Genomic DNA, 115,343 nt, shown 5'->3' with positions numbered 1-115,343 from the left:
TTATTTGCTAAATTCCCATGTTTTTCTTTTCTTAATACTGGTATATGAGCAATCACAATTCCAAGTATAGTAATCACGCCGCCAATTATCGAAACTAAAGTTGGCACTTCTCCTAACCATATCCAAGCAATGAAACACGCAGTTATTGGCGTTAAATATAGAGAACTTGTTGCTTCAGAAGCACCAGCACGAGATATAATATAGGCCAATGCAATATACGGGAGTACTGTTGGAAAGACACCTAAATATATAACGCTCAAGTTAACTTCAAGAGGAGCTGCTAGTATTTCTTGATAAACTCCAGGTAAGAAAATAAGCATACATATAGTACTAGACAAAATTGTATATATGGTAAATGGTAAGAAGCTGTATTTTTTTAAGTAAGATGTTTGGAAAACGAAAAATAGACTTTCTGAAATTGCCGCTAATAATATAAATAATCCCCCGCTATTTAATTGAATAGCGTCGCCTTGGCTAAATGAAATTAAGGCAATTCCTGCAAAACTCATTACACCACCGATCCAGCCATTTAATTTCATTTTTTCATTCAAAAAAACAAAAGCAAGAATTGCCGTCACTATTGGAGTGACTGAAATTATTAAACTTGCAGATCCAGCATTTACTGTTTTTTCGCCGTAGTTTAATGCGATGTGATAAATAGTAAACCCTAAAGCACCAAATATAAAAAATGCTGGGATATCCTTTAAATCCGGTAGTCGTAGTTTGTATATAAATGAAAATAACAAAAGTATAAATGAAGCGATTAATAAGCGTAGTAAAGTAAGGTGTTCAGGCGTATAAGATTCAAGCCCCATACGAATTGCTGGAAAAGCAGTTCCCCATATAAGAATTGTAAAAGCGTGAGCACATATAATGCGTAAATCCCATTTTTTATTATGCATGTTTTCTCTCCCTCCCTAATAAACCAACCATTTTTAAATTACCAATTATTTCTTTTCATCATATTTAATAGTTGATACAATGTCTTCAACCAGTTATTTATCGGAAAAACCAACCACTTTGAATCTTTTAAATAAACGAGGGAGTTTTTTTATATGACAAACGATAAAAAAGTGCCCAAATATCGGCAGATAATAGACTATATGAAAGAAAAAATTGAAAACGGAGAATGGCCAATTGGAAGTAAAATCCCTAGTCAGCGGCAGTTAGCAAAATTATTTCATGTAAATCGAAGTACTGTAATAACTGCGCTAGATGAACTTATGGCAGATGGTTTAATTCAAGGACAAATCGGAGCAGGAACAATTGTAACAAATAATACATGGTCATTATTAGCAACTAATCCCCCGCCTGATTGGAGTGAATATGTAAAGGCCGGTATTCATAAACCAAGTAAGTTAATGGTGCGAGAAATAAATGAAGCAGAAGCAAATAAAACGCTTATCCATCTTAGTAAAGGTGAACTTGCACCTCATCTTTTCCCGCTCGAAACTATGCAATCTATAATAAAAAACGTCAGTGAGGAATTAGATTATTTCGGATACGAAGAACAAAAAGGTTTTTATCCGTTACGTGAAGCAATAAGCAAATATGTAAGATCATTTGGAATACATGCATCACCGGGTTCTATATTAATAGTGTCTGGTGCACTCCAAGCATTACAATTAATATCAATTGGTCTTTTACATAGAAAATCAACTGTTTTACTTGAACAACCTTCTTACTTATATTCACTTCATGTTTTTCAATCAGCAAATATAAATTTATCCGGTATATCAATGGATTATCACGGTATTTTACCTAATGACTTATTAAAACGAATTAAATATAGTCAAAAGAATAATATTTTATACTCAATCCCTTGTTTTCAAAATCCAACGGGGATATTGATGTCCAAAGAGCGAAGAAAAGAAATATTAAAAATATGTGAAAAAGAGCAGTTGCCTATCATCGAGGATGATATTTACCGGGAGTTATGGATTGATGAATCACCTCCAGCTCCTTTAAAGTCGATGGATAAACATGGACATGTATTATATATTGGTAGCCTCTCTAAAACACTTAGCCCTGGACTTAGAATTGGATGGATAATTGGACCTGAGCCTGTTATTGATAGGTTGTCAGATATAAAAATGCAAACAGACTATGGATCGAGTTCTTTATCTCAAAGAGTAGCTGCTGAATGGATAAATGAAGGTTTTTATGAAGAACATGTAGCAAACGTAAGAATGCACCTGAAAGAACGAAGACAAATAATGATACGAGCTTTAAATAAATATTGTGCAGATATTGCATCGTGGGATATTCCTAGTGGTGGAGTTTTTATATGGCTAAAGGTTGTACATAACATTCCGATGAAAAAACTATTTTCAGAGGCGCTATCAAAAGGAATTCTTTTAAACCCGGGACGTATCTATGAAGAAGAATCAGATCAGTACATTCGTTTATCATATGGATATGCTTCTCCAGAACAAATGACTTACGGGGTTAAATTGCTCAGTGAATTAATTCGGAAGTTAACAGCATAAAAAAATCCTCTTTTGTTTTTGGAGGATTTTTTTACGTATCTTATTTACCACAATTTCATTTCCTGCCCTAATAAAATAAGTTCTTCATAAGGATCTCCGTCAATATTTAATACTTGAGCAAAAGCAGGTTCTGTTTTTAAACCTTGTTCCTTTAAGTGAATAACTTCTTCCCTTATATGGGGATGCTGCATTAATAACATGTGTTCCACTATCATATGTCTATATGCATTTTGATTACGCACTGGCTTAGGTTGAGCAAATAATTCAAATTCAAAACCTTCGAATTCAAAATTCACCTTTATCGATTCAGTACCTTTCATTTTTTTCTTTTTTATATTGAACCCTCTATAAGAACCATATAAAGATCTCATTTCCTGCTCAAAAACATCAAAGTTATATACTTCCATTACAATATCTAAGTCAGATTGAGGAGTATCAATTCTTATCGGGATTGTCCCGCAAAGAACGGGATTATATAAAGCTAAATCCTCCATTATGTTTAGGCTATTCAAAACATCATATATTTTTTGTTGCTTGTCATTGCCCGATTGTAAATATGTAATAGATGTAAACATGGAAGTCTCTCCTTCATTTCACGTAATACGTGTCTCACTAAACTCAAGAAAAATTTGTCCGTTTAAACTTGTTCTTGAAGTACCTTTACTTCAATATATTAAAGTGAATAAACAATATGTTTCAACTTTTCTCCTATGCTGCAATACTATAAAAATAAAAAGGGAGGAATTATGATGAGGATTTTCAACATTCTTTTAACCATCCACATATTATTTGGAACGATATGTTTAATAACTGGGATAATAGCGATGGTTGCTCAAAAGAAGAAAGGTAAACATACGGAATGGGGTGAAATATATCACGCATCCTATGTCGTTATCACCGTTACTGCCATTATATTATCCATTATAAACTGGGATAAAATCGCATATTTATTTTATGTAGCAATCTTCTCTTATTCATTTGCGATTTATGGATACCTTGCACGAAAAAAACGTTGGAAAAATTGGCTCCATCACCATATTAGAGGTATGTTAGGCTCTTATATCGGTGCTGTTACTGCACTTTTAGTAAATGTCGGTATTCATATTCCCTTAATTAATTTATTGCCGCCTATATGGTTTTGGTTTTTACCTACATTAATCGGTATTCCTCTCGTAGCCAGTGTATCAAAAAAATATAAAAAGCGTAGTTAAACTTCATTACATTTTCGTTACTTTCTGATGATTATTATGAAAAATCATACTCAATGTAATATTTTATTTATAAATTCAAGATCGTATTGCTTTAAGTTAGTCACTTAGCGCTAAATAAGAAGAATCCAATAACAGTATTGGATTCTTTTTCAAATTTCATTTCAATATCGGCTTTATGCATTCAATGATGTTACCATTTGGACCAAAAACCATCTTTGTATACTTGTGGGTACTTGTTTTATTGGTTCAGTGATAATTACACCATTATAGTTTAAGATTGTAATAACGAATGTAAACGATCCGGGTAATTCGTAAACATCCCATCAACGCCCCATAAAAGTAACTTTTTCATATCTTTTTCATTATCTACAGTAAATGGATGAACTTCTAATCCGTGTTTCTTTATTCTCTTTACATAAGCGGAATCAATATATTTATAGTTCATCCCAAGACCGATGCAGTATGTTTTATACTTTTTTATCTCTAATTCAGTTAATTGAACTGCCTTTTTGTAAGGTAGTAATTGTACTAGCGGTAAAGTAACATCTAAACTATGAATTTTTTGCAGACTTTCTTCACTAAATGATTGAATAATAACGTTATCACTTATTTCGTAGTGCTTTATAATTTCTAATAGCTTCTCTTCCATACCAGCGTATTCATCTGGTGATTTTGTTTCAATATAATAGTTTGCACCATTCCCGAACGTTTCAATAATTTCTTCTAGTGTTGGGACTTTAGCATCTTCAAAGTCTTTCTTTGCTAAACTTGGATGCTTTTCATTGAAAAAAGAACCTGCATTAAGTTTCTTTATTTCTTCTAATGTATGTTCCTTAACTAGACCCGTACCATTTGTAGTGCGGTTTACTGTTTCATCATGCATAGCTACTAAATGTCCGTCTTTTGTCATTTGAAGATCAATTTCTATATAATCTCCTTTTAATTGTTGTCCTAATTTATACGCTGCTATTGTATGTTCCGGCGCATACGCAGAAGCGCCTCTATGTGCAATGTTTTTTATATGATTTGCTTGATTAATAGCTTTCGTGTACTTACGTTCATCTACTTTATGTAAAACGAAAGTACCTAGTAATATAATGGTGCAAATGATTGTAATGATATATATCTTTTTCATAATGATGTATTAACTCCTACATGAAAGCAATTTGGATCGAATAATTTATTCAATTAAATGTCGATTTTCAAATACAGTCATTTGTCCAACAGATTGAAAACCAGCCTTTTTATAAATATTAATCCCATCAGGTGAAGCTTGTAATACGCATTGAGCAACTTTCAATTGTTTTGCTTCTTGCAGCAAGTAATTAAACATAGTGGAGCCAAATCCTTGCCCTCGCATTTTTTCTTTAGTTGCTATATCATAAATACCAATACTATCTTTTGTACATACTAATGAACCAACAGATACGACTTCATCTTTAAAAATCCCTAAATATAGTTTCATATTTTCACTATTCCATAAATCGAAAGAAGCAGTTTCATTATAAAATGTTTGCACATGTATACCTTCCTCTGATGTACCAAATAGATTAGCTAACGTTTCCCCAAACTTTTTAATTTGTCCTAACGAAGATGCTCTTTGTATCGTAAAACCTTCTGGCATTTTTATTGTTGGTTGAATTGTCTTTAAGTCTGCTACCATCGCAATATTTTGTTCTGCTTCTTTTAAGCCAAGTTTTATTAATTCGTTTTTTATAGCCTGTTCATAGCTATTATCCCAAAACCAAACACACATTGGAAACTTCTTTTTATTATAGTTGTTTATCACTTTATATAATTTCTCAATGTCTTCCGTTACATCATTGTTTAGTAAAGTAATGATATTAAATGTATCTGCAGGTAAACCACAATCTACAGCAATGTAGTCCTTCGTTTCTTTTACATTCATTCCATGTACATGACGCGCAATATATGACATTTTATATGTGAAGTTATCTATTAATAACTGTTTATAATTCATTCTTTTTTCTCCTTTCATAAAAATTCGTATTCAAATCGTTCAGTATTAAATATAACATATACGAAATGTAACTATTTCTATAAAAATATCTCTATAAATCACTCTATACGCTCTGAAAGAATTAAAAATGATATAACGTTGTCGGAATGAAAAAAGTGGTATATAATAAATATTAACATTACTAGTAATTATTTTAGGTATTCCTAGAATAAAGGAGCGATACATATGAAAATTACTATTTATTTCGGAAGTCATGAAGATCAAGATGTTCGTACTATGGACTGTCATTTAGATGTAGAAGATACAGAAGAGATTGTTTCTGTATCATAATATAAATTGTAGGGATGAACCCTCTTCCCTACAGCGTTTAAGGCACCCTTTACAGGTGTCTTTTTTGTTGTTTTTTTCGTCAAAAACCCTTTACTTTATAGCGTTTTAATAGTAAAATATAAACATACGAACAAACGTTCTTTTTATTTTAAACGTACATGAAGGGATGATTTTAACAATGGCTCCATTAAAGCGCAGAGGAAGAAAAAAGCAAGCACCTATTATTTCAAATACAGGCTTTATCGGCTCTGTCTTTATTGATACATTGGAGTTACAAAAGAAATCCTATTATTTCGCTCGTAAAAAACTTCAAATTGTTCATCACGTATTAGATGGTCTCTCTGGAGCAACAAGTGCTTTATTTAAAGAACATAACATTTCAGCATACATGTCATGTGTGTATTTACATAAACAAAAGAAAATTGGCTTTGTTCTTTCAACGAAACCATTTGAACAAAGTGATGGCGTTGCTTATTTTGTCAATTATTTAATCGAAAAGAATTTTTACGGCGGCCATGACGAAGATGTAGAATATCAAGAAGTATTTAATACAGGTTTTATCGGTGTAGTATTCGCTGATTTATCTAGTATAGATCGCTTTAATTTCGAGTTTGAAATGGGTATGCTAACGAAATTAATGAAAGATATGATTATTCCGGTTAAAGAACTCTTTTTACGCCACAATGTACCGGCATACATTTCCACTTCTCATCTAGAGGAACAAAACAAATTAGGTTTCGTTCTCTCTGTAAAGCCATATGACGAACGCGCTGAAGCAGATTTATATTTTGAAGCATATTTAAAAGAACGAGGATTATTTATTGGTGATGAAGAAGATGAAATTGATAAGATCGTTATTAGAAAAACAGCTGAATTACGATAGAAAAGCGCAGGATTAGAATCCTGCGCTTTTTAAGTTACGTTAAACACTATAATCTTTTGAATGAATTTCTAAATTTAACTTATTTGCTAAAATTTTATTCAAAATAAAAAATACAATCCCCCCTGCAATAGGAAGCGTGTAGGCTGGAATGAAATTTAATAATAGTCCTGATATTGCAAGTGCTATTGGCTGCATTATTTTACCTAAGCTTAATCCAATACTAAGAACTCTTCCTCTATATTCTTCAGGAATCTCATTTTGCATGAAATACATTAAAGGAATATCAATTTGTGCTATCATAAATCCTAAAAAGAACATAATCATGCAATACGTAGTAACATATACCAAATTATTTACTACAATAGATTTAAATAAAACAGGTATTCCTGAAACTATCATAAAAATTGCCAACATAAAACTTATTTTCTTCAATAGATAAGAATAAGAAAAACAATCAGTTATCTTTTTTACTAATATTGCACCAACTATCATACCTATCGGAAAAGTACCTTGAATCATACCAAATTGCTTAGAACTAAGATTGAGAACTGTGTTAATAATGTATGGCAATGGAACAGTTACAGCAAAGCCTAAAAAGAAATTAAGTGAAATTAAAATACTAAAAGTATTTTTTAAGCTTTTCCGCTCCAATAAGTAAGAGTATCCCTCCTTTATATCTTCAATAAAATTAATTTCTCTAATTGAACATTCCTCATTTATGTTTTGCTCGCACAATTTAAAGTTTATAAACAATATGGATATAGCCGAAAGGATAAATGAAATACCGTTAATAATGATAAAAGTTTTTATATCCAAGATTGCAAAAACAATGCCCCCTAACATAGGCCCTAAAATTAAAGATATAGAATCGATAATTTTACTTATAGAATTAATACTCATTAACCGTTCTTTAGTAACCATATTCGGTTTTACGGCCTCTAATCCTATTCCAAAAAACGTTGTAAATACTGTCATAAGAAGGGTAGTAGTATAAATAATGAATAAGTTTAATCCATAATAGTTGCTTAATATATAAACAGTTATTAATAAGCACCCGCTTAATACATCCATGCAAACGACGAGTTTCTTTTTATCAACCTTATCAGCAATGACACCGGCAAATGGATTCATAACAATCATTGGAATCGTTCCTAATATGAGCGTAATCGCAAAATTTAACGCAGATCCGGTTATTTGTAAAACATACAATCCTAATGCAAAACTATAAATAGAGCTACCGAATAGTGATACTGTTTTTGCAATTGAATATAAACAAATATTTCTTAGTTCTTGGTTTCTTTTTTTATTTTCTATATGTAATCGTAAACTTCCCATCACTTTCCCCTCACTTTTCTTTGTATTACATAAAGTGTAAATTCTCGGGTTAACCCAATATCAATACACTGTGTTTAAAAATTACTACAAAGAAATGAAAAAAGATGGGGTTAACCCCGTGCACATCAACTGAAGATATTAGTGCATCCTACAACGATAAAAAATAAAATAATTAATAAGATCACATGTACAAATGCTAATTTTTTATTGAAATATAAAAAGTAATATGGTATCTTCTATTACATTGATTAATTACATATGAGAATCATGTATAACTCCAAGAATATGGCTTGGGGGTCTCTACCAGGAACCAAAAACTCCTGACTACAAAATGCGTATTATAGCGTTTGTAGTCAGGAGTTTTTTTGTTCTAAGGTAAATAATGACGAGAAGGGATTACAAAAAATGAATTTCAAAGTATTTATATTAGCTTTAGCAACGATAGCGGTAGGTCTTGTAGAGCTTATCGTTGGAGGAATATTGCCAGACATCGCTAAAGATTTTAATGTTTCATTAAGTTCCGCTGGTCAATTAATTACAATTTTCGCCTTTACTTATGCAATAGCAGGTCCTGTATTATTGATTTTCACAAGTAAAGTGGAAAGAAAAAAATTATATATTATTTCACTTTACATTTTTCTAATTGGTAATCTACTTACTTATTTTAGTCCGAGCTTTACTTTTATGATGATAGCAAGAATTTTAACTGCTATGAGTACTGCTTTAGTTGTAGTACTTTCCCTAACAATTGCAGCTAAAATTGTTAATCCCGTTTATCGAGCAAAAGCATTAGGATTAATTTATATGGGTATTAGCTCTTCACTTGTACTAGGAGTACCACTAGGCATATTAATTTCAAACACATTTGGCTGGAGAATTATTTTTTTATGTATAGCTATTTTATCATTGGGGTCTATTATCTTAATTTCAGTATTTTTAGATAAAATACCTGGAGAGGAAAACCGAACTCCTTTATCTATCCAATTAAAGGCCGTTTGTAGTCTTAAACTAGGATCTGCCCATCTAGCTACCATGTTTATGTTAGCAGGACACTATACTCTATATGCTTATTTTACTCCTTTTTTAGAAAATAAGTTTCACCTAAGCCCTTATTGGATTAGCATATTTTATTTAGTGTTTGGTATAGCTGCAGTAAGTGGAGGAGCGTTTGGCGGTGTATTATCAGATAAAATAGGCGCTCAAAAAAGTATTGTGATAGTTATTACTCTATTTGCTCTAATCTTATTTATATTACCGTTTACGGCAGTTTCTATTATCCTATTTATTCCTGTTATGATAGTTTGGGCTGCATTGAGTTGGGGGCTTGCACCACCTCAACAAAGTTATTTAATCCAAACTGCCCCGGATACGTCAGATATACAGCAAAGTTTTAATAATTCAGCCCTACAAATAGGAATTTCACTCGGCTCTGCAGTTGGAGGTATAGCTTTAAAACAAGTACATAATGTCGCCAATATGGCCTGGGTTGGTGGATCTTTAGTTTTATTATCTTTAGGTTTGGCTATCTTTTCTCTTACTAGACATACACCGACAAGAGACTGTCCAGTGAGTGCTAAACATTTAGATTAACATTCTCTTTTTCTTTTCATCGTAAAAAGTATAGATAGGAATCGTCATAAATAGTCCCGTTATAAAAACGGACTTTTTATGACGGGGTTAACCCCATCTTTTTCCGAAAAATGAATATGTATAAATTTCTTCTCCTTGAACAAAGAAATCCTCGTACTTTCCCCCTCGTATCAAATAATTTGAAGTACTTTCATCAATCGATTGAAACTGTAAACTTTGGATTTCTTTCGTTACTTTTACAGATGTAAAATTCTCTCTGAGTCTAGGTGCAATTTGGCTATTTATACTAAATTTATTAAATAAAATAAACGAACTTAATAAATAACTATTGTGTTTAAAAAGAGAATTTAATTCGCACAATAAGAACTCCTCATGTTCAAAACTATAATTACTTGTACCTGATTGATCAATTACAATATCAATAGAATAATTCTGAATAGGTATGTTTAGAAAATCGGCACAGATAAATACAATATTTCTTTTCACATTTCTTCTCTCAATTACATCTTTTAAAAGTAAAAGTTTATTCAAATCTCGATCAACAGCAATATATAAACACTCTTCCGGTAGTTCTTCATAAATATTTCGTAAAAAGAACCCAATACCAGACCCTAAATCAAGTAGTATTTTTTCATTTAAATCTAATTGCATTAGTTTCTTTTTCGCCCATTCTCCTCCTCTTTGAACATTTTCCAAAAAAGCAGTATCAGTTTCATGAATATAATCCGAAATAGAATCTTCAAGTGATTTCTTTTCATACGCTTTCACTGAGTTACCAGCTGTTAAAACCCCTGAAATAATCGTGTATTCTTCACCACAATTACAAATTAACTTTCCCTCAATAATTTGATTCTTATTAATAATGCCATCTTCAAGAATTAAATTTCCGTTACACTTAACACATTTAAATAAATGAAGTACTTTTAAATCTATCCCTAAAATTGAACTCGAAATTTCAGTTTCTATAGATAAATTATGTAACGCTTCCTTTAATTTGCATTTTCGTCCCTCTAAAGTTTTTATTTCTTGTTCAATCTTTTCATATTTTACTTTAAATAAAGATTGATAAAAATTATCCTTTTCATAGCCTAAGGATTTCCCTAAATTTTTATAAAGAAACAGTTCTTTAATTTCATACAAGCTAAACCCTAGCCATTTGTACTCTAATATAAGTTCTATATCCTTTTGACAATACTCGTCAAAAAAATAGTGACTTCCTTTTTTCTCGGGAATAACGAGTCCGAGGTCCATATAATGTCTAATCGTATCTACACTTACATTATTTACTTCTGCAAACTTACTGATTTTCATCCTAATCACTACCATTTATATATTTGTTTATACATACTTCTTTATTATTTTAAAAAATCCTTTCATCTCCCTATACAAAATTATTTATGCTATGAAAAAGATGTAATTAATTTTAAAGTTCCGCCACATATCCATTAAGCTAAGCTTATATAAGTTTAGCTACTCCTTTTTTAATCTTGAATTTAAAAAAGAGTAGCAGGTAGTACGTTTATGTCTATATATCTAAAAACTGTGAATTCATGTATGAATTAAAAACTGCGGCGTAAGTACTGCAGTTTCTTCCTTTTTCATTGAGTTGAAATATGTAAAGTTACGTACTTTAACTGTAGCGGACTTGTACTACGCGTTCATATTAATTTTATAGACGTTTAAGGATTTTGTTTTATGGGAAGTATTCTTGCTGTGAAATTAGGATTGTAAATATAGATGAACGTGATTCAAATCAAAAAAAGGTACTCCTAGAAGTACCTTTTTTACTATTCTATATGTGCGAACGCTTTCAAAATTATTGGATATAAATCGATGTACGCATTGTATTAAATGGTGCATTTATAGATGTCTTTTGGTACTCAAAAGTTCCTTGTTGGTGTCCAGAAGCATCCCATTTATAATACCAGCCAACGATTGGTCTTCCGCCAATTATAGTGGAATCAATACTTTTTACATTAGAACCATTCATTTTAGCAAATGGGTTTTGGCCATAGCCCAATTCTTTCGTTGTAATATATAAATATTTTCCCCCGTGGTTACGCGATGTGCTGAAGCTGTTCTGATTAATTGTTTCTACCCCGCCTAGCTCAGACTCTACTTGTACGACGTTTAGTGAAGTAAGTGGTGCTGCTGGTCCAGCTGAAGCTTCTGTTGCCATTCCTAATCCGACGAACGCTGTAATTGCTAACGATGAAATCCCTAGTGCTGCTTTTTTAAACATAAAAAACATCCCCTTCCATCTATTGTTTTTTCTTTCATTGTCAATATAATCCTAATAATTTTATATGTAAATAGATTGTAGCTGTATAAATATTAGTGTGAATATTCTATTATATATTTCTGCAATTCTATTACTCAATATGAATGATTTACAGTGTAAAACGAAATACACATTACAAATTGATTCTATTATTTTCATTATTAGCTAGCGTATAGCGAATTTAAACCCTATGAACCATTGTTGCTATTTTTTTAGTTCATAAACAGATGCCTATATTTCTTGTTACTATATAATAATGTTACACCAAACTGATATCAGTACACATAGAAACAATAAAAGAGAGCATATTTTAAAAGATTTATTAAAACATGCTCTCTTTTATTAATTTGAATGAATCTTTCAGTAAAAAAGTACATTGATTTGTATCCTTTATGTAACAAAAATAATCGTTTTAAAAATCTTGTTTTTATGCTTTTTTCTATTATTCTTAAAGATAATTTATTGAATATTCTTATTGTACTCTAATTGATTTTGAATTCCTGATCTATCAATTTGAATCCAATACTCTGAAATTTTCCCGTTTTCTATTCTATACACTGCACTTGCTATTTGAATTATAGGGAGGCCTGTAGGTTCATACCCATCTATTTCTCCTATGTGTGTACCTACTTGCTTCCAGCGTACATATACTTTACTATCTTGTACTAATAATTCTTGAATTTCTAATGAAAAGTTTCCATATATTCCTATCATCTCTCTTACATGCTCAGCATAATCTTTTGGCGATCTGTATACTGTTTGTTCCTCTTCAGATATAACTTGATGTGCCAATACTTTATCTGCCATATATCGATTTGAAAAATCCGGATTACTCCCTGAACGCACTTCTTTAAAGAAATTTCTAATAATTATTTCCGGTTTCATTAAACATCCCCCTTAAAAATAAATCGAATTCTAATATCACCTGAATATATCGGATAAGTGTTATAATTCTCATCCTCACTCTTTCTTAATAAACATGTCAAGTTTGTAGTGTTGACATTAAAAATTGTAAATTTGCTTAGGATTTGCTGAGCATTGATTTAAACATGCAATATTTAATGTTTAAATCAATATATAATGATGTATAATAAATAAGAACTAATCAACATTTTTCGTTTAAGATAGTCTATCCATCTCTTACTACCTAATGACCTCAAATAAACGCTATTCAAGTCATGTTAAGAGGTACCAAAGACGCCCATATGGGCATCTTTGGTGTAAAAACACCTTATAGTATGTAAGGTGTTTTCTTATTTACTATATCTGGAATACCTCTATTTGAATAGTAAAATGTGGCTTAAATTTTACCTCGATTGTTTTGTTTTCTACACCGCCTTGAACATATAAGGAGTTACTACGAGTATAGATTTGTTTTGCCGATTTCATCTCGGCTTCAAAGATACATTTATTTTCATAAGACATGTACAATGAAACAGTTTCCACGTAATTCTTGTTATGAACGAATATCGGAATTTTTGAAGGTTTCAATGAGGCTGGTGAAGCTATCACTGGCATGAACAGTCTTCATGCCGCGCCTGAAGACTTCCAAAACAGTTGCTGGCAAAGCGATGTCGATGCCGGCTTCTTGGGTAGTATGAACAACGTGCTCAACGCTCGCCAAGCCCATTGCGAGTCTGTCCACGTCACCAGGGTGCTCCCCCTCGTCGAGACGCGGGGTATAGAACTCTACGAATTTCGGGAGTGACGACATCATCGCCGAAGCGTATGGTAGGAATTGCTCCGCCGTAATGCCGTTTGCGTTAGCGATTGCAAGAGCATGTAGGTAACTTAGCATTGCTGTCCAGAATATATCCATCTGTATCTGATAGTATAGCATGGCTAATCCGGGGTCCTCGCCCCGGTAATCGGTACTTGTTAACACTTTCAAGGTCTCCCTGTGAGCCTCGAAGGCCACTCGATCACCACTATAGTATGTGTAAGATTCCGACTTACCTATGCCTGACGGTGGAACTTGCACCCCTCCAGTAATATGCCAGGCTCTACGGTCTTCCAACCATTTAGCCGCCTTACGAGCTTTCTCCGGAGTATCCGAACTCAAGTTAACGAGCACCTTACCGAATAAGTTCTCAGAGACGGGTTCAAGAATAGAGTACATCACATTGTAATCTGTAAGGCTAAGGATTACCAACTCGTTAGCAGCTAACGCCTCGTTGACCGTGGACACCCTGATGGCTCCTTTTGCTACAAGCTGGTCTGCTTTACTTGAAGTCCGGTTCCACACGGTCAACGAGTACCCGTATTCCAGAAAAACGTCTGCCATCGCCTGACCCATCGGCCCTAACCCTATGACTGTTACTGATTTTCGGTTCCCAACCGCGTTTGTAGTTTCAGAACCATTTTTCTCATTTTGGCTATTACTTTTCAATGAAAAAACCCCTTTCAGGTGAAATTAAGTAAATCATAAAGGATTACACTAGTGTCAATGTCAACACAAACAAAAATGGCCCCGGAGCAATTTATCATGCTCGGGACCATTTCTACATTAAACAGTTCTCTTTTTCCTAATCGTTAAAGCGATTTGCCTCTCCAGTAATCTCTTTAATCCATGAAGTGCTTCGATTTGATAATTCACATTACTTAGCTTTTTTTCATACGTTTCCAGCATCTCTTCGCAATATTGATATTCGTCAGGATTTGCCGCTTCGCTCTTGAACAATACTTTAATCTCATCTGCTGTTAATCCAAGCTTCAAGTATAACTGAATCGCTTTGACTCGTTCTATGGCCGATTCGTCGAAATCCCGGTAATCGTTCTCCAACCTATCGGCGTTTAGAAGTCCTTTATTGTCATAATGCCGGATGGATCGTATGCTGACATTGGTCAATCGTGCTAGTTCGCTTATTTTCACTCCTAACAAGCCTCCTTGCATGCTCATAATAAATTGATTATACAACGGCGATTTTCCATTATTATTTGCCCTAAATGAACTTGTAGTATTTGTAAAATACAGTTTTTCATAAAAGGAACTTAAAGAAACTCTAACATAACAAACAGTTCACAATGGAGTTTGTGAATTTTTCCCGAAAATATCCTTTATTTGTGATACAAATCCTGGTTCTAGATTTTGAACTACCCTCCATGATTTATATACACAGTTTATGGACATATTTCTAGCTAAAACGGACGAAAAACTCACCCATATGAGAATATTTTAGGTGTTGTTTACGAGTATACTGTATTAAGAGGACAAAAAACTGTATAATTTTTAGAACTAGCCAGGGCTTATTTATCATGCACATTTATAAGAAAATACTCCTTTTTTAAATGCTTTTATTTTGGTAAACGAAAGCCTTTTTTAATTCTGTTCTTAAGTTAATGGCTATGTAAGGTGACCCCTATTATAAAAGTACGACATTAATACTTCTTTTGATTGATATAATGTATAATAGCGTCATATAAAAATTCAGCTAAGTCTTCATTACTAAATTGATTTATATAATTTTTAAATCGATTATCAAATTTATACGTATTTGCAATACATGTCAACATTTCAGAATCACATACAATAGATTGTTCGAGATAACTTTTCCACTCTACAATTAATTGCTGTACTTCATCGGAAGTAGGTGATTGATTAATATAGGAAGCAATTTTTCTAAACACCCTTTCCATTTTTTGTTCGAATTCGTGAAATAAGTCCGCTTTTTCACTAGGAGAGAGTTCTTTCAGTTTCTCCTCAAATTCTTTGTATTTTTCTGTTTCTCCATAGATGAATTTCGCTTCATGAGCATATTGTTCTTGTAATGGCAAAATAGATGAATTGTTAAAAATATTTAAATTGTAGATATCCTTTCCTGATACATACTCATCCACCGCAGTAATAACTGTTTCTAAATGTTGTTTTTTTAACAATAAAGTTTGGTTATGCTTTTTTAATAATTGTAGCTGTTCTTCTCTTGTAAGTTTCAAAACTTCCGCAATTTCCTTTAGAGAAAAGTCCATTTCTTTAAAAAATAGTATCATTTGAAGTCTTGCTAAACTGTTCTTATCATAGAGTCGATAACCATTTTCCGTTAAGTAAATTGGCTTTAATAAATTTATTTTATCATAGTATTGTAAGGTTCTTTTTGTTATGCCTGTAATTTGCACAATATCTTTAACCGTTAAAAATTGTTTCTTCATCCCAAAATTCCTTTATTTCATCTAGTATTTGATTGGCAGGAGTTATTGTGGCTTCAAAGATATTTTTACCTGTTTTTTCTAAATAGTATTTAATTAAATAGTATCCACAGGCATAACCAGCAGCATAAGGCATATCGACTGGTATATAGTTTTGAAGTTTTGCTAATTCATCACCATAAAGATACGGTGCAATTTTATCAAATCCTGTTAATTGTAATTGATCCTTGAGCACGGGTTTGATACGTCTATTAAGCATTTCCATAGTTGTTTTCGATACCCAAGGTCCGAGTAGATCTTCCCCAAAAATAGAAGTAGCAAAATTTTCTGCTAAACCTTCACTAACAATTAATTCACCTAAAGTAACAGTATGGTCCCACTGAATAAATTGATATCGAACATTATGATTACATTCATGTGCTAAAGCAGCTTTCATTCGAGGGATTGTGTATTCATTTGGCAAAAATGTACACAAAATATAACCAGGAATACCTCCATCACCACTATACCCTTCATTTAACATTAATGAAGGACTATTGGGATTCCCTAATAGAATCGTGAATACGTAATCAGATACACGAAGGTTCACATCATACTCTCTAAATAAATGAAGGCTTTTCCTAACAGCTTCTTTACAATCAGACCAAAAAGAATCTGACGAAATCAATTCTAGTTCTGGTGTAATCTCATTTGTAATCTGATTAGGAGAAATGCTCATTATATTATTCAATGTAATAACATCAAAACCATTTGGCTCCTCAGCTTTAAAAGGAACATATTGAATTTCCCATTTCCCCATAAACGGAGCCAACATTTCTTTCCTGTATAACTCAACCTTTTCCTCTTTTGGAGCTTGTAAAATTTTTCGGTATATTCTATCTGACCGTAATGATTTTATATTCATTTCTTTCACTCCTTATTTAATATAGTTAAAATTATGCACTATGACGTTGCGTTATAGTCAAGTGAGTTAACTAAAAATATAGCAAGAGAATGGGATTAGGTGTTTTTTTAATATTAATAGGACACTTTCATTTTTAATTACCTTGGCTTAGTTTGGATGTTAAACATATTTAAAAATATCTCCAAGCCGACTTTTAAACAACCTTATTGGGGTCCCATCACATGCCTATCAAGAATTGATTTTATGAAGATAAAAGAAAAGATTTTAGGTTCTGGTGCAAACCTTCAAAATATCTGCAGTACCTCCCCATACTTGGACATACCGATACTAGTACTCTAAAAAAAGACATGTTAAGTGTGGAAAAGCAAAATCTATTCAAGTGGAAACATTATCAACCTGATATTATTTTATTAACCATAAAATGGTGCCTAAGTACAGCCTCAGTTTTCGGGATTTAATCGAATGGTAGAAATTCATTTTGTTCATAAGCCTTATTTCATTAAATGGGCCCTTTAGTGGAGAAACTTTATTGCTACCCAGCAGTTCCTTAATTCGCCTTACAGTGCAGATCTTCTTTTCACTATAAAAACATCCTTTTAGATAAACTGATTCAAAGGGGCAAAATGTCGCGACTTTATTTCAAATTTAGATAAAACCTAATAATAAACCCTCCCTTGTACTAATGCTCATGGATAGATAAGCCGATACGACCGAAGTAATAATAAATAGCATCCAAAGGGGATTGTCTTGTATATGTTCAAAGCTTTCATGGATCAGATCTTATCCGAGAATGCAAAGTATACCTATAGTTTGTACAAAGAAAAGAATACGGATATTTTGTAGATTCCATAGTACAAGTCTTTCAATTACTGCTAGGTTAAGGGGAACCATCGATTTCTAAGCTCGCTGGAGATATGCCGGGATCCAATTTAATTTTAATTAAAGAAAAACCCGTGAATTATTCACGGGTTTTTCTTTAATAACTAATTGCTATTGTTCCTTCACCTGCATGAACCGCAAATGAAATTGGTAATGGATATAATTTGAAATCCATTTCAGGGAATGCTTGTCTAATATCTGCAATCCATTCTTCCGCTCCAGCTTTATCATTAGCATGGAACATATGAAGTACTTTTGGTAATTCTTTTTCAAGTTCATTTTTAATATATTCTCGACATTTTTGGATTTTACGAACTTTCTTTTCAAGTAAAAGCTCTCCACCTTTTACTTCTAATATTAAGTTAACACTTAATAAACTTCCAAGTAAAAATTGCATGCCCTTTACACGGCCACTTGCATATAGACCTTTTAAACTCTTTGGGAATACATGAAAAGGTCTTCTTTTTTCATCTACTAATGTTTTGTGTATATCTTGTAAAGTCATACCATCATTGTATAACGATTTCGCTTTTCTAATTAGTTCATCCATTGGATAACTTGTTGTTTCACTGTCTAATACCGTTAATGGAAAACCTGCCATTTCTGCAGCTAACTTCATATTTTGATAGGTTCCACTTACTTTTCCGCTAATAGCAACTGCAAATCCTTCTTCATATTCTTCTTTGCATTTTGTAAATAACTCTACCATTTCCCCAATATTAGGTTGTGAAGTAGTGACTGTTTTACCTTCGTTTAACGCATTATAAACCCTTTCACGTACACCTTCTTCACAATCTTTGTACGAAATTCCATCAATAATAACTTCGATTGGGATAACAAAGTTATCTCCTTCTGTTTTAAAATTCGCAGTTGTACTATCAGTAATCCAAGCAACACGCTTCATGTTGTTCCTCCCTTAATTCAATTCCTCTTTTCTAATTTTTCTATATATTTATGTTATGAAAAGAGAATATCCCTGTAATAGTAACAGGACTTTATTGTTTTGGCTATAGTAGATGTATATTAAATGTGACTATTTCTTGTCTATTTCACAAATAAAAAAGAAAATCAAGGAATTTGCTCGATTTTCTTTTTATCATATACTATTTAAAAGTTTCATTATCTAAAATTACAACATAATCATTCGTTAATCGGCCAGCTTCTTTTGTATAACTAACAAGCCTTTGTATATTATCACAGCAAATTTTTGCTCCCCATACGAGTAACGGTACGCCAATAAAATCGATATGGAACCTTCTAGAAAACAGCCCACCGAAAGTCATTGGTAAAGGTACGGTTGGTGATGTATTAGAAAAAATAATCTTTTCATGACTTTGATAATGTTTTTGCAAGATTTCTCCTAAATGCTTCATCGCTGGTACAACAACTTTTGATGCGCCGCATCCAATCGTATATACAGGATGACCATGTTCATCTATGCCATGAAAAATAATTTTTCCCATATCTTCTGTTTTCAATTTATTAAAGTAATCTACATTCAAAATTTCTTCTTTCGTTAACTTGCGATCCGTTGGTAATTTATTTAAATGATACGCTGCAGCTAGTGAGGTAGTATGTGTTCCACCAAAATCTGTGTAAATGTATATCATATTATCATCCCTTGTTGTAAAAGTTCAATGTTAATTAGTATTACCGTTCTTAGCAATGTTAAACAAGGGATGAATGTATTTACGCTTTTTGTGTTAATTCATTATATTTTTTCCAAATATAATAACGTCTACTAATCACAGTGCCTAATGTAATACATAAAAAGGCATTTGTTACAACCATTAATGTCTGGTGCGTACTACCCGAAAACATACTTTGTTTAATCATAATTTTTGCTCCTAAAATAACAAGAAGGATTATTGTACTTACCCAATTTCCTTTTCGTAGTACATGACCTGTTTCACTATCTAATCGAAATGTTAAAGCTCTTCCCCGTATAATCCCAAGACATAAGCCAATTCCAAGCATTACAACAAACAGTAGTCCTTGCAGCAAAGTTATTTGTCCCATATGAATAATGGATTGAACTGTTACAAAACACAACAAAGCCGGAATGAGCCAAATACGGTTTATTTTCACTTTTCGTTCTTTACTTTGCATCAAAACAATAATAAGAACAACAAGTAAAATATCCATTTAGAATCCTCCTATAAACTTGTTTATCTTTAAAGATTATATTCTCCTCTTTTCATTCCATACTTGAAATACGATAGCTACTTTCAAGTGTAAGATGGAAAATGTGATTTCTCATCAGCCTTAAGCATTATTTATAAAAATAAAAAAACGTACTTTTTACTCGTACGCCTTTAATAACTCGTTTAAACTCCTATTTATCAACTAATTCCACACCTTTAGAATTAGCTTTACCCAACACTCGAATGTTAAATTTATTAATAGCTTTTAAAAAGATAATATAAATACAATATCCAACAATAGAACCTATAACATTACAGATCACATCATCAATATCAGTAATACGTCCCACTCCACTAAATAAAGACTCAATTAATTGTAGCAATTCAATACTAGCTGATATAGAAAATCCTAATAAAATTGTATTTTTGAATTTCTTATATTTATCCCATAGGATTGGTGCTAAAAATCCTAAAGGCATTAATAATAAAATATTCCCGCCTACATTTCTTACAATTAGACCAATCATAAATAGGGTATCTCCATCATAAGCACTACCAATTTGATTGATGTCTTTAATAATTGATGCGAATGGTATTATATTGACCGAGCGATTCAGATTTTCAATATTAAAAGGAAAACCGATTGGTAAAGGGAATAAAGTTACTGCAACAACCATACAAATGTAGATCACAAATAAAAAACTTATTATTTCTTTCCACCAAATTACATGTTTTGTATTTTTGGTACCAATTAATATTCCACGTACAATTAAATAACAAATAACTCCTAAAATAATAAACACACTACCGTTAATCATATACAAATTGTTAACACATCCTTTCATATGAATTAATAATAAAAATTTACAACTATATAGTAATGTTTTCTAATTTAAAAATCCATATAATTATATATAATTGTACAGAATTACAAAAAACCCTTATTTAATAAATAAAGGGTTCCTCGTTAACTAAAATATTTTTCAAAACAGAAACAATCATGAACCCGTTTAAATTATTTTCGTATCTCTTCTTTTAAATCCATATAATTAAAAAGCTCTTTCTATTTCTGTCATTAATTTTTCAGGTCCTGCCCCTTTATTCGACGTAATAACTAAAGTTATTCCTAATTCTGGATATATAGCCGAGCGAAAACTGACGCCTGGATCATATCCCATTACATGATATTTGAATACCTTGTTTTCTCGTGTTTCAATCCATATTCCATAGCCGTAGGACTGTTTATCATTTACTTGAATGTGAGGAGTTAAAAGTAATTTTGTATATTCCTTTCCTAAAATTTCATTATTAAATAGGGCTGCCCAAAATTTCAGCATGTCTGGTGCAGTAACATATGCACCTCCATCAGCTCCTCCTTTTATCGGTATAGAGTAGGCGTTTGTTCTCCAATTTTGGTTGGTTTCGTCCTTTATATATCCTAGAGCTGTATGTCTTGGTAATCTATCTAACGAAAAATAGCCAGAATCATTCATGCCAATCGGATTAAAAATGTTCTTTTCTATATACTCCGTAAATTTAAGTCCCGTCTGTTCTTCTATTATTAATCCAAGTATGATAAAACCTGCATTGTTGTAGTGAAACTTAGTTCCAGGTGCAAACATCATATTACTTTTTTGGAATAATGGTAAAAAGTCTTTTAAGCTCTTTAATAGATACATAGGTGTTTGTTTCCAAAGATCTTCGAAGTTATCCATAATACTTTCATCAAAATAATCTGGTATACCAGCGCTATGCGTTAGTAGTTGATGTATTGTAATATCTTCATCGAAGTTTGAAAATTTTATCTCTAGACAATCTTTTAATTTTGTATGAAAAGAAATAAAACCTTTTTCAACAAGTTGACAGATGCCAATTGCAGTGAAAATTTTACATCCTGAGGCAATGCTAAATCTTGTTTGTATCGTATTGTTTATACATTCACTTTGGTTTGCGTAACCCAAAGCTTTTTCATAGACTAAGTCTTTTTCTTTTTTTACTAAAACTACTCCAGAGAAATCTATTTTCTTTTGTATTTCTTTTATAATTTTATCAATTTCATCTTTTGTTTTTATCACGACAACCACCCTTATCTTTCGGTATTGTTCTTTCCCCTTATTGATTTTTCCATATAAAGGGGAAAGAACCCTTTTATTAAATACGATAAATTGTTAATGAGAACACAAAGTTCATTTCGAATTTATCCCGCTATTTGTGGGCAGTAAGACCCCCATCTCAAAATTCAGCGAAAGCAAAGAAGTTAAGTGGGGACCCTGCTGCCCGTAAAAGCCCGCTTGGTGAGGGCTGATAATCAGTGGGGGGGATGCCCCCTGATTAAAGTTTCACTTTATTGATTCAGTAAAATACAACTTAGATTGTGATGGGAATAAAGTAAACACACACAAGACGATAGTAATAAATAACATGATGAATGAACCTACAATAACTACAAGTTGTATAGAAATGAACTGAGTCGCAACACCAGATAATATTGTAATAAAGATTGTTACTAACGCAATAACAAGTCCATATATACTCCCGATCCGTCCCATTATATGAACGGGAACGTTATTTTGGTAAAATGTATAAAATCCTGTATTTGCATATGCCATAGAGAAAGATAAAATAAAGAATCCAATAGCAGCTATTAAAAATACATTTGAAAAAGCATAAATTAAATAACCAATTGCAATAAATAATGATCCTATTCCAATTAGAAGTGAAGGTGCTAATTTCTTTGACAAAATTGTATTTGTTATGGCACCTAAAATAAATCCTGCACCAGCTATACTAACTAGAAAACCATATTCACTATCTGTTAGTAGTAATACCTCTTTCGCAAACGATAGTTCAAGTGAATCAGTAGCGGTTGCTAATACGAACATACTTTGAAATAAGAAGTACACGCATACGACATACACATGTTTTCTACTAAAATTTATAACAGTGTTCCAATCTTTTTTTAATACTGTAAGAGATAATGTATTACTTGTTGTATCCGAAGCTTCTTTCTTATCAAGATTAGGTAAAAGTAATGTAATGAATCCTGATAAGAGAAATGCTATAGCATTTATATATATAGCAATCTCTGGTGTACTCGCAATTAATAAAACCCCTGCTATCGCTGGACCAATTAAAAATGCACCAGATCCTATTAAACTACGTAATGAGTTGAAACGTTGTCTTTGTTCTACTGGAATTAATTTCGTCATATACGTCATAGCAGTTGGCTCATAAATTGCACTGGCCATACTTATAAAGAATACAAATACATAAACAATCCAAAGTGACGGAAGTAAAGGTAAAATAGCGATAAATAACGCACGATATATATCGAGGTGAATCATTAACTTCCGTTTATTTAAACGATCAATCATACTCCCAGACCAAGCGTTTGTAAATAAAGTGGCTAATGGTTTTATTACATATAAAGCAGCAACAGCTAAGGCTGAGTCACCCATATTATAGACAAGTACATTCAGTGCTATTAAGTAAATCCATGCCCCTAAATTCGCAATACCAACAGCGGACAGTAGTAATAAAGGATATTTCCAATCTTTAAGAAAGTTTTTCATTTTTGGCCCCCGCTTTCAAAATTGTTTTAAAACAATAAAAAAATCCCACCCCCAAGACTTTTAATCTTAGGGACGAGATTTATCATCGCGGTGCCACCCTAGTTTGTTAATATGTCACCATATTAACCTTATCAGGTACTGCATTCTAACTCATGCTTATACCATAGCTCTATAACGGGAGCTCCCGTCACACCATCCCCTAATAATAGGTTCCGATGCGCTGCTCAGAGGCTTGGTTCAATAAAGAATTTTTACTCCTTTTCAGCTAAATGGAGCTCTCTGTAAAAAATTCATTTTATTTACTCTTCTCTTCACTGCATTTGATTTTTTCCATATTATCACAATCATTTTTAACTGTAAATAAAAAATAATCAGATATTTAATAACGTGTCTCTATTAATTCATTTATTTATTGTTTTTTCTGAAAATTACGGTGCGTGAAATTACTTACAGCTCTAAAGAAAGAGCCATTTGCATCTAGCTCCTTCCAAATACCTGAATTAATTCGTATTCGCCTCTGTTAACGGTTGTAACGGCGGTTCTAATTCTAGTTCTAGTGTATCTCCTTCATGTAAATCTTGTCCTTTTTCAATACTTTGGCTCGTTACATAACCTGTACCAGAAGTTTTCAAATCTAATTTCAAAAGCTTAGAGAAATACATAACATCACGCATGGACCAACCTTTTACATTTGGCATTTGTGCGTTATTCCCTAATAAAAATATACGATCACCTTCACTCATTACCTCGCCAGACTGTGGATATTGTTTTATTATTTTTCCTTCTCCTAAAATTACCGGCTGTAGCTTCTCTTTTTCTACACTTTTCTCTGCTGTACCCATCGATTGATTTACATAATTTTGTACTTTTAATTGAGATTGTTTCGCTGCATCAGCTATTTGTTTTTCGGTATACGGTTTCACCTTTAAATATTCAAGGCTGTTTTTTATAACAGGTTTAAATATTTCAGCAAGAGGCTGAGCTCCATACTCATCTCCTTTTAACTTTGGCTGCTTAATAGCTAAGTATACGATTAACTCCGGATCATCAATTGGAGCCATTCCTAAAAAGGAGAAAATGTAATTCTCTTTCCCTTCCATATATCGGCCGTTTTCAGGATTCGGGATTTGTGCTGTTCCTGTCTTACCTCCAATTGGATAACCATCCACTTTATACATTGTACCAGTTCCTTTTGAAGATGTTATAACACGCTCCATTAAGCTTCTAACCTTGTCCGCTGTTTCTTTTTTTATCGGATTCCCAATTTCTTTCGGTTGATTTTCCATAATAACTTCTTTGTTTGTTGGATTTACAACTTTATCAACGATATATGGTTGCATCATTTTCCCGTCATTTGCTATAGCAGTAGCCGCTTGGATTAATTGAATTGGAGTTACTGTAGAACCTTGACCGAAAGAAGTTGTAACCTGTTGAATTTGCGTATTTAATAATAAAGTATTTTTACTTTCTCCAGGTAAATCTATTCCTGTTTTTTGATTGAATCCAAATTTATTCATATATTGCTTAAATTTATTTGGTTTCAGTAACTGATCTTCTAAAATAGAAAAAGCTACGTTTGATGATCTTTCAAAACCTTCATCAAATGTAATTGATCCCCATCCAAATCCACCATTATGATCTTTTATATCAGAGGAACCAACGGAATATTTTCCAGATTGAAAATATTCTTTTCCGTTATATACACCTTCATTAATGGCAGCTGCTAACGTAAAAACTTTCATAGTTGAACCTGGTTCATATGCATTTGCAATCGGATCATTTAAAAAGTATTCGATATCACCTACATTAGGATTGTAACTAGGTTTACTAGCCATCGCTAAAACCTTTCCTGTTTTTGGATCAGCAATAATGCCAATTAACATAGAAGGATCATAATGCTCTTGTGCTTTGTTCATCGCTTCTTCTAAAAAGCTATTAATTTGTTTATCAAGCGTTAAATATACGTTATTCCCATTTTTAGCAGGTTCTACTTTTCCTATATCATTTGTAAGTGGAATCCCTCTTCGTGTACCCACATATTCTATATTCCCGTTTGTAGAGCGCAAATATTTATCCAAACTCTTTTCAAGCCCAAACTTTCCTTCCGTATTCCCTTTATCATCTGGTCTAGCAAAACCAAGTATATAGGATGCAAAATCTTCATTCGGATACACTCTTGCTTTTTCCGACATAAAAGATACACCTGGTATTTTTAAATCATTAATTTTTTCCTTCTTTTCCCTAGATAAGTTCCGACCAATTTTCCCAATTTCAACTTGCGTACGCCCTTCATGAAAGTTTTTTAATACTTCTTCTTTATCAATTTCAAGCGCATCGGCTAATTGTTGTGCGGTTTCATCTTTATTTTTCACTTTATCTTTTCCTTTTAAATTCACAACAACTCGATATGTTGTAGAATCTTGTACTAACACCTTTCCGGTTTGGTCATAGATAGTACCACGATTCGCTTCTAAAATACCTTTTTTATTATGTTGTTCATCCGCTAGATCCTTTACATTTACATTATGCACGACTCCTACTGCCTGAATATAGACTATACGCAAAATCATAATAAGAAACAAAACAATAAAAGCAATCATCATATATCGAGCGCCTTTATTCGTTTGAAGTTTTTGCATACTTATCTCCTCTCTTTTGGAATGGATTCGTACGAAGATGCGTTTTATAATTTGTAGTTTTTGTTTACGATACTATATGTTTCGAAGTTTTCTTTTTAATTCCTTTAAAACAATACGAAACTAACTATTGTTATTTTTTGTTTTTGTTTTATTTCATTAAAATACGGTGCGTGAAATTTCTGAATATTAACTTCACCAAAACTTGATTGCATAGCACTCTAAACTCTTTTCTTATTTACTATAAAAAGTTCCCCTCTGGATTTCCAAAGGGGAACTTTTTATAAGAAAATTATGCGATATGGTTATATTTTGCTAAGAAAGGAATTCGTCTCGCTACTAATGCATACATTTTGAATACGAATTTCGCTATTGGTTCAAACATACGTGTACTTTGCATTACTAAACCGCTCGTAACAAGTGTTATGAAAGCTGCACCAAGTATATCTAAAGGATAATGAACACCTACATACATACGTGATATACCGACTAACACTGCCCATAATAGCGCGATATATTTCAGTTTTTCTCCTCTAAGAATAAATACGAAGGCGATTGAAAATACAAGTACAGAATGATCACTAACAAATGATGAATCTGCTGCATGTGGTACTAATTGATGTACATCATGTGATACGAACGGACGCGGATGGTAATATACCGCATGTATAAGAACATTTACTACTAATGCAATAATAACCGAAAGCGTCGTATATAAAACTGTATATTGTTTTCTAATTGCATTCTCTTTCTTTCCATTATTAAACCATAAGATAAGCATAAATAAAATGGCTACGTATGCAGCGCTATTTGTAATTGCAACCATTATCGTATCTAATAGTTTGGATGAATCAGCAAAATTATTAAACCACTGAAATACTGTGTAATTCATAATACTCTCTCCCTACTTACAAGTGTTCTTGATTTACACAGTATACAATACCATTATGAAAATGGGCTTAAACTTTTCTCATCTAATTCTCATTTTACTATTACTCATGTGACAATTATAAAACAAATTTTATACGCTATTTATGTATAAAGTTCGTAAACCTTTATAATAAGGCGATTCGTATTTTTTTCATGTTTGGAATACATAACATGTTCATTTAAATATACTAATTGTAAAATCATATTTTTTAATTCATTTGAAGTACAATATTTCCAAATTGTTCTCCATGTTCCATACGGCTTAGTGCTCGAATTGCTTCTTCTAACGAGTAAACTTTATCAATAATTGGTTTAATTTGATGTTTTTCTATAAACTTTATCATCTCATTAAATTCCTCACGGCTACCCATGGATGTTCCCATAATATCAATTTGATTGTAAAATAGCGCGCGTAATGGTAATTCAATTTTATCTCCTGAGCTTGCACCAAAATTCACGATTCTTCCGTTTGGTTTTAATACATCAAAATATTTCAAAAAAGTTGCTGGACCTATACTATCTATTATTAAATCTACTTTTTCACCTTGTAAGCTCTCTTCCCAATTTCCGGCACTATGAAAAGAAATATCTGCACCATATTTTGCAGCAAGTTCCATTTTATTCTCTACCCTTGAAGTAACACTCACTTTTGCGCCAATTGCTTTCGCGAATAACATGGCAAATGTAGCAACACCACCGCCTATTCCCGGAATTAAAACGTGTTCGCCGCGCTTCAATCTACCTTTAGTAAAAAGCGCTCTATATGCAGTTAATGCGGATAAAGATAAAACACCTGATTCTTCCCAAGTAAGATATGACGGCTTTTCTACAACATTTTCAACTGGTACAATTACATATTCAGCAAACGTTCCATCTTTCGGCCCACCTAGCACTTCCGGTAACTCCGGTACTTCAGTAGCATGTTCCCATCCAATACTAGGATTAATAATAACTTCTGTATGTAATATGTTATCAGAAACACCGTTTCCAATTTCCGTAACAATACCTGCACCATCTGATCCTAAGATTAAAGGTAATTGCATTTCTTTTCTATTATTCATAATAAATAAATCCCGATGATTTAAGCCTGCTGATTTTAATTTCACTTTAACTTCCCCATCATTAAGTGCTCTCTCAGGTGATATTTTATATTCTACACCGTCAAACCCAATTTTATATTGATGTACGATAGCTTTCATTATTATTCCCCCTTAATAATTTTAATGTACTAGAAATTTCGAAATAAACAAAATGATTTGATCGTAAAAAAAGAAGGAATGCAAAACGCACCCCTTCTTTGAAGGCTTATTTTATTATACATGGTAATGTAATCGTAACGATTGTTTCTTCATTTTCTTTACTCTCTATTTTAATAGCTCCTTTATATTTTTCTACAAGTCGTTTTGCAATAGACAAACCTAGTCCGTTTCCACCTTGTTTTCGACTTCTCGCTTTGTCAACTCGGTAAAACCGATTAAGAACAAATGGTAAATCGGTTTCAGGTATTCCCGTTCCATGATCTATTACACGAATTGTAACTTTCCCTGATTGTAAACTGGATTCTATGCAAATATATTTATTAACCTCTTTTGTATACTTAACTGCATTATCCATTATGATAATAATAATTTGTTCTAAGTAAGATGATGGCATTGAAACATAAGCCTCGTCATCCCCGAATTTCATATCAAATTGAAAATCACTTTGAATTACTATAAAGTTTTGTGTAACATGTTTTAATACGCTATTTACATGGACTGGCTCAGCTGCTATTGGATACATTTGTTCAGATTCAGCTCTTGATAGTTCAAGCAATTCTGAAACTAATTTATTTAAACGATCTACTTCCTTTAAACTAGATTGAAGAGATTTATCTAATACTGCTGGATCATTTTTCCCCCATCGGTTTAACATCGCTAAGTGACCATGAATAATTGTTAACGGTGTTCTTAGTTCATGAGATGCGTCTTCGACAAACTGTTTCTGTTGTGCAAAAGAAGTTTCTACTTCATCCATCATCTCGTTAAAGAGAAATGATAATTTTGCAAGCTCATCATTATTTTCTCGTACTGGAACCCGTTCATTTAGTCCATTCTTTTTAATACGTTTCATCGTATCTGTTATATTTTGAACACTTGATAATAGTTTCTTCGTTATAAGAATCCCACCTAAAAAACTAAATATCAATCCAAATATTCCAGCAATAAGCATTACCACTAAAATAACTTTTAATAAATAATCAAATGTCTCTAGGTTTTTCGTAAGTTCAATAGTGCCAGTAAACTCTTTCGTTTTAATTGGTATGCGCTTAACTAATATTCGATCTTCTAAATGCCTTTTTATAAATGACTCATCTTTTATAACCTGTTTCGGCTTTATCCACGTTTCATTAAAATCTCGTGAAACAGTAATAATCGGCCCCCCATCCATGTCAATAATACGAATCATTTGATGCTTATCAATCATATTGTTTAGAAAATCTTTACTGTTTTCAAATGTTTTACTCGAAAGGGTATCATTTTTATCTTGGAAATATGCCGCTATTTCCGTCACTTGCCTATTTATTTGTTTCTGTTCATAATCTATAGTCCACTTATTGATTACAATAAACTGCAAAGCACTATATAAGATGAACAAAATAAATACTAGTGTAGTGGACCAAAGTGTTAGTTTCCACTTTATAGGTAGATTTCGAATTCGAAACATAATATTTTTTATCATTTCATTATATATCCCGCACCACGGACTGTTTGGATATACTCCTCCTTAACTACACTATGTAACTTGTTTCGCAAATAACGAACATATACATCAACGATATTTGTCTCAACAATTGCATCATATCCCCATACTTGGTCCAGTAAAACATCACGAGTAAGTACGCGATTAATATTTTTCATAAACATAAGCAATAACTCGAATTCTTTATTTGTAAGTTCAATTTCTTCATTTCCTTTAGTTATAGTTCGAGATTCAATCTGAAGCTGCAAATCTTTGAATGTAAGAAATGAAACCTGTCACACGGTCCATAATACTATCACGAGCAGTCAGCATAATAATAGGTGTATTTTTAGTCGCTCTTAGTCGACGACATACCTCTAGTCCATTTAATCCAGGCAGCATTAAATCAAGCAAAATGAGATCGTAATTCTTTTCAAGTGCTGCGCTTAACCCTTTTCTTCCATCTAGTTGTATATCTACTTTATACCCTTCATATTTTAGTTCTAATTCTAGAAAATCTGCTAAACTTTCCTCATCCTCAATAATTAAAATGTGTTGCAACGGTAGTTCCTCCTAGACAATTAAATGAATAAATAATCCTATTCCAAATATAATTACAATGATTTGATGCACTTTTCTATACATCATAAATTTTTCTTTCTTATTTATTTTCTGTAAATAAAACCCAACAACCCCTAGTGCGATTAAGGCTAATAGAGAAAATATGCCACTGTATATGAGTAAAATATGAGGACTCCCTTTTATAAAAAAGTAAACACCATGAGTAATTGCAACAGCTATTATAGCGTATCCAATTAATACATGAAACTTTTTTGCAAATAGATACACTTCTTTAACTTTTTTAAATCCTTGTATATTTTTCTTCTTTAAAAACACCCATATATGGCGTAAAAACCATAATGAAGCAGCGATAATAGCCCCATATTCACCAAAAGAGCCTAATTTTTTATTTAACCATTTTACATTCAAAACATTGCCGTATATAACATTAATAAATAGCATTAATACACTACAAATAATAATAGTAATGCCCATAATTTTAACACACACACGAAAATATTTATTTCTTAATATCTTCTCCATTTTATTTAATCTCCTTACTCACAAAAGCTTTGTAACAAGCAGTCTATCAAATAAAAAAGAAAAGAACATGAGAGAAAGATTAAAATAAAATGAGAATTTCAATATCACTGACAATTATTATTGATTTTTTTCAGCTAACTTTATTATGTTTTGAATAAACGGTGCTTTTGCCTTTGTATATGAAACACGATCAAAAGCATATGTAATAGCAAGCATCTCTTTTAATTCTCTATATTCTTTACGTGCCCATTTATGGCTTATTAGAAAGTCACGAAATAAAATATTGTTCCTCCATTCGTCACTATTATAAATATAAACATGCAAATGATGAGTACCTGCTCTCCATTTTCCCTTTCTAAAAAAACGCCAATTCGTTGCATCTTTTGGAACATACTCATATCCAATTTCCGATAGAACTTCAATCCACTTTTCAGTTATTTGCAATTCTGTTACGCCAATCATCATATCAATAAGAGGTTTAGCTCCTAATCCTTCTACTGCTGTGCTTCCTATATGTTCAACAGCAATTATTTCTTGTCCTAACAAGGAACAGAATTTCTCTTTTTCTTTTATATACTCTTCAACCCAGTCTTTTTGATACGGTTTAATAACAATTTGTTGATCCATTGTATTCACCTCTTTATAAGTATTTATCATTATATTTATAAAATTTTATATTGTTAGCATAGGATTTCCATAAAATATGTCGAATAGTGGAATGTACAACTTAATTATATTAAATGTGAGGTAATCTATGAAAGATAATTCCGTCGAAATTCAGTTAAATAGTGTAGCATTCCAATTAAAAGAATATCATAATTTTGATTGGCTTATTAAATTAGGGACCGTATTTGCAGTTTTTGACCAGCAAGATTCAGGTAATATAAGTTTTGGTGTAGAAAAAGATGGGCATAAGAAATTTATCAAATACGCAGGAGCACAAACAATTGCATATGAAGGAACAACGGGTGATGCTATTGAAAGGCTAAAAAATTCAGTTACTATTTATGAAGATTTAAAGCATGAATCGCTCATAAAATTAATTGATCATTTTCCAGTTCAATCTGGATATGTATTAATTTTCGATTGGTTTGATGGTGAATGTCTTCATTCGCATTGGCGCTTCCCACCTCCTGAGAAATATAAAAATCCAAACTCTCCATTTTATAAATTTAGACATTTACCTGTTATAGAACGAATTCATTCTTTACATTCCATTTTTTCTTTCCATACTTATGTAGAAAAGAAAAATTATGTAGCGATAGATTTTTATGACGGTAGTATTTTATATAATTTTAATACAAACGAAACAAAAATTTGTGATATAGATTTATACAGTAAGAAACCTTACATAAATAAAATGGGCCGGCTATGGGGTTCCTCCCGTTTTATGTCACCAGAGGAATTTGAACTAAACGCTATAATTGATGAAAGAACAAATGTATTTAATATGGGAGCAATGGCTTTCTCACTCTTAGGCGGTGAAAAAGATCGTTCTTTTATAAAATGGGAAGCAAGTAAGGAATTATATAAGGTAGCGTATCGTGCTGTAAATGACAATCGGGCAGAACGGTATGCATCAGTTACAGAATTCTACGAAGCGTGGTTAAAAGCGGCTGATGCAGAAAAGATATAGCCCTAAATTATTAAAAGAAATATAGAGTTTATACTATTATCATGTATAGCAAGAATGATTTTATGAGCATTTCATATTAGTGTGTTCTAATTGATTATGGCTATTATTAAGGAAGACATATCAGCGATAATTTATGTCTATTTTGTATGAGTGTTAGCAAGTTCGTTTGCAAACTTGCTAACACTTTTTTGTTTAAATATTTCACAACCAAAAGGTGCATACATATGATGATCAACATATAAACCGACTTTCTTAGCACCTAATTTACATAATTCATCGATAAAAGCCTGTGTACCTGCTCGCATATCATCCATTGTTTTCACTTCTACATCAGCCACCCAAACTGTTGCACTCTTGTCACCACAGTTCCAGAAATCACGGGCTTCTACGCGTGCATCATTTTCAGAAACGACAGAATGCATAGTTACCAAAAGAAATCACATGCTGCTTCATAGCTTGTACATAATCTTTATACGATACCTCTGCACCACTTGTATGTAAAACTGATATATCATTAATTAATAGATGATAATGCATTACACCTTTTATTTCTACATCTTTTTCAAGCTCTTTTATGCTACCCGTAACACGTATAACGTGTTTTGTAGTTTCCATACTTCCATCACTTTTCTAATTAACGACCTGTCCACATATCTTGCACAATTCCATTTTTAAATAATTCATATGGGAAATAACAATATCCTTTATCTCCCCAGTCTTCTCCCCAGCTGTTGCGAATAATAACCGTTTGCTTATCATCGTCATATCCAACAGCACAAACAGCATGTCCCGCTGGTTGACCATCTTCAACAATTACATCATCTGTTCCTGATACTGGAACTATACCAGTCTTTTTCACTTCTTCTGACATAAAAGATTTTGGTACAGCAAATCCAAGTACAGCAACTAATCCATGAGCAAGTGCAGCCTTTAATCCCGATAAATCTTGAATACGATGGTAGGTTCCAATTTTATAAAGTGCAGCATCTGATTCAGCCTTTGGTGATGGCTTATCTCTAAAATTCTCGGTATAAGGAAAATCCTCTTCAGGGCATACCCCAATATTTTTAAGAACCCCCATACCATCACGAACATTCGCTCCACTATCTTCCTGAATATGTCCTTCTATTTCTCGTTCATGATAATATAAAAACAAACGAGATAAGCAAGTAAATGGACGACCTGATTGTAATAATAGATATTCTCGTAACCCTGAAACAATTGCATTTGCCGTACAAGAACCTATATTCCATTGATTTACTATACCTGACATTTTAGGACGAAGATCGACTTGCGTTGGCAAATCCGCCTCATTACTAAACAAGTAACTCCGAAACATTTTGTCTCTTAAATCAACAGGGTCTTTTCTTACATTAAGGTACTTTACAATATCTTTGTTACTGGTAAAACTGAAATTTGATTCATTTGAACTCATTGTAAAAATCCATCCTTTCTTAATATCTAGATAATTCATTTCTTCTCTATACTTAACTTAAAAATTAAAAATATACCTATTTAATTTTTATTTCATTTGCATTCAATACATCCGCATGTTTAATTATTTATCTTTTTACTTATCAATTTCTATTTTCAATTTATCTCACAACTACTTGAACTCTATATCTTTTTTTCTTTCTTGTTTGATTCAATTGCTTTTTCCACTCACGTAATTAGTCTTGTAGTGCCCTCATATTTTCCTATCTCCCCCTTCCAAAATAAAAAGGGCACCAATTCATTAAAACAACTTGAATTGCTGCTTTAATGAATTGGTGTCCTCTAGTTTTCTAGCCGGACTATATTTATTTCATTATACTTGTCTGTATAAAAAGATTCCTCCAAGCTTTATCTATTCTGTCTTTCTCATATTTTTGTATAACCTTTGTCCGACGAGCAATTGCTTTTTTTAGTTTCTTTTTCTTTAAATTATCCAATCCTCTCACTCCTTCTTATAAAACAGTTTTTTCCATTTTAGGCGTTTTTATTAATTTAATACCTTCTTACATTCAAAAAGCGGCTCAAATGTGAATTGTACCTATATAATTTCAAAAGGATTATTTTATTAGATTTTCAATCAAACTTCATTTCAAAATTCTCAGTTTCAGATGAACCACTAGACGCATACACCATATACTAATTTAAATGCTTCCTAGGAAAGAAGGTGAAAGCTATGCCATCTATTGTCGGAAATATGGTTGTGCAAAATAGTAACGGTTCTTTCAACTTAGGTGATTTTTATAACGTTTCTCCAAAAGAAAATACAAAAGCTTATAATGGTTCAGGTTCATCTAACGTTGCTTTTGTTCTCAATACATTTAACGGTGTTAGTGCAACAAACACATTTGATTCTGATGTTGCAGACCAAAACCAAGTTGGAACAGTCTAAATTTATTCATTTCCCTCTAACTCCTGAATAAAACCCAATATTCCGTTAATAATGTATATACAGTTTCTGATTTCCCTTCATACCCGAAGGCTGAGTAGCTAGTTTTTACTAGCTGCTCTTTTTATGTTTCACACGAATAAAATTCTATATTTCACCGATACTATAAATGGGCTGATACAGCTTGAATTCACATTGACATCTGTAATGTTCTTTTTCCTTTCTCTGTGGACTGAGCGGTTAACCTTCGTTAACTGCTCTTTTGTATTGAGTTGATAATAAATTTTAGGTCGTATTTCTCTTCTATACCATATACTTTTTAAGTATCCAACTCAAAGTGTTACCTCCTATCTGAAAGGGCACTGATGCATGGTGCTCTTTTTTTAGTTTCTTTATTTCTACAAAATGAAATTTTATAACATTTTTCAGTTCAAATATCCTTTCCATCAATGTACGAACAATATTACTTCTTCTTTAAGCATCTTTATGAACAAAATTTATAACCTTTACTCCACTTGGATTTATATTAAAAGTAATAGTTTCTATGCCATTCGGAGGGTTATGAGCTCCTATATAAGTTTTATATTGAACTGTAACAATAAAATTAAAGTTTTCTTCTGGGAAACGTTCAATTTTTATAATTTTTGTGTCCGTCAAACTATACTGATGATCTGGTCCAAGCTTCCTTCTGATAACTTGACTTGCATATGGTGCTAATAAAGTATTATAAGAATCATAAAACTCTTGATTATCAATATTAAACGCTTTGGTATCTAACGGATTTAAAAATAAAACTACCATAGTAATTCCCAAAAACAAACTAACCACTTTTCTTTTCAACATATACTCATCCTTAATTCATTTAGATATCCGTTAAGCTCCCCAGCATAAGAGATGACTATTCTTCATCCTTATCTAACTTCTTTTTATTCAAATAACGTTTTTGTTAAAATTTTACTTAAACCTTATTCATTCATGGTATAATCTGGATTATTTATTTTTCCAAGAAAGGCTAAAGTAATGAGAAAATAATTCGGTTTCATTTCAAATTTGTTAACTATTATCGTATTTTTTACCTTTTATAGTGATAGTAATTTAATTTATTTAATATTTGTATCACTGGTTTTAATTATTTTCGCTCCAAAAGGTACATCAAAAAAAGTCGTTATAACTAGTATAATAATTTCGTGTATTTTTTACCCTCTCATATTCGGCCTGCTTTTTATAATTGGTTGAGGATTAGCAGAATCAAAACTAAACTAATCCCTTTTTCTCAAATAACGATTTTGTTAAGTTATACCCCATCCATTTTTCACACGTCTTTCCGCTAAACACATTTGTCTAGAAAACCCTATATTATTAAAAATGGTTATCGACTCTCAACTTGAAATTTTTTACTTTTGATAATGCAACCACCTACAACGGAAATATACCTTTTTCAAAGGAGGCATCTAATGTATATATCAAATAGGATTGGCTTATTTAGTTGGATTGCAACTTGCCTATACTTTTTAATTGAACCTTTCTTTATTTTCACTTCTACAGCATCTTATAACTATTTGCATCATGCAATGAGTGATCTAGGTGTAACAACCTGTGGAGAATTCACCTACGAAATAGCTCCTTATGAAATATGCTCCCCTAATCACTTTTGGATGAATTTACTCTTTATTCTTAATGGAATAACATTTTGTATTGGAGTACTATATATTTCACAACATCTAGAAAAAACAAAAATTAATAAAATAGCAACATTTTTTATAATTATAATAGGAGTTTCCACTATAGTCTCAGGATTAATTCCTGCAGATGTAAACCTAATTGGACATTCTATTCTAGTTTGGATAGGTATGCTTACTGTATTTCCAGGACTATTTATTTTTGCAAAGAATCTTAAAAAAACTAGAAAATGGACATATTTCTGCTTACTAAACTTAATAGTAATAACAATCATTATCTCACTTGTTTTTCTTTTCCCCTTACCTGCAGGTCTACTACAAAGACTTTTTTACTTGGTTCTTTTCGTTTGGGGAACTGTATCAACCTACAAATTAATAAAATAAAGATTTCATTAAAACTTTTCACCTTTTAACTGGACAAGCATATAGTATTGTATGGAGATATCCACTCATAGAAATCTACCTTTCTTGTCCAAGAGCATGCTTATATGCGTGCTCTTTTTGATTGCATTTAAAGATTTCACATTCATTAGAAATGTACATACAATAATCATGATCATCTCATTATTAATCTTTTGGTATCCTTATCGATACACATCTTGGTCATGGAGCATCTTAAAAAGCGCTCTTTATATTTGTTAATAAATAACCATTTTGTTCAAACATACACACGGTATATATTAGTTAAGCATATATTTACATAGACAAGACATAACTTTTTTAAACATGCACAATTTTTGTGCATGTTTTTTTATTTAACAAAATAACTATTTTATTATGTTTCCTAACTTACAGTAATGTCCTTAAAAAACATTCATATATATTTATCAGATGCACTTTTAAATCCCAGAGTATCAAATGCTTTTAAAAGTTAACTGACCAACAATATTCAACTTCTCTTTAAAAATAACTTAGATACAAAAAAGCTACGTTTTATATAGGATAAAAAATTATCTTACGCAAAGGAGCTTGATTATTTGTGAATTACCAAAATGATAATAACCCTAACATTCACAAACCTTGCACTTGTCCATCCCCCACGGCTAACAGTTTAAATGTTGTTCAAACTACCCCATCAATAGTCTCTGTAAATTCTGCGATTCCACTAGATACCGTGGTAAATTCTAATGGTACGGCAATCTCATTCACACCACCAACAACTTTTTTACTTGAAGGTGGAAGAACCTATTTGGCAATCTATGAAGTGCAAGTTATCATTCAACCAGGAGGTAATTCGGCAGGTATCACTATGTATCTTAATAATAATCCAATCATTGGCTCTGGTACTTCTCTGGGATATACTGCAGGATTCACTTCTGTATCAGCACCCGCTATTTTCACTACACCTTTAGGTATAACAAGTACTCTTACTGTTAATGTAGGACCATATTCTAATACATTAAATACATTGGGCTTAACTCTTGCTGTTGTAGCATTAACATAATAAAATGTAAAACTCTCTAAAATGATTTTATTTATCCCTTAACTGTCTATTGGGCTAGCCTCTAAGAACTCCACATAACTACATATAGAAAAAGAACATTATTTGGTTCCATAGTACTAGGTGACTCGGCTAGCACAATTGCTGAGTCACCTATTTATCTATAATAAAATAAAGCTTTTGTTTAATTTATTACTTGTTCTTTTTTATGCATTATTCTATTACAATCCATTTTCATGTTATAATTACCAACAGTACATATTTTAATAGGTACAACAAATTCCTATTATTTCCAAATGGATTAACAAATAAAAATACGTGTAAAAGAATTCAGTGTTTTACTGAATTCTTTTTATGGATCTTACAAAATCTTTTACATCTTCCTTCATTCCTTCTTTTTAATAAACTTCAAATTTTATTACAATAACGCTTTTTTAAAATACAATCGCTTGCCTATAAACTTTGTAACCTTCATTTTCTTTCCTATGATTACAACATCCTCCTAACAACCAAGTATTGGTTATATATCCCATATGAACACCTCTATTTTATTGGCATATACTTTGAAGGAAAAAACATTTCACATTAAACATATACCTACAAACTCAGTTGCTAATAATTTACCAAAAATTACTTAATATTCAATTTTTAAAAGGAGGTATTTATGAGATATAATCGAAAATCAAATTCCAAAAATCCGTGTGATAAATTTCAGCAACCCTGTTTTATTTCTATATCCCCTTGTGATCAAAGTAATTGCTGTACACCTGTTTTTTTCTCGAATTCTCAACAACAAGAATTATTACAAATAATAAATCAATTAAATCAAGCCATCCTTTCTTTTTTCACAACACCAAATCCAACAACTATACAAATACTCCAATCAGCATTACAGGCATTAAATGATTTATTAATAACAGTACAACCAAATACACCAAATAGAAATTTAGTTATAAGAACTATAAATCAATTAATTAATTCCTTACCTACCGCATCCCTCACTCAAATCTCAGCATTATTCCAATTTCTATTCCAAAGCTTGTCTTCACTTATAAGTTGTTCAAATATATCAGACCCCTTATTACAGCAAACATTCAACTTAATTCTACAAGGAATCTTAAATAGTTCGCTATTAAGTAACATCGGAACACCGGGGCCGACTGGAGCCACTGGACCTAGAGGATTTCCTGGACCTAGAGGCGCTCAGGGTTCTCAAGGTGTGCAAGGAATTCAGGGGCCGGAAGGACCAGAAGGACCTCAAGGACCTCAAGGACCTCAAGGACCTCAAGGTGTACCAGGGATTCAGGGACCAGAAGGGCCTCAAGGGCCTCAAGGACCTCAAGGTGTAGAAGGAATTCAGGGGCCGGAAGGACCAGAAGGACCTCAAGGACCTCAAGGCGTACAAGGAATTCAAGGACCACCAGGACCACCGGGGCCGACTGGTTCAGGGACCGGAATGGGAATTCCTGGACCACCGGGACCTACTGGGCCTCAGGGTATCCAAGGGATTCAAGGACCGGAAGGACCGGAAGGGCCCACTGGCCCTCAGGGTGTACAAGGAATTCAAGGGCCGGAAGGACCAGAAGGAGCCACTGGACTTCAGGGTGTGCCAGGAATTCAAGGGCCGGAAGGACCACCGGGACCTACTGGACCTCAAGGTGTGCAAGGTATTCAAGGACCTGAAGGACCACCAGGACCTACTGGAGATTGTGATTGTCCACCGGGACCTACTGGACCGACCGGACCTACCGGGCCAACCGGACCTGCATGTAATTTCCTAGTATATGCTACAAATGCAGGACTCATAGATGACCCTACAAATGATACAGTATCTGTAATTAACACCGGAACAAATATAGTAGTTGATACAATTACTGTAGGTAATGCACCACTTGAAGTAACCGTTTCACCAAATGGAGCTCGTGCCTATGTTACTAATATTTTTTCTAATACCGTTTCCGTTATTGATACTGCTACTAATGCCGTTATCGCTACCATTCCTGTTGGAACTAACCCAATAGGTGTAGCTGTTTCTCCAAATAACACAACTGTTTATGTTGGAAATCATGGCAATAATACTGTTTCTGTCATTAATGCGGCAACAAACACAGTTATTAATACCATTCCTGTTGGCATCGCTCCACAAGGAATTACTGTTTCCCCAAATGGTGCCCTTGCATATGTTGCAAACGAATTAAGCAACACAATTTCTGTCATTAATACTGCTACCAACACAGTTATTGCTACCATCCCTGTTGGTATTCGTCCTAGAATAATCGTGTTTACACTAGATGGTACTCGTGCGTATGTCACGAATCAAAACAGCAATACGGTTTCTGTTATTAACACCGCTACCAATGCAGTTATTAATACAATTAACGTAGGTACCGAACCTGTTGGCATAGATATTACACCGGGTGGAAACCTTATTTACGTTGTAAATAAAGTTAGCAATAATGTATCGGTAATAAATGTGGCGACAAATACTGTGATTGATACAATTTCTGTTGGTTTATCCCCTGATCAAGTAACCATCATACCTGATGGCACTCGAGCATATGTTACAAATCAAGCTAGTATTACTGTTTCCGTTATTGATATTGCTACGAATACTGTTATCACTAATGTCCCAGTAGGTGTCGCTCCAACCGGAATAGCTACTGGAACTATTTGTGAATAAAATAAAGAAGTGAAAGCCACAGATAGTTTTTATTAAAATTGATAGTATGTGATATTCTTTCTTTAACTACGTTCAAACAACCAGGATAAACTTTTATATTCTGTTAATATTCTTTTCTGTTTTGTCTTACAGAACCTGCAGATCAGCTAGCTGTTGTTAGCTGATCTCTTTCTATAAAACTCAAATCACATACCAATTAATTTACTAACATTGAATTTTTTAGAATTTAATAATAATATTTACCTATAAAACCATTACCCTTATACAAAGAGCTATGAGCCTTTCCACTCATGACTCTTTTTTTACGATTTTCACTTCACATCTACGTGATTTTGACTAGCTTCTCGACTAAATCCGTCTGGGTATCTTTCTAAAAATAATCATTTTATCTTTTCAGTAAACTTAGTATCTACACGATCAACCTTACCGTTTATCTAAACCGCGACTTGCTCACCAAATCCGCTCATTGGTGGATTGACTACTGTTACATTTTCGTCCTAAACTATTAAAAGTTTGTTGCTACTAACATCAATTTCTACTTTTTTCATATGTCCATCTACCTTTTACTACCACATGTACTCAACAACATCAGTTTTAAAAGCCACTTCCCAAATAAACTCTTACTGGAATTACTACACGACCTAGCTCGTCCACTTTTCTTGAAACACCTGTTTTTTCATACCTTACTTTCCTTTAGTATTTTTATATTTATTTAGAATCTCATGCAAACGTTTCTTATTACCAATCAGTTCTGCTTATCAAGATTTAGATTTAATTAATTGTAATAAATCAGGTGGGGGGTTATGCAGAAATGCTTTCAGGGAAAAGTTTTATAAGGAAATAAAAAATGCAGCAGTGAAAAAATTAAAACTCGTAATTTAAGACATCCACACGCAACTATACTATTGAAACAAGGAGTTAATCCTAAAATTATCAGTGAGAGATTAGGTCATACAGACATTTCATTAACTCTTAGGATTTATTCTCATGTTTTACCGAACATGCAGGAAGAAGGAGTAAAAAATTTTGGTAAAAATATCTTTGGATAGCTAACGTTTGTAGAATGTTTGCATTTTATAACAAAAAGCCAAACTAATCTTGTATTAACAAGGTTTATTCACCTTAACATATGTTATTATGTATAATACATATGTTAAGTAAATTCAGAATAACGAGGCAAATATTATGGACTTTGTTTATATTAATCAAAACGTATTAAATAATCTTCTATACATTTTATGTAGTATATTTGTTTTTTATTTCATATATGATAGCCGGCACTATTTAAAGAAATATAAAATACTACTGATTACCCTTTGTTCTAGTATCCCGCTTATTTTATGTATGCGATACCCTATCTATATGGATGAAAGTTGTATTCATGATTTAAGACAAATTCCGGTCATAATAGGTACGCTTTATGGTGGATTCCCTGTCGGTATCATATTGTTTACAATTTTATTAATTACGAGATTTTTATTTTATGGCTTTAACATGCTGACAGTTGTTGTTTACGGAATAATGTTCATCGTTACAGCACTCGCATCTTCAAAATTTAATACATATAATAGAAAACTGAAAGTAGCTTTTTCCATGTTTTTAACCTTTTTCCTAGCAATATTTACAACTTTAATTGTATTAACCTTATCAGATTTTGAAGTGAATAATTTGTATATTATTTATTTCATGGTATTACCGACTACTTTAATGTTATTTATTGTTTATATAAATGAAGTTATTAAAGATGCTGTATTAATGCGCTCAAAATTAATTAAAATGGAAAAAATGGAGATTGTTAGCCAACTCGCTGCAAGTATATCGCACGAAGTAAGGAATCCCTTAACGGTTGTAAAAGGATTTACACAGCTTTTAAAAACACAAAATTTAACTACTGAATCAAGAGACGAATATATTAAACATATACTTGAAGAGTTAAATCGTGCCCAAGAAATTATCGATGATTACTTAACGTTTGCCAAACCTGCTCCAGAAAAACTAGATCAAATTTCAGTAAAACAAGAGTTAAATCGAGTTATTAATATGATATTGCCATTGTGTAATATGAATACGATACATATTACACAGGATTTTTCTGAGGCAACCATTGTTGGTAATAAACAGCACTTTCAACAATGTTTTTTAAACTTAATCAAAAACAGTATTGAAGCAATGCCTAATGGTGGTACCTTAAATATTTCCTCATCTATCAATAATAGTAAAGTTGAAATACGAATTGAAGATAGCGGAGTTGGAATATCACAGGAGCAAATACATCGATTCGGTGAACCGTATTTTAGTACAAAAACAAAAGGAACCGGTTTAGGTACAATGGTTGCTGTTAAGATTATTGAGACGATGCATGGAAGTTTAAAAATCAGAAGTATCGTTAGTAAAGGAACGACTTTAACGATTACGTTCCCGAAATATAGTAAGAATACGCATTAAAACAAATAAAAAAGGAGCATAGTCGCTCCTTTTTTATTTGTTTCGATACATAAGTATCTTCAATGTTTTTTTAGTTTACATTTGTGAAGACTAATTAAAAATTAGTATCCTCCGCCCCAGCAGCTGCATCCTACAATTATTAATAGAATGAATAACACAACTAATAAAGCGAAACCTCCACCAAAACCACAAGAACCACCGTAACTCATATTTTCTCCTCCTTTTGGTTTGAAAACTAATAGGTAGTTGATCATTTTAACTGGTTCGTATTATACATTATGTGTATATCCCTTTTTTGAGCATGTCTACATAAAAATAAGTAAAAGCACTCGTTTAAAGAGTGCTTTAAAATGGATACCAAAAGTTTTGAAATACGTTTAATTTTAAATATACCGCAACAATAAATATGAAAATACCGGCAAATAAAGCGATGAAATCTTCACGTTTCGCCTTACTTGTATAAAACCATCTACGTTTATCCTTCTTTCCAAATCCTCTTAAATCCATTGCATTTGAAACCGTATCTATTCTTTCTAGAGAATGAATGATTAGTGGCCAGAAAATTAAAACACGGTTCTTCATACGAACCCATAAACTTGCTTCTCCTTTTTCAAAAGCCACTCCTCTCGCTTCTTGCGCGTGTTTAATAATTTTATACTCAGACTGGATGTCAGGAATATAACGTAGTGCAATATTTATTGCATAAGTAATCTTATAATGAATACCAAGTTTACTTAAGTTACTTACAAATTCACTTGGATCTGTCGTGTAAATAAAAAGAAGTGTAAATGGTAATAACGTAAAATACTTTAATGAAAGTGTAGCTGCATAAAATAATGTTTCATATGTAATCGTTGCATATCCAACATGTAAAAACGCGGTATATGATTCAGTTAATTCAGATCCATGAGTTGGTGTAATCAATAAAATCATGACAGAGTTTAATAAACTAAATGTAAATATGACACTAAAAACAATTAAAATTTTACGAAATGGAATTTTAGCAATGCTGAGCCCGATACACCCAATAATAAATAATATTAGCAACACCCGAAAATCAAAAAACAAAAAAGTAAGCGTCATACAAAAAATAAATAAAAACAATTTCACTACCCCATCCATACGATGAAAATATGTACTATGCACCTTCCTCCCTCCTATTACTGTCTAAATAAAGCTCCATAAATTTTTCTGGACATGCAATCCCACTAAATTTAACAAGCTTGGTTAAAGAACTCTCTCTTAAGTTGGCTCTTTGTAACGTTTCTTGATCGCCTAATACATCAAACACTGTATTATCCGCAATAATTTTCCCTTCATGTAGAACTACTGCACGGTCTGTATATTCTAGCGCGAGATTCATATCGTGAGTGATAAAAACAAATGAAATTCCCTTTTTAGCTAGGTTTTTAATAAAAGCCATAAATTGTTTATAGTGATAATAATCTTGTCCCGCTGTCGGTTCATCTAATATGATAAGTTTAGGATTTGTTGTTAATACAGATGCGATTGTTAATCTCTTTTTTTGCCCATAGCTTAGTGCTTGAATTGGCCAATTACGAAATGGATATAAACCACAAATTTTTAAAGTTCCTTCTACTCTATTCTTAATTTCTTCCTTAGAAAAATTATGTAATGTTAATGTAAATGAAACTTCTTCAAAAACAGTAGGCTGTGTAATCATATGATTTGGATTTTGCATCACGTAAGATATGATTTCCCCACGTTTACGAATAGACCAAGAACTAATATCTTCACCTTTTAACAAGATTTTCCCATTTTTCATTTTGTTTATGCCTATAAGACTATGAGCTAATGTTGATTTCCCTGCTCCATTATGTCCTAACAGTGCCACAATTTCTCCTTCATATATTGAAAGGTTTACATTTTCTAATACTTTTTGTTTATTAGAGTATGAAAATGATAAATTCTCCACTTTAAGTAATTCCTTGTTTTTAGTATTCCCTTTTAATATGACTTGTTTCTCCATCCACTCTTTTATAACATTGCTTACCTTTTCTTTTTGAAGGTTTTCCATTGGATATATTACGTCATTATTACTATCAAAATGTAATCTCTTTAATGCTTCGATGTAAATAGGCTCTCTTAAGCCGATACGTGGTAATATATTTGACGCTAAGATTTCTTTTGGTGTTCCTATCGCAATGACTTTACCTTCATCAATTAATATAACTTTGTCTAAATCCAGGTTTAAAATTTCTTCTATTCTATGTTCGATAATAACAATCGTTTTATTATATTGTTCATGTATATCTTTCATAAGTTTTATCGTATGTAAGGCGCTTAGTGGATCTAAATTAGCTAACGGTTCATCGAACAATAATATATCCGCATTTGTTGTTAATAAACCCGCTAGAGAAACTGTTTGCTTTTGACCTCCTGATAATTCATGTGGACTTTGTTTATGAAACGTATGCATCTTCACCTTTCTTAATGAGTCCGAAACAATTTTTTTCATGTCATCTTGCTTTACACATTCATTTTCTAAATAAAAAGCTACATCTTCTTCTACTGTCAGACCAATAAATTGAGCATCTTGATCTTGCAAAATTGTTCCTACCTGTTTACTTTGTTCAAAAATACTTCCTTCCCTCGGGTCTTTACCGGCAATTAAAACGTTACCTGTACTATTCCCTTCGTAAGAAAATGGGATTAGCCCATTTATACAATGAGCTAATGTCGACTTTCCTGAGCCACTTCGTCCAGCAATTAGCACTTTTTCCCCAGGGTATATATGAAAGGTAATATCACTTAAAGTAGGCTGCACAGCATGCCCATATTGAAAGGTGAATTGTTCAAACGAAATAATTGGTTGCATGTTAACATCCCTACTTTTCAATTTTTAAATGTGTATGTTTCTTATTGGATTTCGCCAAACCAATTGTAAGTGGCAATCCAAGTACTACGAAAACGATGACATCGGAAATTGTTGCTCCTAATACTTGTATAACAATTTTGTCAAATGGTTCTCCCATCACAATAATATCGAATGCCCCAGCAAATATAATAGCAATGACAATACCAACTAGCCCAGTAATTGCTAAATAAGAAATATCCCCCTTGTTAAATGACCCGTTTTCCACACTAAAACCAACTCTTTTTTGAATAAGCCCCATTGAAAAACCAATAATACCTGAACTAATAACCCAGCCCCACCAAATACCCCAGCCAGCAATCGTATCTGTTACGGTATGACCGATAAGTCCGATTAACAGTCCTGCCACTGGACCAAATAATGCTCCAAAAACAGTTAATATAGCTAATGCTGGTTTAATAAATGTATTCGGTGCAATAGAAAATCCCCAAAGTCCTAATATCCCGTATAATGCTGCTCCAATACCGATTGCTACTACTAACTTTGTTGATAATTTGTTCATGACAATTCCCCTCTCATATTAGTCAACTTTTATTACTCTATATTTAATTTAAAAATGAATTATGCATCGACACTCCCTTTCTATACAACAAAAAAATGACCTCTTACATAAGAGGTCATTTTCTTTCACGTTCAAGAATCCTCTTATCTTTCAAAAAACACATCGTGTCCTCTGCGGAATTAGCACCTTCCTATAAAATTGCATAGGGGTTGCTGAGGTTTCTTAGGGCCGTTCCCTCCACCTCTCTGGATAAGTATTAATTTGTAATTCGTATTATGGCACTAAAGAATGTAAATTTCAACACTTTTCTTACTATTTTTATTTTTTCGTTAAATAGATCATTTAAATCATTGTATTCTTATCGGAATTATGAAATAATAAATTCAAAATCGTTTCGGGAGGAATGCATTATGAAAGTTATTGGTTTGATTGGAGGATTAAGTTGGGAATCTACATCATTATACTATAAACATATTAATACACTTACACTCTCTCAATACGATCAAAATGCAAAGTTAGTTTTATATAGTATGGACTTTGGTGAAGTAACTACTTTATTACAAAACCATCAATATGAAGAAGTGAAAAATGAACTAGTTACAGTTGCAAAGAAAGTTGAAAAATCTGGGGCTGAATGTTTATTAATGTGTTCAAATACCGTACATCTATTTGCCGAGGAAGTAGAACAAGCAATATCTATCCCGCTTCTTCACATTGGTGATGTAAGTGCTAAAGAAATGGTAGAACAGAGTATAAAACGTATCGGACTATTAGGAACAAAACAAACGATGGAGCAAGATTTCTATAAATCACGATTAGCGAAATATAACATTGAGACAATTATCCCAAATGAAGAGGAAAGAACCTTTATCCACCATGTCATATTAGATGAATTAAGTAGAGGGATCATTTCAGAAACATCTAAAGAAAAGTTATTACAAATTACAAAATCATTAATTCAAAACGGCGCTGAAGGTATATTATTAGGCTGTACTGAAATACCTATACTTATCTCCCAAAATGATCTTACTGTTCCCGTTTTTGATACTGCTTTTTTACACGCAAATACTGCTGTGCAATTTGCTGGATAAGAATATACAAGCATAAAGGTGAGAACCTCTATGCTTGTATACAATTACGACTATTTATCCCGCTATTTATGGGTAGTAAAATCCCTACCGATTAAAGTTTTACTTTATTTAAAAGAGATTCAATAACTGCAATTGCTTCTTTTGAACCACCACATTCTAAAAAGCTATCATTAAGTTTTCTTATACCATGTTTATACTTTTCATTTGAAAGAACATCTGTTACGGCCTCTTTTAAAGTGTGCACATTAACATGTTCTTTCAATAGTCTATGTGCCGCTTCAAGCTCAGTTAATCTTTGCGCTATCATTGGCTGGTCTTTATCATGCGGTATTATTACAAATGGGACATTATAATGAATGGCATCGTGTACGCTATTCATACCGCCATGTGTAATAAAAACATCTGCTTCATTTAATATTTCTGATTGAGGTACATATGGAGCAATTATAAAATTATCTGGTGCTTTCTTAATTTTAGAAATATCATTTCTATCACCAATTGCCATTACAACTATCCCATCAAAATCTGAAAAAGTATCAATACAAGTATTAAAGAATGGTTCGAGTCCTTCAAGCAGTGTTCCCATTGAAATATAAATAACTTTCTTTTCTTTAAGTGATTCCAGTGGAAACTTTATATTTGTTTTACGCTTTGAAATACTCGGTCCAATAAAAATGTTATTTTCTCCGAACGATTCGTTATTAGGTTGGAAATAGCGACTTGTGTATACGAGACAAACATCACCCTTATTATTCATAAATTGAAGATTATTCTTTGGTTTTACTCCAAATTTATGTTCCATCTGATTTAGTAATTTTTCAGAGATTTCCTCTGGTTGGAATGGCATATCTGCATTTGGATGAAAAGGTAATGTCTTCAAAAATTCTGGCGGAATTAAAAATATAGGTGAGGACACTACACCTGGAACTTGTAAATACTCCTTTACTAACTCTCCTGCGCCAAATATATCATAAATTACGAAATCAAAATTTATACTTTCACATAATTGTTTCGTAATTTCTAATATATATAAAGAAGTTTGAACATGCACATGAAAGAAAGCATTTAACCCAGATGAGGTTTCAGCATCAATAGAAATCTCTTTTAATAGATCCGGATGAATATGTACAGTAGCTCCTAAATCTTCAATTCTATCCTTAAAGTTTGCCGTTGTAATATAATGTACGTTATCCCCTCGTTTAGTAAAAGCTTTTACTAAATTTAATGTAGGGTTTACATGTCCCTCTGCTGGAAAATTAACCACTAAAATATTTAGCACTTATTCCTCACTCCTTACATTTCATTGTTTTAATTAAGCATACTGTTATTTGTACAAGTAATCTTCCCCTAATAGTCCTAATATGCTTGCTACATTATATTGATAAATAATTTTCAGTCATCAACATAAAAAAAGCATCTACCTATGTAGATGCCTAACCGTGATAAGGAGTGTTCTGTGAGGTTAGAACAAGCTTTTCTGCTTGTCCTATGCTATTAATATATGATTGATTTTATAAAACGTGAATAGTTAATAGAATTATTTTATCCATTTTATATGATCAAATGGATAAAATACCATTTCTACTTTACCTATTATATTTGACTCATCAATAAGTCCAAGTGTATTCCTACTATCTTTACTATGATTACGATTATCACCTAACACAAATAATTTATGCGTAGGAACTTTTATTTCTCTAAAATTTGAAAAACGATTGGATACTTGTGACATATCTAAATGTATATACGACTCATCACGCTTTTTACCGTTAATAAATACCTCATCCTTTTTTAGTTGTATATTATCCCCCGATAATCCAATAATTCGTTTCACATAGTAAGTAGGCTCGTCTTCTTTTTTTATAATGACAACATCTCCATGATGAAAAGACGATAAACAGACGTTTACCTTATTAACAAGTATATAATCTTTTTCATTCAAAGTAGGTTGCATCGAAATTCCTTCTACCATACAAAATAAAAAGGACTTATTAATAAAAATAACCCCTATTATAATTAATATGTAGCTACATATGTTCCTCCAATATTTTAGAATAAACAGCTTCATATATACCTCATTTCTAATCTATTCCCAGATAAAAACGCCTCTAGTTCACAGGAATGCTAGAGACGTTTCGTACATTTTAATTCTCTTTAGAGGCATCTATTTTTGGCGCTTCACCAGTTAACCGCTTATTTTTCAAATCAAAATAAGCATCTAAAACTTCTTTTCCAATATCGGAGTTAATGCCCGATTTATCATTTTCAACCCACGGTACTACAACAGAAAATGCTACTTCTGGATCATCATATGGCGCATATCCAGCTAATGTTAAGTTATAACATTCTCTACGATCGCCTTTCGCATTTCGCCCAATTGCATTTTCTCCACCATATACAGTTTGTGCGGTCCCTGTTTTACCAGCTGGTTTATATGGTGCTTTTTGGAACGCTCTTACTCCTGTTCCATCTCCTTCTTGAAATACTTTTCTAAATCCTTCTTTTACTTGATTAATATATTCTTGTTTCATATCGATTCTATTTAAAACAACGGGTTCTATTGATTGTACTACTTTACCAACCTCATCTTTTTGAACGGTTTGTTCTCTAATCTCTTGAACAATTTGTGGTTTCATTCGATATCCTCCATTTGCGATAGTCGAAATATATTGTGCAAGCTGAAGTGGTGTATACGTATCATATTGCCCAATAGAATAATCTAATAAGAAACCAGGCTGATTATCTTTTTTTCCAATTTGCCCTGCAGTTTCATTTGGTAAATCAATACCAGTTTGTACACCTAGTCCAAATTGCCTGAAATAATACCTCATTTTATCAAAATATTCTTGTTTAATATCTAGTGAACTATTTTTTACATAATCCACGCCAGCAATTTTTAATGCTATATTAAACATATAAACGTTTGAAGAAACTTGTAACGCTCTTAGATCGTCTATATCACCAAAATTTTTCCAAGACTTCTTTTCCTTAGTTCCTTTAAACTTCATAGGTGCATCATAAAAATGTGTTCCAGGAGTTATTGCATTTGTTTCAAACCCTGTTAACACTGTCGCACCTTTAACCGTTGATCCAAGCTCATATGAACTTGTCAGCGTGCCTAAAGCATAATCTTCTACTTCCATTTTCCCGTCTTTTTCTACAAGCCTTTTCCCAGCCATTGATAATACTTGGCCATTTTTAGGATTCATCATCACTACGAAAGCACGGTCTAACATTGATTCTGATCCTTTATATTGTTTTAATATTTTTTCTATGCTCTCCTCTACTTTTTTTTGCAATTCCATATCTATTGTTAAAGTTAAATTTTTACCGCTTTTTCCTTCCGAAACCGTTTCCGTTCTAATAGTATTTCCTTGTTTATCAGCAATGCTTCTTACTTCTTTTTTTGTACCATGAAGTACATCTTCGTATTGCTGTTCGATATAACTTTTGCCGACCCTATCATTTCGGCTATAATCACGCACTAAATAATAATCTAATCGTTCACGTGGCAATCCTTCATCAGCATTTGAAACGTTACCAAGGACAGAACGGAATAATCCATCATTTACATAGATTCTCTCCCAATCAACTGATGCGTCTACTCCTGGAAGGTTCGCTAAATTTTCACTAATCACCGCATATTCCTGTTCACTAACGTCCTTTTTAATAATTTGAGGTGCCATTTGAAAACCTGAGGTCATTTTACTTTTAATAGCTAACACTTCTATATCTTTAGCCGTTAGTTCTTGAAGATTTTTATCTGTAACGCGTTTCCTTTTTAAATCTTCTATTTTTTTGTCTAGCTCTTTTCCAGTAATATCCTTATCTCGGAACTTATCTATTTCTTTTTTTGATACTAAGTCTTGAGCCAGTTCTGGATTCAATTGCATCCAAAAGTCTTTCTTATCAGTCTCAGTTAACTTATCTATATCTTCTTGTGGCATTTCAATAATATCTGCAAGTTGTCTTGCTGATTTTAATATTTCTTCTTGTTTTACACCTTTCACCTTTGTATATGTAATCGTACGTAAAGACTTATTATCAACTACTGGATTTCCTTCACGATCAAATATTTTCCCACGTGGTACAGAAAGGCCCACGGTTGCATTTTCTCTCTTCTCTAATTCATTTTTATATGTTTCTCCATCAAAAATTTGCACTTTCCCTAACTGAATAATAATGCCAGAGAATAATAAAAATACACAAAGGAATAAAATATTTAACCGGAGAGGTACTACTCTACCACTTTTCTTCTCTTGCTTTTTCACCTTGTCATAATCTCCTCCTTACAATATTTCAAATAATAATCACATTTCTATATTAAAAGTAATGTACAATTTCTATACATTGCTTTGTGCAAATATTAATATAATGTTTAAAACTTAATAGAAATTAAAACAAAGGTAAAGAAAAGGTAAAGTTTACTAAATTAAATATAAAAAATACCCAATAACAAAAAGCTTAGTTTTCACTAATCGCTTTGTTATTGGGTATTAATTGATTTAAGAATTACTACTAGTGCGTATTGCTATACATTTGTCGTCACAATTAGAAAGAGATTGTTTACTTAGTACTTTCGGTAAGTAAATAGTTACTGTTGTCCCGACACCAACCTCGCTCATGATACTAATTGTCCCTTGATGACTTTCAATAATTTTATAACTTAACATTAATCCAATACCAGTCCCTTTTTCTTTCGTACTATAAAAAGGTTCACCTAATCTCTTAATTCTTTCTTCAGGTATTCCTATTCCTTCATCTATTACATGAATGATGACACCATCATCATTTATTTCTTTTATGTGAATTGAAATTTCCCCACCATTTGGCATAGCTTCGATTGAATTTTGCAAAATATTAATAAATACTTGTTTCAATTGATTTTCTGAGCATTCAATAATTATATCTTTGTCATCCGTAAATAGTTCAACTTGAATATTTGTCATAATTGCTTTTGTATTCATTAACGATACGACATTTTTAAAAATTTGATAAATATTTTTCTTTTCTGTATTTATCTCATCTGTTTTAGCAATTGCCAGAAATTCTTGCAGGATCGCTTCTATCCTTTCAATTTCAGAGAGCATAAGATCAAAATATTTTTCTTGATCTTCTTTATTAATTTGAAATAACTGTATAAAACCTTTAATTACAGTTAAAGGATTTCTTACTTCATGAGCCACGCCAGCTGCTAATTGACCAATTGCTGCAAGCGTATCTGATTTATTTAGCAATTCTTCTGTCTTTTTTCGCTCTGTAATGTCGCGTACAATAATCATAATTTTATCATGTAATAATGGTAAGCACCTAGCCTCAAAGAAATCAATACTTCCATTAAGTGTGAGTGGATATTCTACAATTACATTCGTTCCTTTTTCCTTCACTTGATTAATGGCTTCCTGAAACTGCTGTGCTACTGAAGATGGTAATACTTCGTAAAACTTTTTTCCCATAAAAGCTTCTGCGGGTACGTAAAACTTTGTAGGAGATCCTGCCTTGTAATCTATAATTGTGCCATCATCTTCTGTTAAGAAACATAAATCTGGTAAAGCTTTAAAAATTAATTCCAGTTCAGATGTTTGTTGTTTTAACTGCTCTTCTATCGCTTTTAAATGTGTAATATCTACACCAACAGCCCAATAACTATATCCTGTTACAGGAAACTGTTCTGATATATTCGACCACATTATTGTTTTGATTTCACCATTTTTACATGTTAAGTGCATTTCCCAATCTCTGAAATTTTTTCCACAAGTTAAAAATTTCTTTTGTATTTGATGGCGATAATTATAATCAGGATACAATAATTGCAGTGCATTTGGATTTCCAATTATTTCTTCAGCGGTATAACCTGTTACAATTTCACATTCTCGATTCCACAAAACAAAATCTCCATTATAATCAAGCGCATCGACCATAACAGGCATGTTTTGTAAAATCGTATGTAGTTCCTCCTCTTTCCGAGAAAGCAACGTTGTACTTTTACTTTGAAATACTTTTATTGCGCCATCTAAAATTAAACTTGAGAGCATTTCAAAGTATTTTTGACAACTGAAAATTTCACTTTTTTTGGACCATACAACAAAAGATCCTAAATGTTGATTGTATAAGAAAATGGGGATTTCAATCTTTGGAAGTTTACTCTTTTTTATCTCATTCATTCCGAATGAAAAAACACATTCTTTTTCAGCATCAAGAAGTTGATGTGATATATTAGTTAATTTATAAAATTGTTCTGCCATGGTTTCTATTGTACTCACATCAATAAGTTCCATTAGCCGCGAATTCATTCCTTTTTCACCTCAATATGTAAAATTAATACAAATCTAAAATTCATACTTCTCCATTATACGAAGAAAGCTAGTGTAGGTATATAGCTGTAGAATAATTATTCGAACAAATTTTATTTTTCAATTAAAATAAGAAAAGAATATATATACTGAATATACCTTTAATTAGTATATATTTCGTTGATTCCTCACTTATTGTCTAGTAACTTGAATTCCTCCTTACATTCACTGAATTTTCACTTGAGAGTCATACACGTTACTAATAGCGGTATAAACATGCTATAAGTATAAAGTTCATAAAATATTCACAATTTTTATGAAAAATATAAACATTTATTCCAATATATTCTATATAATAAAATGTAATAAGGCTTCTATGAATCTCATAGAATACCTTACCCCTAATAAAAAAGAAAAAAGAATCCATTTGGATTCTTTTTTCTTTTTTAATTACATTACATATTTATATAAAGCATGTGCCACACCATGTTCTTCATTTGATAACGTTTCGTATTTACACATTGCTTTTATTTCTTCTACTGCATTCCCCATTGCAATTGATATGTTCGCTTTTTCCATCATAGAAACATCGTTTAGCCCATCACCTATCGCTACAGTGTGTTCAACCGGAATATTAAGATGTTCTGCTAAAGTATATAATCCATTCCCTTTTTGAGCATCTCGATGATTAATCTCTAAATTGTGCCAATATGAAGATGTAATTGCTAAATCTGTATTATGAAGAAATGTTTCTTTGAGTTTTTTTAATTTCTCAATTTCATAAGAAAATGGTAATAGTTTATGCACATGTATATCTGTTTCTACAATTGGTTTACAACTTTCCGCACTATGAAACGCTGTATGCTCAAGATATAATGCTGCGATTGTTTCTAACTCTTTCAAGTCGAAATTTTCTTTTGAATTCTTCACATGCTCAATTTCATTACGTACACTCTCTACTCCATAATCCGGTACATACACACCTTTATCAGTATAGAGCTGATAATATAAACCATTCTCTTCAAGATATTCTACAATTTCAAGTGCCTGCATATTTTGAATTGGATATCTCTTCATCATTTTTTTATCTTTATATATAAGAGCACCATTTTCCGCAATGATTGGACACTCTAAATCAACTTCTAACAATAATCGCTCAATGTCAACAATTGAACGTCCTGTACAAATTGCTACAACATGGCCAGCTTCTTGACATGTTCGAATTGCTTCTGCATTTTCTTTACTTATCATTTTATTCCCCGAAAGAAGAGTTCCATCTAAATCAATTGCGATTAATTTCATTATTTCTTCACCACTTTCTATAAATACACGAGTTCTAATTAATTATTAGGTATCGTTTTCATACAATCCTCGTGAGGTACTTCTTATTTATAATTTATGAAAAGCGTTTCAGGTCAAGAAATAATTAAAAATAAAATCCAAAGCTTTTCTTTTTAAAAAAGCTTTGGATTTTAAACTATGAATTATAACTAATGTATTTTGTCTCACACATGTACACATTTTTTTCTTCAGTTGGGATATATACTTTAAACTTTTCTAACCGTTTTCCATAGACATGAATCGTAATAACGCTTTCATTTTTGCTAATTTCAAGAATATGACAATCCGCTGGTGGAATTACTTTATCTGTTTCTCCTTCTCCCAAATAAAGATTTCCTGTATGTGTTAAATAAACAAGTGAATTTCCAAGTTGTTTCGTTTGTATAAAGTTCTGCACCATAATCCTTCCTGAAAAAACGCCTTCTACTCCCCATGTGCCGTCATGATCATGTAAAGGTGTAGATTGTCCATCTTTCCATACGAGAGCTAGTACTTCAAAACGTTTGAGCGGATCTTCATACAATAAATGTCGTGCATATTGAGTCAAATTGGCCTTCTGTTTATCTAACGGAAGCCATGTTTTCTTTTCTAAAAGTTCTTCTAGTAACTTTTCAATGCCACACACTATTTCTTCTTCAAATAAACCGTTTTCCATAAGATCTGTAACACCTTTAATAAACTTTTGAAATGATTTACTTCCATTACAAGTCAACATAAGAATCCTCCTCTACGTTTTATACAATTCCATATTAAGGTGATTACCGAAAACTCACAATTGAGAAACAAAAAACAAGATGCAAATGTATGCACCTTGTTAAGATTTTTATTTAGCTTTCAATCGAATAGGTAAGTATTTTAATGTTTGTTCATTTTCCAATATACATTTTTCTAAACAGAAAGATGGAGATAGCTCTATTTTTTCAAAAGCATTTATAAAGGTAGTTAATGCAATCTCAGCCTCTAAACGTGCAAGTGATGCTCCTAAGCAAAAGTGAGGACCTTTCCCAAAGGTTAAATGCTTTTCATTTCCTGTTCGATGTACATTAAATTGAGAGGCTTGTGAAAATTTTTTCTCGTCTAAATTCGCTGCACTAACCCACGCAACAATCATCTGATCCTTTTTCATTAAAGAACCAAATATATTTGTATCCTCTGTAATCCTCCGGGCTAATGTAACAGGAAAGCGATAGCGTAATACTTCCTCAATCGCTTTTGAAATTAAGTTAGGTTCTTTTCTTAACTCTTCATAAATTCCAGGTGAATCTACTAAAAAGCAATAAAAGCTATTAATAATTAAATTTGTAGTGGTTTCATTCCCAGCTGCTAGTAAACCTAATGAAAAGGTTACAATTTCTTCATCGGTTAATCTTTCGCCTTCATATTCAGCTTGAATTAAATCAGAAATGATATCATCGGTTAAATGATATCTCTTTTCCTGAACAATCGGTAGAAGGTATGCTTTGAATTCATTTAATGCTATCCCTTTCTCAGCATCCAGATCATTAAACTTTTCTTTACTATACGGCATAAATAAAATATCAGACCATTCTTTAATTTTTTTACGATCTGTTGTTGGGACTCCTAATAAATCAGAAATAACGGTAACAGGTAAAGGTGCAGCAAACTGTTCAACGATATTAACTTCACTACATTTTTCGATATGTTGTACAAGTTCATCTGCGATAGCCTGTATTCGAGGTTTCCACTGTTCTAAACTTCTTGGAGTAAATGCCTTAGAAACAATGGAACGTACATTGCGATGTTCTGGTGGATCTGTAGAGTTTATATTTATTCTAGTTTCTAAAGGAGGGATTGAGAATTGTCTGCGCTCCCTTCTACTTGAAAATAAGCGATAATCTGATAAAACACGATTTACATCATCATATAAAAAAACATTCCATACATCCTGCTCTTCATCATAATGAACTGGGTGATTATCCCTCATCAAACGATACCATTCATATGGATTCCATAATTCTTCTTTTGTTTTCAGCTTTGAAATTTCATGAACTAAAATAACATTTTCAGGTGAAGCCATAGTTCTTTCCTCCCTTTTCTTTTACAATAAAAGTGATAGGTCGGCAGTTCAAAGTTGTATAAACTATCATATGTTATTTTAACATATACTAAAGGGGATTTTTCATTAGAGAACTTGAGAAATATATAAGGGGGATTTTTATGTACGTTGATATTTTACTACTAGCAGAATTAACGACCGGACCAAAACATGGATATGAAATCAAAAAAAATGTTCAAAATCGTTTAGGTGAGAATTTTGAATTAAATCACAACATGCTTTACCCTGCCCTTCGGCGCTTTGAAAATATGGGTGCTATAACGAAAAAAATACATAAACAAGTTGGAAAACCAAACCGAAATATGTACGATATAACAGAAACAGGAGAAGAAATTTTTTCTGAAATGTTACGAGAGTTTCCCGAAAAACTTGCGACAAATAATGCAGAATTTCTTGTTCGTATCGCGCTATTTGAAAAACTTGAATATGAAGCTAGAAAAGAGATTTTGACTGTACGTCAAAACGTACTACATAGTCAACTTACCGCTATTCAGTCTCTAGAGGTTACCTCAGCCTTTATTACTGAAGTCATTGAATTTAGTAAATCACGAATTGAACATGAATTGAGTTGGATTACATCACTTATGAAGAAAATATGAAAAAATAACAAAAAAAGCTAAAATTAATGAATGAAAATGATATTTATTATCAATACTATCATTAATAAAAGGGCAACCACGATTTGGCTACCCTTAAAGAATTTACACTTCTGGATCAAATGTTTTGCAATCTGTTTCTTCCGTTGTAGATGCATGTTTACCTTTATGACTTACTACGTAAATTGCCTCTGCACTACATTTATTACCGTTCGCCCAAAATTTACAGTTGTTTACTTCACATAAAACGTCTTGTGCCATAGTATCACACCTCCTTGTTCTATTATCATTAACAAAATTCGGAGGTATGATACTATTTGTCATCCATTTTTCATTCCCTTTTTAGCTTTCTTAATGGTTCAATATCTCCGCGTACAATAGCATCAATATTTCCAGATATTTTTTCAATATCAAAATGCCACCATTGAATTTGCAATAATTCTTGAATTATTTCATTTGAAAATCTCTCTTTTATTTTATTTGCAGGGTTTCCACCAACAATTGTATATGGTGCGACGTCTCTAGTCACAACAGATTTAGCTGCAATGATTGCACCATCCCCTATTTTTATTCCGGGCATAATTGTTGTATCCATACCAATCCAAACGTCATTTCCTATAACTGTATCACCTTTATAAGGTAAATCAGACAAACTAGGTGTATACTTCTCCCACCCATTTCCAAATATATTAAATGGATATGCCGAAAATCCATCCATCCGATGATTGGCTCCGTTCATAATAAAGTTAACTCCAGATGCAATACAACAAAACTTTCCAATAGTAAGGCGATCTCCAAGAAATTCATAATGATGTAATACTCGATCTTCAAATGTTTCTCCATCTTTCGCATCATAATAAGAATAGTCACCAACAAGTATATTAGGTTTTGTTATTATATTTTTTATAAATTGAACGTTTTGATTGCCTTCAATAGGGTATTTAACATTTGGATTAGGATTCATTTTGTATAGCACTTCCTTTACCACTTATTTCACTTTCTACCGCTATTACTGGCTTTAAATTGTATATAGGTAAAATAAACAATAATCCAATTATAAAAAGTAAAGCCGTCCCTTCATACATCATACTTAATGAAAACATCTCTTTTAATGAGCCAGCTATACTCATCGTTACTACCATTGAACCGGTAAAAAGCGGACTTAAAATACCATTTACACGACCTATAAAATCGGTATCGCTATTTTGAATAATAAGCGTATTAATACCAATTTGGATACAAGGAAGAGCTAAACCACTAAAAAGCTGCGCTGTAAGTGTCACCCATAAATTTGTAGAATATCCTATAATGCCAATACCAATTGCTTGACCAAGCATACCGATAATTAACATCTTTTGCGGAGCAACGTTTTTCGCAAATACCATTGCTAATGCTCCGCCAACAATCATTCCCGCACCATTTACTGTTAGTAGCCACTGTAAACTCTCTTTTGATAATCCTAACTGCTCAGTCACAATAAATATACCTAATGGCTGAATTAATCCTATACCTAGTCCTGCAGCCATAAAACAAAGCCCTAGCAAAGTTAATGCTTTTTTCTTTTTGACATACTTAATACCATCCTTCATCTCCTGCAACAGAGTGATACCTTTCTTTTCTACGTCGTTTTCAAGATCTTTCGGAAGGAATAACAATACAACTGCCGCAAGTAAAAACGAGATACCTGTTATGATGATTGAAATATAAATTCCAAAACTATGAAAGATAAATGTCCCTAGTATTGGTCCTAATACCATAAATATTGCAAATATCGTTTGATATATAGACATTGCTAATTGAATTTGTTCCGTTGATAAATGTTGTTTAAACAATTTCATTCCAGATGGTTGTGAAAACTGTGAAAGGATTGCAGAGATGAGTGTCACAAAAAACACAATTTTCCACGTTCCAAACATAAGCGTAATTAATACAGCGAATACTGAAATGGAACTTAACGTTTCACACCATATCATTGTCTTCTTTGGCTTCCACCTATCAGCAAAAGTACCGCCAATAAATGAAAAAATAAAAATTGGAGCGAATTCAGCAACTGAAATCATCGAAATAGCAAAAGCATCACCTTTTGTCATTTCCATTACATATAGTAATACCGCAAAGTTTCGAACCCATATTCCTATTTGTAAAAATAATGCTGATGCTAAAATCCCTTGAACAAACCGATTTTTTAATACTTGTGATACCCCATTGTTTTGTTTCGTTACTACATTTGTCGACATAAAAAAGCCTCCTATTTCATGTTCTGAACAGGAGGCAGCACAAATCATATAAAAAGACTATATATTCGCAGAGCGAAATACATCCCTTTTCTATAAATGTACAGACTAACCCTATTCAGAAGAATATTTCGTTTTTTAACGAAGATCTCTTACAAATAGAATTAGTTGATCATTGGGATGTTTTCACCCTTCCGTTTCGAATTTAAATAACACATACATACTCTATGTAAATCATTTTCGATGTATGCATGTCTCCTTTTAACTATTCTAGAAAGTTAAAGGCAATTCCTCTAAAGAACGCATTAAATAGTTACCTTGCCATTTAATTTCTTCACGACTCCCTTTTATTTGTAGTTCAGGCATTCGATTAAACAAAGTAGTAATAGCAATCTTTGCTTCTAACCTCGCAAGTGGAGCGCCTAAACAGAAATGGCTACCATGACCAAAGGCAATATGACGATTATTTTCCCGAGTAATATCGAATACTTCTGGGTTTTCAAATACAGTTTCATCACGGTTTGCAGAAGCTAAGGCAATGACAACCATATCTCCTTTTTCGATTGTTCGGTCGTGAATTTGAAAAGGTTCCGCTGCCCATCTTGCAGTTGTAACCTCAACTGGAGAATAATAACGCAATCCTTCCTCAATAGCCGAATCAATTAGTTTTGGATTATCTTTTAATAACTGTAATTGATTTGGATTTTCAAGAAGTGCTAATACCGTATTTGTAATTAAATTCACTGTCGTCTCGTGTCCTGCTACAATTAATAGCATTATCATTGAATATAGTTCCCGAGCGCTAAGTTTATGCCCTTCACTCTCTGCAAGTATTAAAGCACTCACTAAGTCTTCTTTTGGCTCTTTTCGTTTAATATCAACTAAATATTGAAGATATGTAATAAACTCAGATAGTTGTTTTTCGGTCTCTTTTATTTCTTCAGGTGTTTCTGGTGATGCAATAACAGCATGAGACCAAATTCTAAATTTCGCTTGATCTTCTTTTGGAATACCGAGCATCTCACTTATTACAATAATCGGTAATGGAAATGAATAATCATCCACAAGATTTAATGTACCTTTTCGCTCTATATCACTTATCAAATCATCTGCTATTCTCTCAATTCTTTTGTCTAATTGTGCAATCATCTTCGGTGTAAAAGCTTTTTGAACTAAAGATCGTAAACGACTGTGGTTAGGTGGATCTGAATTTAGCATATGTGTTGTTAAGTGGTCACTATTATCAACGGAAAGATACATGTTCTTTATATCTTGAGAAAACACATTTGTCCAATCTTTTTTTAAACGATTATCTTTTAAAAGTGGCAGAGCATCTTCATATCTAGTAATGAGCCATTCTTTACCGATTTCAACTTGGTTTACAAATAATATAGGTTGTTTTTTTCGCGATTCTTTATAAATTTCATACGCATCTTCTTTAAACTGAGCTGAAGCTAAATTAATGCCATCCTCTATGCTTAACCCAACTTTGTTTTTCATTGACATTGTATTCCCTCACTCTCATTTGTTTTTGAAAATCAACCCAACATATGCATTATACTCTAATAAAAACGTGAAAATTGTAAATTTTTAATCAAAATCTTACTTCGTATATTGAAAAATAAAAAAGTGAGAGAGTAAAATCGTTTCACTCTCCCACTTCTCTTTATGCGAAGCACATAAAATTACTAATTTGTTGATAGCGATAACTTACTTTACGACGACGACCACCTTGCCACGTGTAACCTGACACTCCATTTCTTCTCACTTCAGTCGGGAAGAACCATAAATCTCTTCCGAAAGGACCAGGACGATGTAAGCGTAAATAGCCCCATCTTCCTAGACAGTTACACATCCATGATTTCATATTACCTGGTTGTGCTGGAGAAGCAAATGTAGACGGTAACGACGGCGCTTGTGACGGAGGTGGTGACGTTGGAGCATCTTCTGCATCATCTGGTCTGTAATCTTCTTGTTCAATATCTCTCACTTCATTTGTAGGTTCATACCCGTAGTCATGTGGATTATAATACATCGCTTGATCATATGGATAATTTTGTTGGTTATACATATTAACAAATCACCTTCTTTTCATTCATTACCTTTACCATTCATATGTGATATGCCCTCTCTGGGAAGCTTATGTATAGCCCAAATTCAACTTAAAAAGCTCGTATTATTAAAAATACGAGCCTTTCAAAAATAGAATGTGTTTATTATTTCCTTAACTTCACACTATAAAAACGCATTTCATCTAACGAACCTTCAAATTCAAATACTTCTTGTTTAATTAATTGTTTCAAGCGATATTCTAAGAAAGTATCTCCAACTAACTGTTCAACAAGACCAAGTGCTTCACCAATTACTCTAGGAGCTTTAAGGAACTCTCGATCAGCACCCACACTTTTCGCGCATTCAATTATAAATTGATCAAAATAATCTTCCTGTACAGAATGCACTTCATTTTCTTTCCAAACTCTTAAACATTCTATGCTTTCCGATAATCTATCCCACTCATTTTCAAACTTCATACGCTTCTCTTCAGTTAAATAAGGTAGCTTTATAAAACTTTTTTGGAATAGAGCTAAACTTTCAGGTGGTAATTCTCCCGTTCCACGAATATCATACTCTTGTTTTAATATTTCTCTACTTGCTTCAGACGTATTAATAACTCGAATGTTTTTCTTATCCTTTAATTGTGCCATTACAAAACTTAGGCCTACATGTTCATGTGCATTATCAGCCTTCCAAATTGTAATAGGCGTTTCAACAGGAATAGTATGTAGTTCTTCTATAGTTGCTATAAATCTTGATAAATATTCTTCTTCAAAATAACTATCATAAGCAGTTAAGTTATTTATTAACCACTTCTGTCTTACTAGTTGCCCCTCATTCGTATGCAACCTATATATCGGTCCAATTGAAAAGAATTCCGAAAAAGCAACAACACTCTCTTCAAATAATTCTTCTTGACTTAACATATATTTTAAGCAACCAGCCGTTGAATCATCAAAAGCAATATGTACGTGCGTACTTTCTTTTACATTCCTTTTATAAGTAGGATTACTCGTTAATTGTTTCGGAATATCCATCAAATTTTTAATTGTATCTTCACTATAGTTTTCTTCTAATAAGTTTAACTGTATGAGAATACTTTGAAGTAAATCTTTAGCCTCATCTTCGTACATATCCTCTACAGCATTTTTAATTTTATCTATCACACAAATCCCTCTATTCATTTCAAAAATAACGTAGATTATAGTGTATCATTTTAGTATAGTTCTTTAAAGTCAAATCCAGATTGCTACAGCAATCTGGATTTTCAACAAAAGCTCTCCTTATATTTTTGAATTGCTAAATATTTTACTTTGAAAATCTTTGTATCTAAATGTATAATTATATAAAAACAAAAATATAGGAGCTATATTTATGGAGAAAGTACTTACTAATTATAAACATTACTTAAAAAATTGGAGATTTATATTTATTTGCATACTACCTGCTATTGCCTTATTCGTTACTTTCTATGTCATCTTCGAACTACTGTTTCATCAAAATTTCTACTTATCTAACTTAATTTCTGCTATCATATTATTTTTAATATTTATTAACGTTAAAGATAAATTTAACATTAAAGGCTAAAGAACACTATTTCAAAATAGCCCTTTATTATTGCATCCTACTATAAAATAAGACTCGTAGTAGATTTTCATAAAAAATAAGAGCACCCTGCAATTGGATGCTCTTATGTGATTAGAGGTTTTTTCTGAGTATTAAGTAGGACACGAAGATCTTGTCCTACTATATAATATATGCTTGTACTTATTATTTCGTGCATGTATTAAGAACCATGTTCAGGTACTTAATATATGCATAGTCATTGCTATAAAATCTACTCAAATATTTACTGTACGATTATCATATTTATAAATTAAAAAACATCCCTAATGGATGTTTTTTATCTAACATTTTAAGCTTCCATAAACTTAGCCGGTACACCAATTTTTTCAACTACAGAAGATATATTAGTAGGATTAATCATTACATTTTCAATACATACTAATTTATTTTCTAATATCCCATTCTCTGTAGTAATAAGTTCTTTAAACCGATCTAAAGTCATTGAGAATTTATGTTCACTTCCACCATTCATACTAACTTTTACATACTTCATAGTGTCACCGCCTTTCATAATAATTTACATTTCGACAAGAAGGCGCTTACATCCTTTTTATTTACTCTTAGATTTCTCACGTTTACATATATGTTGAGAAAAGAAACTACTATTATTCACTCACAAAATTATTGCTAATAAGAAAGATAAAGATAAAAATGCACAAAGTGGAATATATAAACCGGTATCCATTCTTGCAAAGTGCGTATCTTTTTGTCGTTTAAAGATACCAAAATAGTTAAACTCACCAATCACTCTAATAGAATAGACAATCATACAAATCCAGGAACCGACTTGAATAATAACATTAGGAACTGCAAAATGAACAATATTTGCTTGTTGCAACAAAATTATTGCTGCCATACTTAATAATAATGCAATGAACAATGTCATTCCGGCGCGAGGTGTAAACGCCTTTTCCCCTGATTTAGTTGGAATAACACTATTTGTCCCCCAATTACCTCCGAAAGCCCAATATACATGTAAAAAGCTAACTAAGAATAATATGCAAGCAGATATATATGTAATGATAAGCATTTTATCCTCCCCTTATTTTAGTTCCTATCTATAAAATATGCTATTCCCCTCCGCAATAGCAACCTTCATTTCATTACATAAAAAAACCGTAATGATTTATCAATATTAAGATAAGTCATTACGGGGTTATTAAACTTCATTATGCATTATACCTATTTCTTCGGCGTTCCATCCTTGTTTGACCTTGAACTGCATTTTCTTTGTATGGATCTATTTTCTCTGTCATTTCATATGTTGCAACTGGTTCTTCGTACTTATATTCATGGATTTTTTCTGGCATTTTACTTTTAGATTCTTTCCCACCAAACTTAAATAGTTTCATCCTTAATTTCGGTAATCTTGGAAGACGAATCTTAAATGATAATCTTTTGCGTTTCTTTTTTGGTCCAAGTAGATTTATATTTTCTTTATTATTATCTTTCTCTTTGCGGTGAATGAACATCGCAAGTAATCCTCCTATTACAAGTCCTCCAATTAATAGTAATATATATACATAATGGCTTGTCATTAAACTCGTTATGCGTTCAAGTATGACTAACGACTGTACTTCTTTTATATCCCATAGTAAAGCGGCCCATAATGAGAATAAGCCCAAAGTAAGTCCATATGTACGAAAACGGAATAAACATGGAATTAACGCGACACATGCAGCAATTTTCGCATTTGCTATGATTGAGCTTGTTGAAATATCTTGATGCCAAATAACTAACAGTAATGTTATAAATGGCGCATACGCTATCCAACTGCATATACGTGAATACATCTTTTTAGCAAAATAACTACCGAAACTAGTAAAAAATAAAAGTCCTCCAATATATATAGATTGTTCTAGAGGGATTTGCTTTGTAAGTCCTGCAATTGGAAAGAGGCCGCTCAGTAGCATTAAGAGCACATCTAATTTCTTCACAATTCCCCATTCCTTTCAAATTTTTTCAATTAATAAAAATCGTTTTTCCATATGAAATAGTTTTTGTATTTCTAAAAAACATATTAATCCTGTCTGCACATAAAGTAAATATGTAAACGAAAAGATACTTGACAAAGGATATCCTTATTTACATGAAAAAATGACAAATCCTGATCGATATAACGAGCAGGATTTGTTTACTAGTATTTAAAGTAGAATAATTGAATCTTTCTTTTCTACTTTTATTACATCTACATCCAATTCATCATCAAATTCTTTAAACTCTCTTGCATCTATGTCAGTAATATAACTCTTTATTACCTTTTCCATATGCATGGAATATGTCATGTGTACATTCTTTTTCGAAAGCATACTAGAATTACAGCACATGTAATGTATCATTTTAGCGATATAATCCCTTTCTACAGGTTTTACACCTAATGGTAGAATTTCAAGTATATATCGCTGAAAAATCCCACTACAATTAAGTGAATATTCACCAGTGCTATAATACATCCCTTTTTGATCTGCATATAAGCCAATGCTATCTAGAGCATCATCACATTCTATTACACCGTAACTTGGTACATCAAAACCTGTATTTATTCTAATAATATTTAAATTTGGAACCTTTAACACCTCTGGAACAATATCAGGTAAAATATCTGTATTAATTTCTTTATTTTGTAACTTTTTTATCCAATACCTTCTCAAATTTGCATCTACAATGAAGTAAACTTGTTCATTTTGTTCTTTTGCATATTTTACAATTTCCATTAATGTTTCGGAAACATATTGTTTAAAAAGAGCTCCCATATCATTTCTCTTTGATGGTTGTGGTAAAAATGCATTATGTTTATTTATATTTAATAATACGTAATCAATCGTTTGCCATTCTGTATTCCCATATAATTTATATAAAATTTCTTTTCCTTTTATTTTTGAAAGAATAGGTAAGAAATCAAATTTCGATATTCGTTCAATTGATAAATTAACATATATACAAGGTAAATTTATCTTATTCCAACTACGCTTCAAAAATCCTTTTTGCTCTAATAAACTAAAAACACTATTTACAATTGTTTTACGCGATACACTTTGGCCTATAAATAAATTAATAAATGTTGAAATACGGTTTGCTCGTGCAAATCCCTCTCTAATGATTTGTTTTGGATCAATTTTTTCTCGTCCATCACAATTTTTCAATGCGATTAATGCTAATGTCGCATCACTGCGCTCGCCCGCGGTAGCATAGACAGCTTTCGTAACATCATCTACAAGATTTGTTTTATATTTTTGGCAATATTGCATTTTATATGGATTTTGTAACACCTTTTCAATATTGTATCTCACAATCTTTAATAACACTGGAAAATCTGTATTCAATACATAAGAATTTTCACCAACTTTAGTCAAAACAATTTGACTCTCAAGTAATGCTTGTTCTATTTCCAGCACTATATTTTCAGACCAAACTTCTAATGTTAATGTCTCTAATCCTTTTGGTGCAAATAAAGGAAATAATTCATTTTTGTTATTTGTTGCTATCTTTTTACATTCTGGAAGTATTGTGAAATAAGAGAATTTACGCTGAAATTCTTTAAATAAATACTCTCTTTCCTTTACTTTTATACCCGGTTCTATTTTAGTACCTTGAACTTTATAAATTCTCTCATTGTATGGAAATAACACCCTTTTATTTTCCCCTACAATATAATCTTTCGGATATTGGAGAATATGGTCTAAATCCACCTCTCTCCCTATTTGAAAATCATCTTTTAAATTTCTAAATATTTTAATCCATTTCATACCGGTTGTAGCTTGTTGTATTTTTAGTTTTACAAACCGTATTTTTTTATTATTTGACGCAAACTCTGAGGTAGAAATCAATATCATGCCTCGTTTCCGTCTTAAAAGTAAAGGAATATCTGGATGATTATATTCTTGATATTAAGAATGGTTTTATGAGCGTTTCGTACTAGTGTGTTCTAATTGATTATGGCTATTATTGAGGAAGACATATCAGCGATAATTTATGTCTATTTTGTATAGGTGTTAGCAAGTTCGTTTGCAAACTTGTTAGCACTTTTTTGTTTAAATAATACACATACTCCTTCGTATATACTGTATGTTTAATGTTAAATTTGTCTAATTATATAACATGGAAATTCTACATAATTTTATTAAAAAGAAAAATACTAATACTTGTTTTAATACTTTACTTCAAAGCATTAAAACAAATTTACTAACTACGAAACAAGGAGGCATCACTGTGGACATTCGTGAAGGATTAATTCCAACAGCTCTAGGTACAGCAGTGACAGCAGCAGGTTATGCTCTTAAACAAACTCGTGGAACTAATAAAATGATTGCAAATACAGTATTTGGTTTTGGTTTTGGTTTAGCTCACGTCGTTTTAGGTGTAATCGATCTTGTTGAACATCGTCGTTGGAAGGAAAGGCAAGCATTGATATATGCTTGCCTTTTTGGTAGTGCATTTATTATTCATTTTTCAAAGTATATTTGTATGACGTAATCATTATTAATGAAATTAAATAGATACTTCTGAAAGAAATCTATTATATCGTAGCAGGAGTTATATTTACAGCTGTAATTTTACAAGTTGAAATAGCAAACCTAACGGTTGTAGTTGGATTTATAGGTAATGTACCTAACACTATACCAAGTCCAGTTTGTTCCACACTAAAATCTGCTGCAATAGAACCATTACTTGCTAAAAGACTTACTGTAGATCCAATAAACGCATCCAATAATTGTCTAATTGGTCGTTCACGGCATTCACACTCACATCCTACATCGACAGGTGGAAGTAATGTGATAGGTGGTCCTGGTGGTAAAAAACCTACCCCTGTTACATCAGAAATATTAACCACGAAGGTTGTGGTACCATCTGTAACTGTAACTAAAAAATCATTTACGGAAGTGATAGTAAATAGAAAGAAAAGTGGGGGCGTGTTTGGTGTGTCTGCAATAGTGCCGAGAATCACAGTTTCTCCAATAAGTTGTTGTAAGACGCTTTGCATAGGTAAAACGCAGCAATCACACAGACAACCTTCAGTCCCTCCCGTTGGACCGGTTATCCCTGTTGGGCCTGTTCCTCCTGTTGGGCCTGTTATCCCTGTTGGACCCGTCCCTCCCGTTGGACCTGTTATCCCTGTTGGACCCGTTCCTCCTGTTGGGCCTGTTCCTCCTGTTGGACCGGTTATCCCTGTTGGACCCGTTCCTCCCGTTGGACCTGTTATCCCTGTTGGACCCGTTCCTCCCGTTGGACCCGTTCCTCCTGTTGAGCCTGTCCCTCCTGTTGGACCCGTGGGACCGGTTGGTAAAGTAAATGGTGGGATTGGCGGGAGTGTAGGGCCAATTAAATTTGGGGTTAATGCATTAGTTTGAAATATCCCTTTCGTTTTTTGTATTTCATTTTTATCAAACACTTAACTACCTCCTATGAATGTACTATACTGTAGTATGACAGTTATCTTACATATACATAAACTTCATTTATCGTAATATAATATGTTTTCCCTATACTATTGTGCACCTTAAATTGTAGTGAACCGTTCACATTTAACTTCCCATCAATTGTAAATCCCTCACCTGCATCTACGAAACCAGCAACATCTTTATCCTGCCAAGATGGAGCATCATAGAAACGTAGATTGTTAACTTTTGAAACAACACGCTTTCCAACAATAGAAGCATCCACTTTACTCTTCTTACTAAATTTCACATAAGATGAATCATTCTTAATCCACTGATCTCCACCGAGATTTAACCAACCATCCTTTTCCGCCCACACAATATAAGATTCTGGTTTGTTTAACTGACGAATCTTAGAAAAGCTTGTACCTGGTCCTTTACGTAAGTTAACGTTGTAACCTTCAATATAAGCGATACCATCTGTTACTGCTGTTGGTGCTTCCGCTGGTTTAGATGGTTTCTCAGGAACAGAAACATCCACACTAGAATTATTGTATGCTCGTTGTACATCTGCTCTAAATTGAGCTTCTGAAACACCATGAGACTTTAAGTAATCAATTGGATCTTCATGATCCGTACCGCCAAGGTAATGTGTTACATCGCTATGTGTCCACAATCCTTTTTCTACAGATAACCCACGGTCATGTAAGATTTTAGCTAGTAACTTAACGTATTTGTCATAGCTGCGTTTGAATTTTGTATAGTCCGCTGTTTCGCATAACTCTACATGTACAAATCGTTTATTAGCAACAGGACCCCCGCCATAAGCAATGTATTTTTTATCAGCAATTTGGATCGTTTCATCCCAATCGACTGCATAGTGAACAAATGCATTTCTCCATGTTCTAGACTCATATTTTTGAATGTTAATAGCTGGAGCTTCAGGAGTTGCTGTAGAATGTGCTACAACGCCCTCATAAGCACCTACACCATAACGGTATGGTTGTTTTGGTAAATCAGGAATAATAAGCATTCTATCAGCAAAAGCACTTGTAGCAAAAGAACAAGCAAGTACTAGAATCATAAGGAACGAGGTAATATGTTTCATTGTCTTTTTCATTTAGCATCAACATCCTTTTTCATAATTTTTGTGTGGTCAAATAATCCACTTGCTGACAGTCCGATAATGATTCCTTGAAATACATTTGTTTTGATATCTCCGCCCAAAAATAAAACGCCTAGCACAATGCCAAGCGTTACATTTAGTAATGGAACATATTTTGTTTGTAATCCAATTGTTTTTCCAATCTGTGAAAGACCAACTACAATTCCAATCATTAGAGTAATTTCAAACATTACATACCACCTCCTTTCATTAAGAAAGTGAGAATACCACCAACAATTCCACCAACTATAAGTCGCAAGATCCAGGTAGTATTGGCGCTGATTTTATCTAGTTGTTTGTTGATATTATCAATATCCTTCTCGTTACCTGTTGTTCGTATTTCTAACCCTTTAATCTCTAAACGAATGCCCTTGATCTCTTGCTTGATTTCTTGAACATCGTTTCTTACTTCTTGTAACCCTTCCACTTTGACCACCCCATTTCAAAATAAAAAGAGAGACTCTTGTCCCTCTTTCATAAGTGCATTTAAACAAACCGTCTAAATACCGCCTTTTAATATTAATCCTAGAACTGCCATCACTATTGCACTAATCACAATTCTTAAGATCCAAGTTGTATTTGTGCTAATTTTTTCTAATTGTTTATTAATTGTTGAAATGTCTTTTTCATTAATGGTTGTACGAGTTTCTATATTACGAATATCACGCATAATTTCTTTCTGTTCTGATTTAAGTCTATCAATCTTTGCATAAACATCTTCCATATATTAACATACCTCTAGAATCTATATAAAGCAATCTCTATATACTATGAGACAACCCTTCTCACTGTGAATATATGAAAGTCATTTTTTATCAAGGCCGTACTTTGTACAAAATAAAAAAAGACCAGCTTATGGCTGCTCTGGCTTTACATTTATTAATTTTTGTACTAATTCTGTTAATGTGGCCACATCGTTTGCTAGGGTCGTAACTTGAGTTTCTAGTTGTTTATTCTCACTTTTAACAGTAGTTAACTCTTCGTTAAATTGATGATACTGCTGTTGGAAAGCTGCAATAAAGATCGAAACAGTATTATATAAGTTAATGGCCCGTTTCTCTTTATCTGTAAATATATCTTCCGTATCATCTGCAATCATACCGAAATACGTTTCAATTTCTTTTGTTGTATATGGTTCTGTTTGTTCCTCTGGTTTGTTCACACGCATTTGATACAGATCATACATATCATCTTTAAAGTTGTATTGTTTTATAGCCAAACTCATGATTTTATCAAGAGCCGAGAAAGGAATGTCTTGTACATTCTCTTTCATATTTCTAGCTGACGTAGGATTAAATGCTTTCGCCCACATTTGACCGTTGGCATTTACATTTTCATTCGCTCGTAGCGTTCTTAATTCTATATCTCGCCATTGACCACCAATACCATTCTTTATTTGTAGTCCGTTATCATAACCAGCCACATAACTTGCTCTTATCTTTATATTTGCTAAATTTAAATCATCATCATTTTCACCAGCTGAAAAATAAATAGATCTAACCCCAAGCGCATTTTTTCTTTTGAAATAGAACTCGCCTCTATCATTTGTAAAAAAATGCGGTTCTGTGGTCGTCACTATAAACTTGCCGTATCCTGGAGCCCATCCTACTGAGTTAAAAATAATGTCATTCAGATTATCAAAATATAACCTTCCGTCTGCATATGCATACAGATGTCCACCGTCATTCTGCATTTGAATATATGATGACCATATATTCGTACCTTCTGCATTTTCTCCTTTAGAAACCCCAAATCTTGCATACGCTTGAGAAGGTTGATCTACTCCATTAATTCGTGGCATGACTTGATAAATATAAAATGCTCCTGTACCAGCGTATTTTCTATTATCAGAACCAAGGACTAATGCAGGTTGAATACTTCCATTATTTGTTTCCATAAATCCTATATAACCACGCGGCGTATCTGCATCGTAAATCTTCATGTCTTGCTTATTTATTTCAACAAATCTGTTTCCACTCGTTTTAAGTGTTACTCCTTCTAAAACTTGTCCTTTAATATGACTCGCTGTAATAAAACCTTTTAAGTTAATCCTGTTCGCATTCAAAGTAATGTTTTCTTTACTCATATTGAATGCTGCGATTACATCATTTTCTTTTACTGATATACTAACACCCTTTTCAGTTAACTGAAGACGGGTTTCCATATCTCTTACATAAGAATCTTTTGCAAATTGTCCATCTGCTTGTGTCCTTGTATATACTTCTGTCTTTTTGGCTGCGGCATTGATACCTTCTTCATTGATAGTAAAACGGTTATTGATTTGAGTCATTTTTTGGTCAAATTGCTCCGTTGCAAGTTTGTTAGCCAATTCATCTAATAAATCTTGTTTATTCTGATTAACTGTTTGCTTCAACTCTGGAATCTTAAACCCAGCAACATAATCCTCTACTTGTTTAAGCTCAACTTTACCTTCAAGTGCTTTCGCAGTATTTTCCCATCCAGCTTTCGCCTCTTGTAATTGTCTTCCTTGTTCTGTCTGCGTATTTTGTATTAAAGAGACATTTTGTTTAATAGCAGTTGCATCTTTTTCTACAGTAGCAACACGCTTATCAAATCCACTTTGATTGTTTTCTACTTTTGTAATTGTTTCTTTAATTCCATCCACGCTTTTTGCAATTTCAGTTGTTTTCTGAGTGAACTCATCCGTTGTTACCTGTTCTTCAGGCGTTGCTGTCCAATCTTGCGGCTTATTCCCTTTATACAAGGCAACCCATTCCACAATAGATTTCGTAGTACCACTCGGATAGTTATATAAGCTTAACTTTCGTTCATTTCCACTTGTAGTTGCAACTGCTTTGAAGGTTACATACGTTATTCCATTCGCGTAAACACTTGTTGCATATCCAACATTGCTAGACCCACCATTCTGCCAAATTCCAAATTTCTGCCCTTGTGGGACATTCCCTTTAATTACAAAGGTATATTCCTCACCCGCAAAGAAATTTTCAGTTAGAGAATATTGATTGATTAGATAGTCTGTTTTTTCATATTTAACATTTGATTTTAATAAAAGGTTACGTCCACCAGCTTTATCACTATTAACCTTTGTTTCTACACTCGTCAACTTCTCACTGATTTCCCCAGCTTTTTCTTCTATTTCAGTAGTTGTTTTCTTAAGCTCACTTGTTGTTTGCTGCACATCAGAAATAGTCTTCTTTGTACCTTCTACAGTAGATTCAACTGTATTTAATTTATTGCTAATGTCAGTATCTTTTTTCGTTAACGATTCAATAGAAGTTTTAAATCCATTAGAATCCTGTTCAAACTGAGTTACTTTCTTATCGATTTCACCTTGTTTATTTTCGATATTAGAAATTGTACGACTGACACCTTGTAAACCTTCCTGTACTTTATTGAATTGTCCTGTAGCTTGATTCTGTGCTTCTTGTACCTTTTGGTTTAATTCTGTTTTTGTGGCCTCAATATCTTCATTAACCTGCTCAAGTGTTTCTTTCTTAACTGATTCAACATCTGGTACAACCGATTCCCAAGCTGTACCTGTCCATATTTTTAAAATGCCGGGCTTTCCGTTACTAATATCACGCCAAAGCGTTTTATTAGGTTTAAGACCTGTTGTCGGTGGATTCTTAGCTTCTATAATTTCAACAGTATTATTTTTAATGTTCTCTTGTACCTTTTCGGCAAGTGTTTTCGCTGCTTCTGATTCTTTCTTAGCGTTACTTGCTGTTTCATTGGCTTCTTTCACTAATTTATCTAGCTGATCCAGCATTTCTTGTTTCTCGCCGAATTTACTAAGGATTCGATTGTAAATCTTTCGTAATTCCTCGTTTTGGTCTACTATCTCTCTATAATCCCCAAATTCGTATTTATCTTGTGCAGGATCAGTGAATGATTCGTCACCAGCAATAACACGCGCTTCAAGATATAGCTTAGGTGTGAAGCCTGTATCTTTGATTCGGATAGTATCGCCCTCGTTAATTAGTTCATGTGCTAGTCCGAAAATACGTCCAATCGATTGTGCTTTTACTTCATAAGACACGGAAGAATTGACACGTTTCTTTAATTCTATTTCCATTAACGTCATTAAACGTTGCGGAGTCATGTCTAATTCTTCTGTTTCTGGCGTATAAAAACCAAATTTATGTTTGCCACGTTCATTCCATCTTTGAAATGCATCATTATCAACAATATACGGAAGTCCCCTGTTAATACTTTCAATGGTAATTACACTATCGCCTTCGCCTTTCACAAATCCGACTAGTGCTGTACAAATATCTCCTGAATGTTCAATACGTGTAACGCCTATCAAATCTTTACCCAACTCTATTTCTTTCCCTGTGTCTCGACCACGTCTTTGAATCATATCAACATACCATCCAATTATTTGTGACCCTTGAATCTCAACACGGTACTGAATCTCTAATTTGAATAAAGAAGCTATTTTCTTCAAAAAGGTTAACGGATTCATAAATTCATCAATGGTCATAGTATGAAAACCCGCATAATCTGTTTTCCCACGTTTCCATTTCATACCTACAAGAGCCATATCAATAAATTCGTTTACTGTTTTGCCTTCTATTCTTTGTGGTTTTATAATGCCTGATTTAGCAATTTGAATCCAAGCTCCTGAAGCATATGTGGTAATGGATCGTTTGTCTGAATTCTTCTCTGTTTCTGTAATGACATATGGTACAATTCTTCCATCACGAACTTCTTTTAGAACAAGATTTTGTTGTTGTAATGTAGCTGAATGAGTGGTTCCATCAAAAACAGTGAAATCCAACATATCAACATTGTTTTTTAGTTCCCAACGCCTATTGTCATCCCAATAGTCATTTGGCTGAATAGCTGCAACGATTTGATTTGTTTTGAAATCCACAACATGCAAAATCCCTCTTGGTGTTCTCATCTGTATCTCTCCCTATAACTAACAGTCGCTTTAACATCTGGTGGCATTATATCAATACGATTCTCACCACGTATGACAGTTGGAAAATTACTAAAAATGTCTTTTAAATTAATCGCATTTTTACCGTTAATGGTTACAAGACTTTTTTCTGTATCAATTATAATCTTGTCTCCCGTATCAAAAATGTACGGCAGATTATTTTGAGTATTTAAATTCACTTTCCAGAACTTTAAATCTGAAACGGTCATCGCTTCTACTGGCGGTACATCTTGCCATTGCATAATACTGATTTGAATTTGCGCCGCTTTTTCCATGTGATAGTTATTTTCATCCGTCCACCGCACAAATCGTTCAGAATCATCTTTTTCCGTCCCTGGGAGGAATTTCGAAATATACGCTTCCCATACATTTCCTGTTCTAGCTATCCACAATCGCCCTTGATATTGGTTCCAAGTGTTTGGATAATCTCCACTTTCATGAATTAAACTTCTTCTTCCTGGTTTATTATCATAACCGATTACCATTGTTCCGAAGTTTTGTTCAGCTTGCCAAAATACATCAGTCATAGCTATTTTCGAAAGCACTTTACTGTTTTCATCTAATATCGCTATTTCCACTCGACCCATCTCATTGATACGTTTACTTTTACATGTAACATAAGCCTGCATAATAAAATCTTGCACTGGCCCATTAGGTATATTTTTTTTAACAGCTGCACCATTCCATCCTTTTCCTGTCCCTGTACCATAATTAGAGCAATAAAATTGATAACCGTCTGATTTCATTTCACCGACTGGGTTGCCATCTTCCATTGAACTTACTTTACTCCACCCAACAGTGGTAGTCATTTCATCCCATATCAGCCTTTGATTTCTCTCTACAGGTAGTTGCTCTGTTTTCAACGGATAACCGATTCTAAAATAATCACGATTATACGGATACTCACCAAACCATACATCTAAAAATGTACTCGGTTTCTTGGCCTCAATCTCAATAATTGGAGGCGCTTCTACATTACCTTGATTGACGAAAGAAGTAGTGATTTCAGTGGACCAGTTTTGAGTAAACGTATGAGTATTTTGTTTGCCTAATTTATACGGCATTGGACAAACAAAAGTAATAACACCTCTACCTCTATTGACTATTTCGTCCAAATCGACAGAACCATCAATTAATGCTAAATAAGTCCTGTCTAACTCATCATCAAAAATAAGTTCAGCTGGTTGCTCTGTATATAGCCAATCCGCTAAATCTTCTTTTACCTTTTGTAAATCAGCGATATCTTTTTTCGCTTTAATTACAAGAGGAACATCAATACGACGTTCCTCTGTTTCTGTATTAAGAAAAAGAGCCCCTGCGCGATGAGGGACTCTTACTAATTTTCTTTTAACTGGAGCCCAGGAAGGGCGTTTTCTTCCAACTAGCATTTGAATATAATCTTTTCTGATCTTATTAAAAGTAAAGCTGAGTTTCCCCAACGTGCTCACCGCCCTTAAAATTCCGCTTTTCTTTTTTGTTCACGATCTTGAAGCTTGGTAGTATATGCGTAACTTCCGTTCGCTAATTCTTTTCCATCTAAAACGTTGGTCATATTTACAGTTAAATTTAATTCTTGTTCTCTACCTGATCTATCCGAGAACATAGTTCTTGCTGTAGGTGCGTTGTTATAAGGCGATTGTGGTTGCGTATACCCATTGAAATCACCCAGCGCATTATGCGGGATACTATAATGCGAAGTCTGGAATCCAAAATCAAAAACAGATGGCATATTACTCATTTGTTTTTTTACAGTTCCAACTACATTTTTTGCTGCATCCACAACAAATCGTTTCCCCTTATCCATACCAACGCCAACACCTTCTGGTACGGCACTACCAACTGGAATCATCACTTTAGATGGACTGTTAATTTCTAGTGCTCCAGAAATAGTCTTTTTAACCTCTCCAGCAATGCTTTTCGCCTTACTATATAAACCACCTGTCGCATCATCCAACCCTTTTTCAAGACCTTCTATAATGGATTTACCAATGGAACGTAGATTTATAGTGCTGAAGAATTTTTCAACTGTATTCCACTTATCTTCAATATCGCTCTTTATTTCTTTCATTTTATCAACGACAGCTTTTTTCTTTTCTTCAAATTTCCTTGAAACTGTATTTTTTATCTCTTCTACCTTGTTGCTTGCTGAAGTTTTTGTTTCTTCCCACCATTTTGTTATACCTGACCAAGTTTCTTTCATCTTTTGAACTACATCATCTTTCATTACTTGGTATTTAGATTTTATCTGACCAGTTTCCCAATCAACTTGATTTGCATGTTCCCCAGCTTGGGATTTTGCTTCACTAACAATTTCTCTATGTTTGTCTCGCGCTGTAGAAACTGTACTATTATACTGACGTTTTGCCTCAGCAATGATTGCGTTCGCTTCATCAGCATTAATTGTTTTATTTTCATCACGCTGACGAATCGCCTCAGCAATTTTTTCATCACGTGTTTTTTTCGCATCTTCAATAACTTTATCCCTTGCTTTAGCGCTATTCTCTACAACTTCCGCTGCCTGTCTAGCTGAAATTTCACTAGCCTGCACACGCATATTTTCAAGAATAACCTTTTGCTCCATTTGATTTTTAGACATATGCTCTACAGCAACTCTGTCCATTTCATCTTGTAAAGCTTGCAAGGAGATGCGTTCAGATGTTGTTAACTCTCTGTTTTCTCTAGCTGCGGTTTGAAGAATTTCTTTGATTTTATTTTCTTTTTCTTGAGTCTTTAATTTTTCTTGTTCGTAATGCTGATTAAGTTGCTCGATGCGCTTATTTTCTTCTTCTGCTGTTAAAACGTATGAATCAGCGAAAAACTTTTTCAGGCCTTCAATCTCTTTTTGTTGTCTTGCGTTTGTTTTTTCTATAATTGTATTAGCTAGCTTGTCATACTGTCCGATTAGCTTTTGTGATTGTTCTTCAGTTATCACTTCATGGTTCAATCTAATTTCAGTTAACTTTTGTCTAATGCCATCAGACAACTTGAAATACTCACCAAGGACTTTCTTTGTGGATGAGCTTACTTTCCCCTCTGTATTCGTAGCAAACCGATCTACAGAAGCAATACTGTCCTCTGTTGCTTTTTGATATGCTTTATATGCGACAACTCCAGTTCCAATGAGAGCGACTGCTACCAATCCAATCGGACCTAGTAATAAACCTAGTGCACTTCCTAAGAATCCAACCGCTCCCGCTGCAACTCCAGCAATCCCGCCGACGGATGCTAACGCAATAGATAGAGAACCAATTCCTGAAGCAATCATTCCAAACGCCGCTAAAACAACACCTACAGCTGTAGCCACAGCTGTTAAAGCAAGAACAATACCACCTGTAATCGCAATAGCCTTTTGTACTGGCCCTGGTAATGCGTTAAATCCATCCACAAGTTTCTGCAATCCAGCAACAAAAGCACTAACCACAGGGGCAAGCGCATCACCGATTGTCTTTTTCATTGTGGAAAATGCCGAGTCTAATAATGTAATTCGTCCTTGTAGAGTATCAATTTTAGTTGTTGCGACATCAGCTGCTGTAACCTTCGACATGGAATCCCACATCTCATTAACACCCTTTGCCCCTTCTTTAAAGAGAATAGTTGCACCACGTACAGCATCCGAACCGAATAATGTTTCTAAAGCCATACTTCGTTGTTGGTCTGTTAAATCTTTCATAGACTCATGAAGTGTTCCTGAAATATTTTCTAGACTTTGAATATGCCCTTGTTGATCATAAAATTTTGATGATAAGAAAGCCGAACTCGTGGCTAACTCACGGAATGCTGTATCACATTTATCGTTCCACTTTGTAACCCCTTCGGTTTTCATTACGTATTTTTCTAAAGCAACTTCTATATCTCCTACATTTCTTGAAGCTGGTTGAATACCGTTTTTAACTAAGAAATCAAAACCCGCTTGGGCGTTATACGTGATAAGACCTAAATCTTTCATTTTGTTATACGCTTCTTTAGTAGATGGGTTTAACCGCATAAGCATAGTTTTTAGTGAAGTACCTGCATCAGAACCTTTTACATTCGTTATATATGAGCTCTTTATCTCATATTCTCCAATTTTCACTGGAGTATCGGACTATATCATCATCCTCGCCTTACACGTTAGGATGGGACGCGCTCGTGGGGTTTTACTGTCCGTTCTGGACTCCATACCCTAGTCTCTGGACCCTTCATTTATTCCTAAATGACTCGGCTGCTGATTAGCATAGTTATATAACCTTAGCTTCCCAGCAATTCACGTCCTTTACGCTGCGAATCTCTCCGCAACGGGGCTATACGTTAACCCATTCTGAGCAAATACTGCAAGAGTCGTAGCTGTATCTTTAAACGTCATTCCAGCCCCTGCTGCTACTGCTGACGATGCCGCTAAACCATATTTCAGTTCACGTACATCTGTAGCTGATGCATTTGCTGCACCCGATAATATGTTAGCTGCATCTGCTACTGAAAGATGATCTGCTTTAAATGCATTTAGGGCTGTGGATGCAATCTCTGCCGCCTCGCCTAATTCTAGCTCTCCTGCTGTAGCTAAGTTAAGAGCACCTTCTAAACCACCATTTATAATATCTGTTAAACTAACTCCGGATTTTATTAATTCCTCTATACCTTGTCCCGCTTGAACACTGGAGTATTTTGTTGTTTCCCCCATGTTAACAGCTAACTCGCTTAACTTTTTCATTTCTTCTCCAGTAGAACCGGATACCGCTTTAATATTCGCTATTTGTTGTTCAAAATTCATTGATTCAGTAACCGCGGATTTTAAACCACGTCCTATAGCATAAGTCATCCCACCAAACACCATACCAATTTGCATTCCTGCATTTTGCAAATGGTTACCTAATGTCTCCATGCGATTACCAAAATTCAACAAGCGATTGCCTTGCTGCTCTAATTCACGATTTGACTGCTGTAGCCCAGTTTCAAATCGATTAAGTTCAGCTGTAGCGCGATGAATTTGTTCAGCATAATGTTGTGCCGATTGACTCGCTTCGCCTTCTTCTGTTTTCGCACGATTATAGGCTTGTTGAAGTTCCCTAATCTTTTCTTTCTGCTTATCCACCATGCGAGTGAGAACATCAATTTTCGCCCGGGTTTGCTCTGTTGCATTAGAAAAACCGCCCATGCCTGTTGTAATAGACTGAAATTCAGCCTGTAAGGATTTCAAAGAATTATTTAACTTATCCATCCCTTTTTGTTCAGCTTGACGGTTTACTTGTTTTAATTCATTTTCAAACCTATTTAAATCAGCAACCGCTTTATTGACCTGTGAAGCATATCGCTGGGTTGCTGCATCATTTTCACCCAACTTAGCCTTATTTTGATCATAGGCTTGGCGTAATGCTCTAACTTTTTCTTTTTGTGCTTCAATCAATCTATTAAGTGCATCCGTTTTGGCTCGTGTTTGCTCACTAGCGTTTGCAAAACCACCCATACCAGTACTGATTGATTTCAATTCATTTTGTAAAGTCCTTACGGCACGTCCTGAATTCGCAATACCTTGACGAAAATTCACATTATCAAGGGAAAGCCTAACGACTAGATTATTCATTTCATTCGCCAATGTCTCACCCCCTTGCTAAATAATGTTTTCCGCTGGAACTTCAACTTCATTTGAATTTTGATTTGTACTATTTGAATTACTTTGATCACGATGCTTACGATTCAACCTTAAATAATGCCAAATATCCATTTCATTATCGATGTGATGATGTTTATATCCTTGACGTAATAAAGAGAGGTAGAGCTCGTCCATAAACTCACTGAAAGTTAGCCCTCCCCCCTCTACGTGTTTGGGTTTTCTGCTTCTCCAGTTCCAGGTGTACCACCAGCTGCATCCACAGTTTCATTAATAATTGCGTTAATTACATCTGAAGTTGTTGATAAGAATTTACGGGCATCCACACCATCCCAATATTGATCCAAAGTGAATTGTTCATCATAAACATTTACCACAAATTTGACCATTTTATCCATATCCTCTGGACCAGGATTATTTGGAATATCAGCAAGCTCAGGCGCCTGACGGATTAGGCGAGCTGGAATGAACTCTGGTAAATTAAAAGTTTTATTTTCCTTATTGATTCTTAAAGTTAATTTCATAGTTTATTCCTCCTTAATTAATAAAAAAGAGAGAGCTTTTGCTCCCACCCTACTTTCCTGCTGGTGGTGTTGCTGTTTTTTCGTATACCTTTTTGAACCAGTTATCTCCAACAGATTTTGTAAATGTAGGTTCGTCTTCATCCGCTGTAAACTTCGATCTGTTATCAAAATCACGTTCAATGAAAGAACCTTTAAGTTTCGTAGTTTGGAAGTTCGGTTTATCCTTTTTAGTTTCAGCTTCTTCCTCTTCTTGTGAAAGCTTCCCTTTTAACAACCAAACGTATCGATATTTACCATTTGCCTTCAAAAAGCGCCATCCGATTGCTACATACGGTTTTTCACCCTCACGCTTTTCATCTAATACACCGTCTGTAACTTCTGGATATCCTTCAATATCAGCTTTTGTAGATAATGGAAGACCTCGAACTTCAATCTCAACTTCAACCTCACCATCAGACTCAGCAATTTCTGACTTTTTGTTATCGCTCCACATTATTTCAGAAGACACCTTTTTAGAGGTTTTAACCTTTACAGCACCTTCTAACTTCTTAACGGTTGCATAATCCACTCCAGTTGCATCGTCTTTCACTGATTTCGCATAAACAAGACTATCTACACCGACAGTCGAACTAATTTTAATAACTTCTCCAGCCATCTATAACTCCACTCCTTTCGCGAACCTCATCGCGTAATGAAAAATTTGTGTATCATCTTCATATAAATCAGCAACCGCATAACGTGAGAAACCAATACTTTTCATGATTTCATTCACTTTTTGATGAATCGCTGTTGTACTACCCTTTGACCAAATATCGATTTGGAATGTGATTTCACTTTCGCTTTCATCATTATCTGCAAATCCCTCTGGCCTATTGTCTAATTCAAAAAACGTAATACGTGGAAACTCTTCAGCATTTTTGGCTTTACGATAATAAACACGTTTTCCACCTAATAAAGAAACAAGCCCTTGATTATTTTCAAGAGCTTGTACAATTTCGGGTCGTAAATTCATCATAGATTCAACCTCATTTCATTCTTCAAAATGTCTGTCATAGCGCGAATTGCCGCTTCTTTTGAAGAATTAAAACCCGGTTCTATAAATGGTTGAGCTGGCATTTTAGACGTTCCCCATTCTAAGAACTTCCCATAGAAAAATGGAGAACGATCTGCTTTATCTATCCCTATTTTAATAGTTTTTATGCCACCTTCCATTTTAGCTTTTGTAACTCGTATATTATCAGCTAAATGTTGTCCTGTACGCCACGGTTCACTTTTTGTTGCTCTTTTAGGACTATCACTTCTTGGCGCTATTTCAGAAATAGCTTTTCGGATAGGTTCTCCACCTGCTGCAAGAGCTTTATCTTCAATCTTTTCCCCACGTAGACCCATTTGCTCTAATTCAGATATCAAGCGATCAAAGCCTAAAAACTCAACACCCTCAGCCATTCATTCCACCACGCTTCCACATGATTGATAAGGTGTGTTTTTCAGTTGGAATAACTAAAATAATGTCATACATTACGTTCTTATACTTAATCTTCATATCAGCATTTACATCAACGCGATATCGGATTTCCGTTTCACCTTGAATTTCGCTATTAGCTGCGGCTGCTTCAAAGTATTTTCTTCCTTTTAAAAAAATAAAAGAACCCCATACAGTAAAAGAATCTTTATAATTTTCTATTGGATCACCGTCTGGGCTCTTTGCTTCATCGTCTTTCACTTGAAATGTAAGACGTTTATCTAATTTACCCGGATTCACTTGAATCACCACCACAATATTGCAATTGAACTAATATTGACTGCAAACTAAATGCTAATTGTTCAGCTTTTCCAACCGCTTCACGATTTTCATGCCAATGAGCAATTAAAATACGAGCTGCTAATTTAGCAAGCTCGCTTTTTAAATCTACATTTTTACTTGTAGCATTTTTAATATATATTTCAGCTGCTATTACGAAAGATGTAATGAGATCATCCTCCTCATCACCATCCACACGAAGATACTTTTTCGCTTCCTCTAATGTTAGTACCAAGAAGGACACCTCCTACCTTATTAAGCTCCTGTTTTAGGCGTAACAATAATTTGTCCATACACAACTGCTTCTGTATCCCATGGCGTAACATCTTCACGCTCGATTGCTCGGAATTCAGAAGTATTTGTTCTCCAAGCGTTTCCACCTTCTGTAGTCATATCGATAGATAATTGTTTTCTATCCCAAAGAATGATGGCTTCTTTTAAATTACCAACAATGAAAGGTGCTTTCCCATCTTTATCTGTGGCGATTGTCTTATTGGACAAAGTAATAACCGGTTTTCCTGACAACAAACTACGTGTTGGATTTGTTGGATCTGGTTGAAGAAGCGGACGACCATTTTTATCTTCCAATTGATCTAAGTAATTGAATCCATCTTGGTTAGTAAAAATATTAGCTCCAGCTGCAAATGCCGGGTCTAATGTAACATTTAACGCTGTTTTAATGCCTTTATAATCTTTAAAATCAACCTTTGTCAATTTGTTGAGTTCTTGTAAAATTAGATAGTTACGAGTAGCAATAGATTTCTTAGCGATCCATTGGCGTAAATATTCTTCTAAAGCTTGATCTGTATCATCTAATAAATCATTTGGTACTGGTAAGAATCCTGCGTAATCTTCAATAGCATAAGATAAACGATCAAATTCAGGAGAAGCAATTTCTTGCATTGCATTCGGCTTACCATACTCAGATAATGGAGCAAATGGTGTTGATGCCGCGCGCTTTTCTAATGTACGAGCCCCTTTATTTGTTGAAACAGGTTGTACATTTACATATTGTTCTAAATTATCAACCGCCTGTTTTAATTGGTTAATAGTTGTCGTAATATCTTCAGGAACAATATAACCGCCATCTTTACCTGAATTCTCTGATAAGGCCGCTTTATATTCCTGCATAACACTTGCTTCTTCATGACTTAAACTTTGACCACGTATTGCTTTCATAAATACTTCTTTATACGATGTATCTTCATTTTGGACTGATGCTGGAGGTAACGCTCCTGTTTGTGAGTTTACAGGTTCAGGAACTTGAATTTGCTTCATTGCTAGATAGTTATCTAGTTCGTTTTTCGCGTTTTTCGCTTCTTCGATTTTCGCCTTTGCATCTTCATATTTACCGCTGTTATTAAATTCCTCAGCTTTCGCTTTTAAATCAGCTATTCTTTGACGTAATTCTTGTTCACGTTTATCCATTCAGTATTTCCTCCTTGTTTTGGCACAAAAATAGACCTATAGTTCTAACAGGTCTAGTGCGTTTTGAATTTTTAATTGTTCATTAAGGTCCTTCTTAGGAAGAGAAGACAATTTTGCTACTACTTTACTAGGTGTTTTCTGATATTTATCAAAGTAATCACTACTACAAGCTGCGACTTCTTTTGCTTCCACAACTTCAATATTGAAGTATTTTTCAGCTTCTTCACCACTTAACCAGGTCTCAGCATCTACTAATTGTTGAATTTCTTCAATTTCAATGCCTTCTTTTAAGTTTTCCTTATATACATTCATAATCCCAGACTCAATGTTATCCAGATCTTCTGCTGCTTTTCGGAAATCAATTGCATTTCCGGCTGCATATGTCCAAGGCTTATGAATCATTAAGAAAGCATTAGAAGGGACAACAACACGATCACCAGCCAGGGCGATTACGGAAGCGATAGAAGCTGCAACACCATCTACATAAACAGTTTTTTGAGCCTTATTGCGTTTTAACATGTTATAAATGGCCAAACCAGCAAAGACAGAGCCACCGCCACTATTTACATAGATATTAAGGTTACTTTTATCATCTAATTGCCCCAAAATATTTTTCACATCATCAGGCATAATGTCAGAATCATCCCATTTCCAACCTGTATTATTTATGATGTCACCATAGATAAATAGGTCTGCTGACGATTCCGTTTGATTTTTAACAGTGAATACGTCTTTAATTGCCCTCATCTCCTTTCAGTGACAAACCTCCACTAGCTTTCGCTAATTGGTATTCATCCGCAATCTCAATGGATACATGGTTTAGATCGACACGATGTTTATCACCATATTCTCCAATTCCATCTATATCTTCAAGCTCTAATACTTTATTGATTGAGAAAGCACCAGCATCTAACATAATCTTATAAAATTCCGCTCTCGATTTAGAATCAGCGCGAAGTAAACTTGTTAGATTAAATTTCAAATAATAACGCTTTTGTTCATTAAATGAAAATGTTTTATAAGAAAATTCTTCTTCATACTGGATAAGAATTGGACTCAATGTATTTTGGATAAAATCCAATGCCTGTTGCTCAATGTTTGAGAATGTAGCACGATCCAACTCATTAATCATGTGTAATGGAATATTAAAGATGTTTGCAATCTCAGCCTTATCGAACTTCATACCTTCAATAAATTGAGCATCCTTTAATGGCATCCCGACTTTCTCAAATTCTAAACCAGCATCCAAAATTGCTATCCTTTGAGCATTATTCAAACCTGTATTTGCTTCTTCCCAAGCGTCACGAAGTACATCTTTCGCTTCTTTTCCAAGGGCTTGTTGAGTTTTCAATATCCCACTATGGGCTGCACCATTTGTAAAGAATTTACCTTTAAATTTTTGTGCCGCTTGTGAACTACCTATAGACTCTCTCGCAATCTGAATAGGTGGTTTACCCTTCAGTCCATCAGTAGACAACGTAGTAAGATGAATAATGTCATCATCAGTTATTTTAATAGGTGTACCATCTGGTAAATTCGTAAAATACCATAACTTATTTGTCTTCAGATCCACGATTGGAGTTGTTACAGCCGGATTTAGTGCCCATAATTCTTTCGGTCTACCATCCGCACCCCAATGAATATTGATGTAAGCATTTCCCCATGTATTGCGGTGCGTTTCGATTAAATGTTTGAATTTAAATGGGCTTTGATAAGGGTTCGGTCTTCTTTCCAAAACAAACGACACTTGGTGCATCTTATCTCGTTCTCTTCCTTTTGATGTCTTTCTAAAAACTTGAAAAGGAAGCATTGCAACACTGTTTGCAAGGATATTAATGCATCGATATACTGTCGGGACCCCTAAAGATGATTCAACCGTAACCTTTTCACCACTTGCTGCTTGATAACCAAATAGACTTTTAAACCAAGGAGACGGATTTTTCAAATCGGTCGTATCTTGGTTCTTAAATAAATGCCGAAAAATCAAAAGTTTCACCTCCTTTCTAACTTCTTATCATTACCACCCCCATCATTGTGAGAATAAGCCCTAACAGATACCAGCCGTAAATTGGATTAATAAAAAAAGTTGTCCCAACAATGATGGACAACCCCGAAATAAGTAAAATATCTTCTAAAATACTTATAAAAAACAATAAAAAACGCATGTAATTCCTCCTAGAATGAGAAATTTTGACTTAAAATATATGAATTCAAATCCATTTCACCAGAATTGAGCATACAGCGAACGTGTGAGTTAATTACAGCCGCTATAGGGTCAATTCTCTCTGTTGCTTTTGACTTGTCCAACATGATGTTTTCGTTGGCATCTTGCTTAGTAACAGCATTCCCAATTGCCCAATTCAGAACTGGATTGTTATTATGAATAATTTTCTTTTGATACACTTGCTCACGAAAGTCTTTTGTTGGTCCTGATAAAGTAGCCATACCTTGTCGGATTTCTACAACAACATACCCTTCTGCTTCCATGTCCTGCATGAATTGAGTTGCATTCCACGGATCAGCACAAATTTCTTTTATTTTAAACTCATTATCTGACTCCATCGTTTTTATATACTCTTTCACGAAATTATAGTCTACTACTGAACCCGGCGTTACAGTAATCCAACCTTGCTGCGCCCAAATGTCATATGGTACTTTATCTGTTTTCATTTTTTCATCTAAAGTATCTTCTGGTATAAAGCTATGGCTAATTACAATGTAGTTATCATCTTTTTTGAATTCGAAATCAACACTAGTTAAATCGATTTTTGCTGATAAATCAGCTCCTACTGTACATTCCATACCTTTTAGTTCTGACAACTCAATTACACCATCGCATTTATTCCATCTAGACATATCCATATAACCATTTTCTTTTCGGTTAACCCAAATATTCATACGTTTCGTTAGAAAAGACCGCATTTTTTCAGGATTATCAAGAGCGACTTTCAAATCACTTCGAAGCTTCTTCATTCCAGCTTCATAAGTTGCTACAATTGGATTGGCTTTTATCCAATTAGTTTCATCCTTAATATCATCATCTTTATCAAGTTCACAAATAACAACAAAATACTCATCATTTTCTACACCTAAATCATCTGGATCTAATATCCTTGAACAGTATTTATACTCCTTGTAACAAGGTCCATTAATGTGAAATCCCGCTGTGGTAATAATGAACATTAATGTATTTTCACGCGCACCCATTCCAGAATCAATTACATCATAAATCTCACTAGTATCATGAGCATGATATTCATCAACGATACCGAGAGATGGATTTGTGCCATCACCAGTCTTTTTTGCTTCTTTAGAAAGCGGTGTTATTGTTGAACCACTCTTTATATGCGTGATTTTCCCATAAGAGTCCTTATATTTTTTGGATAACATATCACATGCACCAAGTTGTTTTAAAATATCATTGTAAACAAGGCTTGATTGTTGTCTATCCCAACCAGCTATATAGCACTCTTCTTGTTGATCAGATAAGAATGTTATATAAGAAGCGATAAGGGCCAAAAATTGTGATTTTGCATTTTTCCTTGCAAGTTCAATAAATACACGTAGGAAACGTCTATTATTTGTATCTTTAATAAGAAAACAAAATATATTAGCTGCTACGAATAACTGAAAATCAGTTAATTCAATATATTGCCCTGCTAATACACCTTTAAAATGTTTAAATTGCTTGCACCACTCATAAAAATCATACAACTGTTCAATATCAAAATAGAATGGACATTCATCATCTTGTGTACGTTCTAGATCTCTTAAAAAACGCTCACAAGCCCATTTATGTTTCTTACAAGCCAATATGTTACCGTCCGAAATGTCATAAACATATTGCATTAGCCTTTCTTCTAGTCTCATACCCTATCACCAAATCGCTTTTCCGCATTGGTTTTGGGTTTATCATCACCCTTTGGTTTTGCTAACGATGCTCTAGAATTTGGTGTTAATCCAAATTCAATTGCCAGCGACTTCATTTGTTCATGCAATTGTTTCTTTTTAGTTAATAAGGGATGTGGAACTTTATTGGTTTCAGCCGCTTTATTTGTATACTCTACCATTAGCCCTTCTTCACTGATAATTTTTGTGCATTCAACGTAATCAGAGTAGGCATCACAATAAGCCGCCAAAGCATTAATATCTACATTCGTAATAAGGTCTAATTCCATTAATTCTTTAGAAATACGATTGAATTCTTTTTTAGCTACTGCATTTAACCAAGTTGGAGCTTTTATTCTATTCGTTTTTGGTTGAATACTTTGTTCAGCCTTCACTCGTTGCTCTATTTCTTGTTTAGTTAATCGGTTTTTATTCCCTTCAAGTATTTGCAAATGAATCGGCTTTGCTTTTCGTCCCATGTGAACCACCTCCTTTGGTTGAACCCCCTTTTATGAAATAAAACGAATTTTTTGTACGGAAAGCTAGGCGGCGGTCTCCAGGGGGTCGCCTTTTGCTTTTTTATGGCGGGGGGTATTTATGAATTTTTTCTTCCAAATTATTTTTTGTTTTTCTTCTCATCTTCTTTTGTTTTCTTGTTGTGACAAGCATGGCAAAGCGTTTGTAAATTAGTTGGCTCTAATCGTTTAGACCAATCAACACGAATAGGAATAATATGATCGACTACATCACCTATCTTAATGATGTCCTTGCTTCTACATTGAACACATAAGCCATGATCTCTACGATAAATAAGCTCACGCATATCCTTCCACAATCTTGAGTTGTAGAATGAACGTGAACTTTTGTTTCGAATATTTTTGTCATAATATCTTACGGATTCTTTTTCCTTTTCGATATGTTTAGCACAATACTTATCCCTTGTTAGTTCGTTGCAACCTAACGACTTACACGGCTTGAATGGTTTACTTGGCATTCATATCACTCCACAATAGGATGATTATGTTGAATGATCTCGGTATTTAAACGCTTGTTATCAGCTGGTACATGTTCAACATGAATGTATGTCATATCAAACTTATCAACCGACTTTGACTCCCAATCGAATGCAACACGTAACTTTCTATCAATCTGTTTACCTTTGTAATGAACTATCGGAATAGCATCTATATCTGTTAATGTAATTGTTAATAACGCTTCTTGCTCTTGATTTGATTTACTCTTTAGCTTCTTAAAAAACTGTTTGCATGAATCTAATTCAATAGGACCTAATCCTTGCAATTTTCTTGCTTCATTAATACTTAGCAAACCTTCTTTAAGTTTTTTCTCAATAAGTTCAGCTTTCTTCATTACCATTTGGCTTCACTCCTTTACTTGCACCTTCAATCCTCTTTCTTAACCGTTTCATTTCATCCTCGATAGCAAGATTCTTTTTATTAATCCGTTCATGACACTTTACGATGTCCGCTTGGTGTTTACGAATCTTATCGTTCACATATGCAGCAACATGCTCATGACCACAATGTGGACAAATGTAGAAACACTTCTCAACTCTTTTTGGAAGCTGTGCTACTTGTGGGTGCATATCGTAATCTTCATTACAGTTAGAACAGTAGACTCGCATCTGTCTCACTCCCTTAGAAAGAATATTCCAATTATATATTTACCAAATAAATACAAGTTGTTATAATAAAGTTAACATTGCCATCAGGAAAAGTGATTCGCACCCCAAAGCGAGTTGCTTTCCCTTTTTTTATGGCTATTTTTCTAAGAATTCATCTACCGCTTTACCTAGCAAACTGATCATCGCTTCTCTCTTTTGCTTTGGTGTTGTATTATCTTGCATTTCATTAAAGATAGGAAGTACCCTTTCTAATTTCTCTTTATCGATGCGTTCATTTACAAGATCCTGTCCCAACATTGAAATGAATGTACCAATTGCAACCGCTTGTTCTTGTTTATTTAGTTTCATTTATTTCACTCCTTTGATATCAGTTACTGTCATCCTGATAGAATCCGTTGTTTGTTTAATCATAGATTATACAATTGCTTTACCATCACAATATAATCCAACTGTTTCAGTTCGACCTGTATACTTACCAATAATCTTTTCTAACTTCTCACACATTCCGTTACTTCCTTCATTTGTTTTAATGCTTCAGATGTATTAGCATCAATATTAATCTTTTATTTGTTATTAGCCAGTCCTTCATCCTCCTCCAAAATAAAAAGCACCCATTATGGATGCTTAAAAAAATACAATCTTCTATTTTATCCTTGCTGGAATAATTCCAATAACTTGATCTAAGAATAATACAAAAGCATTTGTCTTAATTGGACTGGAGCCATCTGTCTTATCAATAGTTACATCTTCTAATACAATAGATTTCCCCTGATCCTTAACAACTGTATCGTCATCTCTGAGGTTATATTCCAATTTCCTTGCACTTGCATTCGCCATAGAGAATAAATTAATTTCTCCTTTTTTCTCATATTCATCTTTTATGATATCTGAGAAATCCTTGTCTTTATCAAATTCCCAAACATCATATTTCATCTCTTTTCCAGTGATCAATCCACTTGCAGTTACATATGTAAAATAAGCTCCTTCATTCTGTTGAGAATCCGTCTGACTTTGAATAGCCTCTACTGACATTGTTAAAGAACTCAACATTATTTCCTTTGCACTGACTTCTCTCATTTGTATCTCTCCTTTGCAATAAAGTATACTGTAGTACAATTAAATCTTATTCGACAAAATAAGCAATTTTCCTTTATATTTTTTAATATGTATTCTTTAGTTTTCCGCCACTACTCACAATACAAATATATCACGTTGATTCCAAAACAACCGGCACATTTACTGCCAACAATCGGTCACGAATCTGCCATTATTTTATGCATTATATATCCCAACACCACCATTTCCCCTCAATTCTTTTATACGAGTCGGGATTCCAGTTTCTAACTCTTTTTGATTATAGTCTAACTTTAACTCTTTTCTTAATTGTTGATATTCTTTGACGATGAGTTTGACTAGCCTTTCAACATTGACATGACTGTAATGTCCCACACTAACGTTTTTAACATAAATATCAAATTCATGTAATAATTGAAGACTCGCATATGAAGAGTTCTTAAAAAAAAATTCAATCATATAGTTATCATCAATGATTCCTGGTGAACCTGCATCAGTAAAATATAACCGTTGAGCGTCGAACTTTGATCCACCCTTCACAAGTCCAGCGAATCGAGCATTAATTATCATATATAATGGTGCATATAATTCCTTAAATTTTTCACTCTTTTTCTTTTTCTTTTCTTTTCGAGGTTCAATGACATAATGTAACAATGAAAATAACAACAATGTCACAATTGACGTAATTATTGCTGCCATACTTAGTGTTGAATCTAATTTCATTTTTCTAACTCCCATCTAATAATTCTATTAAATAATATATCAAGCATTACCATATAAATTCACATCACGTTCGAGTTTGTTTTGTCTAAAAGAAAAAGCACCTGATTAGGTACTTTTTACCCCTTATTCGAATGTTTTCCTTATAATCCTATAGGTTTCTACCAATGCACTGATAATTAGAAGCATTCCTAATAAAAAATACAAACCAAAAACTATTAAGTAAATTTTAGAGGTTATCGGTAAGTATTTAAATATAGAACCAGCTAACATAAAAATGATCATCATAAACATTAAGGCTAAGTAATTTAAATAAACGCCTTTGTTCTCTTGTCTTTTTTGACTACTTTGATATGAAATGCATGCAACTGTTACTGCTATTAAAGCAATAATTACCGTTGTACCTTGTTGAAAGATTGCAGTAATTAAATCTCTTAATGTCTCTATATCTTTATATACATTCGAAAGTACTGCGATTATTGTCATCGCTGTAAGAATAGCTGTACATTGCATGAAAACCTTATTCCTTCTGTATATACCTCTGGTCATTAAAAACACACTCCATATTTTTATATTATAAATAAATTATAATATAAAAATGATGTAATTCATATTCCTTATGAAACTAACAGAAAATTATCACCCTGATACTAATATTTTTCCGTAATTATGAAAATATTTAAAACAGTTACCCATATCTTATATTTTGTGTAACTATGCCAAATGCTACAGCCTTTGATATTCATAACTTCATAACACTTCCTCTTTTGAGTTACACAACACAATAAAAATGAGTAACTGTATAAATGGGTAGAATAACATGGCCACCAATTTAAAGTTTTAATGTACTCCAAAAATAAAAATCCACTGTATTTAATTAATTTAAATACAGTGGATTTTTATTTTTAGCAGGATTTTATTTTATCAGCTTGATAGTGACGAAATACAGCCAGAATTTCAAAAATTTTGTATGCTAAGAGAATTTCAACCTAAAAAGTTGGATTCCTATACGTTAAATAAAATGAACAAAGTCTTTTACATTCTCTTCTTTAAGAACGTTTCCATAATATCCTTCCTGAACCTTTCATAATCAAACTGAAAAGCTACATTATGCATTTTATAGCCTGGATTAGTAACAAAACGAAAGTCTGCAATGCTTTGTCCAAAACCTTCCCCTTGATCAGGAATTACTTTAATAGGTACTCTCGTAAGGCTAACAGCCTCTCTATTTAGCAAATACCACACTGTTACAAAATCATGCATAGGACTTCCACTTATACCTGGATTAGACTTGGAGTAAAAATTATAATAATAATCTAACATAGGTTTAATGATAAGCCCTGCAAGATCTTGTGTATTCCGATGAAATGCATCGATTTGCTGGACCATTTCGGGTGTAACAATCGCATGTTGGGTCACATTTAAAGGAATAATTGTCAAGTTCTTTGCATGTTGCAGAATTAAGTTTGCTGCATAAGGGTCTGCGTAAAAATTAGCTTCAGCCACAGCAGTTACGTTACCTGGATAGAAAAAAGCTCCCCCCATGCAAATGCATTCTCTTACATTTCGCATTGTTTGTAAATTCAATACAAAAGTCGTAGCTAGTGAAGAAAGTCTTCCTAAATTGATAATTGTAAGATCTTCTAAATTTGATTCTATAATTTGATAAATATCATTTAAAGGATAAACTGGATATGAAATTTCAGGTGGAATAATAGGTCCTAATCCAACTTTTCCATGTACCTCAGGGAAATACTTAATCAATATACCTGTCAACGGTACAGAAGCACCAAGGAATACAGGTATTTCTTCTCTTCCCGCAATGTACTTCAAATAGTTAATATTTCTTATTACATTTTCTCTTGATACATTTCCATAATCGGCTACGATTCCTACAAGTTGAATGTCTTTACGAAAAAAGGTATACAGTATAGCAAAGGCATCATCAATCCCTAAATCTGTAAACAGAAGAACCTTTTTTTGCATATCTCTTCCTCCAAAATTTATAGAATTCTACTTTCACCAACGATGTAGTGATTAGACCACGCTTGTATATATATTTTTTATGTATTCTTAAAGAGGCGATTCTATTCACTTGAAATAGCTTTGCACATCTAAATTTGATTTTATGTTCAAGCATAAGTTTCTGTTCTTAAGTCGATAAGCATGTGTTGCTATCCTTTAACAAAAAAAGCAATGATTAGATTTTAAACCTAGTCATTGCTTTATCCATTGCATCTTGGTTTACTCCTATATATCTTAACGTTACTCGTTCACTTGAATGATTGAATATCTCCATCAGCAAAGCTATGTTCTTTGTCTGCATGTACATATGATATCCAAATGTCTTACGTAATGTATGTGTCCCAATTTCTTCTAAACCAAACTTTGCTGCTGTAGTACTAAGTATTTTGTATGCCATGCTTCTTCCGATTGGTCGATTCTTTCCTTGTCTGCTCTTAATTAAATACTCATATTCTTCCATATCTTTAATGTACCACTTTAACTCTCTTCTTAACGCTGCAGTAATCTGAATACGTTTCTGCTTACCCGTCTTCATTTCACGCATTGAAATATGACTGCCCTTTAAATCTCCAACCTTCAGTTTCAGAATATCACTTATACGTAGTCCTGTATTAATTCCCATTACAAACAAGATATAATTACGTTCACTCTTTTCTTTTAAATACTCTTTAATTTGCTGTATTTGCTCTGGATCACGTATTGGCTGAACAAAATTCATTATTCATTACCTCCAGTTTCTTCTGTCTCGTAAACTTCTAATCCGAGCGCAAAAGCAAGTTTATAAAACGCTTTAGATTTCCAACGTCGATAGGTACGCTCTGACATCCCTATTTCGTTATAAACCATGTAATCACACACATCCTCATCTTCTAAATAACGTTTATAAATAATCTCTCTCTGAATACTTCCTGCACGTCCGTTTCCTAATCGATTTAAAAACTGGTTAATACGTACCGACATTATTTCAAGCCACTCTTCTCGTTTGCTTTGTTGAACATTTGCTATAGCAACATCTTCTAACGGTTTACCAACTGCATGTGTAGGACCGTGCTCACGTATTTCATAAGAAGGAGTGACTTTCATTTCTTTACGCATCATCCCAAATTGTCTATGTATACGTACGCTTTCCAACACGCCTTCTAATTCCTCTTGTGTTGCTGTTCTATCAATTTTTGGTAAGAAAGATAATTGTTTAGTCATGTACGACCACTCCTTTTTATTTTTAGATTACTTTTGTCTTATTGCTCCACGTCTTCGTTCATAACAAGGTCTATGCATCCCCATTAATTCTTCAATTTCACGGGTGCTAAATTTCTCTTTTCGTTTTTTCTTCTTTGTTTTATTTGATCGCTTTTTCCATTCACGTAATTGATCTCTTAACCCCTTCATTTCCCCATCTCCCTTTTCAAAATAAAAAGGACACCTATTCGTAAAACAGCTTTAATTGCTGCTTTAATGAATTGGTGTCCTCTAGTTTTCTAGCCGGACTGTATTCGAATGTTGTTTTAAATATGCCAATAGTCACTATTAACATCATTAGTATATTTGCTGATTTCCTTCTCTTTACCACACTTTTCACATTTATAATAACTAACTATCCCCATCTTACCAGCTTTAAAATCTTCATTGTCTTGACTTTTAATAAATTTATATCTATGTATACATTTAGGTTCTTTTAATTTATCTAACCACTTTCCTAACATAAATTAATCCCTTTCCTCTTGAAAATATTCTTTTTATTCCCATCCCCTTAAGCATACCTTAGAAAAGATTCCCAATCAATGAAACATGGTAGCTTGTTTTTCTATAGACAAAAGGATTATTTTATTAAGTTATGTTTCTTTAACAAAAACCAAGTCTCCATGCCTTTTACATCTCTCTCGTACACTTGCATTACATATATCTCTTCATTTATTAACAGTTGGAACTCTACACATTGTTTTTCTTTGTTCCATCCGTAAGATGCCATTGGAACCATTTTCGGCTCTGTTTTCCCTTCCATTTCTCTTCCTCCCCTGAATAAAACTCAATATTCCGTTCATACTATAAATACACTTGAGTTCTGAACTTCCTTCTTAACGTTTTTTCGGAGAGCAGTTAGCTTTTGCTAGCTGCTCTTTTAATTACACATTTTTGTCTTAACACTCATATATTATTGAGAATTAAAAAATCATTTCATGTATAAAGGGAAAGTATTCTTTTTCATTACTCCACTCCCTCTTTAAATACCACTGTTTGAATAAGGTTTTTAAAGAGGGAATACATTTAAAAATCTTGGTTACACTGTAAACAGGCTCGTGAATAGCCAATTTTACTAATACCCACTCTATGTCTATTACCTTGGGCCGAGCAATTAGCAAAAGCTAATTGCTCTTTTATATTGAGTTAATAATAAAATTTAGGTCTTATTCCTTTTCTATATCATATATTTTTAACCTAACCATCCAGCTCAAAGTGTTACCTCCTATCTTAAAGAGCACTGATGCATGGTGCTCTTTTTAGTTTCCTTATTTCTACAAAATGAAATTTTTATACAAAATACACACAACTAAATTCACATAATTTCATATGATATATTGCATCATTTCTTTTTAGAATGGATAGTCGTTACAGAAGGGCGCTTTCCGAAGCGCTCTTTTTTAATATCCCCTGCACTAAATAATTTTTGAATTATATCTTAATTTCAAGAACACTCACAAGTCATAGGTTTACAATAAGTCTTGGTCAGAAGAGCACTTAGATATGGTGCTCTTTTTGGTATGGAATTTAAAATAGAGGCTTGCTCTTAAAACCTATTATGTAATTTTCATAGGTTTTTTCCTTACACCCCTGTGTCTGTTTACTCATAAGTTGTTAAAGTATAAATATAAATTGATAGTTAATTTATAAGGGAGGTGTAAAAATGAGTAAATTTAAAAAGCATTGTTGTCACATACCCTTTCCTTTACCTCAAATAGGGCCTACTGGATTAACCGGTGCTACTGGACCTTCGGGACCTACTGGAGCTACCGGCGCTACCGGCCTTCCGGGGGACCTCGGGGACCTACCGGACCTACTGGAATTCAAGGTAACCTGGGACCTACTGGACCTCAAGGTATTTCTGGACCTCAAGGGATTCCTGGGATTTCTGGATCTATTGGTCCAACTGGACCTTCTGGAATTCAAGGTATCCAAGGCATCCAAGGCATTCCTGGCATTCAAGGCCCTATTGGACCCACTGGAATAACGGGGGTCACTGGAATTCAAGGGATTCCTGGCATTCAAGGGATCCCTGGCATTCAAGGCATTCAAGGGATTCCTGGCCCGACCGGACCTCAAGGGATTCCTGGCATTCCTGGTTCTGTAGGTCCAACTGGACCTTCTGGAGCTGTTGGACCTACCGGCCCTTCCGGGGGACCGCCAGGACCAACGGGCCCGACTGGACCTTCCGGGGGACCACCAGGACCAACCGGAGTGACTGGCCCCACTGGACCAACTGGGTCACCAGGACCAACCGGACTTCAAGGTATCCAAGGCATCCAAGGCATTCCTGGCCCCACTGGACCTCAAGGAAGTCAAGGGATTCAGGGGATTCAAGGTGATCCAGGGCCTATTGGTCCTATTGGACCCACTGGAATAACTGGGGCAACTGGAATTCAGGGTATCCAAGGTATTCAAGGTAATCCAGGACTTATTGGACCTATCGGCCCGACTGGCCCAACTGGGCTTCAAGGTATCCAAGGCATCCAAGGCATTCCTGGGCCTACTGGATTACCAGGAACCGCTGGAGCTACCGGACCTACTGGGCCTGCCGGTCTTACAGTATCTGGCTTATCCCAGTATGCTTATGTTTTCAATACAGCAGCTCAAGTTGTTGCCTTAGAAGCACCTATTCTTTTTAATTCACACGGTAGAATCACATCCGGTTTTACTCATACGCTCGGAACTTCTCAGATGACAGTTATTAATGCTGGAGATTATAAAATTTCTTTTTCTGTATCAGGAGTTGAACCTAATCAATTTGCCCTCTTTTTAAATGGGGCTCCCGTTACCAACTCCATTTATGGATCAGGTGCAGGTACTCAACAAAACAATGGGCAAACAATTCTCACTTTAGCAGCAGGTGATATTATTACCCTTAATAATCATACTTCCGCTGCTGCGGTTACTTTGCAGACTTTGGCAGGTGGAACACAAACAAATGTAAATGCTTCAATTGTAATTGAAAAGTTAGATTAATTTAATCATTTGTTTGCTGAAACTCTGTCAGTAAATAACCTGAGTTGAATTCTTTTTTCAACAAGCAGTTAGCTTTTGCTAGCTGCTCTTCTATTTTGTTCCTACTCCTATTTCCTAAAAAATCTTTACTTAATTCCTCCTTGAATAAAATCAATAATTCAGCATATAATATCTATGCATCTAGATTATTACCTTTGTATCGAGCAGTTAGACTGGGCTAACTGCTCTGTTATTTATGACAAAATGAAATTTTTATTAAGTTTTCTATTAATAACGTGTATTGATTTCTTTTCTAAATTAATTTAGAGATAAATAGTTCATTGGTGAACTATTCTATGTTAAACTAAATTAAAAAAGAAAAGGGACGATTATTATGAGTTTAAAAAATCAAAGTTTCAAACAAGCAGGAGAAGTTGTCCAATCATTTGTAACAATAAACAAAGAAATTTTAAAGTTCACACATCAAAACGCCTCCAGTTTAGGATTAACAGTACAACAAATGGGTATCTTAAATACAATTTATGCACTCCCTAATGTTACTCTTAAAGAGATTTCAGAACGTCTTTCAGTTCCTAAAAGTACAGTGAGTGTGAATGTAGATGAATTAGTTAATCTACAGCTCATCGAGCGAAAACAATCAGATGAAGATCGTAGAGAAATAAAATTAAAGGTAACAAACCAAGGACAAGAAGCATCGAAAAAATCCATTGAAAACTCTACTTCCTACAAGGCAATGGAATTAGCACTACAACAACTTCAAGAAGATGATGTTCAAACATTATTGCGTATTCATAAAGATTTATTAATCTCTCTACAGCAATTTCGTTAATTGATGTAAACCATTTTAAACACAAATTCTAATTCTTATTTTTCAAAGAACTGAGCAGTTAGATTTCACTAGCTGTTCTTTTATTTAAAATAGCGTTTTTATTAAGAAATTAGTCATTCCAACTCAAACGGATGTAATGTTCGTAATAAGATCCACCTAAAATGTTTTTCTTTTCTTCTACCTTAAATTCAACTTTCACACCATCCATTAATTCTTGTAACTTTTCCGTGAATGGTTTTGAGTGCAGAATATGCTTGTCTGGATTTTCTTTATGAATTTGATATCTATAACCTGGATATCCAATTGCAGCACTTTCGATTATTACGTATTCCATTTCCTCTGCAAATTCCAATACCTTTTCATTAATGACTTTTTCTTGGAGTTCTTTCAAATTCCCCACTAAGGACATTTCCATTCTCCTTTCTCTCAAATAACGATTTTGTTTTAAATCCTCACATTCCTAAAAAAAATACATACAGTATCATGAGGTATTCTTTTTTATTTTTCTTAAGGAACGCTTTAAAAAGCGCACTTTAGTTTTTAAATAAAGATTTTGTTTTACTTTTGCTAGCTACCCTTCCCTTGTATAAATGCACTTTTTTACATACGATATTAAAATCCAAATAACCCTCTTTTAGGACGGTACTAATATGAACAAGACATTAAAATACATTTTAATCTTCTTTTGTGCGGTATTTTATATTGTAATTATGGGCTCGATTGTCTATCTAAACTTTGTTTAAGAGCATTTAATTTCTCCAAGTAAGAAATTAATCTAAGATCGAACATAAGTATTTATAATTAGGCATAAGGAGCGCTCTACAAGGCGCTCTTTAACTTTAAAATAAGTTTTTGTTTAGCTTCCATTAACCATTTTGATTCATTTGCATACAGTATTATCACAAGGAATTTCACAGGTTGCTCTGGTCCAGTTACCTTGAATTTCTTGCACACCTTGTGGTAAGAATCCGTTTATAACAAACGGGTTCTTTTATTTTTCCGTCATAAAATAACTATTTTGTTCGTCTCAAACCAATTTACTATTATTTGAAAAAACGTAAACATTTATTCAATGTTTTTTCTGAATACTCATGTTATTATTTAATCGCTGGTGTTCACCATCCCAAGAACTCAGCTCCCTGTACTTTCTATAGGAAGAAAGTACAGGGTTTATTTATAAGTTTATCCTTCAATCATTTCTGTATATTTATATCCAATCCAAAACCTATAACAATCTAATAAATTAACGCTTTGGTTTAGTTTTCTTTTATGTCATAACCAATTATTTCAGCGTCATCAAAATTCAAATCTGTTTCTTCTACTTTTCGTACTTTCAAACTAGGTATTTCTTTTTGCAACAAATGTACAACATCATCGGCACAATCCGAACGACTTTCTACACGGGCAATTATGATATTCATCTGACTTTCGGATAAATACTCTGGCAAGATAAAATCATAAGATATTTTCCTTTTAATTCTTTCTTCTATTGTAATTTCGACTTTTCTCATTTCCCATCCCACCTTATTTAATAAAATTTAAATTCGATCTTTATCAAAACTTCAATCCCATGTAAAACCTACGTAAAGATTGTTATGATTCAACCTATTCACCTAAGAAACGTTATATAATGAATTTGCAAACACCTAGTTTGTGCGCAACTATCTTTCTGTACGACATAACTCTTTTGCTAGGAGAAATCCTAGCCTTTTTTATATCTTCAGACTAAAATCTCCTTGGGTACTATTGGGACCTTACCTTTAAAGCGGTAACCCATTCTTTCCATCTTCCCGCGAACTCCTAATGCACTTTTCCCTAATTTCTCTGCAATCACATCTATGCTGTAACCTCGATCATATAAATCCACAATTTGTTTTACTTCTTGCTTTGTATATTTTGTATGATTATCTATACGTACAGGTCTAGCTTTAATTTTCAACTCCATTAGTCTACGTTTCACAGATCCCTCAGTACGTTGTAACCTCATTGAAATTTCTGGATATGTGTAACAGTGTGCATTTACTAAGCTTTTAAGCAACAAATCATCGTCTTCGCTCCAGGGTTTTCCACGTTTCTTTTTTGCTACTAGGTCTGCATTACGCTTCTCTGACATCCAGTCTGGTTCAGGACCAAAAATGCCTGGTTCAATTCTAGAAAAATCCACCACGTGTTTATATGTTTTTAACCACTTCCATAAATCACGGTAATATACAACTTTTACTTTCTGCTCTGATGAAAACAATTTGAGCTTGATAGGAAATCTGAAACGTTTGCTCCAGCTTTTTATACAGTTATAATCGACACCTATAACCTCAGAAAGCTGTAAAATAGTAATGCCGTCAAAATGTAGTCTTGCATCACCTAAACCTAAACGTTGCGCTTTTATTTTTACAGCATCTACTGAACGTCCAAACTTTATTGCCATATGCTTGATGCTGTATATTCCCCAATACTGTTCCAAATACGCCACTTCTTCTTTCTTCCATAACGTATATCTTGCCACCATTTCGCCTCCTTTTAGTACCCGGATGCCTGACGATCATGATTGATTTTATTTTTTTCGATATATGCGTTGTAAATTTCAATAGCCGAAAACCCAAGTGCTGCACCTAAGTACGCCAAGTCATTCATCAAGGTCATGTAGTGTGCTGCAGTCCATAATTTGTTTTCATATAAATCGTTAAACACATCGATAATTTCCGTTTTTGTATTTCCTTTGCTATTACGTACTACAAAGGCATCGATATATTTATTCCATTCACGCTCTAATCCAATCGATAAAGCAAAGTGAAGTGCATCAACAAATTCGTCTAATAACGGATTGTAGTACTCCTTATCTTCTTCCATCATTTGACCCTTGTTACGTACATCTTTTGTAATTGGCTTGTTATTTTCACTCCAAAACTTATGACCGCGCCACACATGAAGTAACTCACTTAACTCGTCACGAAATGATAATTTCTTTTCTTGAAACAAGGGCACGTTTTGCAAGCTACGTTTTTCCACAATCTTGTTATCCAGGTCCTTTTGAAGCTGGAATAAATGAATGATGTTCATTGTTTTGCACGCTCCCCTTTTTTAAACAAATCTATAAAACTTCTCACCATTCTTTCTACACTGGCACCAGTTAAGGAATTAACAAAGGGTGCAGTTTCTGCAAATTTTAAAGAGTCCTTTTCAGGTATTCCCGCACAAATCAACTTTTCTTTTACAGCTTCAATGATTTTTACTCTTTTCTCGTTCTTACTATTGAACTGAGCCTCCACGACCTTTACAGCCTCATCCTTATAGCAACCATGCTTTTCCATGTAGTAATACACTTCTTTCCAGAACTCGTTGTCTTTTACTACAGTCATCTCAATCGCCCCCTTCTTATCTAACAATTAGAAAACTAACAATGACCGCTACCAACATATAAGAAACAAATAACGAAATAGACTTTTTACGTGAATTTTTAATCTGTTCCCGTAATTCGTTATTTTCTTTCAATACACGTTTTGCGTAATTGTCTTTCACTTTCACCTGAGACTTGTATAAGTCAACTTCTAACTGTAAATCACGATTCTCTTGCATCACATCTTTTAATTGTTGCTCCGAATTGTCCAAGTACACTACCGCCTTTCGTAGCTCACCTTTTGCTACTTTCCTTTTTTGCCTAACCATTTCACGTTTTAATTTTTCTAGTTTCCGATCACTTTTCCGATTTTCGTACCCCTTCCCTTGCTGTCTACCACCCACAATCGCACATCCTTCCTACAGCTTTTTATTTTCTTAAATGCTCTAAAAATAGTTCATTAAAATTCTCGTTTTCTAGTTCTTCCAATCGCTTGTGTACACGTTCTAAACGTACTGGCCCCAAACCTAAGACCTCTTTTACTGCACGTAATGCTAATGTTCGGCCATCTTTATACGATAAAAGGGATACTTGCTGCACTTCACCTCTGTGAAAACTTTGCCGCTCCCTTGTTTTCTTTCTCTCACGTTCACTCGCCCGGCGTTGTTGACGGTTCAAGGCGTTCATCGTCTTCCCTCCATTTTTTAAAGCAACTGCTAAATAACAATTCTGCGTATGGATCTTGTGGTACTGGGTCTAACACACCAGTCTTTTTATCTTTTCTTAATGAGCTTACTACCCAAACCATGTTGTACGGTTCTCCGGCAATGCTTCCCACAATTCTTGCTGGTTTTACACGTGGTAATGCTGTTGCATGACGCTTTGTAAATAATGATTTCCGCGGTCCTTCTCCTCTTCCCACATGCTATTCCTCCCTTTGTTTAAGCCAGGACTCAACACTCATTTTCTCGCCCCATCGATAACCTACACTTCCTTCTGCCTCAATCGGAACTGGAAATCCTGGTACTGGAGGTTGCTCCATAACTTGTTTAATTTGTTTTTCTACTGCAACTACAATTTCCGGATCATCATCTATTTCAAAAATGATTTCATCGTGAATTTGTGCAATCATATCGGCACTTCCATGAGAAAGTACGCCTTCTTGTTTACCAATAGATTCATAAATTTCATTTTGTACTTTCTTCATAATGTCAGCGGCACTTCCTTGTACTGGTGTATTCGCTGCTTGTCTTTCAGCTGAGCCACGATCTCTTCTATTCGCACTATTAATGCCAGGTAGTAATCTCATATATCCATAAATCGTTTGTACATAGCCTTGCTCCCGTGCTTCTAAAACAATCTTGCGTTGATACTCTGGTATGCGTTTGTACGCTGTTTTAACGGCATTCACAATCTGTGCACATTCATCTAATGTTTTACGAATCATGTATTTCGTTTTAAATGTGAACTGTAGAGCGTGTTCCGTACCGCCATAAGAGATACCGAAGTTTCCCGCCTTGGCATCTGTACGTTCTTTCTTTACAATTTCAGCCTCAGACTTTCCAGTCATTACAGATGCGGTTCTACGGTGCATATCGCCACCTGTGTTAAATAACTCAATCATGACCTCATCGCCTGATTTCCATGCCATTAAGCGAAGCTCGAACCCTGAGAAGTCAATGAAGAATAATATCTTTCCTGGTTTAGGTACAAAGAAGTTTCTTATCTTAAACTCATCATTATCTGGTCTCGGTACGTTTTGTCCGTTCGGATTAAAGCTGTTTAAGCGTCCTGTTTCCGTAAATGGGCTGTATCCTGCATGGATCCGTCCACTCATAAAGTTCAAGTACTTTTCACGTCCTATGATGTGCGAAGAAAGTAATGTCGTGTATTTTTGTATTTTCTTTAGCTGGTCAATAACTTCTAGTGCCTGTTCTTTATAAGGATGCGGTTCACGTTTTGCGATACGAATCGCTCCGCGTTCTAGCTTATCTAAAGTAGGATCCTTTTCTGGATCGATATTTTCCCAATTTTCAGGTAATGAAACACCGAGGTATTTTTCCTCGTCGATATCGTTCAGCTTGTTTTCAAGCATAAATGCCATATCGATAAGCGCCTCTTGATCAAGACTCGCGCCTGTTTTTCCATATTTGGCAATTGGTATTTTTAAGTAATCAAACATTAAGCTTTTCACTTCGTTCGTTTTACCTGATTTACCGGTATTTATATCAATCTTGAACGTTTCTTTCGCGATTTGTTTAATACGTTCAGCCGCTTGCTCTTGCATAATTTCTGCTTCTTGTTTCTTTTGTGTTGCAAGGTTTGGATCCCAATTCATCCCCCAATATTCCATAAGGCCGATAACACGTGTGAATGGCATTTCAATCTTATGAAGCCATTCCTCATATCGCGGAATTTGAGCTGCAATTTGAGACCAATATTCGTAATGCTGCACTGCATAATCCGAGTCTTCAGCTGAGTAAAGCAGCCCTTCACCTTTACTCGCATCAATTTCGTCAAAGAAATTGACCCTGTATTTCTTTAATAGGGCTGAAAAGTCGTTCATCGTTACACCAAAAATGTGTTTCGTAGCTGGTTTTAAACCCCATCCGCTTGTAGGTTTTTTCGGGTTATTAATCTTTTGAGGTGCTGCGATTTGTAAACACCGTACCCACATAATCAATGGATCTGCCACTTTTCCTAAAATGTATTTACTGTACTTCGCTGCATATTTCGTTTCAAAAGACAAATTGACCGCAATCTTTAATACCTTTTCATTTTTAAATAGGTATTCATCAAGCAAATCTAGAACCAATTTCCTAGCTTCATCTCTATCCATACTTGGTTCAAATACTTGGCCAACTTTATGTGAGATTGGAACAACTCTTGACTCGTGTGCTGCCGCTGACAGCGATACCGTACAAATTTCACCTTTCCACGGATCCAATGGTGTCTTTAAATACGCTTTTTCTAAGCTCTCACTTCGGCTTTCCGCTTCTTTATCATCGATAATCCCTGTAGTACGTGCTTCTTCTATATCTTCAAACGCCTTTTTATAATGCACTCTAATTTCTTTACTTGCTGCAGTCTCCCAGTCGAATCCTACTTTACCTGTTTGTATACAACGTTCTAAGTATTTCTTTAACTCTGAGACTGTAAGAATCGCTTTATAATCTTTCACTTGCTGCGGTTCCACTTTTGGCCAAACAATATTGAATTGTCCCGGCTTTTTCTTTTTTTCCATCTCTACCGCTAACTTTGATTCTTTTACCGGTACCTGTTTTTTACTACTTGCTAATGTTTTAGGTCTTCCGAATAAACTTCCGAGTTTCATATTTTCACTTCCAGTCATCTTTGTAGTGCTTGTCCATATAATTAGTAGTACTCATCTTGTATATGGTCAAAGAGTCCTTTCTTCATGCAATACGCAATGTATGCATTAAAGCGTGGCGTTTTTCGATAGCCACCACTTGTTAAAAGGATCATCCTCATTTTCGCTAATTGATTTACGATTGCTTTCGCTTCTTCTTTATCGATAGACAGCATTGCCTCAACATCACCAAGTCGTAAATACTTCTGCTGAGCGAACAGTTTGATAAACTCGTAGAATTTCATTTCGCCTGTTAACGTATCGATTTTCTTAAGATCTGCCGTAAACTTCTGGTATCTTTCTTCTGTCATTTCTTCCTCTTTTATTGCTAAACGAGCATAGTAATTTAAGCCGCAACCTGGAGCATTGTATAAAGCTTTTAAATACTCCCCAATAAACTCAACGTGTCCCGGCCAAACTTGAATTCTTTCACCTGATTCATCAACTGAATGTGTAAGTGCTGCAAGCGCTACTGCTAAACGAGCTACTTTATTCCGCTGATCTGAAGGAGAAACAAGTGGTATGTCATTCGCATTTCCATATACTTTTGCAAGGTCTGTCGCAACTTCCAGTACTTTATCAATCGTACCGTCTGTAAATAGCACGTCCTCTGGCTTACGTGACCAAGCATATAAGATGTTATTTTTCAAAGTATCCTTCTGTATAATCGATGGATACGTAGCAAGCGTTTGGTTGTACAACTCAGGATCCACATCACTCGCTCTCATAAAAACTGCAAAGTCAAAACGACGTATATCCTCGTTATTGAAAATATCTTTTAAACTTTCTGCGCCTTGAGAGTAATCAGCAAGTCGTTTCCCTTTCGGTACGTTCCCTGACATAATGACACGTACACGGCAAGGAGTTTCAGCTGTTACAGCTCGTTTAACTTCTAACTTCCCGTCAGAACGTGCAAGTGTCATTTCACCATAATCATCTTTCGTAATACCTGTATCTTCATCAATCCAAATCATTTCTTTATCAGCTAACGGCCACGCACCCCAAACGATGTACCATGCACCTTGAGCACCTGACTGTTCCATCTTGTACGTTAGACCTGTACGAGACGTACTTTCTGCATTCACTCGTGTTCCAAGTCCTGCATATTTCATTACTTTTTCAATGAGGGCGGACTTACCAGTACCTGTATCACCTACTATTTTTAATTCCACCCAACCACGTAACGGATTTAAATCCCACGGTACCTTAAAGCGAAGGACACTATGAAGTGTTAACAATACTGCAAGTAGCGTTTCATCGCGTTCTACGATGTGTGTTACGTTGTACGTTAAATCGTTACAAATAGCTCCTAACTTTTGTTCAATCGATTCTGCTGTATAATCTGCCGGCTGAAATGTTGCTAAATCTTCTTTCACTTGTTCATTTAGCTCAAAACTTTCAACCACATCCTGAAGCGGTACCGCACTCTTTACAAGTAGTGTTGACTCCTGATTCTTTGGATGTGGGTATACATAACCTGTTAATTCGTAGTACTTATTCTCACTTACGTTTAGTCCATTTACGGCGTACACTTTTCGTAGTACATAATTCCCTTTATGCTGCTCTTGTTTTTCGTCGTCTTCTTCAGCCATTGGGATTACAAGTAACTCTTCCACGTTCATGTTCTCTAAAATATCCGTATTGTATTTCGGGCAATTCGGTATGCCTGATATTTCTCGTAAAATACCTTTTATGTTATCGTCACCTACACCCGTCATTTGAATAACTTCCCGATCACTTACACCTAGGTCTTTGTATCCTGTATGCGTATGGATGTCGTATAGAGGGCAATGTACCTTTTTACAACTTTCCCTGCCCCAGCAATGGTACTCAATGTTTTTCGGAATGATGTAAGGCGTATGTTTTTTACCCGCAACCATGACACGCGTTTTTACAAGCTTTCCAGTAAGGTCTGCGTTACCCGTTTCTGCTAAATGTAGCAGCTTTGCGTTTTCCTCTTCTTCCGCATTCTTCTTAATGCAGTGGCACATATCACCGGCACACGCTACACGTTCATAATCTTTGCTTCCTGGTTTCTTTTCGCCATGTAGTGAACGAATAAACGCACAACCAAATTTGTATGTATTATCACCGCTGTATACCGCATCTATCACACTTCTAGTATTTGCAACACGTTGTTGCTTACCATACTCGTTATCCTCAGAAGTGAACTTAAGTACCCACTCCTCTAGTTCTTTCAACGTTTCTTCTCTCGTGTAGCCAGCGTCTTTGAAGTAACATGCAAGCTGTACTGTTGCTTGGTTTCGGTCACCGTCTTTTTTCCAGCCACCATTTAAAATATCGACGACACATGCCGGCGGTTTGTCTTTCTTAAATTGGAATTCTTCTTTCGTATACTTACGAGCACTCGTTGCCGCAGCTTGTTCATATTCTTCTGTCTTATTTATTAGTAAATACCCTGTACGAGGTCTGTATTTCATCGCCTTTTTACGTTCTTCTGCCGTATAAGGTAGATCGTCAGCATGTCTTGGTGATTTCGCTAAATCTTTAATCTCTTCCAGCTTTAATTTGTTTAACTCATTTACACTAATTTCTGTTTTAAATAGGTTTGTTTTTTGATGCATACTGTTCGGTAAACGAATCATCCGCTTTTCTGTATACACCACAAGGTCTAGTGACGTGAGTCCTAGTCTATGTACTAAGTACCCAGCCATATGTTTGAAGATTTTATGAAGGTCGTTTCTCGGTTCAATACCGAGCGCATCGGAGCTTATTAAGATGTGGAATCCTTTTGATCCAGAAAAGTAAATCCACATATCCGATTCACGAATGTCCATTTCTTTCGTAAAAAATTCCACCAGCTTTATTGCATCCTTTTGGCTGACTGATGGGTCTTCCGCATGGTCAAGGTCAAAATATAAGGGAGCAATAAATGCCTCCCCCTTTACTTTTGTGTCGTTCGCAAATCGTTGAACTGTAGCAAAGCAATTGAAATTGAATGCCTCTCCCGTTTGGAATTGCTTCACTTCAGAGGAAGGGATTCGTTTCCACGGAATGCTTCTACCGTTCTGATTGCTGTACCATGCGTCTACATATTGATACTCACTTGTTTTATCTTTCTTTTTTGCCATTTGTAGACGCCCTCCTTAATTATTCTGAAGCTTGTTCTGTTTCTTCTACGTTAATTCCGTAATCTTCTGGTTTAAATACACCAACAGGTTGGAAGTCGATACCGATCCATTGGTTACTAGCGTTTGTACGACTTTTACGTTCTGTTGTTACTAAGCGTGTAACAATTTTATTGACACCTAATTTAGACGGAACACCTAGAGCTTTATATTTCCCTGTATACACATTCATCGCAAAACGCCCGAAAATAATTGTGTCTGTTGGGCTAAAGCTCATTAAGTAGATACGAGGGAAGTCTTCTGGGCTTAACGTTGATACTGGAACAACTGACGCCATATAGCGAAGTTGAATATCATCTAATTCATAACGTTCTTCTGCTTGAGGGTTTTCAGCTAGCCATTGATTGAATACAACTTCCGCATCTTCTTTTGTTTTTTCCGCCACGATCAACTGACCATCTTCAGGAGAATCCTGTTTCCCCCATACAGACCAACGTTGCTCACCGTATCCGATTACTACATCAATATTGTCACCGTACATTACATTTTCATCATCTTTTTCTACGAAATTCCCTTTCTTGTTAACTGTTAACCACTCGCCCATACGGACAAAATCCATATCAAGACCGTTATTCGCTTCAACGAATCCCTGCTTTGTTTCTTCTAAAATTGCTGAAATATAATTGCTGCCATCGTTTCTTTTCGCCACCGCGTTATTTTGTACCACTACTTCATTTTGATTTGTTTCTTGTGTCATTATTTTTTCCTCCCGCGCCCCTGTAGGCCATGTTTTTTCCATGCTTTTCGTTTTGCTTGGCTTTTCTTTTTTCGATAGGTTACTTTTCTGTTATACGAAATCTCGTAATCTTTCGAATCGTATTCTGGAACCTCAACTATTATCGGGATTCCTCGTTGAAGAGATAAACTTTTACCGGATCCTCTTGCAAACACCCTTATCACTTTTTTAACAATTTTTTGACCTGTTTCTTTCAAACCCACTTACTTCACCTCTTTCGTTGAAGCAATTAGTTCTGTGATTTCATAAAGCGCACCCACATATTCGTACTTTTCCATCGTTATCACCCCTTTCACCAAGGCATATCATTTAAGAAGTCAGCCACTGTATCGCGTTCTGTTTTCGGCTTTCTTGGTACCGTTAACCCGATTCTGCTGTATACTTTCCTACGGCTGTGATATTGGTCCTTAAATACTCCAACATTGTAGTCAACGTAATCGAACCAGTATGCTTCTTTATCCGGATTGTTCCGATCTGGACGCATGATACGCCCAATTTCTTGCTCTACTGATGAACCACTATTACTCTCACGGGAGTCACCACGTTTCGGCATTACCATGTGACCAACTACTAAATGCTGCATGTCCAGTCCTTCACGCGCTAACTGAGTGGCAAACAAAATATCTACTTCTTTTCGGTCGCAAGCTTCTAAAATGTCTTTACGTTGTTGTTTTGTTACTTGCCATTCGCGAATTTCTTTTTCTGAATACTGAGCAACCTTTACCTGCCAACCGTACTTACCTTGCTTTTTATCTACCGCATGACCACTATTGATAAGCTGCTGTGCATGTTTTTCGCTTTTTGCTTTTCTCCAGGTATAACGACTAATACCCCCGTGTACTACAGCTGTTCTAACATCGATACCGAATCTTGCTTTTGCCATTCGGTTTACGAGTTCTTCAAGTACGAAACAGTAGCGAACTGATTCTGTTATAACAATGGATGGCCCTAAACTTGCAGACTCAACAATATTCTCAGCAACTAACTTCGCACGCTTTTTATCAGAAATGAGGTGCCTTATTAGGTCTGTATAATCGAGATCTTCTCCACCAGCATCTACACTATCAATCTCGTTACGGTTACTTGCCGTCTCGTAATTGAACTCGGTATATACGAATTTCACTGTCGGTTTTATCAGTCTCCCAGCTTCATACATTCCGTCTCTGCTAATCTCATACACTTTTGGACCTACACCGTTGTACATATAGATTTCTAATCCATCTTTTCGGGAAGGTGTTGCGGTGAGACCGATCACATTTTCAGCCGTTAACTTCCCAGCCGTTTCAATGAATTGTATTGCTGGAAAGTGATGGGCTTCATCCACTACTACCGTCCCGATAAAATCATTTAATGCATCGATTATTTGTGGATTTCGCTGCAAGGTTTGTACTGTAGCAACGATTAGTTTACCGTCTCCCCAGTCATGTACGCCGTCACCGAAAAATCCGATACGACCGATATCAGGCATTGTAGCCTTAGCTCGCTTTGCGGATTGATACATTAAGTCTTTTGTATGCGTAAGCCATAATGCTGCTTTACCCTTTTCGTAAATGTAGCGCATGCCCATTACGGTTTTACCTGAACCAGCCGGTGCTACACCTATTCCGTTTTCTTGCATAAGTGCTTCAACCATCGGTGTCTGGTCCTCTTTTAATACAAACCCGTCATCCCATTCCCCGAAACTAACATCTCGGCCATATGAAATCTGTGAGGTAATAACTTTACTTGGGTCGTAACCTAAGTTTTTCAGTACCTCTTCTAGCTTTGACAAGAAACCTCGAGGCGTAACAATATCGCCTCTGTCATGTACAAACAATTCAAGTTTTGCTTGTACCCCCCATGTAGGTCTACGTTGTTTTTTTGCTTTCAAATACGCTGGATTATCAAATGTTAGCGCCTTAGTAATTGCTGCCTTAAGAGGTGTACTAGCACCTCTTATTCGGATGTTGTGTTTTACAAAGATTTGTAGCAAGTGAGCACCCCCGATAGATCGTAAGAAGGTTCGTGGTATGTAAGTCTTGGAAGTGGTACACAGGGAACCGTCTGATTTTGAAATTCCTCAAGTTTTATGTGGTTCACATTACGTTTTTTCATATGAATAAGAGCTGTAATAAGTCTGAATGCGTAAGCCTCGTCAAGCCCCTTACTATCGTTTAGAAAACTGATAAACACTAAACCTAAATTTCTATCAATAATTTGATCAAAATCCCGTAATCCGATAATCTGATTCGGTCTCATATAATCTAGTGAAAATCTACGACTCTCTGTACGTTTCATTTCAGCTAATATATTTACTTCAGGTGTTATTACAATCTCGTCACCTGGACGAGTTGCACCTGCACCATCTGCAATTCTCATGCGCCATACATTCGGAATTTCTCTCCAGCTTCTTCTGATTTCGGCTTGGAAATCATCCCCACGTTGCTGACGTTCACGCTGTTTATTTCTCATTGCTGTTTGTTTTGGATCCATAGCAACCTCCTATGCCAAAAACTTCAGTAGATTCGCTTGTACATAAGCTTTTGCTTTTACAAGATCCGCTGATTCTTTAGCTGTTTCCCAAGCATCTTTTGTTTGATAAATTTTGATATCGATGGACGCTAACTCTTGCTCTACGTCTGTAAGTAGTTGACGTTCTTCTTTGCTGTAATGCAGGCGGTACGCATCACGTAACGTATCATTCGTGAGAGCCACTTTTTGATCATTCACATAAGCGTATTGGTTACGTCCCTCACCTTGAATTTGCATAAATGCCTCTGCTTCTTTCAGCTCTACTGCAGTTTTCAGCTTCACTTTTTGCTTAATTAGATCTGCTTTTTTTCCATAAGCTTCTTCACGTGCTTTACCTTTTTCAAGAACATCCTGTACTGCAGCATCAATTTGTTGTAAGGATGCTTGTAATTCAAGTGGATCTAATACTCGAACATAGTCAGTCGGTACTTTCTTACCTAAAATTTTTGTTGCCGCTGCAAGTAGCTTTTCTTTCCCATGCTCCTCTTGTAAACTACGAATTTGATTATTTAATTCAGTCATTTTCTGGTCCCACCTCACATTGAATTTTTGGTAGTTCTACTACTAACTTTTTAAGCGTCACGTGCTCTTTAACAATTGAGTCAATTGTTATGTTCATCGTTTCTACTCGATCATGTTCCTCTTTGTTGTAACCAGCTACACTTATCATCAACGGTGAAAACTCTATTACTACAGCATTCCAATCATGTTTATTATTACTATAGTTAGGGCGTCTAAACGGGTTACCACTTGTGACCTGTACCGCCGTGCCTTCGCCTAGTTCATTCTCATCAAACTGCGGTTTGTTTACAATCATGTTCGTAATCCCTCCTTTGCTTCCGCTATTTTCGTTAACGCTATTTCTACTACATCCGGATTAATACTTTCTGTCTCAGCAATACTCTCAACAATCGTATTAATATCGACTAGCACATCTTCCCCTGTTTCCGTTTGAATTAATGAGGCAAACTCTTCCATCGCATACGCTCGTTTCTTCTCAGCTTCAATCCGGCTACGGTCAAGTACTTCTTCACCAGGTTTTGCACTTTGAAGCGGAATCCGTTCTAAATCAAAAACACCTGGTGATTTTACATCGATAAGAAGAACTTGTATTGGTCTATTAATCTCAGCTTCCGAAGCCGATAAACGTGTGATACTTCCGATATTCGCAAACACTTTTCCATCCGAACGCTCGTAAACACCAAAACCTGTATGATCGTGGCCACACAAAACCAAATCCGCATCTGTTTTTACATCTTGTACTTTTGTGTACCGATCAAAAGGTGGATCATGGTCAAGTAACATACCGTGAGCTACATGTATTTTAGTTGACTCATAATCTTCAGTAACTTCTGGTGAATAACCATAACCAGCTTTATCAATTTGATCACTGTACGGTGTAAATGTTAACTGGACGTGATTACCGTCTTGGTGAAACATATGAGCTTGCCCAGGATCATTAATGACTGTAAGCTGCGGGACGATTAACTCCAGTACTCTAAGGCTTGTTCGTTCATACGTTGCAAGATTGTAGCCGTAAATATCGTGATTACCAGCTGTTGTATAAATTGGAACTGGACTCTCTTTCAATACCTTTGCGAATTCTAGTAACACGCTTGTCGTAACCTCAGGCCTATCAAACGTATCCCCAGGTTGTATAATTGCTGTCACACCTTTGTATTTAGCTAGTGCGAAAATCTCACGGAACTTCGCAATTAAAGCCTCTTTGTAGTTATCCTTACGATTACGAGGGTTTGTACCTCGTATATGTGGATCACCGAAATATAGAAACTTCATACTCTCACCTCTGCTTTTTCGTGCTTCGCGTAACGTTGTATCTAAAGTAATTCCACCTTCAACAATGTGGTGCATCAGTGAAGGTTACTTGATTCTTTTTTCTTGATAACTTGTTTTGTGATTTCACCTGTCTCAGCATCTAACGTCAAATCATCTTTACCGTTAACACCCAATTCAGAATGAATGTCAGCCCATACTGCATCGCGCCATTCCTCTAATCCTTTTGTTGCATTTTCTAATTTCTTTTTATATTTTTCTTTAATTGGTTCAAGTTCAGCCTTTAATTCCTTAGCTACTACTTCCTTAATAGCTTCCGTTTCTTTACGAATTCTACGTAACTCGCGTACTTGTTCTTCAGTTGCTTTACCTACAACTTCCTCTGTCACTTCTACACCTGCTACCGTTGCAGCTAATTCTTTTACAAAGCACTTAATACACATATCCAAATCCCCCTTTCTATAAAGCAGTTACTATGCTTTTTCCTTGTTTTTGAGTCACACCAAGTGCTACGTCACCTATCTCAGCTAAATGAGTACTGTGCGTAATTAAAATGATTTGACGTTTAAATTTCGTACTATACTCCTTCAAGAAATACGCCACATTTGGTGCGTATTCTTGACTCACGTGCTTTCCAACCTCATCTAAGAATAACGGTCCTCTTACACCACTAATTTCTCCAACAGCCAATCTGAGCGCTAAACTAACTACGTCTGCTACACCACCACCGCGATCATAATCAGGTGGCTTTAATTGTGTCCGTACATCCTCAGACTGTAGCCAATACTCTGCTACCGGTTGATTACCTTTTACGGCAATTTCAATTTCGAATCTGTAGTCTTTATCGAATACAACTGTAAGAGCTGACGTAACAATTTCTTCTATACGACGTTTTGCTTGCTGCCTTGCATAATCACTTGTCTTTTGGAGAAGAATTTGTACTAAATCAAACTCCCCAAGTTGCTCCTCAGCTTTTGCTTTTCTTGCTTCTGCGCTTTTTTGTTGCTTAACTAACAAATCACGTTGACCGATTTTCATTTTCAATTTATCGCTTGCCTGACGGATATCCGCTCTTGCTTTTAGAAGCTCGTACATAAAAATAGCCTCCTTATACCTGCGGGATGAGTCGTTCTACATGCTC

General features: G+C 34.1%; 117 protein-coding genes, 9 pseudogenes, 2 riboswitches and 1 other annotated feature (2 of these 129 cut by a window edge). Of the genes and pseudogenes, 18 read left to right on the top strand and 108 right to left on the bottom strand.

The genetic code is table 11. The features are described from left to right. On the bottom strand, window positions 1–902 hold the 5' portion of the coding sequence (locus tag D1166_RS12565; protein ID WP_097861926.1) for a DMT family transporter. The gene continues 13 nt to the left of window position 1, outside the view; 902 of the gene's 915 nt are visible here — the first part of the coding sequence; the start codon lies at window positions 900–902; its stop codon lies off the left edge, out of view. A gap of 153 nt (window positions 903–1,055) precedes the next feature. Between D1166_RS12565 and norG the strand changes: the two genes are divergently transcribed. Continuing rightward, on the top strand, window positions 1,056–2,489 hold the full coding sequence (gene norG, locus D1166_RS12560) for an efflux pump transcription regulator NorG (RefSeq protein ID WP_097861927.1): 1,434 nt from the start codon (window positions 1,056–1,058) through the stop codon (window positions 2,487–2,489). A gap of 44 nt (window positions 2,490–2,533) precedes the next feature. On the opposite strand, the gene D1166_RS12555 is transcribed toward norG, so the two are convergent. Then, entirely contained in the window at window positions 2,534–3,064 is a 531-nt protein-coding gene (locus D1166_RS12555; protein WP_000495169.1) for a DUF4269 domain-containing protein, read from the bottom strand. A 174-nt stretch (window positions 3,065–3,238) separates the two neighbouring features. Here D1166_RS12555 and D1166_RS12550 point away from each other — a divergent pair, with 174 nt between their 5' ends. After that, a complete protein-coding gene (locus D1166_RS12550) occupies window positions 3,239–3,700 on the top strand; it encodes a DUF2306 domain-containing protein (protein WP_097861928.1) in 462 nt (153 codons plus the stop codon). 271 nt (window positions 3,701–3,971) lie between these two features. On the opposite strand, the gene D1166_RS12545 is transcribed toward D1166_RS12550, so the two are convergent. Both D1166_RS12545 and D1166_RS12540 read right to left on the bottom strand, forming a co-directional pair. Then, a complete protein-coding gene (locus tag D1166_RS12545; protein ID WP_000725521.1) occupies window positions 3,972–4,835 on the bottom strand; it encodes a glycerophosphodiester phosphodiesterase in 864 nt (287 codons plus the stop codon). 45 nt (window positions 4,836–4,880) lie between these two features. Next, a complete protein-coding gene (locus tag D1166_RS12540) occupies window positions 4,881–5,681 on the bottom strand; it encodes a GNAT family N-acetyltransferase (protein ID WP_097856708.1) in 801 nt (266 codons plus the stop codon). A gap of 508 nt (window positions 5,682–6,189) precedes the next feature. On the opposite strand from D1166_RS12540, the gene D1166_RS12535 reads away from it, so the two are divergent. Further along, window positions 6,190–6,894 (top strand): hypothetical protein, encoded by a 705-nt coding sequence (locus tag D1166_RS12535; RefSeq protein WP_000035356.1) that lies wholly within the window; start codon window positions 6,190–6,192, stop codon window positions 6,892–6,894. 39 nt (window positions 6,895–6,933) lie between these two features. Here the strand turns inward: D1166_RS12535 and D1166_RS12530 are convergent, their stop codons facing one another. Then, a complete protein-coding gene (locus tag D1166_RS12530; protein ID WP_097861929.1) occupies window positions 6,934–8,229 on the bottom strand; it encodes an MFS transporter in 1,296 nt (431 codons plus the stop codon). A 247-nt stretch (window positions 8,230–8,476) separates the two neighbouring features. Further along, a riboswitch (purine riboswitch) is annotated at window positions 8,477–8,576 on the top strand. Window positions 8,577–8,634: 58 nt separating this feature from the next. On the opposite strand from D1166_RS12530, the gene D1166_RS12525 reads away from it, so the two are divergent. Continuing rightward, complete coding sequence (locus tag D1166_RS12525; protein WP_069605339.1) at window positions 8,635–9,819, top strand: MFS transporter; 1,185 nt, start codon at window positions 8,635–8,637, stop codon at window positions 9,817–9,819. An 87-nt stretch (window positions 9,820–9,906) separates the two neighbouring features. On the opposite strand, the gene D1166_RS12520 is transcribed toward D1166_RS12525, so the two are convergent. The 8 genes and pseudogenes from D1166_RS12520 to D1166_RS12485 form a co-directional block, all read right to left on the bottom strand. After that, window positions 9,907–11,130, bottom strand: a complete 1,224-nt coding sequence (locus D1166_RS12520; protein ID WP_097861930.1) for a MerR family transcriptional regulator — start codon at window positions 11,128–11,130, stop codon at window positions 9,907–9,909. A gap of 505 nt (window positions 11,131–11,635) precedes the next feature. After that, the gene (locus tag D1166_RS12515) at window positions 11,636–12,061 is read right to left on the bottom strand and encodes a DUF4879 domain-containing protein (protein WP_061654632.1); all 426 of its coding nucleotides are present in this window, start codon (window positions 12,059–12,061) and stop codon (window positions 11,636–11,638) included. Window positions 12,062–12,559: 498 nt separating this feature from the next. After that, window positions 12,560–12,985 carry an ester cyclase gene (locus D1166_RS12510; protein WP_000801679.1) on the bottom strand — a complete coding sequence of 142 codons (426 nt, stop codon included), beginning with the start codon at window positions 12,983–12,985 and terminating at the stop codon, window positions 12,560–12,562. Between the two features lie 375 nt (window positions 12,986–13,360). After that, window positions 13,361–13,549: pseudogene (locus tag D1166_RS32170) on the bottom strand (hypothetical protein); the annotation flags it as partial. Window positions 13,550–13,556: 7 nt separating this feature from the next. Further along, window positions 13,557–14,489 (bottom strand): NAD(P)-dependent oxidoreductase, encoded by a 933-nt coding sequence (locus D1166_RS12500; RefSeq protein WP_118043326.1) that lies wholly within the window; start codon window positions 14,487–14,489, stop codon window positions 13,557–13,559. A 117-nt stretch (window positions 14,490–14,606) separates the two neighbouring features. Beyond that, on the bottom strand, window positions 14,607–14,972 hold the full coding sequence (locus tag D1166_RS12495; protein WP_000703056.1) for a MerR family transcriptional regulator: 366 nt from the start codon (window positions 14,970–14,972) through the stop codon (window positions 14,607–14,609). A gap of 506 nt (window positions 14,973–15,478) precedes the next feature. Then, window positions 15,479–16,246 carry a MerR family transcriptional regulator gene (locus tag D1166_RS12490; RefSeq protein WP_000743883.1) on the bottom strand — a complete coding sequence of 256 codons (768 nt, stop codon included), beginning with the start codon at window positions 16,244–16,246 and terminating at the stop codon, window positions 15,479–15,481. After that, window positions 16,221–17,147 (bottom strand): DUF2268 domain-containing putative Zn-dependent protease, encoded by a 927-nt coding sequence (locus D1166_RS12485; protein WP_097861932.1) that lies wholly within the window; start codon window positions 17,145–17,147, stop codon window positions 16,221–16,223. The genes D1166_RS12490 and D1166_RS12485 overlap by 26 nt, the downstream gene beginning before the upstream one ends. A 356-nt stretch (window positions 17,148–17,503) precedes the next feature. Here D1166_RS12485 and D1166_RS12480 point away from each other — a divergent pair. Then, a pseudogene (locus tag D1166_RS12480) lies at window positions 17,504–17,610 on the top strand (IS6 family transposase); the annotation flags it as partial. Window positions 17,611–18,123: 513 nt separating this feature from the next. On the opposite strand, the gene D1166_RS12470 reads toward D1166_RS12480, so the two are convergent. The 14 genes and pseudogenes from D1166_RS12470 to D1166_RS12405 form a co-directional block, all read right to left on the bottom strand. Beyond that, complete coding sequence (locus D1166_RS12470; RefSeq protein ID WP_000831921.1) at window positions 18,124–18,930, bottom strand: DegV family protein; 807 nt, start codon at window positions 18,928–18,930, stop codon at window positions 18,124–18,126. 199 nt (window positions 18,931–19,129) lie between these two features. Next, window positions 19,130–19,636, bottom strand: a complete 507-nt coding sequence (locus D1166_RS12465; RefSeq protein ID WP_000639421.1) for a DUF3189 family protein — start codon at window positions 19,634–19,636, stop codon at window positions 19,130–19,132. A 79-nt stretch (window positions 19,637–19,715) separates the two neighbouring features. After that, window positions 19,716–20,171 (bottom strand): CcdC protein domain-containing protein, encoded by a 456-nt coding sequence (locus D1166_RS12460; protein ID WP_097796960.1) that lies wholly within the window; start codon window positions 20,169–20,171, stop codon window positions 19,716–19,718. Between the two features lie 190 nt (window positions 20,172–20,361). After that, window positions 20,362–20,994, bottom strand: coding sequence for a VanZ family protein (locus D1166_RS12455; RefSeq protein WP_000281849.1), 633 nt, complete (start codon window positions 20,992–20,994; stop codon window positions 20,362–20,364). A 143-nt stretch (window positions 20,995–21,137) separates the two neighbouring features. After that, a pseudogene (locus D1166_RS32165) lies at window positions 21,138–21,206 on the bottom strand (GNAT family N-acetyltransferase); the annotation flags it as partial. Window positions 21,207–21,219: 13 nt separating this feature from the next. Then, the gene (locus tag D1166_RS12445) at window positions 21,220–22,245 is read right to left on the bottom strand and encodes a serine hydrolase domain-containing protein (protein WP_103653132.1); all 1,026 of its coding nucleotides are present in this window, start codon (window positions 22,243–22,245) and stop codon (window positions 21,220–21,222) included. A gap of 264 nt (window positions 22,246–22,509) precedes the next feature. Next, the gene (locus D1166_RS12440; protein WP_097861933.1) at window positions 22,510–23,742 is read right to left on the bottom strand and encodes an MFS transporter; all 1,233 of its coding nucleotides are present in this window, start codon (window positions 23,740–23,742) and stop codon (window positions 22,510–22,512) included. A 65-nt stretch (window positions 23,743–23,807) separates the two neighbouring features. Continuing rightward, window positions 23,808–24,066, bottom strand: a binding site (T-box leader). A 176-nt stretch (window positions 24,067–24,242) separates the two neighbouring features. After that, entirely contained in the window at window positions 24,243–26,381 is a 2,139-nt protein-coding gene (locus D1166_RS12435) for a penicillin-binding protein (protein ID WP_097861934.1), read from the bottom strand. Between the two features lie 289 nt (window positions 26,382–26,670). After that, window positions 26,671–27,270 carry an undecaprenyl-diphosphatase gene (locus D1166_RS12430; protein WP_001110118.1) on the bottom strand — a complete coding sequence of 200 codons (600 nt, stop codon included), beginning with the start codon at window positions 27,268–27,270 and terminating at the stop codon, window positions 26,671–26,673. A gap of 247 nt (window positions 27,271–27,517) precedes the next feature. After that, complete coding sequence (locus D1166_RS12425) at window positions 27,518–28,507, bottom strand: zinc-binding dehydrogenase (RefSeq protein WP_098318666.1); 990 nt, start codon at window positions 28,505–28,507, stop codon at window positions 27,518–27,520. Window positions 28,508–28,613: 106 nt separating this feature from the next. Then, window positions 28,614–30,029, bottom strand: a complete 1,416-nt coding sequence (locus D1166_RS12420) for a HAMP domain-containing sensor histidine kinase (protein ID WP_000594473.1) — start codon at window positions 30,027–30,029, stop codon at window positions 28,614–28,616. Next, window positions 30,026–30,590, bottom strand: a pseudogene (locus D1166_RS12415) (response regulator transcription factor). Before D1166_RS12415 ends, D1166_RS12420 begins: the two are co-directional and overlap by 4 nt. Before the next feature lie 12 nt (window positions 30,591–30,602). Further along, window positions 30,603–31,133 (bottom strand): hypothetical protein, encoded by a 531-nt coding sequence (locus tag D1166_RS12410; protein ID WP_000411453.1) that lies wholly within the window; start codon window positions 31,131–31,133, stop codon window positions 30,603–30,605. A gap of 117 nt (window positions 31,134–31,250) precedes the next feature. Next, entirely contained in the window at window positions 31,251–31,760 is a 510-nt protein-coding gene (locus tag D1166_RS12405; protein ID WP_118043325.1) for a GrpB family protein, read from the bottom strand. Between the two features lie 127 nt (window positions 31,761–31,887). Between D1166_RS12405 and D1166_RS12400 the strand changes: the two genes are divergently transcribed. After that, window positions 31,888–32,769 (top strand): protein kinase domain-containing protein, encoded by an 882-nt coding sequence (locus D1166_RS12400; protein WP_098318664.1) that lies wholly within the window; start codon window positions 31,888–31,890, stop codon window positions 32,767–32,769. A 206-nt stretch (window positions 32,770–32,975) separates the two neighbouring features. Here D1166_RS12400 and D1166_RS31770 read toward each other — a convergent pair. The 3 genes and pseudogenes from D1166_RS31770 to D1166_RS12380 all read right to left on the bottom strand — a co-directional run. After that, window positions 32,976–33,243, bottom strand: a pseudogene (locus D1166_RS31770) (glycoside hydrolase family 25 domain-containing protein); the annotation flags it as partial. A 160-nt stretch (window positions 33,244–33,403) separates the two neighbouring features. Further along, window positions 33,404–34,204, bottom strand: a complete 801-nt coding sequence (locus D1166_RS12385; protein WP_000097509.1) for a C1 family peptidase — start codon at window positions 34,202–34,204, stop codon at window positions 33,404–33,406. Window positions 34,205–34,568: 364 nt separating this feature from the next. Beyond that, a complete protein-coding gene (locus D1166_RS12380; RefSeq protein ID WP_000369348.1) occupies window positions 34,569–34,700 on the bottom strand; it encodes a DUF3983 domain-containing protein in 132 nt (43 codons plus the stop codon). A gap of 236 nt (window positions 34,701–34,936) precedes the next feature. On the opposite strand from D1166_RS12380, the gene D1166_RS12375 reads away from it, so the two are divergent. Further along, window positions 34,937–35,152 (top strand): spore germination protein, encoded by a 216-nt coding sequence (locus D1166_RS12375; RefSeq protein WP_001139345.1) that lies wholly within the window; start codon window positions 34,937–34,939, stop codon window positions 35,150–35,152. A gap of 471 nt (window positions 35,153–35,623) precedes the next feature. Here D1166_RS12375 and D1166_RS12365 read toward each other — a convergent pair whose 3' ends face one another. Beyond that, on the bottom strand, window positions 35,624–35,992 hold the full coding sequence (locus tag D1166_RS12365) for a DUF3888 domain-containing protein (protein ID WP_000919725.1): 369 nt from the start codon (window positions 35,990–35,992) through the stop codon (window positions 35,624–35,626). Between the two features lie 611 nt (window positions 35,993–36,603). On the opposite strand from D1166_RS12365, the gene D1166_RS12355 reads away from it, so the two are divergent. The 3 genes from D1166_RS12355 (at window position 36,604) to D1166_RS12340 (ending at window position 40,949) form a co-directional block, all read left to right on the top strand. Continuing rightward, entirely contained in the window at window positions 36,604–37,212 is a 609-nt protein-coding gene (locus D1166_RS12355) for a DUF998 domain-containing protein (RefSeq protein ID WP_000275962.1), read from the top strand. A gap of 595 nt (window positions 37,213–37,807) precedes the next feature. Further along, window positions 37,808–38,272, top strand: a complete 465-nt coding sequence (locus D1166_RS12350) for a hypothetical protein (protein ID WP_098318663.1) — start codon at window positions 37,808–37,810, stop codon at window positions 38,270–38,272. Window positions 38,273–38,933: 661 nt separating this feature from the next. After that, a complete protein-coding gene (locus D1166_RS12340) occupies window positions 38,934–40,949 on the top strand; it encodes a YVTN family beta-propeller repeat protein (RefSeq protein WP_098318662.1) in 2,016 nt (671 codons plus the stop codon). 434 nt (window positions 40,950–41,383) lie between these two features. Here D1166_RS12340 and D1166_RS12335 read toward each other — a convergent pair. Continuing rightward, a pseudogene (locus D1166_RS12335) lies at window positions 41,384–41,497 on the bottom strand (DUF3954 domain-containing protein). 324 nt (window positions 41,498–41,821) lie between these two features. Between D1166_RS12335 and D1166_RS32325 the strand changes: the two are divergent. Together D1166_RS32325 and D1166_RS12325 are read left to right on the top strand one after the other, a co-directional pair. Continuing rightward, window positions 41,822–41,998 (top strand): annotated as a pseudogene (locus D1166_RS32325) (tyrosine-type recombinase/integrase); the annotation flags it as partial. Window positions 41,999–42,134: 136 nt separating this feature from the next. Next, entirely contained in the window at window positions 42,135–43,394 is a 1,260-nt protein-coding gene (locus D1166_RS12325; RefSeq protein ID WP_098318661.1) for a LytS/YhcK type 5TM receptor domain-containing protein, read from the top strand. A gap of 101 nt (window positions 43,395–43,495) precedes the next feature. On the opposite strand, the gene D1166_RS12320 is transcribed toward D1166_RS12325, so the two are convergent. The 4 genes from D1166_RS12320 to D1166_RS12305 all read right to left on the bottom strand — a co-directional run bounded on the left by D1166_RS12320 (window position 43,496) and on the right by D1166_RS12305 (window position 46,792). Then, window positions 43,496–43,603 carry a YjcZ family sporulation protein gene (locus D1166_RS12320; protein WP_000120182.1) on the bottom strand — a complete coding sequence of 36 codons (108 nt, stop codon included), beginning with the start codon at window positions 43,601–43,603 and terminating at the stop codon, window positions 43,496–43,498. Window positions 43,604–43,739: 136 nt separating this feature from the next. Next, entirely contained in the window at window positions 43,740–44,540 is an 801-nt protein-coding gene (locus D1166_RS12315) for an energy-coupling factor transporter transmembrane component T family protein (RefSeq protein WP_098318660.1), read from the bottom strand. Continuing rightward, entirely contained in the window at window positions 44,533–46,233 is a 1,701-nt protein-coding gene (locus D1166_RS12310) for an ABC transporter ATP-binding protein (protein WP_065704002.1), read from the bottom strand. Before D1166_RS12310 ends, D1166_RS12315 begins: the two co-directional genes overlap by 8 nt. Before the next feature lie 10 nt (window positions 46,234–46,243). Continuing rightward, on the bottom strand, window positions 46,244–46,792 hold the full coding sequence (locus tag D1166_RS12305; RefSeq protein ID WP_098318659.1) for an ECF-type riboflavin transporter substrate-binding protein: 549 nt from the start codon (window positions 46,790–46,792) through the stop codon (window positions 46,244–46,246). Between the two features lie 140 nt (window positions 46,793–46,932). Further along, window positions 46,933–47,048, bottom strand: a riboswitch (SAM riboswitch). 154 nt (window positions 47,049–47,202) lie between these two features. On the opposite strand from D1166_RS12305, the gene D1166_RS12300 reads away from it, so the two are divergent. Further along, entirely contained in the window at window positions 47,203–47,883 is a 681-nt protein-coding gene (locus D1166_RS12300) for an aspartate/glutamate racemase family protein (RefSeq protein WP_098318658.1), read from the top strand. 91 nt (window positions 47,884–47,974) lie between these two features. Here the strand turns inward: D1166_RS12300 and D1166_RS12295 are convergent, their stop codons facing one another. The 7 genes from D1166_RS12295 to D1166_RS12265 all read right to left on the bottom strand — a co-directional run bounded on the left by D1166_RS12295 (window position 47,975) and on the right by D1166_RS12265 (window position 57,555). Further along, a complete protein-coding gene (locus D1166_RS12295; RefSeq protein ID WP_000932165.1) occupies window positions 47,975–49,162 on the bottom strand; it encodes a macrolide family glycosyltransferase in 1,188 nt (395 codons plus the stop codon). A 258-nt stretch (window positions 49,163–49,420) separates the two neighbouring features. After that, window positions 49,421–49,951, bottom strand: a complete 531-nt coding sequence (gene lepB, locus D1166_RS12290; protein WP_000765192.1) for a signal peptidase I — start codon at window positions 49,949–49,951, stop codon at window positions 49,421–49,423. A gap of 76 nt (window positions 49,952–50,027) precedes the next feature. Beyond that, window positions 50,028–52,154, bottom strand: coding sequence for a peptidoglycan D,D-transpeptidase FtsI family protein (locus D1166_RS12285; protein WP_098318657.1), 2,127 nt, complete (start codon window positions 52,152–52,154; stop codon window positions 50,028–50,030). A 234-nt stretch (window positions 52,155–52,388) separates the two neighbouring features. Next, window positions 52,389–54,176 carry a PAS domain-containing sensor histidine kinase gene (locus D1166_RS12280; protein WP_016110062.1) on the bottom strand — a complete coding sequence of 596 codons (1,788 nt, stop codon included), beginning with the start codon at window positions 54,174–54,176 and terminating at the stop codon, window positions 52,389–52,391. 450 nt (window positions 54,177–54,626) lie between these two features. Further along, window positions 54,627–55,478 carry a Cof-type HAD-IIB family hydrolase gene (locus D1166_RS12275; protein ID WP_098318656.1) on the bottom strand — a complete coding sequence of 284 codons (852 nt, stop codon included), beginning with the start codon at window positions 55,476–55,478 and terminating at the stop codon, window positions 54,627–54,629. A 175-nt stretch (window positions 55,479–55,653) separates the two neighbouring features. After that, the gene (locus D1166_RS12270) at window positions 55,654–56,232 is read right to left on the bottom strand and encodes a cysteine dioxygenase family protein (protein WP_000954437.1); all 579 of its coding nucleotides are present in this window, start codon (window positions 56,230–56,232) and stop codon (window positions 55,654–55,656) included. A gap of 108 nt (window positions 56,233–56,340) precedes the next feature. Then, a complete protein-coding gene (locus D1166_RS12265; protein WP_098318655.1) occupies window positions 56,341–57,555 on the bottom strand; it encodes a cytochrome P450 in 1,215 nt (404 codons plus the stop codon). 140 nt (window positions 57,556–57,695) lie between these two features. Between D1166_RS12265 and D1166_RS12260 the strand changes: the two genes are divergently transcribed. Next, window positions 57,696–58,193 (top strand): PadR family transcriptional regulator, encoded by a 498-nt coding sequence (locus D1166_RS12260; RefSeq protein ID WP_000289122.1) that lies wholly within the window; start codon window positions 57,696–57,698, stop codon window positions 58,191–58,193. 102 nt (window positions 58,194–58,295) lie between these two features. On the opposite strand, the gene D1166_RS12255 is transcribed toward D1166_RS12260, so the two are convergent. The 6 genes from D1166_RS12255 to D1166_RS12225 form a co-directional block, all read right to left on the bottom strand. After that, entirely contained in the window at window positions 58,296–58,451 is a 156-nt protein-coding gene (locus D1166_RS12255; RefSeq protein ID WP_000046095.1) for a DUF1540 domain-containing protein, read from the bottom strand. 70 nt (window positions 58,452–58,521) lie between these two features. Further along, window positions 58,522–59,154 (bottom strand): Vat family streptogramin A O-acetyltransferase, encoded by a 633-nt coding sequence (locus D1166_RS12250; RefSeq protein ID WP_098318654.1) that lies wholly within the window; start codon window positions 59,152–59,154, stop codon window positions 58,522–58,524. After that, window positions 59,144–60,427 (bottom strand): MFS transporter, encoded by a 1,284-nt coding sequence (locus D1166_RS12245; RefSeq protein ID WP_048567665.1) that lies wholly within the window; start codon window positions 60,425–60,427, stop codon window positions 59,144–59,146. Before D1166_RS12245 ends, D1166_RS12250 begins: the two co-directional genes overlap by 11 nt. Before the next feature lie 267 nt (window positions 60,428–60,694). Further along, window positions 60,695–61,930, bottom strand: a complete 1,236-nt coding sequence (locus D1166_RS12235) for a cytochrome P450 family protein (protein WP_098318653.1) — start codon at window positions 61,928–61,930, stop codon at window positions 60,695–60,697. A gap of 160 nt (window positions 61,931–62,090) precedes the next feature. After that, window positions 62,091–62,495, bottom strand: a complete 405-nt coding sequence (locus D1166_RS12230; RefSeq protein WP_000282680.1) for a hypothetical protein — start codon at window positions 62,493–62,495, stop codon at window positions 62,091–62,093. Window positions 62,496–62,640: 145 nt separating this feature from the next. Next, window positions 62,641–63,645, bottom strand: a complete 1,005-nt coding sequence (locus D1166_RS12225) for a DUF1835 domain-containing protein (protein WP_098207602.1) — start codon at window positions 63,643–63,645, stop codon at window positions 62,641–62,643. Between the two features lie 208 nt (window positions 63,646–63,853). Here D1166_RS12225 and D1166_RS12220 point away from each other — a divergent pair, with 208 nt between their 5' ends. After that, window positions 63,854–64,066 (top strand): hypothetical protein, encoded by a 213-nt coding sequence (locus D1166_RS12220; protein WP_000416828.1) that lies wholly within the window; start codon window positions 63,854–63,856, stop codon window positions 64,064–64,066. A gap of 328 nt (window positions 64,067–64,394) precedes the next feature. On the opposite strand, the gene D1166_RS12215 is transcribed toward D1166_RS12220, so the two are convergent. The 4 genes from D1166_RS12215 to D1166_RS12200 form a co-directional block, all read right to left on the bottom strand. After that, window positions 64,395–64,598, bottom strand: coding sequence for a hypothetical protein (locus D1166_RS12215; protein ID WP_000878372.1), 204 nt, complete (start codon window positions 64,596–64,598; stop codon window positions 64,395–64,397). 120 nt (window positions 64,599–64,718) lie between these two features. Continuing rightward, window positions 64,719–65,135 (bottom strand): DUF3995 domain-containing protein, encoded by a 417-nt coding sequence (locus D1166_RS12210; protein WP_098318652.1) that lies wholly within the window; start codon window positions 65,133–65,135, stop codon window positions 64,719–64,721. A 139-nt stretch (window positions 65,136–65,274) separates the two neighbouring features. Further along, complete coding sequence (locus D1166_RS12205) at window positions 65,275–66,042, bottom strand: DUF3959 family protein (protein WP_044797693.1); 768 nt, start codon at window positions 66,040–66,042, stop codon at window positions 65,275–65,277. Between the two features lie 207 nt (window positions 66,043–66,249). Beyond that, window positions 66,250–67,932 carry an RNaseH domain-containing protein gene (locus D1166_RS12200; RefSeq protein WP_118043323.1) on the bottom strand — a complete coding sequence of 561 codons (1,683 nt, stop codon included), beginning with the start codon at window positions 67,930–67,932 and terminating at the stop codon, window positions 66,250–66,252. A 382-nt stretch (window positions 67,933–68,314) separates the two neighbouring features. On the opposite strand from D1166_RS12200, the gene D1166_RS12195 reads away from it, so the two are divergent. Then, window positions 68,315–68,578, top strand: coding sequence for a hypothetical protein (locus D1166_RS12195; RefSeq protein WP_218924748.1), 264 nt, complete (start codon window positions 68,315–68,317; stop codon window positions 68,576–68,578). 43 nt (window positions 68,579–68,621) lie between these two features. On the opposite strand, the gene D1166_RS12190 is transcribed toward D1166_RS12195, so the two are convergent. The 35 genes and pseudogenes from D1166_RS12190 to D1166_RS12035 form a co-directional block, all read right to left on the bottom strand. Further along, entirely contained in the window at window positions 68,622–69,494 is an 873-nt protein-coding gene (locus D1166_RS12190; RefSeq protein ID WP_179951332.1) for an exosporium leader peptide-containing protein, read from the bottom strand. 41 nt (window positions 69,495–69,535) lie between these two features. Then, window positions 69,536–70,600, bottom strand: a complete 1,065-nt coding sequence (locus D1166_RS12185; protein ID WP_118043322.1) for an N-acetylmuramoyl-L-alanine amidase — start codon at window positions 70,598–70,600, stop codon at window positions 69,536–69,538. Next, entirely contained in the window at window positions 70,597–70,836 is a 240-nt protein-coding gene (locus D1166_RS12180) for a holin (protein WP_098318650.1), read from the bottom strand. The genes D1166_RS12185 and D1166_RS12180 overlap by 4 nt, the downstream gene beginning before the upstream one ends. Next, window positions 70,836–71,072, bottom strand: a complete 237-nt coding sequence (locus D1166_RS12175) for a hemolysin XhlA family protein (protein ID WP_098318649.1) — start codon at window positions 71,070–71,072, stop codon at window positions 70,836–70,838. The genes D1166_RS12180 and D1166_RS12175 overlap by 1 nt, the downstream gene beginning before the upstream one ends. 72 nt (window positions 71,073–71,144) lie before the next feature. Continuing rightward, complete coding sequence (locus D1166_RS12170; RefSeq protein ID WP_000390459.1) at window positions 71,145–71,369, bottom strand: hemolysin XhlA family protein; 225 nt, start codon at window positions 71,367–71,369, stop codon at window positions 71,145–71,147. Between the two features lie 129 nt (window positions 71,370–71,498). Further along, on the bottom strand, window positions 71,499–75,536 hold the full coding sequence (locus D1166_RS12165; RefSeq protein WP_098318648.1) for a phage tail spike protein: 4,038 nt from the start codon (window positions 75,534–75,536) through the stop codon (window positions 71,499–71,501). Next, window positions 75,533–77,014, bottom strand: coding sequence for a distal tail protein Dit (locus tag D1166_RS12160; RefSeq protein ID WP_098318647.1), 1,482 nt, complete (start codon window positions 77,012–77,014; stop codon window positions 75,533–75,535). Before D1166_RS12160 ends, D1166_RS12165 begins: the two co-directional genes overlap by 4 nt. 14 nt (window positions 77,015–77,028) lie before the next feature. After that, window positions 77,029–79,647 (bottom strand): phage tail tape measure protein, encoded by a 2,619-nt coding sequence (locus D1166_RS12155; protein ID WP_098318646.1) that lies wholly within the window; start codon window positions 79,645–79,647, stop codon window positions 77,029–77,031. A 216-nt stretch (window positions 79,648–79,863) separates the two neighbouring features. Beyond that, a pseudogene (locus tag D1166_RS12150) lies at window positions 79,864–81,144 on the bottom strand (phage tail tape measure protein); the annotation flags it as partial. 15 nt (window positions 81,145–81,159) lie between these two features. Then, complete coding sequence (locus D1166_RS31270) at window positions 81,160–81,336, bottom strand: hypothetical protein (protein ID WP_154642983.1); 177 nt, start codon at window positions 81,334–81,336, stop codon at window positions 81,160–81,162. Window positions 81,337–81,365: 29 nt separating this feature from the next. Beyond that, a complete protein-coding gene (gpG, locus tag D1166_RS12145) occupies window positions 81,366–81,683 on the bottom strand; it encodes a phage tail assembly chaperone G (protein ID WP_047386246.1) in 318 nt (105 codons plus the stop codon). Window positions 81,684–81,732: 49 nt separating this feature from the next. Next, the gene (locus tag D1166_RS12140; protein ID WP_047386244.1) at window positions 81,733–82,338 is read right to left on the bottom strand and encodes a major tail protein; all 606 of its coding nucleotides are present in this window, start codon (window positions 82,336–82,338) and stop codon (window positions 81,733–81,735) included. After that, on the bottom strand, window positions 82,339–82,698 hold the full coding sequence (gene gp17 / locus D1166_RS12135) for a tail completion protein gp17 (protein WP_047386243.1): 360 nt from the start codon (window positions 82,696–82,698) through the stop codon (window positions 82,339–82,341). Further along, window positions 82,695–83,129 carry an HK97-gp10 family putative phage morphogenesis protein gene (locus D1166_RS12130; RefSeq protein WP_047386241.1) on the bottom strand — a complete coding sequence of 145 codons (435 nt, stop codon included), beginning with the start codon at window positions 83,127–83,129 and terminating at the stop codon, window positions 82,695–82,697. Before D1166_RS12130 ends, gp17 begins: the two co-directional genes overlap by 4 nt. After that, window positions 83,122–83,445: a phage head closure protein gene (locus D1166_RS12125; RefSeq protein WP_098318643.1), complete on the bottom strand. Its 324-nt coding sequence runs from the start codon at window positions 83,443–83,445 to the stop codon at window positions 83,122–83,124. Before D1166_RS12125 ends, D1166_RS12130 begins: the two co-directional genes overlap by 8 nt. Further along, window positions 83,432–83,719: a head-tail connector protein gene (locus D1166_RS12120; RefSeq protein ID WP_000244589.1), complete on the bottom strand. Its 288-nt coding sequence runs from the start codon at window positions 83,717–83,719 to the stop codon at window positions 83,432–83,434. The genes D1166_RS12125 and D1166_RS12120 overlap by 14 nt, the downstream gene beginning before the upstream one ends. Window positions 83,720–83,739: 20 nt before the next feature. Further along, window positions 83,740–84,912 carry a phage major capsid protein gene (locus D1166_RS12115; protein WP_098318642.1) on the bottom strand — a complete coding sequence of 391 codons (1,173 nt, stop codon included), beginning with the start codon at window positions 84,910–84,912 and terminating at the stop codon, window positions 83,740–83,742. A 36-nt stretch (window positions 84,913–84,948) separates the two neighbouring features. Then, window positions 84,949–85,659 carry a head maturation protease, ClpP-related gene (locus tag D1166_RS12110; RefSeq protein WP_047386235.1) on the bottom strand — a complete coding sequence of 237 codons (711 nt, stop codon included), beginning with the start codon at window positions 85,657–85,659 and terminating at the stop codon, window positions 84,949–84,951. Then, on the bottom strand, window positions 85,646–86,899 hold the full coding sequence (locus D1166_RS12105; RefSeq protein ID WP_098318641.1) for a phage portal protein: 1,254 nt from the start codon (window positions 86,897–86,899) through the stop codon (window positions 85,646–85,648). The genes D1166_RS12110 and D1166_RS12105 overlap by 14 nt, the downstream gene beginning before the upstream one ends. Window positions 86,900–86,915: 16 nt before the next feature. After that, window positions 86,916–87,077, bottom strand: coding sequence for a hypothetical protein (locus D1166_RS31265; RefSeq protein WP_001211536.1), 162 nt, complete (start codon window positions 87,075–87,077; stop codon window positions 86,916–86,918). 10 nt (window positions 87,078–87,087) lie between these two features. Then, window positions 87,088–88,782: a terminase large subunit gene (locus tag D1166_RS12100; protein WP_098318640.1), complete on the bottom strand. Its 1,695-nt coding sequence runs from the start codon at window positions 88,780–88,782 to the stop codon at window positions 87,088–87,090. Beyond that, window positions 88,779–89,288 carry a phage terminase small subunit P27 family gene (locus tag D1166_RS12095; RefSeq protein WP_179878570.1) on the bottom strand — a complete coding sequence of 170 codons (510 nt, stop codon included), beginning with the start codon at window positions 89,286–89,288 and terminating at the stop codon, window positions 88,779–88,781. The genes D1166_RS12100 and D1166_RS12095 overlap by 4 nt, the downstream gene beginning before the upstream one ends. A 128-nt stretch (window positions 89,289–89,416) precedes the next feature. Then, window positions 89,417–89,794, bottom strand: a complete 378-nt coding sequence (locus D1166_RS12090) for an HNH endonuclease (protein WP_047386231.1) — start codon at window positions 89,792–89,794, stop codon at window positions 89,417–89,419. Between the two features lie 5 nt (window positions 89,795–89,799). Then, window positions 89,800–90,174, bottom strand: a complete 375-nt coding sequence (locus tag D1166_RS12085) for a hypothetical protein (RefSeq protein WP_098318638.1) — start codon at window positions 90,172–90,174, stop codon at window positions 89,800–89,802. Further along, window positions 90,155–90,442, bottom strand: coding sequence for a hypothetical protein (locus tag D1166_RS12080; RefSeq protein WP_047386227.1), 288 nt, complete (start codon window positions 90,440–90,442; stop codon window positions 90,155–90,157). The genes D1166_RS12085 and D1166_RS12080 overlap by 20 nt, the downstream gene beginning before the upstream one ends. Window positions 90,443–90,577: 135 nt before the next feature. Beyond that, a complete protein-coding gene (locus D1166_RS12075) occupies window positions 90,578–90,790 on the bottom strand; it encodes a hypothetical protein (protein ID WP_047386226.1) in 213 nt (70 codons plus the stop codon). 294 nt (window positions 90,791–91,084) lie between these two features. Beyond that, window positions 91,085–91,519 carry a hypothetical protein gene (locus D1166_RS12070; protein WP_047386223.1) on the bottom strand — a complete coding sequence of 145 codons (435 nt, stop codon included), beginning with the start codon at window positions 91,517–91,519 and terminating at the stop codon, window positions 91,085–91,087. A 195-nt stretch (window positions 91,520–91,714) separates the two neighbouring features. After that, window positions 91,715–92,215 carry a hypothetical protein gene (locus tag D1166_RS12065; RefSeq protein ID WP_098289675.1) on the bottom strand — a complete coding sequence of 167 codons (501 nt, stop codon included), beginning with the start codon at window positions 92,213–92,215 and terminating at the stop codon, window positions 91,715–91,717. A gap of 147 nt (window positions 92,216–92,362) precedes the next feature. Beyond that, on the bottom strand, window positions 92,363–92,749 hold the full coding sequence (locus tag D1166_RS12060) for a hypothetical protein (RefSeq protein WP_047386222.1): 387 nt from the start codon (window positions 92,747–92,749) through the stop codon (window positions 92,363–92,365). A gap of 522 nt (window positions 92,750–93,271) precedes the next feature. Continuing rightward, a complete protein-coding gene (locus tag D1166_RS12055; RefSeq protein WP_044307557.1) occupies window positions 93,272–94,222 on the bottom strand; it encodes a nucleoside hydrolase in 951 nt (316 codons plus the stop codon). Between the two features lie 214 nt (window positions 94,223–94,436). Beyond that, entirely contained in the window at window positions 94,437–94,979 is a 543-nt protein-coding gene (locus D1166_RS12050) for a site-specific integrase (RefSeq protein ID WP_047386214.1), read from the bottom strand. Next, a complete protein-coding gene (locus tag D1166_RS12045) occupies window positions 94,979–95,461 on the bottom strand; it encodes an ArpU family phage packaging/lysis transcriptional regulator (protein ID WP_047386212.1) in 483 nt (160 codons plus the stop codon). The genes D1166_RS12050 and D1166_RS12045 overlap by 1 nt, the downstream gene beginning before the upstream one ends. A gap of 27 nt (window positions 95,462–95,488) precedes the next feature. Continuing rightward, the gene (locus D1166_RS31260) at window positions 95,489–95,650 is read right to left on the bottom strand and encodes a hypothetical protein (protein WP_047386210.1); all 162 of its coding nucleotides are present in this window, start codon (window positions 95,648–95,650) and stop codon (window positions 95,489–95,491) included. 116 nt (window positions 95,651–95,766) lie between these two features. After that, window positions 95,767–95,964 carry a hypothetical protein gene (locus D1166_RS12040; protein ID WP_047386208.1) on the bottom strand — a complete coding sequence of 66 codons (198 nt, stop codon included), beginning with the start codon at window positions 95,962–95,964 and terminating at the stop codon, window positions 95,767–95,769. 116 nt (window positions 95,965–96,080) lie between these two features. Further along, complete coding sequence (locus D1166_RS12035; RefSeq protein ID WP_047386187.1) at window positions 96,081–96,263, bottom strand: hypothetical protein; 183 nt, start codon at window positions 96,261–96,263, stop codon at window positions 96,081–96,083. 900 nt (window positions 96,264–97,163) lie between these two features. Between D1166_RS12035 and D1166_RS12030 the strand changes: the two are divergent. Together D1166_RS12030 and D1166_RS12025 are read left to right on the top strand one after the other, a co-directional pair. Continuing rightward, window positions 97,164–98,479 (top strand): annotated as a pseudogene (locus D1166_RS12030) (BclA C-terminal domain-containing protein). A gap of 373 nt (window positions 98,480–98,852) precedes the next feature. Continuing rightward, on the top strand, window positions 98,853–99,308 hold the full coding sequence (locus D1166_RS12025) for a MarR family winged helix-turn-helix transcriptional regulator (RefSeq protein ID WP_097952072.1): 456 nt from the start codon (window positions 98,853–98,855) through the stop codon (window positions 99,306–99,308). Window positions 99,309–99,417: 109 nt separating this feature from the next. Here D1166_RS12025 and D1166_RS12020 read toward each other — a convergent pair whose 3' ends face one another. From D1166_RS12020 to D1166_RS11930, 20 genes are all read right to left on the bottom strand, one after another. After that, the gene (locus D1166_RS12020) at window positions 99,418–99,717 is read right to left on the bottom strand and encodes a hypothetical protein (protein WP_097952071.1); all 300 of its coding nucleotides are present in this window, start codon (window positions 99,715–99,717) and stop codon (window positions 99,418–99,420) included. A gap of 847 nt (window positions 99,718–100,564) precedes the next feature. Beyond that, the gene (locus D1166_RS12015; protein ID WP_098943300.1) at window positions 100,565–100,819 is read right to left on the bottom strand and encodes a hypothetical protein; all 255 of its coding nucleotides are present in this window, start codon (window positions 100,817–100,819) and stop codon (window positions 100,565–100,567) included. 209 nt (window positions 100,820–101,028) lie between these two features. Further along, window positions 101,029–101,814, bottom strand: a complete 786-nt coding sequence (locus D1166_RS12010; protein ID WP_118043321.1) for a hypothetical protein — start codon at window positions 101,812–101,814, stop codon at window positions 101,029–101,031. An 11-nt stretch (window positions 101,815–101,825) separates the two neighbouring features. Beyond that, window positions 101,826–102,365 carry a dUTP diphosphatase gene (locus D1166_RS12005; RefSeq protein ID WP_118043320.1) on the bottom strand — a complete coding sequence of 180 codons (540 nt, stop codon included), beginning with the start codon at window positions 102,363–102,365 and terminating at the stop codon, window positions 101,826–101,828. Further along, complete coding sequence (locus D1166_RS12000) at window positions 102,362–102,664, bottom strand: hypothetical protein (RefSeq protein WP_000219343.1); 303 nt, start codon at window positions 102,662–102,664, stop codon at window positions 102,362–102,364. Before D1166_RS12000 ends, D1166_RS12005 begins: the two co-directional genes overlap by 4 nt. Window positions 102,665–102,680: 16 nt before the next feature. After that, window positions 102,681–103,046 carry a hypothetical protein gene (locus D1166_RS11995; protein WP_118043319.1) on the bottom strand — a complete coding sequence of 122 codons (366 nt, stop codon included), beginning with the start codon at window positions 103,044–103,046 and terminating at the stop codon, window positions 102,681–102,683. A gap of 25 nt (window positions 103,047–103,071) precedes the next feature. After that, entirely contained in the window at window positions 103,072–103,329 is a 258-nt protein-coding gene (locus D1166_RS31065) for a hypothetical protein (RefSeq protein ID WP_133300463.1), read from the bottom strand. Further along, window positions 103,292–103,564 carry a hypothetical protein gene (locus D1166_RS11990; protein ID WP_000532406.1) on the bottom strand — a complete coding sequence of 91 codons (273 nt, stop codon included), beginning with the start codon at window positions 103,562–103,564 and terminating at the stop codon, window positions 103,292–103,294. The genes D1166_RS31065 and D1166_RS11990 overlap by 38 nt, the downstream gene beginning before the upstream one ends. A gap of 3 nt (window positions 103,565–103,567) precedes the next feature. Next, complete coding sequence (locus D1166_RS11985; protein ID WP_118043318.1) at window positions 103,568–105,994, bottom strand: bifunctional 3'-5' exonuclease/DNA polymerase; 2,427 nt, start codon at window positions 105,992–105,994, stop codon at window positions 103,568–103,570. A 23-nt stretch (window positions 105,995–106,017) separates the two neighbouring features. Further along, on the bottom strand, window positions 106,018–109,104 hold the full coding sequence (locus tag D1166_RS11980; RefSeq protein WP_118043317.1) for a DNA primase small subunit domain-containing protein: 3,087 nt from the start codon (window positions 109,102–109,104) through the stop codon (window positions 106,018–106,020). A gap of 19 nt (window positions 109,105–109,123) precedes the next feature. After that, the gene (locus D1166_RS11975) at window positions 109,124–109,858 is read right to left on the bottom strand and encodes a hypothetical protein (protein WP_000191309.1); all 735 of its coding nucleotides are present in this window, start codon (window positions 109,856–109,858) and stop codon (window positions 109,124–109,126) included. Beyond that, the gene (locus tag D1166_RS11970) at window positions 109,858–110,100 is read right to left on the bottom strand and encodes a hypothetical protein (protein ID WP_000523222.1); all 243 of its coding nucleotides are present in this window, start codon (window positions 110,098–110,100) and stop codon (window positions 109,858–109,860) included. Before D1166_RS11970 ends, D1166_RS11975 begins: the two co-directional genes overlap by 1 nt. A gap of 89 nt (window positions 110,101–110,189) precedes the next feature. Then, window positions 110,190–111,767: a DEAD/DEAH box helicase gene (locus tag D1166_RS11965; RefSeq protein ID WP_118043329.1), complete on the bottom strand. Its 1,578-nt coding sequence runs from the start codon at window positions 111,765–111,767 to the stop codon at window positions 110,190–110,192. 83 nt (window positions 111,768–111,850) lie between these two features. Then, window positions 111,851–112,369 (bottom strand): M48 family metalloprotease, encoded by a 519-nt coding sequence (locus D1166_RS11960; RefSeq protein ID WP_044797241.1) that lies wholly within the window; start codon window positions 112,367–112,369, stop codon window positions 111,851–111,853. A gap of 9 nt (window positions 112,370–112,378) precedes the next feature. Next, window positions 112,379–112,930 carry a hypothetical protein gene (locus tag D1166_RS11955; RefSeq protein ID WP_118043316.1) on the bottom strand — a complete coding sequence of 184 codons (552 nt, stop codon included), beginning with the start codon at window positions 112,928–112,930 and terminating at the stop codon, window positions 112,379–112,381. Next, window positions 112,923–113,225 carry a hypothetical protein gene (locus D1166_RS11950; RefSeq protein ID WP_000636793.1) on the bottom strand — a complete coding sequence of 101 codons (303 nt, stop codon included), beginning with the start codon at window positions 113,223–113,225 and terminating at the stop codon, window positions 112,923–112,925. Before D1166_RS11950 ends, D1166_RS11955 begins: the two co-directional genes overlap by 8 nt. Next, window positions 113,222–114,280, bottom strand: a complete 1,059-nt coding sequence (locus D1166_RS11945) for a metallophosphoesterase family protein (RefSeq protein WP_000546453.1) — start codon at window positions 114,278–114,280, stop codon at window positions 113,222–113,224. Before D1166_RS11945 ends, D1166_RS11950 begins: the two co-directional genes overlap by 4 nt. Further along, on the bottom strand, window positions 114,280–114,645 hold the full coding sequence (locus tag D1166_RS11940; RefSeq protein WP_118043315.1) for a hypothetical protein: 366 nt from the start codon (window positions 114,643–114,645) through the stop codon (window positions 114,280–114,282). Before D1166_RS11940 ends, D1166_RS11945 begins: the two co-directional genes overlap by 1 nt. Window positions 114,646–114,661: 16 nt before the next feature. Continuing rightward, window positions 114,662–115,297 carry a chromosome segregation ATPase gene (locus tag D1166_RS11935; RefSeq protein ID WP_000273132.1) on the bottom strand — a complete coding sequence of 212 codons (636 nt, stop codon included), beginning with the start codon at window positions 115,295–115,297 and terminating at the stop codon, window positions 114,662–114,664. Between the two features lie 13 nt (window positions 115,298–115,310). Then, window positions 115,311–115,343: the final stretch of a hypothetical protein gene (locus D1166_RS11930; protein ID WP_000421150.1), read on the bottom strand. The gene runs 201 nt beyond the window's last position; the window shows 33 of its 234 coding nt (coding positions 202–234); the start codon falls outside the window, past its right edge — the gene reads right to left on this strand; its stop codon occupies window positions 115,311–115,313.

Source organism: Bacillus sp. ISO11, from assembly GCF_003458115.1.
In the GTDB taxonomy this organism is placed as follows: Bacteria; Bacillota; Bacilli; order Bacillales; family Bacillaceae_G; genus Bacillus_A; species Bacillus_A cereus.
This window is presented reverse-complemented; position numbering and strand designations above follow the sequence as displayed.

Excerpts from the sequence above, each read along its gene's own strand:
- norG (WP_097861927.1), top strand. The coding sequence starts at position 1,056 with ATGACAAACGATAAAAAAGTGCCCAAATATCGGCAGATAATAGACTAT.
- D1166_RS12555 (WP_000495169.1), bottom strand. The coding sequence starts at position 3,064 with ATGTTTACATCTATTACATATTTACAATCGGGCAATGACAAGCAACAA.
- D1166_RS12550 (WP_097861928.1), top strand. The coding sequence starts at position 3,239 with ATGAGGATTTTCAACATTCTTTTAACCATCCACATATTATTTGGAACG.
- D1166_RS12545 (WP_000725521.1), bottom strand. The coding sequence starts at position 4,835 with ATGAAAAAGATATATATCATTACAATCATTTGCACCATTATATTACTA.
- D1166_RS12540 (WP_097856708.1), bottom strand. The coding sequence starts at position 5,681 with ATGAATTATAAACAGTTATTAATAGATAACTTCACATATAAAATGTCA.
- D1166_RS12535 (WP_000035356.1), top strand. The coding sequence starts at position 6,190 with ATGGCTCCATTAAAGCGCAGAGGAAGAAAAAAGCAAGCACCTATTATT.
- D1166_RS12530 (WP_097861929.1), bottom strand. The coding sequence starts at position 8,229 with ATGGGAAGTTTACGATTACATATAGAAAATAAAAAAAGAAACCAAGAA.
- D1166_RS12525 (WP_069605339.1), top strand. The coding sequence starts at position 8,635 with ATGAATTTCAAAGTATTTATATTAGCTTTAGCAACGATAGCGGTAGGT.
- D1166_RS12520 (WP_097861930.1), bottom strand. The coding sequence starts at position 11,130 with ATGAAAATCAGTAAGTTTGCAGAAGTAAATAATGTAAGTGTAGATACG.
- D1166_RS12515 (WP_061654632.1), bottom strand. The coding sequence starts at position 12,061 with ATGTTTAAAAAAGCAGCACTAGGGATTTCATCGTTAGCAATTACAGCG.
- D1166_RS12510 (WP_000801679.1), bottom strand. The coding sequence starts at position 12,985 with ATGAAACCGGAAATAATTATTAGAAATTTCTTTAAAGAAGTGCGTTCA.
- D1166_RS12490 (WP_000743883.1), bottom strand. The coding sequence starts at position 16,246 with ATGAAGAAACAATTTTTAACGGTTAAAGATATTGTGCAAATTACAGGC.
- D1166_RS12485 (WP_097861932.1), bottom strand. The coding sequence starts at position 17,147 with ATGAATATAAAATCATTACGGTCAGATAGAATATACCGAAAAATTTTA.
- D1166_RS12470 (WP_000831921.1), bottom strand. The coding sequence starts at position 18,930 with ATGAAGCGTGTTGCTTGGATTACTGATAGTACAACTGCGAATTTTAAA.
- D1166_RS12465 (WP_000639421.1), bottom strand. The coding sequence starts at position 19,636 with ATGATATACATTTACACAGATTTTGGTGGAACACATACTACCTCACTA.
- D1166_RS12460 (WP_097796960.1), bottom strand. The coding sequence starts at position 20,171 with ATGGATATTTTACTTGTTGTTCTTATTATTGTTTTGATGCAAAGTAAA.
- D1166_RS12440 (WP_097861933.1), bottom strand. The coding sequence starts at position 23,742 with ATGAAAAACTTTCTTAAAGATTGGAAATATCCTTTATTACTACTGTCC.
- D1166_RS12435 (WP_097861934.1), bottom strand. The coding sequence starts at position 26,381 with ATGCAAAAACTTCAAACGAATAAAGGCGCTCGATATATGATGATTGCT.
- D1166_RS12430 (WP_001110118.1), bottom strand. The coding sequence starts at position 27,270 with ATGAATTACACAGTATTTCAGTGGTTTAATAATTTTGCTGATTCATCC.
- D1166_RS12425 (WP_098318666.1), bottom strand. The coding sequence starts at position 28,507 with ATGAAAGCTATCGTACATCAATATAAAATTGGGTTTGACGGTGTAGAA.
- D1166_RS12420 (WP_000594473.1), bottom strand. The coding sequence starts at position 30,029 with ATGATAAAAAATATTATGTTTCGAATTCGAAATCTACCTATAAAGTGG.
- D1166_RS12410 (WP_000411453.1), bottom strand. The coding sequence starts at position 31,133 with ATGGAGAAGATATTAAGAAATAAATATTTTCGTGTGTGTGTTAAAATT.
- D1166_RS12405 (WP_118043325.1), bottom strand. The coding sequence starts at position 31,760 with ATGGATCAACAAATTGTTATTAAACCGTATCAAAAAGACTGGGTTGAA.
- D1166_RS12400 (WP_098318664.1), top strand. The coding sequence starts at position 31,888 with ATGAAAGATAATTCCGTCGAAATTCAGTTAAATAGTGTAGCATTCCAA.
- D1166_RS12385 (WP_000097509.1), bottom strand. The coding sequence starts at position 34,204 with ATGAGTTCAAATGAATCAAATTTCAGTTTTACCAGTAACAAAGATATT.
- D1166_RS12375 (WP_001139345.1), top strand. The coding sequence starts at position 34,937 with ATGCCATCTATTGTCGGAAATATGGTTGTGCAAAATAGTAACGGTTCT.
- D1166_RS12365 (WP_000919725.1), bottom strand. The coding sequence starts at position 35,992 with ATGTTGAAAAGAAAAGTGGTTAGTTTGTTTTTGGGAATTACTATGGTA.
- D1166_RS12355 (WP_000275962.1), top strand. The coding sequence starts at position 36,604 with ATGTATATATCAAATAGGATTGGCTTATTTAGTTGGATTGCAACTTGC.
- D1166_RS12340 (WP_098318662.1), top strand. The coding sequence starts at position 38,934 with ATGAGATATAATCGAAAATCAAATTCCAAAAATCCGTGTGATAAATTT.
- D1166_RS12325 (WP_098318661.1), top strand. The coding sequence starts at position 42,135 with ATGGACTTTGTTTATATTAATCAAAACGTATTAAATAATCTTCTATAC.
- D1166_RS12320 (WP_000120182.1), bottom strand. The coding sequence starts at position 43,603 with ATGAGTTACGGTGGTTCTTGTGGTTTTGGTGGAGGTTTCGCTTTATTA.
- D1166_RS12310 (WP_065704002.1), bottom strand. The coding sequence starts at position 46,233 with ATGCAACCAATTATTTCGTTTGAACAATTCACCTTTCAATATGGGCAT.
- D1166_RS12305 (WP_098318659.1), bottom strand. The coding sequence starts at position 46,792 with ATGAACAAATTATCAACAAAGTTAGTAGTAGCAATCGGTATTGGAGCA.
- D1166_RS12300 (WP_098318658.1), top strand. The coding sequence starts at position 47,203 with ATGAAAGTTATTGGTTTGATTGGAGGATTAAGTTGGGAATCTACATCA.
- lepB (WP_000765192.1), bottom strand. The coding sequence starts at position 49,951 with ATGAAGCTGTTTATTCTAAAATATTGGAGGAACATATGTAGCTACATA.
- D1166_RS12280 (WP_016110062.1), bottom strand. The coding sequence starts at position 54,176 with ATGAATTCGCGGCTAATGGAACTTATTGATGTGAGTACAATAGAAACC.
- D1166_RS12275 (WP_098318656.1), bottom strand. The coding sequence starts at position 55,478 with ATGAAATTAATCGCAATTGATTTAGATGGAACTCTTCTTTCGGGGAAT.
- D1166_RS12270 (WP_000954437.1), bottom strand. The coding sequence starts at position 56,232 with ATGTTGACTTGTAATGGAAGTAAATCATTTCAAAAGTTTATTAAAGGT.
- D1166_RS12265 (WP_098318655.1), bottom strand. The coding sequence starts at position 57,555 with ATGGCTTCACCTGAAAATGTTATTTTAGTTCATGAAATTTCAAAGCTG.
- D1166_RS12260 (WP_000289122.1), top strand. The coding sequence starts at position 57,696 with ATGTACGTTGATATTTTACTACTAGCAGAATTAACGACCGGACCAAAA.
- D1166_RS12255 (WP_000046095.1), bottom strand. The coding sequence starts at position 58,451 with ATGGCACAAGACGTTTTATGTGAAGTAAACAACTGTAAATTTTGGGCG.
- D1166_RS12250 (WP_098318654.1), bottom strand. The coding sequence starts at position 59,154 with ATGAATCCTAATCCAAATGTTAAATACCCTATTGAAGGCAATCAAAAC.
- D1166_RS12245 (WP_048567665.1), bottom strand. The coding sequence starts at position 60,427 with ATGTCGACAAATGTAGTAACGAAACAAAACAATGGGGTATCACAAGTA.
- D1166_RS12235 (WP_098318653.1), bottom strand. The coding sequence starts at position 61,930 with ATGTCAATGAAAAACAAAGTTGGGTTAAGCATAGAGGATGGCATTAAT.
- D1166_RS12230 (WP_000282680.1), bottom strand. The coding sequence starts at position 62,495 with ATGTATAACCAACAAAATTATCCATATGATCAAGCGATGTATTATAAT.
- D1166_RS12220 (WP_000416828.1), top strand. The coding sequence starts at position 63,854 with ATGGAGAAAGTACTTACTAATTATAAACATTACTTAAAAAATTGGAGA.
- D1166_RS12215 (WP_000878372.1), bottom strand. The coding sequence starts at position 64,598 with ATGAAGTATGTAAAAGTTAGTATGAATGGTGGAAGTGAACATAAATTC.
- D1166_RS12210 (WP_098318652.1), bottom strand. The coding sequence starts at position 65,135 with ATGCTTATCATTACATATATATCTGCTTGCATATTATTCTTAGTTAGC.
- D1166_RS12185 (WP_118043322.1), bottom strand. The coding sequence starts at position 70,600 with ATGAAAAAGACAATGAAACATATTACCTCGTTCCTTATGATTCTAGTA.
- D1166_RS12180 (WP_098318650.1), bottom strand. The coding sequence starts at position 70,836 with ATGTTTGAAATTACTCTAATGATTGGAATTGTAGTTGGTCTTTCACAG.
- D1166_RS12170 (WP_000390459.1), bottom strand. The coding sequence starts at position 71,369 with ATGGAAGATGTTTATGCAAAGATTGATAGACTTAAATCAGAACAGAAA.
- D1166_RS12165 (WP_098318648.1), bottom strand. The coding sequence starts at position 75,536 with ATGAGAACACCAAGAGGGATTTTGCATGTTGTGGATTTCAAAACAAAT.
- D1166_RS31270 (WP_154642983.1), bottom strand. The coding sequence starts at position 81,336 with ATGGACGAGCTCTACCTCTCTTTATTACGTCAAGGATATAAACATCAT.
- gpG (WP_047386246.1), bottom strand. The coding sequence starts at position 81,683 with ATGAAATTAACTTTAAGAATCAATAAGGAAAATAAAACTTTTAATTTA.
- D1166_RS12140 (WP_047386244.1), bottom strand. The coding sequence starts at position 82,338 with ATGGCTGGAGAAGTTATTAAAATTAGTTCGACTGTCGGTGTAGATAGT.
- gp17 (WP_047386243.1), bottom strand. The coding sequence starts at position 82,698 with ATGATGAATTTACGACCCGAAATTGTACAAGCTCTTGAAAATAATCAA.
- D1166_RS12130 (WP_047386241.1), bottom strand. The coding sequence starts at position 83,129 with ATGGCTGAGGGTGTTGAGTTTTTAGGCTTTGATCGCTTGATATCTGAA.
- D1166_RS12115 (WP_098318642.1), bottom strand. The coding sequence starts at position 84,912 with ATGGATAAACGTGAACAAGAATTACGTCAAAGAATAGCTGATTTAAAA.
- D1166_RS12110 (WP_047386235.1), bottom strand. The coding sequence starts at position 85,659 with ATGAGGGCAATTAAAGACGTATTCACTGTTAAAAATCAAACGGAATCG.
- D1166_RS31265 (WP_001211536.1), bottom strand. The coding sequence starts at position 87,077 with ATGCGTTTTTTATTGTTTTTTATAAGTATTTTAGAAGATATTTTACTT.
- D1166_RS12100 (WP_098318640.1), bottom strand. The coding sequence starts at position 88,782 with ATGAGACTAGAAGAAAGGCTAATGCAATATGTTTATGACATTTCGGAC.
- D1166_RS12090 (WP_047386231.1), bottom strand. The coding sequence starts at position 89,794 with ATGCCAAGTAAACCATTCAAGCCGTGTAAGTCGTTAGGTTGCAACGAA.
- D1166_RS12085 (WP_098318638.1), bottom strand. The coding sequence starts at position 90,174 with ATGGTAATGAAGAAAGCTGAACTTATTGAGAAAAAACTTAAAGAAGGT.
- D1166_RS12080 (WP_047386227.1), bottom strand. The coding sequence starts at position 90,442 with ATGCGAGTCTACTGTTCTAACTGTAATGAAGATTACGATATGCACCCA.
- D1166_RS12075 (WP_047386226.1), bottom strand. The coding sequence starts at position 90,790 with ATGAAACTAAATAAACAAGAACAAGCGGTTGCAATTGGTACATTCATT.
- D1166_RS12070 (WP_047386223.1), bottom strand. The coding sequence starts at position 91,519 with ATGAGAGAAGTCAGTGCAAAGGAAATAATGTTGAGTTCTTTAACAATG.
- D1166_RS12065 (WP_098289675.1), bottom strand. The coding sequence starts at position 92,215 with ATGGCAGCAATAATTACGTCAATTGTGACATTGTTGTTATTTTCATTG.
- D1166_RS12060 (WP_047386222.1), bottom strand. The coding sequence starts at position 92,749 with ATGCAATGTACAGCTATTCTTACAGCGATGACAATAATCGCAGTACTT.
- D1166_RS12055 (WP_044307557.1), bottom strand. The coding sequence starts at position 94,222 with ATGCAAAAAAAGGTTCTTCTGTTTACAGATTTAGGGATTGATGATGCC.
- D1166_RS12050 (WP_047386214.1), bottom strand. The coding sequence starts at position 94,979 with ATGAATTTTGTTCAGCCAATACGTGATCCAGAGCAAATACAGCAAATT.
- D1166_RS12045 (WP_047386212.1), bottom strand. The coding sequence starts at position 95,461 with ATGACTAAACAATTATCTTTCTTACCAAAAATTGATAGAACAGCAACA.
- D1166_RS31260 (WP_047386210.1), bottom strand. The coding sequence starts at position 95,650 with ATGAAGGGGTTAAGAGATCAATTACGTGAATGGAAAAAGCGATCAAAT.
- D1166_RS12040 (WP_047386208.1), bottom strand. The coding sequence starts at position 95,964 with ATGTTAGGAAAGTGGTTAGATAAATTAAAAGAACCTAAATGTATACAT.
- D1166_RS12035 (WP_047386187.1), bottom strand. The coding sequence starts at position 96,263 with ATGGAAGGGAAAACAGAGCCGAAAATGGTTCCAATGGCATCTTACGGA.
- D1166_RS12025 (WP_097952072.1), top strand. The coding sequence starts at position 98,853 with ATGAGTTTAAAAAATCAAAGTTTCAAACAAGCAGGAGAAGTTGTCCAA.
- D1166_RS12020 (WP_097952071.1), bottom strand. The coding sequence starts at position 99,717 with ATGTCCTTAGTGGGGAATTTGAAAGAACTCCAAGAAAAAGTCATTAAT.
- D1166_RS12015 (WP_098943300.1), bottom strand. The coding sequence starts at position 100,819 with ATGAGAAAAGTCGAAATTACAATAGAAGAAAGAATTAAAAGGAAAATA.
- D1166_RS12010 (WP_118043321.1), bottom strand. The coding sequence starts at position 101,814 with ATGGTGGCAAGATATACGTTATGGAAGAAAGAAGAAGTGGCGTATTTG.
- D1166_RS12005 (WP_118043320.1), bottom strand. The coding sequence starts at position 102,365 with ATGAACATCATTCATTTATTCCAGCTTCAAAAGGACCTGGATAACAAG.
- D1166_RS12000 (WP_000219343.1), bottom strand. The coding sequence starts at position 102,664 with ATGACTGTAGTAAAAGACAACGAGTTCTGGAAAGAAGTGTATTACTAC.
- D1166_RS31065 (WP_133300463.1), bottom strand. The coding sequence starts at position 103,329 with ATGAACGCCTTGAACCGTCAACAACGCCGGGCGAGTGAACGTGAGAGA.
- D1166_RS11985 (WP_118043318.1), bottom strand. The coding sequence starts at position 105,994 with ATGACTGGAAGTGAAAATATGAAACTCGGAAGTTTATTCGGAAGACCT.
- D1166_RS11980 (WP_118043317.1), bottom strand. The coding sequence starts at position 109,104 with ATGGCAAAAAAGAAAGATAAAACAAGTGAGTATCAATATGTAGACGCA.
- D1166_RS11975 (WP_000191309.1), bottom strand. The coding sequence starts at position 109,858 with ATGACACAAGAAACAAATCAAAATGAAGTAGTGGTACAAAATAACGCG.
- D1166_RS11960 (WP_044797241.1), bottom strand. The coding sequence starts at position 112,369 with ATGGATCCAAAACAAACAGCAATGAGAAATAAACAGCGTGAACGTCAG.
- D1166_RS11955 (WP_118043316.1), bottom strand. The coding sequence starts at position 112,930 with ATGACTGAATTAAATAATCAAATTCGTAGTTTACAAGAGGAGCATGGG.
- D1166_RS11950 (WP_000636793.1), bottom strand. The coding sequence starts at position 113,225 with ATGATTGTAAACAAACCGCAGTTTGATGAGAATGAACTAGGCGAAGGC.
- D1166_RS11945 (WP_000546453.1), bottom strand. The coding sequence starts at position 114,280 with ATGCACCACATTGTTGAAGGTGGAATTACTTTAGATACAACGTTACGC.
- D1166_RS11940 (WP_118043315.1), bottom strand. The coding sequence starts at position 114,645 with ATGTGTATTAAGTGCTTTGTAAAAGAATTAGCTGCAACGGTAGCAGGT.
- D1166_RS11935 (WP_000273132.1), bottom strand. The coding sequence starts at position 115,297 with ATGTACGAGCTTCTAAAAGCAAGAGCGGATATCCGTCAGGCAAGCGAT.